103 protein-coding genes, 4 tRNA genes and 1 pseudogene (1 of these 108 cut by a window edge) are annotated in these 112,741 nt (G+C 71.8%); 51 read left to right on the plus strand and 57 right to left on the minus strand.

The features are described 5' to 3' along the window. Positions 1-75: 75 nt before the first annotated feature. A complete protein-coding gene (locus ACZ6R6_RS07135) occupies positions 76-843 on the minus strand; it encodes a thioesterase II family protein (protein WP_470090904.1) in 768 nt (255 codons plus the stop codon). Then, positions 840-4,301 carry an amino acid adenylation domain-containing protein gene (locus ACZ6R6_RS07140; protein ID WP_470090905.1) on the minus strand — a complete coding sequence of 1,154 codons (3,462 nt, stop codon included), beginning with the start codon at positions 4,299-4,301 and terminating at the stop codon, positions 840-842. The genes ACZ6R6_RS07135 and ACZ6R6_RS07140 overlap by 4 nt, the downstream gene beginning before the upstream one ends. Positions 4,302-4,515: 214 nt before the next feature. On the opposite strand from ACZ6R6_RS07140, the gene ACZ6R6_RS07145 reads away from it, so the two are divergent. The 3 genes from ACZ6R6_RS07145 (at position 4,516) to ACZ6R6_RS07155 (ending at position 9,886) form a co-directional block, all read left to right on the plus strand. After that, the gene (locus tag ACZ6R6_RS07145) at positions 4,516-6,333 is read left to right on the plus strand and encodes an AfsR/SARP family transcriptional regulator (RefSeq protein ID WP_470090907.1); all 1,818 of its coding nucleotides are present in this window, start codon (positions 4,516-4,518) and stop codon (positions 6,331-6,333) included. Between the two features lie 457 nt (positions 6,334-6,790). Further along, positions 6,791-8,215, plus strand: a complete 1,425-nt coding sequence (locus tag ACZ6R6_RS07150) for an alkaline phosphatase PhoX (protein ID WP_470090908.1) — start codon at positions 6,791-6,793, stop codon at positions 8,213-8,215. Between the two features lie 174 nt (positions 8,216-8,389). Next, the gene (locus tag ACZ6R6_RS07155) at positions 8,390-9,886 is read left to right on the plus strand and encodes a serine hydrolase domain-containing protein (RefSeq protein ID WP_470090910.1); all 1,497 of its coding nucleotides are present in this window, start codon (positions 8,390-8,392) and stop codon (positions 9,884-9,886) included. Between the two features lie 61 nt (positions 9,887-9,947). Here the strand turns inward: ACZ6R6_RS07155 and ACZ6R6_RS07160 are convergent, their stop codons facing one another. After that, positions 9,948-10,367 (minus strand): VOC family protein, encoded by a 420-nt coding sequence (locus tag ACZ6R6_RS07160; protein WP_470090911.1) that lies wholly within the window; start codon positions 10,365-10,367, stop codon positions 9,948-9,950. A 4-nt stretch (positions 10,368-10,371) separates the two neighbouring features. Further along, complete coding sequence (locus ACZ6R6_RS07165; RefSeq protein WP_470090913.1) at positions 10,372-11,208, minus strand: AraC family transcriptional regulator; 837 nt, start codon at positions 11,206-11,208, stop codon at positions 10,372-10,374. A gap of 176 nt (positions 11,209-11,384) precedes the next feature. Here ACZ6R6_RS07165 and ACZ6R6_RS07170 point away from each other — a divergent pair, with 176 nt between their 5' ends. The 4 genes from ACZ6R6_RS07170 (at position 11,385) to ACZ6R6_RS07185 (ending at position 15,595) form a co-directional block, all read left to right on the plus strand. After that, complete coding sequence (locus ACZ6R6_RS07170; RefSeq protein WP_470090915.1) at positions 11,385-12,599, plus strand: amidohydrolase; 1,215 nt, start codon at positions 11,385-11,387, stop codon at positions 12,597-12,599. Between the two features lie 575 nt (positions 12,600-13,174). Then, entirely contained in the window at positions 13,175-13,390 is a 216-nt protein-coding gene (locus tag ACZ6R6_RS07175; RefSeq protein ID WP_470090917.1) for a hypothetical protein, read from the plus strand. A gap of 377 nt (positions 13,391-13,767) precedes the next feature. Further along, the gene (locus tag ACZ6R6_RS07180) at positions 13,768-14,421 is read left to right on the plus strand and encodes a hypothetical protein (RefSeq protein WP_470090918.1); all 654 of its coding nucleotides are present in this window, start codon (positions 13,768-13,770) and stop codon (positions 14,419-14,421) included. A gap of 217 nt (positions 14,422-14,638) precedes the next feature. Then, positions 14,639-15,595 carry an NAD(P)H-binding protein gene (locus ACZ6R6_RS07185; RefSeq protein WP_470090920.1) on the plus strand — a complete coding sequence of 319 codons (957 nt, stop codon included), beginning with the start codon at positions 14,639-14,641 and terminating at the stop codon, positions 15,593-15,595. A 213-nt stretch (positions 15,596-15,808) separates the two neighbouring features. Here ACZ6R6_RS07185 and ACZ6R6_RS07190 read toward each other — a convergent pair whose 3' ends face one another. Further along, positions 15,809-16,279 (minus strand): MarR family winged helix-turn-helix transcriptional regulator, encoded by a 471-nt coding sequence (locus ACZ6R6_RS07190; protein WP_470090922.1) that lies wholly within the window; start codon positions 16,277-16,279, stop codon positions 15,809-15,811. A 75-nt stretch (positions 16,280-16,354) separates the two neighbouring features. On the opposite strand from ACZ6R6_RS07190, the gene ACZ6R6_RS07195 reads away from it, so the two are divergent. Beyond that, positions 16,355-18,448: an MMPL family transporter gene (locus ACZ6R6_RS07195; RefSeq protein ID WP_470090923.1), complete on the plus strand. Its 2,094-nt coding sequence runs from the start codon at positions 16,355-16,357 to the stop codon at positions 18,446-18,448. Positions 18,449-18,578: 130 nt separating this feature from the next. Here ACZ6R6_RS07195 and ACZ6R6_RS07200 read toward each other — a convergent pair whose 3' ends face one another. The 4 genes from ACZ6R6_RS07200 to ACZ6R6_RS07215 are packed head-to-tail and all read right to left on the minus strand — an operon-like array spanning position 18,579 to position 21,554. Beyond that, positions 18,579-19,217 (minus strand): NAD(P)-dependent oxidoreductase, encoded by a 639-nt coding sequence (locus ACZ6R6_RS07200; protein WP_470090925.1) that lies wholly within the window; start codon positions 19,215-19,217, stop codon positions 18,579-18,581. Next, entirely contained in the window at positions 19,214-20,038 is an 825-nt protein-coding gene (locus tag ACZ6R6_RS07205) for an SGNH/GDSL hydrolase family protein (RefSeq protein ID WP_470090926.1), read from the minus strand. The genes ACZ6R6_RS07200 and ACZ6R6_RS07205 overlap by 4 nt, the downstream gene beginning before the upstream one ends. Beyond that, positions 20,035-20,775, minus strand: coding sequence for a hypothetical protein (locus ACZ6R6_RS07210; protein WP_470090928.1), 741 nt, complete (start codon positions 20,773-20,775; stop codon positions 20,035-20,037). Before ACZ6R6_RS07210 ends, ACZ6R6_RS07205 begins: the two co-directional genes overlap by 4 nt. Then, on the minus strand, positions 20,772-21,554 hold the full coding sequence (locus ACZ6R6_RS07215; protein ID WP_470090930.1) for an SDR family NAD(P)-dependent oxidoreductase: 783 nt from the start codon (positions 21,552-21,554) through the stop codon (positions 20,772-20,774). The genes ACZ6R6_RS07210 and ACZ6R6_RS07215 overlap by 4 nt, the downstream gene beginning before the upstream one ends. A 71-nt stretch (positions 21,555-21,625) precedes the next feature. On the opposite strand from ACZ6R6_RS07215, the gene ACZ6R6_RS07220 reads away from it, so the two are divergent. From ACZ6R6_RS07220 to ACZ6R6_RS07230, 3 genes are all read left to right on the plus strand, one after another. Further along, positions 21,626-22,117 carry a MarR family winged helix-turn-helix transcriptional regulator gene (locus tag ACZ6R6_RS07220; protein WP_470090932.1) on the plus strand — a complete coding sequence of 164 codons (492 nt, stop codon included), beginning with the start codon at positions 21,626-21,628 and terminating at the stop codon, positions 22,115-22,117. Positions 22,118-22,380: 263 nt separating this feature from the next. Next, positions 22,381-22,665 carry a hypothetical protein gene (locus ACZ6R6_RS07225; protein WP_470090934.1) on the plus strand — a complete coding sequence of 95 codons (285 nt, stop codon included), beginning with the start codon at positions 22,381-22,383 and terminating at the stop codon, positions 22,663-22,665. Positions 22,666-23,088: 423 nt separating this feature from the next. Next, positions 23,089-23,523: a YybH family protein gene (locus ACZ6R6_RS07230; RefSeq protein WP_470090935.1), complete on the plus strand. Its 435-nt coding sequence runs from the start codon at positions 23,089-23,091 to the stop codon at positions 23,521-23,523. A 66-nt stretch (positions 23,524-23,589) separates the two neighbouring features. Here ACZ6R6_RS07230 and ACZ6R6_RS07235 read toward each other — a convergent pair whose 3' ends face one another. Together ACZ6R6_RS07235 and ACZ6R6_RS07240 are read right to left on the minus strand one after the other, a co-directional pair. Next, positions 23,590-24,141, minus strand: coding sequence for a dihydrofolate reductase family protein (locus ACZ6R6_RS07235; protein ID WP_470090937.1), 552 nt, complete (start codon positions 24,139-24,141; stop codon positions 23,590-23,592). A 59-nt stretch (positions 24,142-24,200) separates the two neighbouring features. Beyond that, entirely contained in the window at positions 24,201-24,977 is a 777-nt protein-coding gene (locus tag ACZ6R6_RS07240; protein ID WP_470090939.1) for an alpha/beta fold hydrolase, read from the minus strand. Positions 24,978-25,075: 98 nt separating this feature from the next. On the opposite strand from ACZ6R6_RS07240, the gene ACZ6R6_RS07245 reads away from it, so the two are divergent. Next, positions 25,076-25,720 (plus strand): TetR/AcrR family transcriptional regulator, encoded by a 645-nt coding sequence (locus ACZ6R6_RS07245; protein WP_470090941.1) that lies wholly within the window; start codon positions 25,076-25,078, stop codon positions 25,718-25,720. Positions 25,721-25,946: 226 nt separating this feature from the next. Here ACZ6R6_RS07245 and ACZ6R6_RS07250 read toward each other — a convergent pair whose 3' ends face one another. Continuing rightward, positions 25,947-26,828 (minus strand): hypothetical protein, encoded by an 882-nt coding sequence (locus tag ACZ6R6_RS07250; RefSeq protein WP_470090942.1) that lies wholly within the window; start codon positions 26,826-26,828, stop codon positions 25,947-25,949. Next, entirely contained in the window at positions 26,825-27,376 is a 552-nt protein-coding gene (locus tag ACZ6R6_RS07255) for an RNA polymerase sigma factor (RefSeq protein WP_470090944.1), read from the minus strand. Before ACZ6R6_RS07255 ends, ACZ6R6_RS07250 begins: the two co-directional genes overlap by 4 nt. Positions 27,377-27,624: 248 nt before the next feature. Here ACZ6R6_RS07255 and ACZ6R6_RS07260 point away from each other — a divergent pair, with 248 nt between their 5' ends. Then, on the plus strand, positions 27,625-29,004 hold the full coding sequence (locus tag ACZ6R6_RS07260; RefSeq protein ID WP_470090945.1) for an SMI1/KNR4 family protein: 1,380 nt from the start codon (positions 27,625-27,627) through the stop codon (positions 29,002-29,004). A 229-nt stretch (positions 29,005-29,233) separates the two neighbouring features. Here the strand turns inward: ACZ6R6_RS07260 and ACZ6R6_RS07265 are convergent, their stop codons facing one another. Continuing rightward, positions 29,234-29,947 carry a TetR/AcrR family transcriptional regulator gene (locus ACZ6R6_RS07265; protein WP_470090947.1) on the minus strand — a complete coding sequence of 238 codons (714 nt, stop codon included), beginning with the start codon at positions 29,945-29,947 and terminating at the stop codon, positions 29,234-29,236. Between the two features lie 66 nt (positions 29,948-30,013). On the opposite strand from ACZ6R6_RS07265, the gene ACZ6R6_RS07270 reads away from it, so the two are divergent. The 4 genes from ACZ6R6_RS07270 to ACZ6R6_RS07285 all read left to right on the plus strand — a co-directional run bounded on the left by ACZ6R6_RS07270 (position 30,014) and on the right by ACZ6R6_RS07285 (position 32,453). Beyond that, positions 30,014-30,652, plus strand: a complete 639-nt coding sequence (locus ACZ6R6_RS07270) for a hypothetical protein (RefSeq protein ID WP_470090949.1) — start codon at positions 30,014-30,016, stop codon at positions 30,650-30,652. Between the two features lie 172 nt (positions 30,653-30,824). Beyond that, the gene (locus ACZ6R6_RS07275) at positions 30,825-30,986 is read left to right on the plus strand and encodes a hypothetical protein (protein WP_470090950.1); all 162 of its coding nucleotides are present in this window, start codon (positions 30,825-30,827) and stop codon (positions 30,984-30,986) included. 94 nt (positions 30,987-31,080) lie between these two features. Continuing rightward, positions 31,081-32,088 (plus strand): hypothetical protein, encoded by a 1,008-nt coding sequence (locus ACZ6R6_RS07280; RefSeq protein ID WP_470090952.1) that lies wholly within the window; start codon positions 31,081-31,083, stop codon positions 32,086-32,088. Beyond that, positions 32,088-32,453 carry a GntR family transcriptional regulator gene (locus tag ACZ6R6_RS07285; RefSeq protein WP_470090954.1) on the plus strand — a complete coding sequence of 122 codons (366 nt, stop codon included), beginning with the start codon at positions 32,088-32,090 and terminating at the stop codon, positions 32,451-32,453. Before ACZ6R6_RS07280 ends, ACZ6R6_RS07285 begins: the two co-directional genes overlap by 1 nt. A gap of 237 nt (positions 32,454-32,690) precedes the next feature. Here ACZ6R6_RS07285 and ACZ6R6_RS07290 read toward each other — a convergent pair whose 3' ends face one another. Next, positions 32,691-34,325 (minus strand): hypothetical protein, encoded by a 1,635-nt coding sequence (locus ACZ6R6_RS07290; protein WP_470090955.1) that lies wholly within the window; start codon positions 34,323-34,325, stop codon positions 32,691-32,693. Positions 34,326-34,801: 476 nt separating this feature from the next. Continuing rightward, positions 34,802-35,353 carry a dihydrofolate reductase family protein gene (locus tag ACZ6R6_RS07295; RefSeq protein WP_470090956.1) on the minus strand — a complete coding sequence of 184 codons (552 nt, stop codon included), beginning with the start codon at positions 35,351-35,353 and terminating at the stop codon, positions 34,802-34,804. A 240-nt stretch (positions 35,354-35,593) separates the two neighbouring features. Between ACZ6R6_RS07295 and ACZ6R6_RS07300 the strand changes: the two genes are divergently transcribed. Beyond that, complete coding sequence (locus ACZ6R6_RS07300; protein WP_470090958.1) at positions 35,594-36,814, plus strand: alkene reductase; 1,221 nt, start codon at positions 35,594-35,596, stop codon at positions 36,812-36,814. Positions 36,815-37,022: 208 nt separating this feature from the next. On the opposite strand, the gene ACZ6R6_RS07305 is transcribed toward ACZ6R6_RS07300, so the two are convergent. Then, on the minus strand, positions 37,023-40,328 hold the full coding sequence (locus tag ACZ6R6_RS07305; RefSeq protein WP_470090959.1) for an AfsR/SARP family transcriptional regulator: 3,306 nt from the start codon (positions 40,326-40,328) through the stop codon (positions 37,023-37,025). 330 nt (positions 40,329-40,658) lie between these two features. After that, on the minus strand, positions 40,659-41,162 hold the full coding sequence (locus ACZ6R6_RS07310) for a WD40 repeat domain-containing protein (RefSeq protein ID WP_470090961.1): 504 nt from the start codon (positions 41,160-41,162) through the stop codon (positions 40,659-40,661). Between ACZ6R6_RS07310 and ACZ6R6_RS07315 the strand changes: the two are divergent. The 3 genes and pseudogenes from ACZ6R6_RS07315 to ACZ6R6_RS07325 all read left to right on the plus strand — a co-directional run. After that, a pseudogene (locus tag ACZ6R6_RS07315) lies at positions 41,133-41,438 on the plus strand (hypothetical protein); the annotation flags it as partial. The gene ACZ6R6_RS07310 and the pseudogene ACZ6R6_RS07315 sit on opposite strands and share 30 nt — an antisense overlap. Positions 41,439-41,526: 88 nt before the next feature. Continuing rightward, on the plus strand, positions 41,527-41,655 hold the full coding sequence (locus tag ACZ6R6_RS07320) for a hypothetical protein (protein ID WP_470091357.1): 129 nt from the start codon (positions 41,527-41,529) through the stop codon (positions 41,653-41,655). Between the two features lie 118 nt (positions 41,656-41,773). Further along, positions 41,774-42,046, plus strand: a complete 273-nt coding sequence (locus ACZ6R6_RS07325; protein ID WP_470090963.1) for a hypothetical protein — start codon at positions 41,774-41,776, stop codon at positions 42,044-42,046. Positions 42,047-42,191: 145 nt separating this feature from the next. On the opposite strand, the gene ACZ6R6_RS07330 is transcribed toward ACZ6R6_RS07325, so the two are convergent. The 4 genes from ACZ6R6_RS07330 to ACZ6R6_RS07345 form a co-directional block, all read right to left on the minus strand. Beyond that, positions 42,192-42,265 (minus strand) — tRNA-Phe (locus tag ACZ6R6_RS07330). Between the two features lie 28 nt (positions 42,266-42,293). Further along, a tRNA-Asp gene (locus ACZ6R6_RS07335) sits at positions 42,294-42,368 on the minus strand. A 106-nt stretch (positions 42,369-42,474) separates the two neighbouring features. Next, a tRNA-Glu gene (locus ACZ6R6_RS07340) sits at positions 42,475-42,547 on the minus strand. Positions 42,548-42,640: 93 nt separating this feature from the next. Further along, positions 42,641-44,140 (minus strand): metallophosphoesterase family protein, encoded by a 1,500-nt coding sequence (locus tag ACZ6R6_RS07345; RefSeq protein ID WP_470090965.1) that lies wholly within the window; start codon positions 44,138-44,140, stop codon positions 42,641-42,643. A 33-nt stretch (positions 44,141-44,173) separates the two neighbouring features. Between ACZ6R6_RS07345 and ACZ6R6_RS07350 the strand changes: the two genes are divergently transcribed. Together ACZ6R6_RS07350 and ACZ6R6_RS07355 are read left to right on the plus strand one after the other, a co-directional pair. Continuing rightward, positions 44,174-44,524 carry a metallopeptidase family protein gene (locus tag ACZ6R6_RS07350; RefSeq protein WP_306862480.1) on the plus strand — a complete coding sequence of 117 codons (351 nt, stop codon included), beginning with the start codon at positions 44,174-44,176 and terminating at the stop codon, positions 44,522-44,524. Positions 44,525-44,691: 167 nt separating this feature from the next. Beyond that, positions 44,692-45,987, plus strand: a complete 1,296-nt coding sequence (locus ACZ6R6_RS07355) for an MFS transporter (protein ID WP_470090967.1) — start codon at positions 44,692-44,694, stop codon at positions 45,985-45,987. A gap of 1 nt (position 45,988) precedes the next feature. On the opposite strand, the gene ACZ6R6_RS07360 is transcribed toward ACZ6R6_RS07355, so the two are convergent. Next, the gene (locus tag ACZ6R6_RS07360) at positions 45,989-46,450 is read right to left on the minus strand and encodes a PspC domain-containing protein (protein ID WP_470090968.1); all 462 of its coding nucleotides are present in this window, start codon (positions 46,448-46,450) and stop codon (positions 45,989-45,991) included. Between the two features lie 121 nt (positions 46,451-46,571). Here ACZ6R6_RS07360 and ACZ6R6_RS07365 point away from each other — a divergent pair, with 121 nt between their 5' ends. Further along, the gene (locus tag ACZ6R6_RS07365; protein WP_470090970.1) at positions 46,572-47,729 is read left to right on the plus strand and encodes an acyl-CoA dehydrogenase family protein; all 1,158 of its coding nucleotides are present in this window, start codon (positions 46,572-46,574) and stop codon (positions 47,727-47,729) included. 44 nt (positions 47,730-47,773) lie between these two features. On the opposite strand, the gene ACZ6R6_RS07370 is transcribed toward ACZ6R6_RS07365, so the two are convergent. Beyond that, positions 47,774-48,397: a 3'-5' exonuclease gene (locus tag ACZ6R6_RS07370; protein ID WP_470090972.1), complete on the minus strand. Its 624-nt coding sequence runs from the start codon at positions 48,395-48,397 to the stop codon at positions 47,774-47,776. Positions 48,398-48,515: 118 nt separating this feature from the next. On the opposite strand from ACZ6R6_RS07370, the gene ACZ6R6_RS07375 reads away from it, so the two are divergent. After that, positions 48,516-48,588: transfer RNA gene (locus ACZ6R6_RS07375), tRNA-Lys, on the plus strand. A 91-nt stretch (positions 48,589-48,679) separates the two neighbouring features. Here the strand turns inward: ACZ6R6_RS07375 and ACZ6R6_RS07380 are convergent. The 4 genes from ACZ6R6_RS07380 to ACZ6R6_RS07395 form a co-directional block, all read right to left on the minus strand. Then, on the minus strand, positions 48,680-48,949 hold the full coding sequence (locus ACZ6R6_RS07380) for a tyrosine-type recombinase/integrase (RefSeq protein WP_470090974.1): 270 nt from the start codon (positions 48,947-48,949) through the stop codon (positions 48,680-48,682). Continuing rightward, on the minus strand, positions 48,918-49,787 hold the full coding sequence (locus ACZ6R6_RS07385; protein ID WP_470090976.1) for a site-specific integrase: 870 nt from the start codon (positions 49,785-49,787) through the stop codon (positions 48,918-48,920). Before ACZ6R6_RS07385 ends, ACZ6R6_RS07380 begins: the two co-directional genes overlap by 32 nt. 246 nt (positions 49,788-50,033) lie before the next feature. Then, positions 50,034-50,366: a PASTA domain-containing protein gene (locus tag ACZ6R6_RS07390; protein ID WP_470090977.1), complete on the minus strand. Its 333-nt coding sequence runs from the start codon at positions 50,364-50,366 to the stop codon at positions 50,034-50,036. A gap of 326 nt (positions 50,367-50,692) precedes the next feature. Then, entirely contained in the window at positions 50,693-51,259 is a 567-nt protein-coding gene (locus tag ACZ6R6_RS07395) for a histidine phosphatase family protein (protein WP_470090979.1), read from the minus strand. Positions 51,260-51,399: 140 nt separating this feature from the next. On the opposite strand from ACZ6R6_RS07395, the gene ACZ6R6_RS07400 reads away from it, so the two are divergent. Both ACZ6R6_RS07400 and ACZ6R6_RS07405 read left to right on the plus strand, forming a co-directional pair. Next, positions 51,400-52,653, plus strand: coding sequence for an IS701 family transposase (locus ACZ6R6_RS07400; protein WP_470091348.1), 1,254 nt, complete (start codon positions 51,400-51,402; stop codon positions 52,651-52,653). A 92-nt stretch (positions 52,654-52,745) separates the two neighbouring features. Continuing rightward, positions 52,746-53,471 (plus strand): GNAT family N-acetyltransferase, encoded by a 726-nt coding sequence (locus tag ACZ6R6_RS07405; protein WP_470091350.1) that lies wholly within the window; start codon positions 52,746-52,748, stop codon positions 53,469-53,471. On the opposite strand, the gene ACZ6R6_RS07410 is transcribed toward ACZ6R6_RS07405, so the two are convergent. Further along, the gene (locus tag ACZ6R6_RS07410; protein WP_470090981.1) at positions 53,468-53,809 is read right to left on the minus strand and encodes a hypothetical protein; all 342 of its coding nucleotides are present in this window, start codon (positions 53,807-53,809) and stop codon (positions 53,468-53,470) included. The genes ACZ6R6_RS07405 and ACZ6R6_RS07410 overlap by 4 nt on opposite strands. Positions 53,810-53,979: 170 nt before the next feature. Next, positions 53,980-54,726: an SAM-dependent methyltransferase gene (locus ACZ6R6_RS07415; RefSeq protein WP_470090983.1), complete on the minus strand. Its 747-nt coding sequence runs from the start codon at positions 54,724-54,726 to the stop codon at positions 53,980-53,982. Positions 54,727-55,264: 538 nt separating this feature from the next. Between ACZ6R6_RS07415 and ACZ6R6_RS07420 the strand changes: the two genes are divergently transcribed. Beyond that, positions 55,265-56,821 carry a glycosyl hydrolase family 18 protein gene (locus tag ACZ6R6_RS07420; RefSeq protein ID WP_470090985.1) on the plus strand — a complete coding sequence of 519 codons (1,557 nt, stop codon included), beginning with the start codon at positions 55,265-55,267 and terminating at the stop codon, positions 56,819-56,821. A 127-nt stretch (positions 56,822-56,948) separates the two neighbouring features. Here the strand turns inward: ACZ6R6_RS07420 and ACZ6R6_RS07425 are convergent, their stop codons facing one another. The 3 genes from ACZ6R6_RS07425 to ACZ6R6_RS07435 form a co-directional block, all read right to left on the minus strand. Beyond that, a complete protein-coding gene (locus ACZ6R6_RS07425) occupies positions 56,949-57,602 on the minus strand; it encodes a class I SAM-dependent DNA methyltransferase (protein WP_470090986.1) in 654 nt (217 codons plus the stop codon). Positions 57,603-57,733: 131 nt separating this feature from the next. After that, positions 57,734-58,423, minus strand: coding sequence for a DUF4097 family beta strand repeat-containing protein (locus tag ACZ6R6_RS07430; RefSeq protein ID WP_470091351.1), 690 nt, complete (start codon positions 58,421-58,423; stop codon positions 57,734-57,736). A 102-nt stretch (positions 58,424-58,525) separates the two neighbouring features. Beyond that, a complete protein-coding gene (locus tag ACZ6R6_RS07435) occupies positions 58,526-58,819 on the minus strand; it encodes a putative quinol monooxygenase (RefSeq protein WP_470090988.1) in 294 nt (97 codons plus the stop codon). Between the two features lie 196 nt (positions 58,820-59,015). Here ACZ6R6_RS07435 and ACZ6R6_RS07440 point away from each other — a divergent pair, with 196 nt between their 5' ends. The 7 genes from ACZ6R6_RS07440 (at position 59,016) to ACZ6R6_RS07470 (ending at position 68,294) form a co-directional block, all read left to right on the plus strand. Further along, the gene (locus ACZ6R6_RS07440; RefSeq protein WP_470090989.1) at positions 59,016-60,452 is read left to right on the plus strand and encodes an MFS transporter; all 1,437 of its coding nucleotides are present in this window, start codon (positions 59,016-59,018) and stop codon (positions 60,450-60,452) included. Between the two features lie 39 nt (positions 60,453-60,491). Then, positions 60,492-62,072: an FGGY family carbohydrate kinase gene (locus tag ACZ6R6_RS07445; RefSeq protein WP_470090991.1), complete on the plus strand. Its 1,581-nt coding sequence runs from the start codon at positions 60,492-60,494 to the stop codon at positions 62,070-62,072. Next, positions 62,069-63,742 (plus strand): glycerol-3-phosphate dehydrogenase/oxidase, encoded by a 1,674-nt coding sequence (locus ACZ6R6_RS07450; RefSeq protein ID WP_470090992.1) that lies wholly within the window; start codon positions 62,069-62,071, stop codon positions 63,740-63,742. The genes ACZ6R6_RS07445 and ACZ6R6_RS07450 overlap by 4 nt, the downstream gene beginning before the upstream one ends. After that, positions 63,739-65,301, plus strand: coding sequence for an FAD-binding oxidoreductase (locus tag ACZ6R6_RS07455; protein WP_470090994.1), 1,563 nt, complete (start codon positions 63,739-63,741; stop codon positions 65,299-65,301). The genes ACZ6R6_RS07450 and ACZ6R6_RS07455 overlap by 4 nt, the downstream gene beginning before the upstream one ends. Positions 65,302-65,317: 16 nt before the next feature. Next, positions 65,318-65,929 carry a glycerol-3-phosphate responsive antiterminator gene (locus ACZ6R6_RS07460; RefSeq protein WP_470090995.1) on the plus strand — a complete coding sequence of 204 codons (612 nt, stop codon included), beginning with the start codon at positions 65,318-65,320 and terminating at the stop codon, positions 65,927-65,929. A gap of 322 nt (positions 65,930-66,251) precedes the next feature. Further along, positions 66,252-67,076, plus strand: coding sequence for a DMT family transporter (locus ACZ6R6_RS07465; protein WP_470090996.1), 825 nt, complete (start codon positions 66,252-66,254; stop codon positions 67,074-67,076). Between the two features lie 96 nt (positions 67,077-67,172). Then, positions 67,173-68,294: an alcohol dehydrogenase catalytic domain-containing protein gene (locus ACZ6R6_RS07470; RefSeq protein ID WP_470090997.1), complete on the plus strand. Its 1,122-nt coding sequence runs from the start codon at positions 67,173-67,175 to the stop codon at positions 68,292-68,294. A gap of 200 nt (positions 68,295-68,494) precedes the next feature. On the opposite strand, the gene mltG is transcribed toward ACZ6R6_RS07470, so the two are convergent. From mltG to ACZ6R6_RS07495, 5 genes are all read right to left on the minus strand, one after another. After that, entirely contained in the window at positions 68,495-69,454 is a 960-nt protein-coding gene (gene mltG / locus ACZ6R6_RS07475; RefSeq protein ID WP_470090999.1) for an endolytic transglycosylase MltG, read from the minus strand. Continuing rightward, entirely contained in the window at positions 69,451-69,963 is a 513-nt protein-coding gene (locus tag ACZ6R6_RS07480) for a SigE family RNA polymerase sigma factor (protein ID WP_470091000.1), read from the minus strand. The genes mltG and ACZ6R6_RS07480 overlap by 4 nt, the downstream gene beginning before the upstream one ends. A gap of 119 nt (positions 69,964-70,082) precedes the next feature. Next, positions 70,083-70,532, minus strand: coding sequence for a hypothetical protein (locus ACZ6R6_RS07485; RefSeq protein WP_470091001.1), 450 nt, complete (start codon positions 70,530-70,532; stop codon positions 70,083-70,085). Further along, positions 70,529-71,104 carry an RNA polymerase sigma factor gene (locus ACZ6R6_RS07490; RefSeq protein ID WP_470091003.1) on the minus strand — a complete coding sequence of 192 codons (576 nt, stop codon included), beginning with the start codon at positions 71,102-71,104 and terminating at the stop codon, positions 70,529-70,531. The genes ACZ6R6_RS07485 and ACZ6R6_RS07490 overlap by 4 nt, the downstream gene beginning before the upstream one ends. Positions 71,105-71,163: 59 nt before the next feature. Continuing rightward, positions 71,164-72,594 carry a S8/S53 family peptidase gene (locus ACZ6R6_RS07495; protein WP_470091004.1) on the minus strand — a complete coding sequence of 477 codons (1,431 nt, stop codon included), beginning with the start codon at positions 72,592-72,594 and terminating at the stop codon, positions 71,164-71,166. 87 nt (positions 72,595-72,681) lie between these two features. On the opposite strand from ACZ6R6_RS07495, the gene ACZ6R6_RS07500 reads away from it, so the two are divergent. Beyond that, a complete protein-coding gene (locus tag ACZ6R6_RS07500; RefSeq protein ID WP_470091005.1) occupies positions 72,682-75,285 on the plus strand; it encodes a CHAT domain-containing protein in 2,604 nt (867 codons plus the stop codon). Positions 75,286-75,387: 102 nt separating this feature from the next. On the opposite strand, the gene ACZ6R6_RS07505 is transcribed toward ACZ6R6_RS07500, so the two are convergent. Then, positions 75,388-77,094: a helix-turn-helix transcriptional regulator gene (locus tag ACZ6R6_RS07505; protein WP_470091007.1), complete on the minus strand. Its 1,707-nt coding sequence runs from the start codon at positions 77,092-77,094 to the stop codon at positions 75,388-75,390. Positions 77,095-77,285: 191 nt separating this feature from the next. On the opposite strand from ACZ6R6_RS07505, the gene ACZ6R6_RS07510 reads away from it, so the two are divergent. The 5 genes from ACZ6R6_RS07510 (at position 77,286) to ACZ6R6_RS07530 (ending at position 81,574) form a co-directional block, all read left to right on the plus strand. Then, positions 77,286-78,371, plus strand: a complete 1,086-nt coding sequence (locus ACZ6R6_RS07510; protein WP_470091009.1) for a M12 family metallopeptidase — start codon at positions 77,286-77,288, stop codon at positions 78,369-78,371. Between the two features lie 104 nt (positions 78,372-78,475). Next, complete coding sequence (locus ACZ6R6_RS07515) at positions 78,476-78,703, plus strand: hypothetical protein (protein ID WP_470091011.1); 228 nt, start codon at positions 78,476-78,478, stop codon at positions 78,701-78,703. A 6-nt stretch (positions 78,704-78,709) separates the two neighbouring features. After that, positions 78,710-79,534 (plus strand): class I SAM-dependent methyltransferase, encoded by an 825-nt coding sequence (locus tag ACZ6R6_RS07520; protein ID WP_470091013.1) that lies wholly within the window; start codon positions 78,710-78,712, stop codon positions 79,532-79,534. Next, positions 79,524-80,810 (plus strand): DUF6895 family protein, encoded by a 1,287-nt coding sequence (locus tag ACZ6R6_RS07525; protein ID WP_470091014.1) that lies wholly within the window; start codon positions 79,524-79,526, stop codon positions 80,808-80,810. The genes ACZ6R6_RS07520 and ACZ6R6_RS07525 overlap by 11 nt, the downstream gene beginning before the upstream one ends. Beyond that, positions 80,795-81,574 (plus strand): TauD/TfdA dioxygenase family protein, encoded by a 780-nt coding sequence (locus tag ACZ6R6_RS07530; protein WP_470091015.1) that lies wholly within the window; start codon positions 80,795-80,797, stop codon positions 81,572-81,574. The genes ACZ6R6_RS07525 and ACZ6R6_RS07530 overlap by 16 nt, the downstream gene beginning before the upstream one ends. 67 nt (positions 81,575-81,641) lie before the next feature. Here the strand turns inward: ACZ6R6_RS07530 and ACZ6R6_RS07535 are convergent, their stop codons facing one another. Genes ACZ6R6_RS07535 through ACZ6R6_RS07555 form a run of 5 tightly spaced genes read right to left on the minus strand, consistent with a single transcriptional unit; the run spans position 81,642 to position 88,847 of the window. Then, positions 81,642-84,470 (minus strand): DUF5682 family protein, encoded by a 2,829-nt coding sequence (locus tag ACZ6R6_RS07535; RefSeq protein ID WP_470091017.1) that lies wholly within the window; start codon positions 84,468-84,470, stop codon positions 81,642-81,644. Then, on the minus strand, positions 84,467-85,582 hold the full coding sequence (locus ACZ6R6_RS07540; RefSeq protein ID WP_470091019.1) for an ATP-binding protein: 1,116 nt from the start codon (positions 85,580-85,582) through the stop codon (positions 84,467-84,469). Before ACZ6R6_RS07540 ends, ACZ6R6_RS07535 begins: the two co-directional genes overlap by 4 nt. Positions 85,583-85,594: 12 nt before the next feature. Further along, on the minus strand, positions 85,595-86,959 hold the full coding sequence (locus tag ACZ6R6_RS07545; RefSeq protein WP_470091020.1) for a VWA domain-containing protein: 1,365 nt from the start codon (positions 86,957-86,959) through the stop codon (positions 85,595-85,597). Beyond that, positions 86,956-88,359, minus strand: a complete 1,404-nt coding sequence (locus ACZ6R6_RS07550; RefSeq protein ID WP_470091022.1) for a hypothetical protein — start codon at positions 88,357-88,359, stop codon at positions 86,956-86,958. Before ACZ6R6_RS07550 ends, ACZ6R6_RS07545 begins: the two co-directional genes overlap by 4 nt. After that, positions 88,356-88,847 carry a hypothetical protein gene (locus ACZ6R6_RS07555; protein WP_470091024.1) on the minus strand — a complete coding sequence of 164 codons (492 nt, stop codon included), beginning with the start codon at positions 88,845-88,847 and terminating at the stop codon, positions 88,356-88,358. The genes ACZ6R6_RS07550 and ACZ6R6_RS07555 overlap by 4 nt, the downstream gene beginning before the upstream one ends. A 271-nt stretch (positions 88,848-89,118) precedes the next feature. Here ACZ6R6_RS07555 and ACZ6R6_RS07560 point away from each other — a divergent pair, with 271 nt between their 5' ends. After that, on the plus strand, positions 89,119-90,309 hold the full coding sequence (locus tag ACZ6R6_RS07560; protein ID WP_470091026.1) for a sensor histidine kinase: 1,191 nt from the start codon (positions 89,119-89,121) through the stop codon (positions 90,307-90,309). Here ACZ6R6_RS07560 and ACZ6R6_RS07565 read toward each other — a convergent pair. Continuing rightward, positions 90,306-90,938, minus strand: a complete 633-nt coding sequence (locus tag ACZ6R6_RS07565; RefSeq protein ID WP_306862380.1) for a response regulator transcription factor — start codon at positions 90,936-90,938, stop codon at positions 90,306-90,308. The two genes, ACZ6R6_RS07560 and ACZ6R6_RS07565, sit on opposite strands and share 4 nt — an antisense overlap. A 105-nt stretch (positions 90,939-91,043) precedes the next feature. Here ACZ6R6_RS07565 and ACZ6R6_RS07570 point away from each other — a divergent pair, with 105 nt between their 5' ends. Together ACZ6R6_RS07570 and ACZ6R6_RS07575 are read left to right on the plus strand one after the other, a co-directional pair. Beyond that, positions 91,044-91,247 (plus strand): DUF6229 family protein, encoded by a 204-nt coding sequence (locus tag ACZ6R6_RS07570; protein WP_470091028.1) that lies wholly within the window; start codon positions 91,044-91,046, stop codon positions 91,245-91,247. A 17-nt stretch (positions 91,248-91,264) separates the two neighbouring features. Beyond that, entirely contained in the window at positions 91,265-94,177 is a 2,913-nt protein-coding gene (locus ACZ6R6_RS07575) for a type 2 lanthipeptide synthetase LanM family protein (protein WP_470091030.1), read from the plus strand. An 87-nt stretch (positions 94,178-94,264) separates the two neighbouring features. Here the strand turns inward: ACZ6R6_RS07575 and ACZ6R6_RS07580 are convergent, their stop codons facing one another. After that, complete coding sequence (locus ACZ6R6_RS07580) at positions 94,265-96,529, minus strand: bifunctional polysaccharide deacetylase/glycosyltransferase family 2 protein (protein ID WP_470091031.1); 2,265 nt, start codon at positions 96,527-96,529, stop codon at positions 94,265-94,267. Continuing rightward, on the minus strand, positions 96,526-97,080 hold the full coding sequence (locus tag ACZ6R6_RS07585) for a hypothetical protein (protein WP_470091033.1): 555 nt from the start codon (positions 97,078-97,080) through the stop codon (positions 96,526-96,528). Before ACZ6R6_RS07585 ends, ACZ6R6_RS07580 begins: the two co-directional genes overlap by 4 nt. Before the next feature lie 252 nt (positions 97,081-97,332). Between ACZ6R6_RS07585 and ACZ6R6_RS07590 the strand changes: the two genes are divergently transcribed. Beyond that, positions 97,333-98,091, plus strand: a complete 759-nt coding sequence (locus ACZ6R6_RS07590; protein ID WP_470091035.1) for an IclR family transcriptional regulator — start codon at positions 97,333-97,335, stop codon at positions 98,089-98,091. Between the two features lie 128 nt (positions 98,092-98,219). Continuing rightward, positions 98,220-99,113, plus strand: coding sequence for an SMP-30/gluconolactonase/LRE family protein (locus ACZ6R6_RS07595; protein ID WP_470091036.1), 894 nt, complete (start codon positions 98,220-98,222; stop codon positions 99,111-99,113). 97 nt (positions 99,114-99,210) lie between these two features. On the opposite strand, the gene ACZ6R6_RS07600 is transcribed toward ACZ6R6_RS07595, so the two are convergent. The 4 genes from ACZ6R6_RS07600 to ACZ6R6_RS07615 are packed head-to-tail and all read right to left on the minus strand — an operon-like array spanning position 99,211 to position 102,390. Continuing rightward, positions 99,211-100,026, minus strand: a complete 816-nt coding sequence (locus ACZ6R6_RS07600; protein WP_470091038.1) for a carbohydrate ABC transporter permease — start codon at positions 100,024-100,026, stop codon at positions 99,211-99,213. Next, positions 100,023-100,955, minus strand: coding sequence for a carbohydrate ABC transporter permease (locus ACZ6R6_RS07605; protein ID WP_470091039.1), 933 nt, complete (start codon positions 100,953-100,955; stop codon positions 100,023-100,025). The genes ACZ6R6_RS07600 and ACZ6R6_RS07605 overlap by 4 nt, the downstream gene beginning before the upstream one ends. Then, complete coding sequence (locus ACZ6R6_RS07610) at positions 100,952-102,232, minus strand: ABC transporter substrate-binding protein (RefSeq protein WP_470091041.1); 1,281 nt, start codon at positions 102,230-102,232, stop codon at positions 100,952-100,954. The genes ACZ6R6_RS07605 and ACZ6R6_RS07610 overlap by 4 nt, the downstream gene beginning before the upstream one ends. Next, positions 102,229-102,390 carry a hypothetical protein gene (locus tag ACZ6R6_RS07615; protein WP_470091043.1) on the minus strand — a complete coding sequence of 54 codons (162 nt, stop codon included), beginning with the start codon at positions 102,388-102,390 and terminating at the stop codon, positions 102,229-102,231. Before ACZ6R6_RS07615 ends, ACZ6R6_RS07610 begins: the two co-directional genes overlap by 4 nt. A gap of 271 nt (positions 102,391-102,661) precedes the next feature. On the opposite strand from ACZ6R6_RS07615, the gene ACZ6R6_RS07620 reads away from it, so the two are divergent. After that, positions 102,662-103,687: an endo alpha-1,4 polygalactosaminidase gene (locus tag ACZ6R6_RS07620; RefSeq protein ID WP_470091045.1), complete on the plus strand. Its 1,026-nt coding sequence runs from the start codon at positions 102,662-102,664 to the stop codon at positions 103,685-103,687. A gap of 114 nt (positions 103,688-103,801) precedes the next feature. Here ACZ6R6_RS07620 and ACZ6R6_RS07625 read toward each other — a convergent pair whose 3' ends face one another. The 4 genes from ACZ6R6_RS07625 to ACZ6R6_RS07640 form a co-directional block, all read right to left on the minus strand. Further along, complete coding sequence (locus ACZ6R6_RS07625) at positions 103,802-104,068, minus strand: hypothetical protein (RefSeq protein ID WP_470091047.1); 267 nt, start codon at positions 104,066-104,068, stop codon at positions 103,802-103,804. A 2-nt stretch (positions 104,069-104,070) separates the two neighbouring features. Then, a complete protein-coding gene (gene melA / locus ACZ6R6_RS07630) occupies positions 104,071-105,363 on the minus strand; it encodes an alpha-galactosidase (protein WP_470091049.1) in 1,293 nt (430 codons plus the stop codon). Between the two features lie 13 nt (positions 105,364-105,376). Beyond that, positions 105,377-106,300, minus strand: coding sequence for a zinc-dependent alcohol dehydrogenase (locus ACZ6R6_RS07635; RefSeq protein ID WP_470091050.1), 924 nt, complete (start codon positions 106,298-106,300; stop codon positions 105,377-105,379). Between the two features lie 99 nt (positions 106,301-106,399). Further along, on the minus strand, positions 106,400-107,230 hold the full coding sequence (locus ACZ6R6_RS07640) for a fumarylacetoacetate hydrolase family protein (RefSeq protein WP_470091052.1): 831 nt from the start codon (positions 107,228-107,230) through the stop codon (positions 106,400-106,402). 354 nt (positions 107,231-107,584) lie between these two features. On the opposite strand from ACZ6R6_RS07640, the gene ACZ6R6_RS07645 reads away from it, so the two are divergent. The 4 genes from ACZ6R6_RS07645 to ACZ6R6_RS07660 are packed head-to-tail and all read left to right on the plus strand — an operon-like array spanning position 107,585 to position 111,148. After that, positions 107,585-107,740 carry a hypothetical protein gene (locus ACZ6R6_RS07645; RefSeq protein WP_470091054.1) on the plus strand — a complete coding sequence of 52 codons (156 nt, stop codon included), beginning with the start codon at positions 107,585-107,587 and terminating at the stop codon, positions 107,738-107,740. Positions 107,741-107,754: 14 nt separating this feature from the next. After that, the gene (locus ACZ6R6_RS07650) at positions 107,755-108,519 is read left to right on the plus strand and encodes an SDR family NAD(P)-dependent oxidoreductase (protein WP_470091056.1); all 765 of its coding nucleotides are present in this window, start codon (positions 107,755-107,757) and stop codon (positions 108,517-108,519) included. Between the two features lie 50 nt (positions 108,520-108,569). Further along, positions 108,570-109,973: an FAD-binding oxidoreductase gene (locus ACZ6R6_RS07655; RefSeq protein WP_470091058.1), complete on the plus strand. Its 1,404-nt coding sequence runs from the start codon at positions 108,570-108,572 to the stop codon at positions 109,971-109,973. Further along, a complete protein-coding gene (locus ACZ6R6_RS07660; RefSeq protein WP_470091060.1) occupies positions 109,970-111,148 on the plus strand; it encodes a (Fe-S)-binding protein in 1,179 nt (392 codons plus the stop codon). The genes ACZ6R6_RS07655 and ACZ6R6_RS07660 overlap by 4 nt, the downstream gene beginning before the upstream one ends. A gap of 39 nt (positions 111,149-111,187) precedes the next feature. Here ACZ6R6_RS07660 and ACZ6R6_RS07665 read toward each other — a convergent pair whose 3' ends face one another. Together ACZ6R6_RS07665 and ACZ6R6_RS07670 are read right to left on the minus strand one after the other, a co-directional pair. Then, entirely contained in the window at positions 111,188-112,435 is a 1,248-nt protein-coding gene (locus ACZ6R6_RS07665; protein WP_470091061.1) for an alpha-L-fucosidase, read from the minus strand. 64 nt (positions 112,436-112,499) lie between these two features. Then, positions 112,500-112,741: the end of a galactose-binding domain-containing protein gene (locus tag ACZ6R6_RS07670; protein WP_470091062.1), read on the minus strand. Its footprint extends 1,975 nt past the window's final position; the window shows 242 of its 2,217 coding nt (coding positions 1,976-2,217); the start codon falls outside the window, past its right edge; it ends in the stop codon at positions 112,500-112,502.

Consider the following 112,741-nt stretch of genomic DNA (forward strand, 5'->3'; position numbering starts at 1 on the left):
CGGCGGGGAAGCCCGTCGTGCGCAGCAACGCGTCCGGCCACACCGACCAGCCGCTCTCTCCCAATCTCACCTTCGTCACAGCCCACCGCCCGCGGCCCTGAGGTCCGCCGACAGCAGGGCGGTCAGGTCCGTCAGCCTGTCCTGGAGGAAGAAGTGACCGCCGTCGAGGCGGTGCAGGGCGAAGCCCGCGGTGGTGTGCCGCTCCCAGGCGGCCACCTGCTCCATCGAGACGGCCCGGTCGAGCGCGCCGGCGAAGGCCGTGATGGGCACCGGCAACGCCGGCCCGGGCTGGTAGACGTAGTCGTCCAGCCAGGCGAAGTCCGCCCGCAGCGTCGGCAGCAGCAGCTCCAGCAGCTCCGGCTCGCCGGCGACCGCCTCGGGCACGCCGCCCCCGGCCACCACCCGGGTCACCAGCTCGTCGTCGGAGACGCGGGAGAGCCCGTCGAAGGTGTCGGCGGAGGCGTGCAGGTGCGGCGCGCGGGCGGCGCCCACGTACAGCCGGACCGGCAGCGGCGCGCCGGCATGGTCCAGCCGCCGTGTCACCTCGAACGCCAGCCGCGCGCCCAGCGAGTGCCCGTACAGCGCGTAGGGGCGGCTGTCTGCGGTCACGGCATCGGCGACCGCGTCGGCCAGCTCGGCCAGGTCGATCTCGGGTGGCTCGACGATCCGGTTCTCCCTGCCCGGTAGCTGGACGCCCACCACCTCCACGTCGGGGGCGAGGGCGGCCGGCCAGGGGTGGAACACGCCCGCGCCCGCACCGGCGTACGGCAGGCAGAACAGCCGGAGCGGCGCGTGCGGCAGGGGCCGCGCGCACCGGAACCAGCGGGCCGTCAGGGTGGTCATCGGGTGCCTCCCGGCGGGTCGATCCAGTAGCGCTGTCGTTGGAAGGGGTAGGTCGGCAGCGGTACCCGCCGCCCTGGGACGGCGGAGCCGGAAGGCGGCGTATCCGGCGCGCCGGCCTGGGACATCAGCCGGTCGGGATCGAGGGCCGCGATCGCCTCGGCGAGGCTGCCGCACTCCACGACGGCCCGGTGGGCGAAGGAACGGCGCCCGGCCGTCAGGGTGTGCGCCACGTCGGCCGGTGACAGGTGCGGGTTGGCGGCGAGGTGCTCGCGCAGCCGTACGATCGCGGCGCGGAGGGCCTCGGGAGAGCGGGCGGAGATCGGGAGCAGATACCGGCCCCCCGAGGCGGGCACCGTGGCCTGCGGCTGCGGCGCCTCGGCCACCAGGACGTGGGCCCCGGTGCCGCCGATGCCGATCGCGCTGACCCCGGCCACCCGCCGGCGGCCCTCGGGCCAGTGCACCGTCTTGGCGGGCAGGTAGAACGGCCCGCGCTCCAGGTCGAGCTGCGGGTTGGGAGAGTCGAGGTGCAGGTTGCCGGGGATCTGCCCGTGCCGTACCGACAGGACCGCCTTGATGAACCCCGCGATCCCGGAGGCGGCGTCGGTGTGGCCGATGTTGGTCTTGACCGCGCCCAGCGCGCAGTGACCGGTGTCCCGCGCGCCGGCCGCCCGGAAGGCCCGGGTCAGCGCCTCCACCTCGATGGCGTCGCCCAGCGGCGTGCCGCTGCCGTGCGCCTCCACCATGCCGATCTCGTCGGGGGAGATCCCCGCGTCGCCGAGGGCCTCGGTCACCGCGGCCACCTGGCCGCTCAGACCCGGTACGGCGAAGCCGGCCCGGGCGGCGCCGTCGTTGCCGACCGCCCAGCCGGGGATCACTGCGTACACGTGGTCGCCGTCGGCCATGGCGTCGGCGAGCCGCTTGAGCGCCACCACGCCGCTCCCGCTGGAGAATCCCGAGCCGTTGGCCGCGGCGTCGAAGGCGCGGCACCGCCCGTCCGGGGAGACCATCCCGCCGGGGGTGTGCCGGTAGCGGGGCCAGGTGACGCTGACCCCGCCCGCGAGCGCGAGGTCGCAGCGGTGGTCGGCGAGGTTCTGGGCGGCCATGCACACCGCGACCAGGGAGCTGGAGCAGGCGGTCTGCACCGCGACCGCCGGTCCGGTCAGCCCGAGCCGGTAGGCGACCTGCCCGGGCAGGTGGTCGGCGCGCTGGTGGGGCAGGAGCCGCCCCTCCCAGTCGTCGGGGTCGTCCGGGGCGCCGGCGGCGGGGTTGCCGAACAGGTGGAACAGGAAGTAGCGGTTGGCCGAGGTGGAGGCGTACACGCCGATCTGGCCGTCGAAGCGGCCCGGGTCGTATCCCGCGTCCTCCAGGGCCTCCCAGGCCGTCTCCAGGAACAGGCGGTGCTGCGGATCGGTGCGCGCGGCCTCCTCGGCGGTGAATCCGAAGAACTCCGCGTCGAAGTCCGCCACCCCGTCCAGCTTCCCGCCGGCCCTCACGTGCGCGGGGTCGGCCAGCAGCCCCGCTCCGACGCCCAGCTCGCGCAGCTCCGATTCCGGGTAGTCCCAGATGGCGTCCACTCCGTCGGACAGCACGGACCAGAACGCGGCCGGGTCGGGCGCGCCGGGGAAGCGGCAGGCCAGGCCGACCACCGCGATGTGGCCGTCGAGGTCGTCGAGGTCGTCGAAGTCGTCGGCGGCGGAGGGGACCGCGGCCGACGGCGGCGGCGGGGGCGGGGTGTCGGCCGGGGCGGACAGGGCCCGGGCCTGGGCCCGCACCGTGGTGTGCTCGAACAGCGTCATCATCGGCACCGGAGTCCCGAACGTCTCGGACAGGCGCTGCTGGAGCCGTCCCAGGAGCAGGGAGTGGCCGCCGGCGTCGAAGAACGGCTCGGTCACGCCGATCCGCGCCACGCCGAGCACCTCGCACCAGGCGTCGTGCACGGTGGCCTCGGCGGGGGTGGCCGGCCGCTCGCCGTCGCGGACGGGGCCCGGAGCGGGCAGGGCCCGGGCGTCCACCTTGCCGGTCGGGGTGAGCGGCAGCGCGTCGAGCACCATGATCGACGCGGGGACCAGATGGTCCGGGAGGACCTCGGCGGCGCTCCGCCGCATCGCGGCCGGATCGAGCACGGCGCCGGGGGCGGGCTGGACGTGGGCGACGAGCCGGTCCCCGGCGAGCGTGACCACGGCCCTGGCCACCCCGGGCTGTCCCGCCAGGTGCGTCTCCACCTCGGCCGGCTCGACGCGGAACCCGCGCACCTTGATCTGCCGGTCCAGCCTGCCCAGGCAGACCAGCGTGCCGTCGGGCAGTTCACGTCCCAGGTCTCCGGTGCGGTAGACCCGCCTGCCGTCGCCGTCGGTGGTGAATCGCGCGGCGGTGCGCTCGGGGTCCCGCCAGTACCCCAGGGCCAGGTACGGGCTGCGGATGGCGATCTCGCCCTCGCCGCCGTCGGCGTCCAGCAGGACCACCTCGTAGCCAGGCAGCGCACGGCCGATCGGCACCAGGGGGCCCGGCTCCGGCCCGGCCTCCGAAGGGTCGAAGGAGATCCGGTGGTGGGCCACGAAGGTGGCCTCGGTGGCCCCGTACCCGTTGACGAACTGGCAGCGGTCGGCGAAACGTCCCCGGCCGGCGGCCACGTCGGAGCCGGTCACCCGCTCGCCGCCGAGCAGCACGGCGCGGACCGCGGGCAGCCGGCCGGCGGGCCCCAGCGCGTCGAGCACGTAGCGGTAGAGCGTCGGGGTGGAGTGGTAGACGGTCACGCCCAGGTCGGCCAGGCGGCGCACCAGCTCGCCCGGCCCGAGCGCGCGGACGTCGATCGGCACCACGGCCGCGCCGCTCAGCAGCGCGGGGTAGATGTCCGGGATGGAGGCGTCGAAGCTGACCGAGGCGAGCAGGCTGAGCCGGTCCTCGGAGGTGATCGACAGGCTCTCGATCTGGTTGCCGACGCAGTGCGCCAGGTTCCGGTGGCTCTGGGCCACCCCCTTGGGCACGCCGGTGGATCCGGAGGTGTAGCGCAGGTAGGCCACGCTGTCCGGCTCGACCGTCTCGGGGGCCACCGGCGGCGCCGGGGTCGCGTCCTCGACGAGGACCACGGCGCAGGGCCGATCGCCGAGGAGGGTCCGGGCGAGCGCCTCGTGCCTGCGGGTGGTGACCAGCACGCTCACGTCGGCGTCGTCGACCATGTACGCCAGCCGCGGCACCGGATACGAGGGGTCCAGCGGGACGTATACGCAGCCGGAGAGCAGGGTCCCCAGGATGGCGGCGATGACCGTCGCGTCGTGACCGGTCAGGAGGCCGACCCGCCCTCCCGGACGGCCGCCGGCCTCGGCGACGAGGCGCTGGATCCCGCCGGCGGCGGCGGCGAGCTCACCGTAAGTGATTGAAGCATCAACCGAATACACCGCAACGCGGTCAGAATTGCTGTTAACGACGTCGAGGAATCGGCCGACTACCATCTGTTGCATTACCGGAATTCCCGCATGTTGTTCACCATCTGGATCCGCCGTTACCCGTGTTACGCCGTTAGGTACGACTTGCGGCCATCTGCCACATGGAACGTTAAAGGCCGGACATTGCCGATCATTGGCCGTAAGATTGCTATGTCCGCAAACGAGGTAAATGCGGCTTAGGGGTGTCCTTCCGCAACGGAGCGTGAGGGGCCCAGGCGGAGGAACAGGCATGATCGTCGACAGGGCTGTTCCCACGTACGACTTCCAGATTCTCGGACCGTTCCGGGTCTGCCGGGACGGGATCACGGTGGCGCTGCCGGCACGGCATCCCCGCATGCTGCTGGCCGTGCTGCTGCTGCACAACGGCGAGGTCGTCGCCGAGAGACGGCTGCTGGAGCAGGTGTGGGGCCACGGCTCCGGCAGCACGATCGCCCTGCGCACCGCCGTGTCGCGGCTGCGCTCCTGGCTGCGCGACAAGGCCGGCGCGGTCGCCTCCATCGAGCACGTCGACAGCGGCTACCGGCTGCGGCTGCCGCCCCGGCTCATCGACGCCGCCCGGTTCCGCGCCGCGCTGGCCGCCGACTCCGACACCGCCGGCCTCGATCCCCACCAGCGCCTGTCCTCCCTGATGGGCGCGCTCGAACAGTGGCACGGCTCCGTGCTGGACGGCGCCCCCGACGGGGTGCGGGAGGACCCCGCGGTACGGGCCCTGGACGACGACCACGCCATGTGCCTGCAGCGGCTGGCCGCGCTCGCCATCTCGGTCCAGGCCCCCGAGCTGCTGCTGCCCAGAACCCGCGCCCTGGCCCGGGCCCGGCCGTTCGACGAGCCGCTGCACACGCGCCTGATCGAGCTGTACGCCGCCTGCGGCCGGCCCGCCGAGGCGCTCATGGAGTATGAGCGGCTGAGATCCCGGCTCGCCGACGAGCTGGGCGTCGCGCCCAGCGCGGACGCCCAGCGCGCCTACCTCACCGTGCTCGACCAGGATCCGCTCGGCGGGTTCGAACGGGTCCACGGCACGGGATGGGGACGCACGGTCGTGCCTCACCAGGTCCCCGCCGACACCGCCGACTTCCTGGGGCGCGACAAGGTGATCGCCGTGCTCCTCGACCACCTGGGCGGGCTGCTGAACGACCCGGCGTGGCCGGCCCCGCTGATCGCGGGCGTCACCGGCCCGGCCGGGGCCGGCAAGACCACCCTGGCCGTGCACGTCGCGCACCGGCTGGCGCCGATGTACATGGACGGCCAGCTCTACGCCGACCTGCGCGGCACCGGGAACGCTCCCGAATCCCCGGCCCGCGTGCTCGGACGGTTCCTGCGGGCGCTCGGGGTCGGCAAGGCCGCCGTCCCGGACGACCTGGCCGAGCGCATGGCCCTGTACCGCAGCCTCATGAACGGCCGCCGCATCCTGGTCGTGCTGGACGACGCCGTGGGAGAGGCGCAGGTGAGGCCGCTGCTCCCCGCCTCCTCGGCGTGCTCGGTCCTCCTCACCAGTCGGTCCCGGCTGGTGGGCGTCAGCGGCGCCAAATTCGTGGATCTCGACGGGTTCGACACCGACCACGCCATCCAGCTCCTGGCGGCCGTCGCCGGGCACGAACGGGTCATCGCCGAGCCCGACGCCGCGGCCGAGCTGGTCCGGCTGTGCGGCGGGCTGCCCCTGGCGGTGCGCATCTGCGGCGCCCGGCTCGCCGCCCGCCCGCACTGGCCGCTCGCCGCCCTCGCCGCCCTGCTCCGTGACGAGCGCGGCCGCCTGGACGAGCTGAGCGTCGCGGACCTGACCGTACGGGACGGCCTGCGGCACAGCTACTCGCGGATGAACGAGGAGGTCCAGCAGACGCTGACCCGACTGGCCCGGCTGGGGCCCGTCGACTTCACGATCGGCACCGTCGCCGCCGTCTGCGGCCTGGACCACGACTCCGCCGGGCGGCACCTCGGCGCCCTGGTCGAGACCCGCTCCGCCTCGGTGGTCGACAACGGCCAGGCCGGGCAGTTCCACTACCGCCTCGACGAGCTGGTCCGGCTGTTCGCCCTCGACCCGGGGGCCTGACCAATGTTCACAGGCGCGAGATGACCTGATATGAGAGGCCATGCCCGAGCCTGATAACTCACCGAATTCGCGTTAACGCCGCCCGTATCAAGAACGCCGCGGAGAATCCGGTCAAGCCGGGGCCGCGCCCCGTGACCCACCCGCTCCCGGTCTCTTTATGATCACAAAAACATCGTTTTTCTCCCGGCGCGCCGAGAAGGGTGTCGGGAGCCGGGTCCCCGCGTATCGCCCCGGCCGCCGTCAAGGGCGGCGGAGGTCGCCGCGGAGCGGGGAGCCCGCCGCGCCGGAGCGGGAGCCCGCCGTACGCCGGACCGATGGCCCACGGGGCGCCGTCCGGCGCCGCGGCCGATCGTTCGCCGTCCGTTCACCCTGGTGACCGCATCGGGGGAAGAAGCGTTCAGCCTGGGGGACTTGAGTCCCGTCATACATAACCAAAATGGATGAAAAAGGTACTTCTATGACTCCCCCGATCTCGCGCCGCGACCTGCTACGTTCCGGGGCCGCGGGTGGCCTGGGCATCGCCATCATCGGCAGCGTCGACGCCATCGCCGGCCCCGCCGCCGCCCAGACCGCCCAGGCCGGCCTCAAGGCGGTGGGCTACGGCCCCGTCATCGCCGACCCGGCCGGCCTGCTCGCGCTGCCGCGCGGCTTCTCCTACAAGATCGTCGCCCAGGCCGGCAAGACGCTCCTGGAGACGGGCGAGCCGACTCCGAGCGACGCCGACGGCACCGGGTTCTTCCGGGGACGCAACGGCTCCGTCCTGGTCAATAACCACGAGATCGGCGGGAACGAGCCCTACCCCGTGCCGGCCCTGCCGGGCCTGACCTACGACCCCGGCGCACGCGGCGGCACCACCAACATCGAGGTCGACGGCCAGGGGAACCGGATCCGCGAGTACGTCAGCGTGGCCGGCACGCACAACAACTGCGCGGGCGGCATCACCCCCTGGAGCACCTGGCTGACGTGCGAGGAGACCGAGCAGCGCGCCGGCGGGGCCTTCCAGAAGGACCACGGGTACGTCTTCGAGGTGGACCCGTTCGACCGCGACGCCAACCTCGACCCGGTCCCGCTGAAGTTCCTGGGCAGGTTCTCGCACGAGGCCGTCGCGGTCGACCCGCACACCTCCGCGATCTACGAGACCGAGGACGCGGGCGGGCCGAACGGCCTGTACTTCCGCTGGACCCCGCCCAGTCGCTTCCGGGGCGGCAAGGGCGCGCTCCGGGCGCTGGCGCTCGGTGAGGGCGGCGACACCGCCGGCACCCTGCAGGCCATGAGCTGCTTCAAGGGGAGCAGGCACATCGCCGACCTGTCCGAGGCCACCCAGCCGGGCACCCGCTACCGGGTGGAGTGGATCGACGTGCCGGACCGCGACGCCGCGACGGTCTCGGTGCGCAAGCAGTTCACCGACGACCAGGTCACCCGCAGCCGCAAGCTTGAGGGCGCCTGGTGGGCCGACGGCGGCGCCTACTTCGTCTCCAGCTACGCCCGCACCGGCGACGGCAGCGTCAACGAGCACGACGGACAGGTGTGGTTCTACGACCCCAGGTCGGAGACGGTCACCCTCAGGACCATCTTCGGAGTCAACCCGGACCCCGCGCAGGACACCGACTACGACGGCCCGGACAACATCACGGTCTCCCCGTACGGCGGGATCATCCTGGCCGAGGACGGCGAGGGCCTCTCGCACCTGGTCGGCGTCACCAAGCAGGGGAAGGCCTACCCGATGGCCCGCAACGAGCTCAACGACAGCGAGTTCACCGGCCCGACCTTCAGCGCGGACGGGAAGATCCTGTTCGCCAACATCCAGACCCCGGGCTATGTGTTCGCGATCACCGGTCCCTGGGGCCGGCCGGGCAACGGCGACGGAGGCCACCACCTCTGACGGCCGCACGACCGCGGGGCGCCACGCCGCCGGATGACGGCCACGGCCGGCCGCCCTCCGCGCCTCACCCCTGACGAAAGTCAGGGGTGAGCGGCGCCGATCGTGCGATACGGCCGCCCTCCCCTGCTCCCTATGGTCCTTGGAGTCCCATCCGGAGCAGTGACGGAGTGCATCGTGAAGAAGCTGGTGGCATGTGCCGTACTGGTGGCCGCGGTCCTGATACCGGCGGCCCTGCCCCCCGCCGCGGCCGTCGCCCCGCCCGGCGGCGCCCTCGACGCGGCCGCCGTCGACCGTTACGTGAACGACTATCTGCGGCGGACCGGCCTGCCCGGTGCCGTGGTCGCGGTCACCAGGGGCGACCGGGTCGTACGTGCCGCCGGTTACGGGCACGGCGCGGACGGCAGGGCCGTCACGGCGCGGACGCCGATGCCGGTGGCCTCGCTCTCCAAGTCCTTCACCGCCCTGGCCGTCATGCAACTGGTCGAGGCGGGCAGGGTGGACCTGGACGCGCCGGTCCGCCGGTATCTGCCCGAGTTCCGGCTGGCCGACCCGCGGGCCGCCGGGATCACCGTACGGCAGCTGCTGAACCAGACCTCCGGCATGGCCGACTCCGCCTTCCCCGACCTGACCCTGCCGCAGCCGGACACACTGACCGGCGCCGTCGCCCGGATGCGCGACGCGGAGCTGGCCACCGGACCGGGGACCAGGATGAGCTACCACAACCCCAACTACTTCGTCGCGGCACGGCTGGTCGAGGTCGTAGCCGGGGTCCCGTTCGCCGAATACATGTCCGCCGAGGTGTTCGGGCCGATCGGCATGGAGGACACCACCACCGTCGACAGCACCACGGAGATGCCGGGCGCCGCCAGGGGATACATCCGCGCCTACGGCCAGGTGATCCCGCGCGCCCATCCACGCTGGTTCACCAACGGGGGCCACGGCGTCGTCACCACGGCCGCCGACCTGTCCCGCTGGCTGATCACGCAGAACAGCGGGGGGAAGACCGCCGACGGCCGGCGGATCGTCTCCGGCCGGAGCATCGAGACCATGTGGACCCCTCCCAAGGGGGGCACCTACGGGATGGGCTGGCAGCGCGGCGGTCCTGAGCACGGCTCCACGTGGGTCCAGCACACCGGCTGGCTGCTCACCCACAACTCCGCGCAGATCCTGGTCCCCGCCGACGGCTACGGCGTCGCCGTCGTCGCCAACACCGGGATGAGCCCCGACGACGACAGCGTGCTCATCGCGCGGGGCCTGGTGGACCTGGCCCAGGGCAGGACCCCGGAACCCACCGCGCCCTTCACCATGACCGCCGACCTCGTTCTCGCGGGCCTCACGCTCCTCGCCCTCGCGCTCGGCGCGCGCGGCGCCCTCCGCTCACGGCGCTGGGCCCGGCGGAGGGCGGGGCGTCCCCTGTGGCGGGCCGTCCTGCGGCTGTCGCCGTACGCCCTCCCCTTGGTGATCTTCACCTCGCTCGCCTCGGTTTTCGGCTTCCTCTACAACCGGGCCGGCACCATGGAGCAGATCACCTACCTGTGGCTGCCCCTCTACGTCTGGCTCGGGACGGCCGCCCTGGCGGGCGCCGTGGTGATCGCGGCGCGCGGCTTCCATCTGATCAGAACAGGCCGCCGGCCGGCCGATGTCCCGCCCGCCGTCCCGCCCCGGCCGTGATCGGGCCGGGGCGCCTCCCGCTCCACCGCTCGGACGGCGTGCTCAGGACCCGGGCACGGGGTCACGCGCCCTGATAGGTGCCGAAGCTCCACAGGGTGCCCTCGGGGTCGCGCACGGTGAAGCCACGGCCGCCGTAATCCTCGTCCCTGAGGCCCCGCACGACCCGCGCACCGGCTGCGGCGGCCCGGGCGAACAGGGCGTCGGGATCGTCGACCACCACGTAGGCCGAGCCGGCGCCCACCGGCTGACCGCACTCGTTGCCCGCTGCGGCCGGCCCGAGCATGACCCCGCCGTTCCCGGCCGGCCAGACGAGCTCGGCGTGGTGCACGGTCTCGCCCTCGCCGTAGCAGGCCCGCTCGACGAAGCCGAACGCCTCGACGAGGAAGGCGGACGCGGCCCGCACGTCGCGATAGGTCAGGCAGGTCCACACCGAGGGGGTGCCGGTGGCCGCGTGGGCGCCGGCGCTGTTGGTCTGTGTCATGGACTCATCCTGGAGCCGGGCCGGCCCCCTGGTCTTGGACGGATGGGAACTCCGCCAGCCATCCGGTCGCGGTGGTGCCGGCCAGGGCGCGGAACTCCCGGGCCAGGTGGGCCTGGTCGAAGTAGCCGCATTCGGCGGCCACCTCGGCCAGCGGCGGGCGGGCCGCGGACCGCAGCCGCCGGCAGGCCCGCTCGAAGCGGATCACCCGGGCCGCCGTCTTCGGGGACAGGCCGACCTCGCGGCGGAACCGCTCGCCGAGGTGCCGCCGGCTCCACCCCAGCTCCCGGGCCAGCTCGCCGACCGGCAACCGCCCGCCCGTCGCCGCCAGCCGCCGCCAGGCCCGGGTCACCTCCGCCGGGGGCTCGGCGCGACGCTCGTCGGCGAGCCCGGCCAGGACGTGGTCGAGCACGTCGAACCGCTGCCGCCAGCCCGCCGCGCCGGCCAGCCGGTCGGCCAGCTCACCGGCGCGGCGGCCGAGCAGGGCCGCCAGGTCGACCACGTCGCCGACGAGCTCCCCCGCGGGCACACCGAACAGCGCCCGGGCCCCCTGCCAGGTCAGGTCCAGCTGCACACCGTGCTGCCGGCCGTCATGAGAGATCACGGCCGGGGCGTCGTGCAGCCCGGCGACCATCGAGACGGAGGAGACCGGCGGGCGGGCCGGGTCAGGCATCGCGACCACGTCGAGCGTGCCGGACAGGCACACGATGAGGGTCAGGTGCCCCGACGGCAGGCCGTGGTGCAGCCCCGGCGGACCGGTCATGCGGTAACCGGTGTATCTGGACACGGAACGGCGCAGCACCGGCGCGGGCCGACGCTGACCGTACTCCGGCGGCTCCTCCATCCGCCCAGGTTACGGCCCGCCGCCCCGGGGCGTTCCCGGCCCGGCGACGGCGCGAGCACGAGACGCGGGCACGAGACGCGGGCACGAGACGCGGGTCCGAGGCGCGGGCACGCGTGAGGCACCCCCACGGGCGATCGCCCTCCGGCGGCCGGACGGGGTGCCGGTAGGTTCCCTCCATGGACATTGCCATCATCAGTGGGTTCGTCGTACCGGTGGAGGGTGATCCGATCGACGGCGGCACCGTCCTGATCCAGGACGGCAAGATCGTGGCGGTCGGCCCCGACGCCGAGGTCAGCGTGCCCGCCGGTGTCACGACGGTCGACGCGGGCGGCTCGTGGGTGCTGCCCGGCTTCGTGGAGGCACACGGCCACCTCGGCGTCCACGAGGAGGCCGAGGGCTGGGCCGGTCAGGACACCAACGAGATGACCGACCCCAACGGCGCCCGGCTGCGCGCCCTCGACGCGATCAACCCGGCCGACCTCGGCTTCGCCGACGCCCTGTCCGGCGGCGTCACCACCGCCGTCATCAAGCCCGGTTCGGGCAACCCCATCGGCGGACAGACGGTCGCCGTCAAGTGCTGGGGCCGTACGGTCGACGACATGCTGGTCCGTGAGCCGGTGAGCGTGAAGAGCGCGCTGGGCGAGAACCCCAAGCGGGTCTACGGCGACCAGAAGAAGCTGCCCTCCACCCGGCAGGGCGTGGCCGCGGTGATCCGCGACGCGTTCACCAGGGCGCAGGACTACCGGGCCAAGCGGGAGCACGCCGAGGCCGAGGGCAAGCCGTTCGACCGCGACGGCACGCTGGAGATCCTCGTCCGGGTGCTCGACGGCGAGCTGCCGTGGTGCCAGCACACGCACCGGGCCGACGACATCGCCACCGCCCTCAGGCTGGCCGACGAGTTCGGCTACCGCGTGGTGATCAACCACGGCACCGAGGGATACCTGCTGGCCGACACACTCGCCGAGAGGAACATCCCGGTGATCGTCGGCCCGCTGTTCACCAGCAGGTCGAAGGTGGAGCTGCGCCGGCGGTCGCTGCGCAATCCCGGCATCCTGGCCCGTGCCGGCGTCGAGCTGGCGATCACCACCGACCACCCGGTCGTGCCGATCCACTTCCTCGTGCACCAGGCGACGCTCGCGGTCAAGGAGGGCCTGGACCCCGCGGTCGCGCTGCGCTCGATCACGCTGAACCCGGCCAGGATCATGGGCCTGGACGACCGGGTCGGAGCACTGAGGCCGGGGCTGGACGGCGATGTCGTCATCTGGTCGGGCGACCCGCTCGACGTCATGAGCCGCGCGCTGCGGGTGTTCATCCAGGGCCGCGAGGTCTACAGCTTCTCGACGGACAGGGGCGAGGGCGAGGTCGCCGACCCCTACTACCAGGCGCCCTGACCTGGTTCCTGCCAGGGAAGGACCTCATTAATTTTGACAAAAGCTCCATAAAGCCTTAAATCCCACAAAACGCGCCAAGAGGGTCACTTGGCGTGTTTTCTCTTCGCTGGAGGCTGATTAGAGCCTCAAGTAGACATCGAATGAGCCGCAAATTCGTCAGCGACTCGCAGGGGCGAAAGAAACTTAGATTCCCGACAGGTTGCCTATAGAAAGCAAGTATCCGTAGAGCTATCATTCGGTTACCGGACGTATCAGTCTCACCGTCCGCCACCAAACGGCGATCACGCTGCCGCAATCCACGCGGCAGCGGACGCCCCGGAGATCAGACAGGCAGCGAGCAGACACGGCGGGGCATCGAGCGATCGGATGTCTTTGAAACCTGCACGCCATTCCCGACGACGGAATACCGACGCCAATGCCACCGGACAGCCCTCCGGCGACGGCGTCCACACCAACTCAACAGGCCGAGGTCGGCCTCGTGAATCAGCAAACACGCCTACAGTACGCACGCCTGGCGCGCGTGATGAGAGAACTGCAGGCAGGCAGGGCGGCCCCGGCCTCCGATAGGAGGCATCATGAACCGACAGGCCCCGCTGTCCCTTGTCCTGGAGACAATGGCCGACAACCCCGACTGCCTCACGCTCTCCATCACGGCCCTGGCCCTGCTGATGCTCATCAGGAAGATCCGGAGGGTCCTCCGCCACCTGGTCGTCAGGCTGAGGTCCTTGCTGGCGACAGCCGACTTCACCTTCCGGTGGAAGAACATCACCGTGGCCTACGACCACCGGTAGCGGATCCGGCGATCTTCCCGGTCTCCGGACGGGGCGGCCGTCGCACCCGATGACCGCAGCCGGCCGGACGGCGTCTCAGCCCGGGAAGTCGCCTGAGCGGACGCCCCGAGACGACCGTCTCGGGGTATCCGTCTCGGGGCGTCCGCGCAGCCGAGCCGCCGGCGCCTCCACCGGACCGCACGCTCCGGAGCCGGTGCCGGCCGCCCGCCCCCTGCTCCGCTCCTCCCCTCCCGCCGCCCCGCCCCGCCCCTCCCGCTGCGCGCGATGACGCCCGGATCTCGTGGCGTCGCCCTTCGGCGGGCTCGGCCTTTCCGGACGCCCGGAGATCGACTTAAATCTGGGCGGAGACATGTCGGGCGCCGCGTGGGAAGGATCGCATGGGTGAATTCTGGATGGGGGTCATCAGCTCGGTGGCCGCGAGCGGCCTGCTCGTGGGACTGGGCTGGATCACGTCGGCGACGATGCGGCGACGGGCCCGGCGCGCCCTGCTCAAGGTGACCGGGACGGGAGTTCTGGAGACCTTCCCGAGCCAGCGAGAGGCCGCGCCGGCCGTCGCGGCGGCTCTCGCCGGAGCACGTCACGTGCGCGTCCTCGCCGGACGAGGCAACGAGCTCACCAGGGACACCTTCCATCCGCTGTGGGAGACGGGGTCGCGGAAGAAGACCGACGTCAAGATCTTGCTGCCCGATCCCGACGAGACGGGCCCCGGAAGCTGGATCGACGATCACGAGCAGGAAGCGGTCAGATACGACGGCGGCCAGGCCGGCGGCCTGATAGTCCACCAGATCCGGGTCAACGTCGCCTACATCAAGAACGTGGCGAAGGATCTCGACCATGTCGGACTGGCGCTCTACGACTTCCCCGCCTTCGGGCGGCTCGTGATCACCGAGAAGGTCGTCTTCCTCACGACCTACTCGGACGCGCGCCACGGAGCCGACTCTCCGTGCGTCGCCCTGTCGGTGGGTAACCCGCTGTATGACTTCGCTGTCCGCGTCTTCGACAAGGTGTGGCAGGTCAGCCGTCGCTGCTGAGCGCGAGACGACGTCGCCGCCCAGCGCGCGGCGGACGCCCCGGGGCGATCACGCTCCGGGGCGTCGCGCTGATCAGCCGCCGCTGACGGTCCGAGGCCCGTCAGGCGCCGTGAGTACGGTTCTCGCTGGGCTGGTAGCGTTGACGATCTCGGATCCGCAACCTCCCCCGGTCGCCGGGGTGGCGCAAGATCTCCACTTCACGTTGGAGGGCCTTGCCATGGCTGGAATCAAGCGGGTCACGGATGCGTCGCAGGCCCGTCTGCGCCTGCTGACCGCCGTCAGCGCCAGGAAGGACGCGGGCAGCAGCCCCACGGGGATCGTCGGGCGGAGCCTGGCGCGGCAGCTGCTGGACGCCGGGGATCGGGTGCGTGTTCTCGCCGAGCCCGGCCAGGTGGACGGCTGGCCCGACGGGGCCGAGGTCGTCGAGGGGTCCATCACCCGGCCGCTGGAGCGCGCCGAGGTCTTCGCCGGCGTTGACGGCGTCTTTCTCGCCGGAGCCGTGCCGGCGACGGTGCGGGATGCGCTGGAGGTCGCCCAGGGGGCCGGTGTGCGGCGGATCGTCGTGCTGTCCTCGCACGGGCCGGAGTACGAGGAGGCCTATCCGCCGGAGACGTGGTTCTGGCTGGCCGTCGAGCGGGCCGTCGAGCGCTCGGGGATGGAGTGGACGCACATCCGCCCGTCGGCGGTGATGGGGGCGGTGATCGAGGGCACCTATCCGGCCACGGGGTCGGACTGGCCGGACACGGTCAGGGGCGAGGGTGTCGTGCGGGAGGCCTTCCTGGACGGCGGCCACTATCCCTTCGTCCATGAGGACGACCTCGCCGCCGTCGCGGTGGCGGCGCTCCGTGCCGACGGCTATGTCGGCACCGTTCTCGAGGCCGTCGGACTGCCGATCAGCACCCGCTCGCGCGTGGCGAGCATCGCCAGCGCCATCGGCCGCGACATCGCCGCCGTCGAGGTGACGCCCGACGACAGCCGCGCGACCTGGCGGCGTCGCGGCTGGCCCGACAGCGGCATCGACGTGACGCTGTACGCCCTGGAGGAGTACGGCGCGCGGCTCGCCGAGCTCACCCGGTGGACGCTCGACCAGCGGCCGGCCGTACGCGAGATCATCGGCCGCCCGCCACGCGGCTTCGACGACTGGGCGGTCGAGAACGCCCACCTGTTCCGCTGAACGTCCGCCCCACCCAGAGCTGAGCGTCCGCCCCACCCAGAGCTGAACGCTGCCCCCACCCGGAGCTGAACGTCCGCCCCACCACGAGCGCCGGCCGCCGCTCGTGGTGGGCGGCGCAGGACGCCGCTGTCACCGGAGAGCGGGCGGTAGACGGTGAACGGGAAGACTCGACGCCGGTGTGCAACCGTTCCGCCCGCCCGCTCGAAGGCAAGGTCAGGGAGAACGCGGCGTGGCTCGCAACACGTCGAGTTCCTCGTTCATCGCGTCGAGAAAGGCGGCCACGGTGCGCAACTCCTCCGGGCTGAAACGCCGCAGGGCGTTGTCCGTGCCACGGCCGAGCGGGCGGAAGAAGGCGGCGGCGAACTCCTTCGCCGCGTCGAGGTAGTGCAGGTGGACCACGCGCCGGTCGTGCGCGTCGCGGACCCGGCGGATGTGCCCGGCCCGCTCCAGCCTGTCGAGGCAGGCGGTGATGGCACCCGACGTGAGGTTCAGCTCCTCCCGCAACCGGCCGGGAGTGATCGGCGACGGAGCGTCGAAGATCTTGATGAGGGCCTGGACGTCGGTGGTGTGCAGCCCGTGTTCGTGGGCGAACTCGTGGGCGATGCGATTGAACTCGGCGGTCATCCGGCGCAGTCGTACCGCGAAGGACTGCAGGTCGATGCCCTCCTCGTTATCGCCGTTCATGCCGTCATGCTACATTAACTCAATAATTGAGTATCTCAATTATTGAGTTACATGGCATCACGGAAAGGCGATCTCATGGCGCGACAACCGATCCGCTGGCTCGTCCCGACACTGCTGGTGCTGGTCTGGCTGGCCGTCGGCGGAGGGTTGGGGCCGTTCGCCGGCAAGCTCACCGAGGTGTCCACCAACGACCAGGCCGCGTTCCTGCCGCAGAGCGCCGAGTCGACGCGCGTGCTGGAGGTGCAGGAGGGTTTCCGCCAGGGTGAGACGCAGCCGCTCATCGTGGTGTGGACCGCGGACGGGAAGGACATCACTCCCGAGCAGAGCGCCGCGGCGACCCGGACGCTCGCCTCGCTGCGCGGCACGGCGGGCGTCGTCGGGACGCCCACACCCGCCCTCGGATCGGACGACGGCCGGGCGCTGCAGGGCGTGGTCCAGCTCAGCCCCGACATCGAGGACTCGCTCGGGGAGACCCTGGACCGGATCGGCTCGGCGGTGGCGGTCGACGGCCTGCGGGCTCAACTGGCGGGGCCGGCGGCCACCCGGGCCGACCTGTCCGACGCTTTCGCCGGCATCGACGGCCTGCTGCTCGGGGTGGCGCTGATCACCGTGTTCGTCATCCTGCTGGCGGTGTACCGGAGCGTGCTGCTGCCTCTCGTCATCATCATCGGCGCGGTCTTCGCCCTGGGCCTGGCATGCGCCGTGGTGTACTTCCTGGCCGACCGCGGTGTCGTCCGGGTCGACGGCCAGGTGCAGGGCATCCTGTTCATCCTGGTCATCGGCGCGGCCACCGACTACGCGTTGCTGCTGACCGCCCGCTTCCGGGAGGAGCTGGCCACGACCGGCGACCGCTTCGCCGCGGGCCGCGTCGCGCTGCGACGCTCGTTCGAGCCGATCGTCGCCAGTGCCGCCACGGTGGCCCTGGCTCTGCTCGCGCTGCTGCTCAGCAGCCTGACCAACAACCGCGCGCTCGGCCCGGTCGGCGCCATCGGCATCGCGTGCGCCGCCCTCAGCGCGCTCACCTTCCTGCCCGCGGTTCTCGTCCTGCTGGGCCGCGCCGCCCTGTGGCCGGCGAAACCGCATCCGGCCGACGCCAAGGCCCGCGGGATCTGGGGGCGGGTGGCCGCCCTGGTCGACCGCCGTCCGCGCCGCCTCTGGATCGCGACCGTCCTGCCCCTCGTCGGCCTCGCCCTCTTCGCGCCGCAGCTGAACGCCAGAGGGGTGCCGCTGGACGAGACGTTCGTGAACGACGCGCCGTCGGTGGCGGCGCAGGCGACGCTGAGCGAGCACTTCCCCGGGGGCTCGGGGCAGCCCGCGGTCATCGTCGCCCCCGCCGAGCGTGCCGCGGCCGTGGAGAAGACGGCCGACGGCGTCGAGGGCGTGTCCGACGCCTCGGCGGTGACCCGGAGCGGACGACCGGGCGACGTCCCCAAGGTCGTCGACGGACTCGTGCTGGTGGAGGCGACGTTGGGCGACGCGCCGGACAGCGACGCCGCCCAGGACACGGTCAAGCGCCTGCGCGCCGCGCTCGCCTCCGAGAACGGCGTCATGATCGGCGGATACAGCGCCCAGCGATACGACACGACGGAGACCGCCAAGAACGACACGCTGCTCATCGTCCCGGTCGTCCTGGCGATCATCCTGCTCATCCTGATCGTCCTGCTGCGCTCGCTGATGACGCCCGTGCTCCTGGTGGTCACCGTGGCACTGAACTTCCTGGCCACCCTCGGCGTCTCCGCGCTGGTCTTCACGCACGTGCTCGGATTCACCGGCAGCGACGCGTCCGTGCCGCTGTACGGCTTCGTCTTCCTGGTCGCGCTGGGTGTGGACTACAACATCTTCCTCATGTCCAGGGTGCGCGAGGAGACCGCGCGCCACGGGGCGCGGGAGGGCGTGCTGCGCGGGCTGGTCACCACCGGCGGGGTGATCACTTCGGCGGGCGTCGTGCTCGCCGCCACCTTCGCCGCGCTGGTGGTGATCCCCCTGGCCTTCCTCGTGCAGATAGCCTTCATCGTCGCCTTCGGCGTCCTGCTCGACACCTTGGTGGTGCGGTCCCTGCTGGTCCCGGCGCTGGTACGGGATCTGGGCGCGCGGGCTTGGTGGCCCAGCCGCCTGGGCCGGTCCGAGGTACGACAGGCGCCCCGGGGGCTGACCGGGGCGTCGAGGTGACCCCCGGCCCGGCCGGTGGACGCCGGGTCCGCCCTCTGATCGGCACGGGGTCAGGCCGGTCGGCACCGGCCGGCGGCCGGGAGCGTGCGGTTACCGCGGGTCCACGCCTCACCGATCGTCAGGCCGGGGTTCACGAGGAGATCTCCACGATTTTCTTCCAGGTCTCGCGATCCTCGATGTGACTCAGCATGTAGTGGGCGAGATCCGCTCGCGAGATGCTCTTCGGGTCCGGCAGGTGGTGACCCGCTGCCGCCCGATAGCGGCCGGTGAGCGGCCGATCGGTGAGCATCGGCGGGCGGATGACCGTCCAGTCGAGGGTGCTGGCCCTGACGATGTCCTCCATGGCGGCCATGTCGGCGTAACCGTGACGGTAGAGACGCTGGATGAGATGCCTGGTGACGAGCCGCTGCGGCAGCGGCGTGCCGGGAGGGATCTCCAGACCCGCGGAGGACAGGCACACCAGGCGCCGCACCCCGGCACGGCCCATCGCTTCGATGATCTTCGCCGTGCCCTGGGAGTAGACCGTGGTGGGATGCTTACGGTCACGGCTGCCCAGGCAGGACAGGACGGCGTCGTGACCGCCGGTCGCGGCGTTCCACGTCCGGGGCTCCAACACGTCCCCGCGGATGACGGCCGAGCGGGCACGGTCTCTCTCCGGGATCCCGTCCGGGTCACGGGCGACGACGGTGACATCGTGCCCGGCGTCGAGGGCCTGGGTCAGCAGCCGTGCGCCGGTGCCCCCGGTGGGACCGAAGACGAGCAGCTTCATGACGCGTCGGCGAGCGCGTCGACCAGGGCGGCGGCCAGCGCTCGCTGGCCGGCGAGGGACAGGTGCACCCCGTCGTCGAGATGGAACGGCTCTGCCGTCTGCCCGGCGATGACGGGCCGGATGTCGACTGTGCTGTCGGGCAGTGCGTTCAGGATCCGCCCGACCGCGTCGATGTCGCGATTGGTCCAGGTGATCCCCGCCTGCTGGAAGGGCTGGTAGGCCGCGACACGCTCCTCGTCCACCCCGGGAGGCGTGAGCCACACCCACCGCGCCGTGGTGCGCCGCGCCGCGAGATCGCGCAGGGCGCGCAGGTTGCGTTCGGTCTCGGTGAGGCTGACCAGGTTCGGCCCGTCGGCCGACCCGAGACGCTGGACGTCGTTGGCGCCCAGCATGCACAGCACCCAGTCCGGGCGCTGGTAGGACAGGCCGGGCAGCGCGGCCAGTGCCTGGGTGGTCGTCTGGCCGGTGACCGCCATGTTGACGAGGCTGATGTCGTCGGCGGGACGCCGCAGCTCGACGAGGTGGCGCAGGATCTCGAACCACGACAGCAGGTCGCCTGTCGTGCTCTCCCCGACGGCCACGACACGCCGGCCCGGTTCGAAGGGCAGCCGGTCCACCTTCTCCGCGAATCCGGGCTCGGCCAGCAGATCCATCGCGGCGCGGCGCGCCTGCTCGTCATGCGCCTGACGCATCTGGCGGTAGGAGCCGACGTCAAGTCCGAACAGGGCGGCGACGCGGTCGTCGTCGAGCCTGCCGAGATAGCCCAGGACCTTCTGCGGGTGCTGGAACCGGATGAGTCGTTCGGTCAGTGCGGTGTTCATGCGGCTTCCTTCCGATCTTCTGGCGTGCTCGAGCGGTCCCGGCTCGGACCGGTCTTCTTGGTACGGGTGCGGGGCAGCAGGAAGCCCACGGCGATGAACCAGGCCAGGGCCGTGAAGCGGGCCACGGGCAGCAGGAGGGCCGCCTCGGAGACCAGCAATGTCAGCGTGGACAGCTCCGCGACGGCGGCGACGGCCAGGCCGGCGAACGCGAGCGGGCGCGGCAGCAGCCCGGCCAGCCATCCCGGGACTGCGATGCCCGCCACGAGCAGCCCGAGGAAGACGACGTGTCCGGTGCCGCCGGTGGCGAACGCGAGGTTCTGCAGCATGCGGACCACGACGGGCTCGGCAAGCACCTCCGGCCGGGACAGCGTCCACGCGAACATCGCGGACAGGGCCAGCATGGCGGCGGCCAGCAGGCCGCCGGCCAGGGCGATGGTGGCTCCCGGCGCGCGGATGCCGAGATCGCGCAGCCGTACGGAAGCGGTGGCGGCGTAGATCGCCATCGGCACGGAGGCCGCGAACTGCAGGAACGCGCTCACCCGTACGGCGTCCTGGTGGTCATGGAAATACGCGAGGATCTCGGCCGGGGAGCCGAAAGGCGACGGGAAGGTGACACCGCCCGCCATGGCCGTGCTGACGGCGATCCCGCCGAGGAACAGCGCCGTGAAGACCACGGCGAGGATCCCGAGCGGCGGGCCGGCGTTCCTCTGGGGCCGGGCGTTCTCCGAACCCGTCACGCGATCACCCGCCCGCCGGTCAGATCGAGCGTCACCCCGGTCACCCAGGACGACGCGTCGGAGGCGAGATACAGCACGGCCTGTGCGACGTCGTCGGGCCGGCCGATGCGGCCCAGCGGGTAGGCGGCGGCCAGCTCCTCCAGCTGCCCGGCGGACATGAAGCGCCGCATGCGGTCGTTGAGCACCGCCGAGGGGGCCAGGCAGTTGACCCGGACCCCATGCCCGCCGACCTCGTTGGCCAAGTGCCCCGTGAGCATCACCACGCCGGCCTTCGCGGCCGCGTACGCGGCGTTCGCGCCACTCGGCCGGCGTCCCGCGGTGGAGGACATCGTGATGATCGACCCGCCCCCTCGGCCGATCATGCCGGGCAGGAACGCGGTCACCGTCAGATAGACCGACGTCAGATCGGATTCGATGACCGCGCGCCACCGATCGGCCCCCAGCTCGGTGGTCGGCGCGGGAGCGCCCTGGCCCCCGGCGAACGCCGCCAGGACCTCCACCGGCCCCAGCTCGTGCTCCACCGTGTCGCGTATCCCCCGTACCGCGCCCTCGTCGGTGACGTCGCCGGGCGCCGCCACCGCCGTACCCCCGGCTGTCACGATCCCGGCCACCACAGCGTCGACCGCGGCCCGATCGCGGCCGTTCACCGCGACCTTGACCCCGTTCGCCGCCAAGGCCCGGCAGGTCGCCGCCCCGATCCCCCGGGAACCACCGGTGACCAGCGCGACCTTGCCTGCCAGGTCCGGATAGTGCGGCTGCTGTCCGCCAATCTCGTTCAACGCCCCAGCTCCGTTCTCTTCGATGAACCATTCATAGCACAGAACTATTTCGCCTAGACTACTATCACGACATGAGCACACCACCATGGGCCGGCGCCGACGGACCCGCAGCGCGGTCCCGGCCGAGGGGAACGGCGTTCCTGCTTTCGCAGGTGGGAGCGCATGCCGCAGCACGGTTCGCGGAGCGGATCAGCGAATTGGGGGTGATCCCTGCCGACGTCGGGCTGCTGCGCATGATCGCCGCCCGTCCCGGGCGCAGCCAGCAGTCCCTGGCCGAGGAGATGGGGGTCGTGCCGAGCCGGGTGGTGGCACTGATCGACAACCTGGAGCGCAAGGGACTCGTCGAACGGCGACGGAACCCGCAGGACCGCCGCAACTACGCGCTGCACCTGGCAGAGGAGGGCACCCGCGTCATGACGGAGATGCGCCGGCTCGGCTCCGCGCATGAGGACGACATCTGCGCCGCGCTGGACCACACCCAGCGCGCCCAGCTCGCCGAGCTGCTCGAAGCCATCGCCGCCCAGCAGAAACTCACACCCGGGGTCCACCCCGGCTACCGATGATCCGCTCCCGAGGGACGGCCGAGAACCACCCGGCCGCACCGGCGACGCCCGCCGCCCCCTCCGTCACGGAGGAAGGGCGAGTCCCCCGTCGACGGCCTGCCGCCCCCGTCGCCCCGGCCGGCACCCGGAGCGGAGTCACCCCGTCACGGTGATCCTGAGCCCTGCCATTCGTTTACGGACCCTTGGCGTCAGGGGACGCGTGGCGGGGGTATGTCGTCCCGCATGGGGCGATCTTGGGCCCGGGGACCAGGGGGAGGTCAGCTATGTACGCGACGGTACGGCGATACGAGGGGATAACCGATCCCACCGAGGCGGGACGCCGGGTGAGCGAGGGGTTCGTGCCGCTCATCCGCCAGGTCCCCGGGTTCGTGGCTTACTACTGGGTCGACGCCGGGGGCGGGGTGATGCTCTCCACCAGCGTCTTCGAGGATCGATCCGGGGCCGAGGAATCCACCGAAAGGGCCGCGGACTTCGTGCGGGAGAATCTCGCCTCCCTGCTTCCGAACCCTCCTCAGGTCACGGCCGGCGAGGTCGTGGCGTCCGGGTAGTGGCTGTCTGCCACCCGACAGCACCGGTGGGACAGGGCTCTCCGGCCGAGAGCCGCTCTCGACGGCCTACGGCCACGTAGGGACGCAAAGCCGTACCCGGAGGTCAGCGGGCAGATCACAGGGTCAACTGCGCGCCCCGTGCCCCAGCGGGATCCGGAGCCGCGGCACCCGCTCCGGCCGGACGCCGCGACCGCCGGGAGGAACACGGCCTCGCCCTCTCCTCTCTACGCGGGCCCCGATGGAGCCGGGCACCCTCCGGCGGAGCCGGGGGAGATCCGCGAAGCGGCCGACCTCGGGGACGTGCGCCTTCACGACCGCCGGCACACCCGCGTGAGCCTCCTGCCCGACGTGGCCGTGCCTCCGAACATCGTCCACGAGATCGGGGCCTGTCGCGGACATGGGTGTGGGAACTAGCGTGTCCTGATGGCTGAGCACGCTCGATCCTTGTCCACGGTCACCTCGCCGGCCCGGCGGAAGGCCCTGCAGCCGCAGGATCTTCAGCCGCTTTTCGTCGAGCGGGTCAACGCCCGCGATCTGGAAGGTCTCGAAGAGCTCTACGAGCCCGACGCGGCGCTGCACTATCCGGCCGGGCACATCGCGCGGGGCACCGAGGAGATCCGGCTGGTGCTGCGGGAATTCCTGGCCGCCGGGCCCCTCATGACGGCTGAGCCTGTCAGCGTGGTCCTCGCGGGTGACCTGGCGCTGACCTCGGGGGTGTGGACCATGGAGATCCCCGGGCCTGACGGTCGGCCTTTCCAGGCGAGCGGGCAGACGGCCGAGGTCGCGCGCCGCCAGGCCGACGGGACCTGGCGGATGATCATCGATGAGCCCGATTTCGTCAGGCCGCGGGCTGACTGACATGAGGCTCCGTCCCGCTTGCCGGCCGGCTCGATCACGGCTCGGAATCTCATCGCTACCGCCTTTCTACGGGTGAGACGCGGGGTGATAGGTCAGATGGAGGACACCGGTGCCGAAGGTCGCGGAGTCGACCAGCCGCAACGGCGTCCGCCGGCCGTCGTCTTCGAAGAGGCGCCGGCCGCGGCCCAGGACGACGGGATGGACGAGCAGCTGGAGTTCGTCCAGGAGGTTCTCACGCAGCAGTGACCGGACCAGGGTGGGGCTGCCGCTGATGGTGATGTTGTTTCCCGGTCCCTTCTTGAGCTTGGTGAGCTCGGTGGCGACGTCGCCGCCGATCAGAGTGGAGTTGTGCCACCGCACCGTGCCCAAGGTCGTGGAAGCGACCAGTTTGGGCATGGCGTTGATCCGCTCCGCCAGCGGGACCTCGCTGCCGCGCTGCGGCCAGGAGGCGGCGAACACCTCATAGGTGACCCGCCCGAGCAGCAGGGTGTCGGCCCGGTGGAACTGCTCGGCGACCACCTTGCCCATCTGCTCGTCGTAGTAGGGGAAGTGCCAGTCCTCGGGGGCTTCCATGACGCCGTCCACGGACACGAACAGCTGGGCGATGATTTTCCTCATGACCCCTCCTCATGGGGTGCTGAGCCGCTCCGCACCGGGGTGAGCGGCGCGGAGCGGTCTCAGGCGGCGAAGAACTCGGCCAGGACGGGGGCGATGGCCGCCGGGTCGACGTTGTGGGGCTGCCCGGTCAGGGTGCGTCGCCGGGGGTTGGGCAGGGCGGTGGCGATCGCCTCGGCGGCAGCGCTGACCCACGGAATGGTCGCGCCGTCGATCACGATCGTGGGGACGGTGAGGGCGGCCAGCTGTCCGGCGGGCAGGGCGAAGTCGCCGGCGAGCTCGGCGTCGTAGGCCAGGGCGGGCGCGGTGGCACCCATCCCCTCCCAGAACGGGCTGGCCTTCATCCCGGCGACGAACTCCTCAGGCATGAGCACCGCCTTCAGGAAGAACAGCTCCAGCATGTCGCCGTGACGGCCCTGCTCGCGCAGCGCGAACTGCTGGTCGCGATAGTCGGCGGGGACGGCCGGGCGGGTGCCGGGGAGGATGTAGGGCACCTCCCACAGCGCCAGCTTGGTGATGGCCAGACCGTGAGCCGCGGCGTGGACGGCGAGGAGCCCGCCGCCGGAGGTGCCGTACACCATCGCCGACCCGCCCGCCTCGGTGATCAGAGCCTGCAGGTCCTCCAGCTCGCGCTCCACCGCGTACGGTTCTGTGTCGCCGCTCTCGCCCCGGCCACGCCGGTCGTAGTTGTACACGGTGAAGCCATCGGCCAGCAGGTCGGCCACCGGCGCGTTCGTCGACCGATCAGTGGGGCCGCCGCCGATCAGGATGACCGCCGGCCCCTCACCGGTCCGGTCGTAGGCGATGGGAGTGCCGTCGGTGGAGATGACCTTGTTCATGGGGGTTCCCTTCCGTCTCAACTAGTACTGGACTGTACAGTACTCATTTGAGTACTGATCCGTCCAGTACTAGAATGAGAGCGAGAAGAGGAGCGGACATGACAGAGCTGACACAGGCGAGCCCACCCCAGGAGGAGGGCCGCTCCGCCCGCAAACGCAGGGCGATCATGGAGGCGGCCACCGAGCTGTTCCTGCGCCACGGCTACCAGGGCACCAGCATGGACGAGGTCGCCGCCCTCGCCGCGGTGTCCAAACAGACCGTCTACAAGCACTTCACCGACAAGGAACAGCTGTTCAACGCGATCATCCTCAGCGCCACCGAGCGGGTCGGCGACTTCACCGACACCGTCACCGAGTTCGCCGGCACCGAGAACCTGGAGGAGGACCTGGCCGAGCTCGCCCGCCGCTACATCACCGTGGTCATCCAACCGCGGACGCTGCAGCTGCGCAGACTCCTCATCGCCGAGGCGGGCCGCTTCCCCACGGTCGCGCGCGACTACTACCGGCGGGCACCGGGACGCACGATCGACGCGCTCACCGAGACCTTCCAGAAACTGGCCGACCGGGGCCTGCTACGGATGGACACCCCGTCCCAGGCCGCCGCCCACTTCGCCTGGCTGATCCTGTCCCAGCCGATGGACAAGGCCATGTTCTTCGGGGACGAGCAGCAATACACCCCAGCGGACCTGCAGCGCTTCGCCGACGAAGGAGTCCGCGTGTTCCTCGCCGCCTACCGGGCCTGAACGAGACGGCGCACCAGACCTCGACAGCAGAGCGCGCCAGAGAATGTGCCGGTCCTGGAGCCCGTAGCGCCTGAGTGCTTGACCTGCGGTCCGGCCCAGAAGACCGCTGGGGACGTCGGGGCCTGGTCTCACCTCGGATGACGGCCGAACTGTCGCAGCCGGGCCGGACCGCCGGGCGGCAACGGGGCGGCCCCGTCCAGGGCCGCCCATGCCCTGCCCAGCCTGCTCAGCCGCCCTGGCAGCCGTACTTCTCGTTCAGCGTCCGCGCCGTCTCGGCGGGCAGCTCCACGTCGCTGACCCGGAGCTCCACCTTGCCGGGCGCCATCAGATAGCCACTGATGACATACATCGAGTCGGGTACCGAAGCCCTGGTCTCCGGCTCCCTGTCCCAGGCCGTGCCCTCCCGGAAGGCGGGACCTGTGAGCGTGAACTCCTGAATGTCCAGGCCGCGCTCCTTCAGCAAGGCGCGCACCTCGCTGACGGGTCTGTTGCGGAACGGCACGCAGTGCATGGGTTCGCCTGGCACGTCGAAGCCGGTGATCGACTCGTACTCCTCGCCGGGACGGGCCTCACGGCCCAGGACGATCTCGGCCGACCCGGTGAAGTCCTTGCGGACCTTTATGCCGAGGGGGCAGCCGAACGGGCTGTCACACCCTCCGAGCCGGTCGATGACCTCGATCCCGTCCGGCTTAGCCGTACTCCCGGTCCCGGCAGCGGAGGCGAGCGAACCGACCAGGCTCGGCGTGGCGGGCAGAAGCCGCAGCTTGACGTCGAGACCGGCGTCGCGCAGCTGCTGCTCGTACACCTCCGGCTCGGCGAGCACGTCCTTGACTTCGATGAGGTAGTAGTCGCCTTCGACCCTGATGTCCAGCGCCGAGGCGGGGTCGGGGCCGAAGGCGACGGGGACGGGGACGGCCGCCATGAGGACTCCTGCGGCGATCGGCAACGCGAGCAGCGGGCGCCGTCTCCTACGTGAGGCGGCGGGGGCCGGCTCCGCATCCATGATCTTGTACATCGTCTCCCGGGCGCCCGGGGTCAGACCGGGGCCGGGGCCGGGGCCGGGGTCGGGGTCGAGACGCCTGACCACGTCGTCGACATGCGTGTTCACAAGGTCTCCTTGGCGAGATCGACGACGCGGGCGCCGTACCGGTTGAGTCCGCCGTCGCCGGCGGCCAGTTCGGCGGCCAGCCGTTCGCGGGCGCGGTGCAGGCGCTGGCGTACGGCGATGCGCGAGCAGCCCAGGACCTTCGCTATCTCGGCGTTGCCGAGACCCTCCCAGCCGACGAGCGACAGCAGTTCCCTGTCGTCGGCGGACAGCCGCATGAAAGCCGCACGCGTCGTCTCGGGCACGAGGCTCGTCATCGGGTCGGCCCAGTCGGCGAGTTCCTCACGGAGGCGTGAGGTCAGGGCCGCCCTGCGGGACTCGCCGCGGCGGTGGTTGGCCAGCGTGCGCCTCGCCACGCCGTACAGCCAGAGCATGGCCCGGTCGCCGGAGGGTATGTCGGCGAGCCGCCGCCACGCGGTCGTGAACGTCTCGGCGATGACGTCGGCGACGTCGTCAGGGTGGTCGGCACGCCGCCGGACGTAACTGGAGACGGCCGCGTACTGCTCGGTGTAGAGCTCCTCGAAGCGCTGTCTGGGGTCTGGGGGACCCACGCAGTCGTCCCTTCCGTAGGGGAGAGTCACATGAAGGAAGGTGTCCGGATGTCTTCAGGCGTGACAGGTTCGACCAGCCGCGGTGTCGCGTCCGGCCCTTGACCGGCATCCGGGCCGGCCGGCGGTCCCGTCCGGTCCGGAGCGTTCTCCCTTCGTCCGTGTTCGGACACCTCGGGCATCCGTCCGTGCTCGGACACCTCGGACCCGGGCTCGACGAATTACGGTGATCAGGAGGATAAAGTCTCCTGATGATCATGGCCTCGTCGGCTCGGCACCGGTCGTATGCGATCTTCTGGTGGTCGCTCGCCGTCGCGTTCGAGGTCGGGCTGATCCTCCGTGCGCTGCTGCGCTCCCGGCTCCTCGGCGGGTCCATTGACCTCGACAGGCGTTCCTTCGAGTGCTGGCTCGACTCGTGGGAGGAGGTTCCGGACTGGCGCCGGGTGCTCTTCTTCCGGCTGGACGACCTCAGCGAGTGGCTGACCTTCGGGCTTCCCCTGTTGCTGGCGCTGCTGACCTGGCTGGTCGCGCGCCGGGGAACGGCGCCGGTCCACCTGTGGGCCACCGGCGCCGGGGTCGCCGCCATCACGCTGGACCACCTGGTTGGACGGGCCCAGGCGTTTCTGATCTCCGGTCCGGGATGCCAGGATGACATCGGCCTCTCCTGGCAGGAGACCGGCCTGTTGTTCATCCCCGCCGCGCTCATCATGGCCGGCGGCTCGGCCGGTCTCCTCGCCACGGCGAGTGGGCCGCGGCCGTACCGGCCACTCGTGCCGCGCTGGCTGCCGACCGCGCTGGCCGTCGCGGTGCTGGCCGCCGCCGTGCTCCATGGCCATGCCAACTCCGGCAGGCTGCTGGGCCGTTGCTCCTACGCCTGGAAGGGGCCGTCCTGGTATTTCCCTCAGCGACCGGACGAGATAAAGATCTCCGGACGGGGATGCGACACCCCTGAACTGCGGGCGGAGATCTTCGAACAGGTCAAGCTCGTGGAGTCGGCCCGCCGTACCGACGGCATGGGATCGAGCACACCGAGCCCGGCTCCCACATCGACGCCTGACCAGTCACCCGCCTGCGAACCCGCCCACAGGGCACCGGCCTGGCGCCCGCCCGACCCGCGCGTCACGGCCCGGGTCAACGCGGCCTGGTGGCGGATCGAGACCTGGCTGGCCGCGAACGCGCCCGGTGACCACCGCAGGCTCCGCCCGCCCGCCACACCGCGCCGGGTCAGGAAGGTCGAGGCGACCCTCGGCTTCCGCCTCCCTGACGACCTGCGCGCCTCGCTGCTGCGGCACGACGGCACCGAGGCGGTGCTCTTCGGGCCGCTGCACGAGCCGATGTCGACGGCGCTGATCACGCAGCACTGGAAGGACCTGCACTGCACCGACGAACCCCTGGACACGCTGGTGCCCTTCGCGCTGGCTGTGGACGGCGGCGCGCTGGTCGTGACGCGCAGGGGCAGGGTCGGTGAGTACTTCGCCGAGACAGGGTTCGACTTCGACCTCCGTTCGGGTGGCTGGCCCTCGTACACGGCGCTCCTGGAGGACGTCGCCGGCTCCCTCGGATCGGGCACACCGCTGCGCGGCTGGCGTCCCACGGTCACCCCCGACGGGCTGCTCGACTGGAAGGAGTGACAGGTCACGGCGGCCCTCCTCGCTGAAGCTCCGCCGCCGCCACGCCCGGCCACCGCGGCTGAGCAGGCCGTCCGCATCTCGGTGGCGGTCGGCAGCTTCGCCACATGACGACGTGCTGCAGAACGCGGGACCGGTCGGGATCCGGCTCTGGGTCATCGCGGCGGTAGGGCAGAGCCTGGTGGTGTTGACAGTCGCGCGGTTCGCAGCCCGTATCCCGCTCAGCGGCCCCTCATCCTGTCGCCGGCCCATCACCACCAGGGGAAGGATCGTTCTCCTGGCCAAGGGCCGTTCCGCTGTTCCTCGCCCCCGCGGCAGCGGCCTGGTCTGCGGTCAGGGCGGCGAGGTGGCGGCGTAGCACCGTGAGCATCGTCTCGGAATCCAGGCGGCCGGGATGGAGCACCGCCTGCAGGGACATGCCGTCGAGCAGCGCGCACAGGCTGCGGGCCTCCAGGGCGATGTCGGCGTCCGAGCGCAGGCGACCGGCGCGGCGGGCGCCTTCCAGGACGCGGGTGGTCAGCGTGAACAGCCCGTCGTAGAGCTCGTCGGTGTACGGCCGCAGCTCGGGGCGGGTGCGGGCGGCGGCGGCGAAGGCCAGCCACACCACCGCCTCGCGCCGGCGCTCCCCGTCCAGGGGCAGCACCTCGGCGAGCATGCGTATGGCCGTCTCTCGCCGCTCGTGCGGCGTAAGGGGCGCCTCCGCATCCAGCAGGCGGTCGGCGTGCGCGACCAGCCGACCTGTCACCCGTTCGCTCATCGCCCTCATCGCGAACACCATCAGCTCGGAGTGCGCGGTGAAGTAGTGCCGCACCGAGCCGATGGCCAGTCCCGCCTCGGCGGCGACGTTACGCAGCGACGCCTGCTCCAGGCCGTCGCGCTCCACCACCCGGAACACCGCCTCGACGACGGCCCGGCGTCGCTCCTGTGGGTCCACGATCTTTGGCACCCAACTTTTATAGCACGTTCGTGCTACAGTTTTTTTAGCATGACCGTGCTATCAACGGAGGGTGTAGTGGACGGAACGTTATGGACGGCCATCGTGGCCGTGCTGGTGCTCGGCGTGGTCGTCAAGCGGTTCATCGGGGAGCCCCTCAACGCCCGCGACCTGTTCCTGCCGCCCGTCGTCCTCATCGGCATCGGCGTCTTCGGCCTGGCCAAGAACGTGCATCCGAGCGGCTACGACATCGTCTGGATCGCAGCGGCCTCCCTCACCGGCCTGCTCTTCGGCGCGTTGCGGGGCCTTACCCCGCGGCTGTTCACCAAGCGCGGCCACCTCTGGCAGCGCTACACGGTCTGGACCCTGCTGGTCTGGGCGGTGTCCGCGGCGGCCAACATGGGGGTCAGCCTGCTCGCCGTGGCCGCGGGCGTTCCGGAGCAGGCGCGGCCGCTCACGCTGTCGATCGGCGTCAGCCTCCTCGGCGAGGCGATCACGCTCGGACTCCGCGCCCTGACCACCGGGACGCCCTTCGCCCCCGAGACCTCCTCGCTCCTCGACCGCGCCACCCGGCCCAGCACCCACCCCGCTGGTAGGGCTCACACTGCGGACCACACCCCGGGCCACCACGAGGGCTCGCCGGACCCGGGCCGGACGGCTCTCGACACTGCGGCACGGACCGTCGCACGATGGGCCAGAGACGGACGGGCCCAGTGAAAGTTTCCCGGCCCGGGTTCCGCGCGGGCGAGGACCACAGGGTGCCGACGGTCGGCGTGGTCAGCGGGATCGCCCCGGGTCAGTTGACGGTCGGAGCCTCTCTCCTCCCGATGCGGCGAGCAAGGCGGCCGGCGCGCCGGCGACAGCCACGACGGCGGCCACGGCACCAGCGATGACCAACTGGCGCCGTTGGGGCGGCGGCGGCAGCACCTTGGCCGGCTCCGGCCTGGACACGACCGTCTCCGGGGACGCGACCATGTGTATCCGGGGCGGGGCAACCGCGCAGCCGGTGCCGCCGCCCTGCCTGGCCTCCGTCGGCAGGGACGTCAAGTGAGGCAGAAGCCGGCCCGGCCCGGGAAGCATCCTGTCACCCTTCAGGAGACTGTTTGCACTGTTATAGTCAAAGACAAACAGTTGGAGGTTGGGCTGTGTTCATCCCCATATCCCCCGCGTCTCCCCGTTACCCCGATCACGCCGCGCCGGGACGGCTCCGTCGCCTGATCCTGACGGCCGCTCCCCCGCTGCTCCTCCTGGCCGTGCCCATGGTCCTGGTCGCCCTGTACGGCGAGCGCCTTCCCGACCGCGTCCACATCGGCAACTGGGCCGTCGACACCAAGTACGAGCCCACCTGGCAAGGCTGGACCTCGCAACCTCTCTTCGGGGCGGTGATGTGGTGTGAAGCACTGCTCGTCGTCTCGTTCCTGCGCTACTGGCGCTTGCCTCAGGTCCAGCGGGGCCTGGTGGTCGGCAGTTTCCTCATCGGCGTGGCCGTTCCGGTGTCCGGCGCGCTGTGGCTGCCGGCGCTGGTCGACGCCCCGGGCGTCGTGGCCCGGCCCGCCTGGCACCTGGCGGTGGAGATCGCCGTCACCGCGGGGGCACTCGCGCTGGGCTGGGCGGCGGCGGGTCCGCTGCCGCCGGCGCCCGTGGTCACCGCCGCACCACCGCCGCATGCCCCCAGCATGACGCTCGGCCCGTGGCAGCGCGCCATGTTCGCGACTTCCGCCTGGTCGGCACGTAGGCTGCTGGCCGCCGCGGTGATGGCCGCGCTCACCGCATGGGCCGTGTCCAATGGCTTCGGCGGATGGCAGGGGGTGGCCTTGCTGGCACTGTTGACGATCTTCGAGGCGGCGCAGGCGCGCACCCGCCTGCAGATCGACGGCTCGGGCATCACAGTGAGCCTCCCCTGGCTTCCCGTCCTGCGCCGGACGGTGCCGTACCCGAGGATACGGTTCGCCGAGGCCATGAGCGGACCCCTCCCCGGGCGATACAAACTGGACGACGGGGAGGAAGGCTGGGGCATCGTCAGCGGGAAGGGACCGGTGCTCGCCTTGTCGCTCAGTGACGACCGGTGGTTCGTCTACTCCACGCGCGAAGCGGAGACGGCGGCCTCGCTGGTCAACGGATGGCTGAGCAGGCAACGACAGGAGACGGCGTAGTGCTGATCACAGTTGACCCCGCATCGGCCCAGCCGCTCGCCGACCAGGTGGCGGGCTCCGTACGCACCGCGCTGGCCAACGGCATGGCTGCCCCCGGAGACCGGCTCCCCTCGGCGCGCAACGTGGCCACCGCCCTCGGCATCAATCTGCACACCGTTCTGCGGGGTTACCAGCAGTTGCGCGACGAGGGGCTGGTGGAGCTACGTCGCGGCCGGGCGGCCGTCATCACCGGCACCGCCGACCGGTTCCGCCTCCGGCTCGCCGCAGCGGCCGAGGAGTTCGCCAGAGCCGCTCTGCACACCGGAGCCTCCGACGAAGAGGCACTCGCCGCAGCGCGAGAGGCCCTGCTCGCCATGCGAGCCTGACCGGACGGCAGGGCCCGGCAGATCGGAGTGGTCCTTGACCGGTAGCCCGGCCGAAAGCACTGACCCCCCCTGCAGCAAGGTCAGGCATGCCCGCAGTCGCCCAAGGGCGTCGTAGACACCTGATCGGAGGGAGTATCCGGCCTTGGAAACTTCACGCCCCCGGTTGATGCCGACAAAGAGATCAGTCGCACAGTTCCATGGGCCCGTTGTCGTCGAACAGAACCAAGCCGGCCATCGCTACGCCGCTCTCCTGACCGGATAGATGAGAATGAGATCCACGCCTGGACGCGTATACAGACGCAGCCGGTAGGTGCCAGGACCGCTGCGCGCGAGATCGGGGAAGCGCACCTTGCTCGCCGACAGCGTCTGCATCACCAGGTGACCCGATTCGCTGACGATGTCCGCCTCGACCACCTGGTCCCAGCCTTTGCGTCGCAGGGGTGGCGGGGCCGAGCGCAGCGCCTTCGCCGTGACGCAGGTCGCCCAGTCCTGGCTGGGTGTGAAGATCAGGGCCAGCTGACCGCTGGTTGCCAGGGTGTCGACCGATTCCGCATTCCAGATCACCTCGGAATCTTCCTCGGTGTCCGCTTCCGCGTCGTAGATGCCGTAGGGCTGGACGTCCCAGTCGTAATAGGACGCGGTCGCCTGGAACCGAGTACGTAGCGCGGGCCACGGATCACGGCACAGGGCGTCCTCCTTGCGCGCCTCGCGCTCCAACTGTTCGCGCTCGATGTTCTCCTTCTCTGCCTGCTGCTGGCCGATCTGAGCGGACGACAGCAACAGATCCGGATATTTCCGTCCAATCACCTCCGGGCAGAGCAGCGCGAGCAGCGCAGGTCGAGCCTTGACCGGCTCTCCGGCTGCGAACCTGGCGCACGCGTCCCTGCCCTTGCCGAGCAGTTCCTGGTCCGAGACGTGCCGCCCAGAAGGCTTGCTCACGCTGCACATGTAGGCCCGATCGCGCCTGTGGGCCGGGATGTCCGCGACACGTGGCGGTTCCGACCACGCCCAACATTCCATGAGATCATCGCTCTGCCAGGTGTAGGTGAGATGTGGACGGACCTCGGGTCCGACGACCATCAGCAGGAGGACCGTGGCCACAGCCGCGACCGCTGTGGGCACTCGCAGAGGCGCCTTCCGCCCCGGCTCACGGTTCAGCTCATGCGCCGTGCGCGCCAGCCAGACGATGTAGAGCACATCCATCGCCTCGGCGATCGACTCGATCGTGCCGCCCCTCGTCAGGGCATCCACGAGCGCCACCAGGAACATGCTCGCGAATGTGCCCAGGCCGATGAGGAGCGTCACCCGGCTCCAGCGTCCGTCGCGCCGCTGAGCGAGCAGGAGCATCACCATCACGACGAACGTGGCCACTCCCGCGGCCATGACAGTCGCTTGGTAGGCCGGGTTCACGAAGCGCTGGAGCTCTGAATCGTCCGCCAGGTCGTTCGCGAGCGATCTGGCCGGTTCCACCAGTCCGAGCAGGAGCAGAGCCAGCCGGAAGGGCCGACCCGACCCGGTGAGCACCACCGTGAGCAGCACGAGCGCAGGCACCCAGAGCGCCAGCCCGATGACCGTCTCGACCAGGTCTGGGAGGAACGAGGGGATCAGCAGCCACATCACGTCGGCGTACAGCAGCAGCCGTAGCCACGTGGCCGCCCGACGCATCGGCACGGCCGTAGGCGCGGGTCCCCGCAAAATCTGCCACAGCATCCACGAGTTCACCAGCCCGAGCAGCAGCAACCCGCCCAGCACCGGCAGTAGGGGAGACTTCCCGACGATCTCGTCGGGCGGGTACCACATGGTGGCCAGCCACGCGGGTGTCGCGGTGCCGATCACCAGGCTGAGGATGATCGAACCGAGGGTGATGACCAAGTAGGCAGATGTCGCCAAACGGTACATGCGCACAATGAGGCTTGATCGTAGTACGACCGAGTAATGCTCTCGTGGAGATCCAGCGGGGGTTCCCCGGAGCTGGTCGACCAACACGGTCCACGGCCTTTTCGGCCCGGCAGCGTGGCCTTCCACCTGGTAGCCGACTTCTGGTAGCCGACTTGGATGATCGCGCCGGCGATAACGGAGGCGGAGGCGATAACGGAGGCGGATAGGTGGAAACTCTCCGATGGCCAAGGTCGTGACCATGCCGGAGGTCCGTCCGGACGCGGTCATGGCGACGTGTTGGCGATCCTTCGCTTCGAGGGCTCGCAACAGGGCATCCTGCATCGACGTTGTCGTCAGCGTTGTCGTCGAACAGAACCAGGAACGCCCCGGCCGTGATCGGCTCGGGGCGTCTGTGCTGCTCAGTTGCTGTGGTCAGACAGCAGGGCGGGTCGCGGGCCGGAGCCTGGTGTCTACGCCTCCTGCCGGGCCGCCGGACGGTAGTCCAGGACGACGGCGCCGGAGCCGAAGGTGTGGGTGCCGGCCAGCCGCCAGGTCTTGGGGTCGACGCCGTCGGCGAACAGGCGCTTGCCCTTGCCGACGACGACCGGGTGGAGGAAGAGCTTGAGCTCGTCGACGAGGTCGTGCCTGATCAGGTAGTTGACCAGGTCGCCGCTGCCGTAAATGAGGAGGTCCTTGCCGTCCTCGGCCTTCAGCTTGGCGACCGCCTCGGCGACGTCGCCGTCGATGACGGTGGCGTTCCACGTCGTCTCCCTGAGAGTGGTGGAGGCCACGTGCTTCGGGATGCTGTTCATCTCGCCCACGTCCTCGCCGGCCGCCTCCATCGCCAGCCAGGCCTGGGACATGCCGTCGTAGGTGACACGGCCCAGGAGCAGGGCACGGCTCTGGGAGAGCTGGCCGGCCTGGAACTTGCCGTGGTCGTCGTTCCAGAACGGCCCGGTCCAGGCGGGCTCCTCCACGACGCCGTCCATCGAGATGTAGACGACCGCGACGACCTTGCTCATGTCCTGCTCCTCAAGGGTGGCGGGCCTGTCCGGCCCGCTGTGGTGATGTGCCTTCAGCTTGGCCGAGCCCGTTTACGGATTGCTTAAGGCTTCCTTCAGGTGCCGGTGCTCGACGCCGGGGACCGTCTGACGGCGCCGCGCGCACAACACATCAGCGGGCCGTCAGCACCTCCGAAGCGCCTGCGAGCACAGTCATCCCTGTCAGCGGCACCACACGGTGAGAACGCGCAAGGAGCAGACATGACCAAGCACGCAGCCAACGAGACCGTGGTCACCGGCGGTACGGCGGGCACCGGCGGTACGGCGGGCACCGGCCCGGCCGCCACCACGGACGCACCGGTGACGTCCCGCTTGTTCGAGCCCGCCGACCTTGGTGATCTGCGCCTGCCCAACCGGCTGGTGATGGCGCCGATGACCCGCAACCGGGCCGCGGCCGACGGCGTCCCGCAGCCGATCATGGCCACCTACTACGCGCAGCGCGCCTCCGCGGGGCTGATCATCGCCGAGGCCACCACGCCGAACGCCGTGGGGCAGACCTACCCCGACATCCCCGCGATCTACGACCAGGCACACGTGACGGGCTGGCGGCATGTCACCGACGCGGTGCGCGCCGCCGGCGGCCGGATGTTCCTGCAACTGCAGCACGGCGGCCGCGTCGGCCATCCCGACAACAGCGGGCTGACGCCGGTCGCGCCCTCACCGGTCCCGCTCCCGGACACGATCTTCACCTCCGGCGGGCACCAGCCATCCGTGGTGCCACGTGAGATGACCGTCGACGAGATCCGCTCCACCGTGGCCGACTTCGCCGCCGCCGCCCGCAACGCCGTCGAGGCGGGCTTCGCCGGAGTGGAGGTGCATGCCGCCAACGGCTACCTCATCCACCAGTTCCTGGCACGGGGCACCAACCACCGCACCGACGCCTACGGCGGCTCGGTGGCCGGCCGCATCCGCTTCGCGGTCGAAGCCGTCCAGGCCGTCGCCGACGCGATCGGCCCCGAACGGGTGGGCCTGCGCATCGCCCCCGGGCTCACCGTCAACGGCATCGACGAGGGCGATACCGAGCGCATCTACCCGGCACTCATCGGCGCGCTGGCCGGCAAGGGCCTGGCCTACCTGCACGTCGTCTTCGCCGATCCCGACCAGCCGCTCTTCCACGAGATCCGCAAGGACTGGCAGGGGACACTGATCGCCAACCCGATGCTGCCCTGGCCGGGACCGCTCCCCGCCGACGGCGGCAAGCACGCGGGCGAGAGACTGCTGGCCGCGGGCGCCGACCTGATCTCACTCGGCCGCGCGTTCCTGGCAAACCCCGACCTGGTCGAACGACTGCGCATCGACGCCCCGCTCAACCCGGTGCGGGACAGACACCTGATGTACGTCGGCGGAGAGACCGGATACACCGACTACCCCACGCTGGCCGCCGCCCAGCAGGCCGGAACGCCCGAACCAGCCGCAGCCTGACCACCGCGGGCCAGGGCCGCCGACCGGGACGCCGGGATCCGGGCGATGACGGTCACGTCGTTCTCCGGGCGGGGCGCCATGTCACGCGCCCAAGGACGGTCCGGGTTCTCCGGGCGGGGCGGCATGTCACGCGCCCAAGGACGGTCCGGGCCATGCCGTCCGCTCACGCGACGGCGTCCGGCCGTCCGGTCGCCCAGGCGTGAACGGCTCAGGGCTCGGGAGACAGCGCTGCCCGGGCGGCGCGCGCGGCCTCCTCCGGGGACAGGTCCGCGCCCCGCCGGAACGCTTCGGCGAAGGCTGCCCGGCTCAGGGCCGCCGTCGCCGCCGCCGTGATCCGGTCGACGTCACCGCGCTCGGCGAGTGGCAGCGAGGCGCCCACACCCAGGCGCGCCGCGTCCGCCGCACCGAGCAGCAGGGCCGCGCACCCAGCTCGACCCGCATCTCCGGAAAGCGCCGCCGCGCCCGCAAGGCCCTCCAGGGAGAGGGCCATGGCACGTGGCTCGTCAATGGAGCGCGCGATCTCCAGGCCGAGAAGATGACGGGTGGTGGCCTGAGCCTCGTCCCCACGCAGTTCGGCGATGAAACCGAGCTCGGCGAGGAGCAGATGGTCACCCGCCGCCGAGGACACACCGGCGTCGCGGATGCGCAGCAGCCGCGCCTCGGCGCCGTCGAGGTCGCCGGAGCGGCGTGCTCCCAGGGCGAGTCCCATCTCCGAGTGGATCTCACCGTATTTGTAGCCCTGCTCGACGGCCAGCCGTCGAGCCCGCTCATGCAGTTCACCGGCCTTGCCCCACTCCTGGGCGAGCAGCGCCAGCCTGCCGAGCCCGGAGTACCGGGCGGAGATCTCCGTCTCCAGGCCCAGCTCCTGTGCGATGCGCAGCCCCTCGCTCTGGAGGCGCGTGGCCTCCTCGTAGTCGCCCTTGATCTCGGCGAGCGCGGCAAGCGGCGAAACGGTCTGCAACTCGCCCCAGCGGTCCCCCAGCTCACGGAAGAGCCCGGCGCTGCGCAGACCGTCCCGCGCGATGCAGTCGAGGTCGCCCCGGATCAGCGCGTGCATGGCTCGCAGCCCGAGAGCGGCGGCGGTGCCCCACCGGTCGTCAGCGACGGCGAAGAGACCGAGCGCACGGATGTTGATCGCTTCGCTGGCAGCGGGATCACCGGCGTTGAACAGCCCGTACGCGTACAGCCATAGGGCCCGGCCGCGCCGTACAGGATCTCCGATCTCCGATTCCGGGCATGCCTGCGCCTCGGACCGGCCCCCGGTCAGCAGCGTGAACGCGTTGCGCAACACGTGGAGTTCGGCGGCCTCGGGGGCGACGGCGAACACCGCCGACAGGGCGCGGCAGGCCTCGCTCAGACGGCCGCGCAACAGCCACCACCAGGCGAGAGCGGTGGCGAGGCGCACCGCCGCGTGGGCCGGAGGGACGGGCGTCGGCCCGCCGGCCGAGGGGCGGCGCACCTCCTCGGCCGGCGCGGCACGCCGTATCGCCTCGTCGAGCGCCGAGCGTAGGTTGGCGGCCTCGGCGTCGAGACGGCCGAGCCACTCCTGCTGCCGGGCACCACGGAGATGGGCTTCGGCCCGCTCGGCGAGGTCCAGGTAGTGGCGCAGATGCCGATCTCGCGCGCCCCCGAGGTCGTCCGTCTCATGCAGGCGCTCCATCGCGTACGCGCTCACGGATTCGAGCAGCCGGTAGCGGGGACCCGCCGGACCGTCGACCATGACGACCAGGGACCGGTCGACAAGCCGGGACACCAGGTCGAGGACCTCCTCGCGGGGCACCCCGTCACCCCCGCACACCGCTTCGGCGGCGTCCAGGGTGCAACCGTCGCTGTGTACGGCGAGGCGGCGCAGCACGATGCGCTCCGGCGCGCTGAGCAACTCCCAGCTCCAGTCGATCATCGCCCGCAGGGTCTGCTGGCGCGCCGGTGCGCCCCGCTGCCCGGAGGTCAGCACCCGGAACCGGTCGCCGAGACGCACCGCCAGCTCCCGCACGCCAAGGGCACGGACACGGGTCGCCGCCAGTTCGAGGGCGAGCGGGATGCCGTCAAGGCGACGGCAGATCTCCGCTACGGACTCGTGGGTCTCGCGGGTAGCCCCGTCGAGCGAGAAGCCGGGGGCCGCCGCGGCGGCACGCTCGGCGAACAGCCGTACCGCGTCGGCCGCCCTGAGCGGTTCCACCAGGAACACCGCCTCGCCTCCCAGGCCCAGCGGCTCCTGGCTGGTGGCCAGGACACGCAGTCCGGGGGCGGCGCGCAACAGCAGTTCGGCGAGCTCGGCAGCCCGTTCGACGACGTGTTCGCAGTTGTCCAGGACGAGCAGGAGCCGGCGGTCGCGCAGGGCGGCGGTGAGCCGGTCGGCGGGTACCGGGGACGCACCGAGTCCGGGCAGGCCGGAGGGCGTGTCGTCCCGGACACCGAGCACGGCGGCGACCATCTGGACGAGGTCGGCCAGGCCCCCCATCTGACCGGCGAGCTCGACGAGCCACACCCCGTCGGGCACGTCCCCGCCGGCGTCGCGGGCGAACCGGGCAGCCGTCTCCACGGCAAGCCGTGTCTTGCCGACTCCGCCCGTTCCGGTGAGCGTGACAAGGCGTGCGGTACGGAGGATCCGGCCGACCTCGTCCATGGACTGGTCGCGGCCGACCAGCGAGGTGAGCTGGGCGGGGAGATTCGACTGGGCGCGGTCGGCGCCCGGCGCCGCGGCGGCCCGATCCGGACCCGAGTCAGGGCCCGGGCTGATGGCAGGGCCCGCGCCGGTGCCGGGGGCCGGCGTCAGGGCGAGCGATACGTCCTGGCGCAGGATCGCGTGGTGGAGCGCCGCCAGTTCCCGGGTCGGGTCGAGGCCCATCTCGTCGGCGAGGCGGTCGCGCAGCTCCGCGTACGAGGCCAGCGCCTCGTTCTGGCGGCCGGCCAGATACAGGGCGCGCATCTGGACGGCGCGCAGCCGTTCCCGCAGCGGATGGCGTGCCACCAGGTCCGCGAGCTCCCCGACGAGCAGCGTGTGGTCCCCCGACTCCAGACGGGCTTCGGCCTGCTCCTCCAAGACGGCCAGACGCTGTTCCGTCAGGCGCTGCACCGCCGTACGCGCGAACCCCTCGTCCGCGAACTCGGCGAACGCGGGCCCGCGCCACAGCTCGAGCGCCTCGGTGAGTAACGCGGCCCTCGTCCGTGGGTCGCCGACAAGGCGGGCCTTGGTCACCAGGTGTCGGAAAAGGCTCGCGTCCACTCCGTCCCCGGTCTCATCGATGCGCAGCCGGTAGCCGGGCACCTGATACACCACACGGTCACGGCCAAGAGCCCGGCGCAGCTGGGAGACCTTGGCCTGAAGGGCGTTGGCGGGGTTTCCCGGCAGCTCGTCGCCCCACAGGTCGTCGACGAGCCGGTCGGCGGAGACCGGCCGCCCCTCGTGCACCAGCAGATCGGCAAGCAGCGCCCTGACCTTCGCCTCGGGGACCCTGACCACCTCCCCCTCGCTGTCCCACACCATCAGTGGACCAAGCACCCCGAACCGCATGTGAGAACCGTACACACAGGGCGATGGCGGGCCCTCCGCGGACCGTCGGCACCCCGTCAGTCCGATGGCGACACGCAGGGCTTGCAGCAGTTCGTGAACCAGCCGCCGTGGGAACAGTGGCCCTCAGAACCGTCCCGACCGTCGATCCGCGGGTATGGGTGATCGATGACGTGTCCGTGCCGACCTCCTGGCAGCGGTCCGTGCCCATGAATGTCACCTCGGCGACCAACGAGAAGCGCTCCGGAGCGACAGAGCTCCAAGTGCGCGTCGGGGTGCTCGACGGTGCCTGGCGTGTGCCCCCAGCAGTGGACGTTGCCGTCAGCGTTGCCGTCACGGTGCGGTAAGACCTTCATCCGCTCCGGCGTTACCGTAGTGGCGTAGGGCGGAGCCATACACGCCGGCGGATCCGACCGCGTGAAGGCCGGAGCCGTCGGGAGTACAGACGCAGTCGCTGAGCCTGTCATCCACCCGGACGGCGGCGATGGGGGCGAGGGTCCGCACATCCGACAGGCGCAGCACGCCGTCATCGCCGGTGCTCGCCAGCAAGAGACCCGAGGGACACAGGGCGATGCCGGTGGCGCGTTGGGAATGGGATCTGATGTCGCCCACGATCTTGACCTCGCACCGGACCCTGATGGCGTTGACATCGCGGGGCGCACGGACGAGTCCCCAGATCATGCTTTTCACCATGTCCCCGGTGCCGTAGGCCGCGACGATTCTCAGGTCCGGCGAGATGACGACCCCGTGAAGGTGGTTGGAAAGGCTACGCAGAGTCGCCAGGCGCGTCCCGTCCAGGTCCCACAGATGGACGCGCCCGTTCTCGGTCGTCGCCAACCGGTCCGCTCGCGGGGCGATGGAGTGATCCAGACCCTCCAGCGGGTCTGCGGCCGGCTTCAGTCCGTGAAGCCCAAGACTGAGGACTCCGAGCGGACCATCCCGCTCCCGCCGATCTGTCTCGATACCCTCAAGGAACACCGCAAGCGGCAGTCCGCGGAGCGCTCGGACCGTTGGCCGGACTGGAAGGATCACGGGCTCGTCTTCACGTCCCGTCGCGGAACGCCCATGGAGCCGGACAACCTCCGGCGGAGCTGGGAAGAGATCCGCACCGCGGCCGGACTTGGAGCCGTACGGCTTCACGACCTCCGGCACACCTGCGTAAGCCTCCTGCTCGACCTAGAGCCTCCTGCTCGACCTGGGCGTGCCTCCGCACATTGTCCGGGAGATCGTCGGACACTCCGACATCAAGGTCACCATGACCATCTACGCCCACACCTCTCTCGGCGACAAGCGCACGGCCCTCGACAAGCTCGGTGACGCACTCAAGTGAATCCGCCGTCCTCTGAACGCCCCGCTACGAGCATCGGGGCGTTCTTCATTTTTGCCGCGCACCCGGCCCAATGCTGGGAGACTCGCCCCGAATTCCCTCCGCCTACAAGGAGAATGCGATGGGAATTTCCGAGCTGGCTGCCGAGGCGACAACCTTCGATGTGATCCACCGCGACTTGGGCGCCGTGTTCAAGGCGTTCCTTGTCGACCACCCAGATCGCCACCGTCAGAGGAACAGCCGACCTCTCATGGATGAGATCAGGGAAGCGTTCCTTGCCCATCAGGTTTTGATCTTGCCGAAAGAGCTGCCCACCTACGATCAGGATCGTCCTGTGTATCTAGTCGGCGCAAACTCTCCGTTTGGGCCAGGTCGTAACCATGCTGGAGGTTGATCCAAACGCGGCCATGGCTAACGTGTTGGCAAGCCTTCGCTTCGAGGGCCCTCAATAGGGCATCCTGCATCGACGTTGTCGTCAAATACAACCAAGAACGCCCCGGCCGTGATCGGCTCGGGGCGTCTATGCTGCTCAGCTGCTGTGGTCAGGGGCGGGGTCGAACCGCCGACCTTCCGCTTTTCAGGCGGACGCTCGTACCGACTGAGCTACCTGACCTCGGTGGTGGATCGAACACCTACCAGAGCGGTCCTGACGGGACTTGAACCCGCGACCTCCACCTTGACAGGGTGGCGAGCACTCCAAACTGCTCTACAGGACCTTGCTTGGTCGGAAGTTTTCGCTTCCGTCCTTCTTGCCTTGCTTAGCTTACCAGTTCTTCGGAGGTCTTCGACCTGCCGTTTCCCTGGCGAGCGTCTGCTCGGCCGTGCCCCCAACGGGATTCGAACCCGTGTCGCCGCCTTGAAAGGGCGGTGTCCTAGGCCACTAGACGATGGGGGCTCGGAATTCTCATTCCGTTCCGTTGCCGTCTTCCGCTGGAGACCTCTGAAGCATAGGGGAGTTTTGCCCCCGATGCCAAAGCGGCGTTCCGGCTTAAGGCGTCGTGGTGCCGCTGGGCGATCCCGTCGGAGACGGGGCGCCGGTAGGCCCAGGAGAAATTGTACGGCCAGGGTCGGTCTCAACGTGACGCTCGATCTGAACCGACTGCTCGCCGAGTCCCCCCAGAGTGATGTCGTCCCAGGCCCTGAGCCTGTGCGTCTTGCGATCGAAGTAGAGAACCGAGGCCGCGACGGGGGTGGGTTCGTCGTGTTCCAGGGCGCGCAGGCCGGCGCCGCCGGTGGAACCCTGGACGAGGAGACGGGTCCCGGAGGGGAGCAGTTCGGTGGACCGCTCGTGGGAGTGGCCGGCGAGGACCATCGGGGCCGCGCCGGAGAACGCCCTGGCGATCGTGGGGTCGTGCACCGCCACGAGGTCGACCGGTTCGAACGCCTGGCCGAGCCGTGTGGCGTGGGCACGCCCCAGGGCGGTCAGGGACTCGGGGTCGGAGTCGACGACCACGGACTTGTCGGGGGTGAAGCGGGGGTCGCCCAGGCCGTAGATGCGCAGCCCCGCCACGGTCTCGGCGGAGTCGTCGAGGACGACCGCGCCCTTCTGCTTGGCCACGGCCCGCTGGGTCGCCTTGGAGTCGTGGTTGCCCCTGACGAAGACGTACGGCACGCCGAAGCCGCTGACCTCCTTGACGAACTTGTCCTCGGGGCCGGTGCCGTGGTCGGTCAGGTCGCCGGTGTCCACGATCAGGTCGATCTTGAACTGGGCGGTGATCGAGTGGATGAGATTCCACGCGATGAGGTTGAGATGGATGTCGGAGACGTGGAGCACCCGGATCGACTCGGGGTCGGAGTCGTAGACCGGCAGGGTGGAGACCGCGTCGTAGAGCTGGGAGACGTTGTTGACCAGCTTGGCCAGCTGGACCCGGTAGGACTCGAACTTCGTCATGATCGACTCGGCGTCGCCGACCAGGGACGGCGCTCCGGCGAGCAGGCCGGTGTACTTCGGCTCCACCACCGAATCCGGCCGGAACGTCACGGCGACGGCCGCGCCCGTACCGGCGATCATGACAGTGGCGCTCAGCAGGCTCGCCAGGGCCGGCCCTGGACGGCGGAAGACGATCAGCGCGGCGACGAGGGCTCCCGCCAGGCCGCAGAGGGCGGCACGCAGGATCAGCGTCTTGACCCCCTCGCGCAACTCCTTCTCCAGCAGGGCGGGGAACTGCCCGGAGATCCGGGGGTCGTCCAGCAGCGCGCCGGCCCGGGCCGGGTTGATGTTCTCCAGGGTGATGCGCAGGCCGACCGGGGCGTTGTGGGTGTCGAACAGGAGCGTGCCCAGCGGGTGGGCGTCCACGACGGTCTCCCCCGCCCAGGAGGGCTCCGCCGACATCCCGATCTCGACGGGGCCGACGGCGGCGTGCACCGGGCCGCCGAGCGCGATGCCCAGCCACGCGCCGCCCAGGGCGACGAGCACGACCGCGACCGCCCGGGCGATCCGCCCCGCCGCGGCGCGGCGGAGAGCTTGGGTCCAGTCCGTGACGTTCATGCGGCTCCCCTTTACCCGAAAACACGGGGCACAATGGCAGGTGTGATCGAGGTCTCGAGAGAGAAGTTCGAAGAGCTCGTGGCCAACGCACTGGACACGATCCCCCCCGAGCTGACGAAAGTCATGGACAACGTGGTTGTGGTGGTCGTGGACGATCCGCCGGAGCCGGATCTTCTGGGCCTTTACACCGGCATACCACTCACCGAACGCGGTGAATGGTACGCCGGAGTGTTACCCGACCGGATCGAGATCTACCGCAACCCGATCTGCTCGATCTGCGAGACCGAGGACGACGTGGTGCAAGAGGTGCGGATCACCGTGGTCCACGAGATAGCCCACCACTTCGGCATCGACGATGACAGGCTGCACTCCCTCGGCTGGTAGCCAAAGCCGCATTACATACCGACTTCTCGCATGCCCGAGATTTCCCAATTTACGATTACAGCTTGCATGAGGTTGGCCGCTTTCAGTTGCGCGCCGACACTTCAACGGGCACCGTAGGTTACGCACCGAACACCGACAGTCAATGCGCGTAAGCCCAGCGGAGTCCTATGGCGGCCACCAGGCCCGGCCGGCTACCCGGGCGGCACCGCCGCCCGGCCGAACGCCAGGCGACCTACGGCGAGGTCATCGCCGTCAGGGAGTTTCGCGCGCTCTGGCTCGGCCAGGCGCTCTCCCTCCTCGGTGACCAGCTGTCGCGAGTGGCGCTGTCCGTGCTGGTATTCGAGCGGACGCAGTCACCACTGGCCACCGCGTCGGTCTACGCGCTGACCTATCTGCCACCGATCATCGGTGGCCCGCTGCTCGCGGGTCTCGCCGACCGCCACTCCCGGCGGCGCATCATGATCGTCTGCGACCTGCTCCGGGCCGTCCTGGTCGCGTTCATGGCCATCCCCGGGACCCCGTTCCCGGTGCTGTGCGGCCTCGTCTTCTGCGTGGTGCTGCTCAGCGCCCCGTTCTCGGCCGCCAGGGCGGCGCTGCTGCCCGAGCTGCTCACCGGCGACCGCTATGTCGCGGGCTCGGCACTGCAGAACATGACCAACCAGGGTGCGCAGATGCTGGGCTTCGCCCTCGGCGGCGCCCTGGTCATGGGTATGGGACCGTACCGCGCGCTGGCGCTGGACGCGTCCACGTTCCTCGCCTCCGCGCTCATCCTGGTCTCAGGAGTGCGCCGGCGCCCCGCCCCTCTCGACGGCGGCACCGACCGGCCGTCCATGTGGACCATGACCCGCGCCGGGTCCAGGCTCGTCTTCGGCGACCCCCGGCTCCGGACGCTGGTGCTCTTCGCCTGGCTGTGCGGCTTCTACGTGCTCCCCGAGGGGATCGCCACCCCCTACGCCGCCACCCTGACCGACGAACCGCAGCGGATCTCGTTCATCGCCGGCCTGCTGATGGGCGCGATGCCGACGGGGACCGTCGTCGGCGCCTTCCTCTTCAGCCGCTACGTCAGCCCGTCGAAACGGATCCGCGCCATGGGCTGGATGGCGATGCTGACCTGCGCGCCGTTGATCCTGTGCGCGATGGAGCCGCCGCTCGCCGTGGTGCTGGCCCTGTGGTTCGTCTCGGGCATCGGCGGCGCCTACCAGCTCGCGGCCAATGCCGCGTTCGTACAGTGCGTCCCCCCGGAACGGCGGGGCCTGGCCTTCGGACTCGTACAGTCGGGCCTGCTGGCCTCTCAGGGCGTCGGCATCCTCGTCGGCGGCGCCGCCGCCGACGGACTCGGCCCCGCGAACGTGGTGGCACTGACCGGCGCGGCCGGGCTGTCCGTCGCAGCCGCGCTGGCCATGCTCTGGGTCGGGTCCTGCCAGGAGATCATCGAGAAGGTCCGCGCCGAGGCGACCGTCTGACTCACGCCTGGGGCTTGGAGTCGTCGTCGTGCTGGGGCACCGGATTGCGCGGGGCAGCCGGGGCCGGGTCCTGGTGCGTCGGGTAGTGCGGCGCCGGGCCCTGGTACGTCGGATACTGCGGGGCCTGGTCCTGGTGGGTCGCCTTGGCCCACTTCTGCTCGGCCTTGGCCCAGTTCTGCTCGGTCTTGGACTTCACGTCCTGCCAGACCGGGTTGTCCTTGTTCTTGTCGACCAGGTCCTGGATGATCGACCTGTCCTTGCCCTCATCGGGCAGGAGCAGCCAGCCGATCGCGTAGATCCCCACGCCGAGGCCGCCGAAGAAGGTGCCGATGGCGAGGGCCACCCGGATGATGTTGGGGTCGATCCCGATGTACCGACCGAGACCGGAGGCCACCCCCGCGACGATGCGGCCGTCCCTGGCCCTGCGGAGCTGCTTGACGCCCGAGAAGTCGTTTTCGTTCATGTCTTCAGACTGCCCGAGAAGGAGCTCCCATCACATCGGGATTCCCCCTGGCACGACCCTGACATCCCTGCCCGGAGCACCGGCAATACCCTGACAGGGGCCGACGAGAGAGGAACATCCCATGGACGACCTGCTGCGCATCGACGACGGGCTCTCCGAGGAACAGCGGCTCATCCGCGACACCGTGAAGGGGTTCGTGGCCGACAGGGTCCTCCCCCACGTGGGCGACTGGTTCGAGGAGGCCGTCTTCCCCGCCCGCGAGCTCGGCCCGGTGCTCGGCTCGCTCGGCGTGCTCGGCATGCACCTCGACGGGTACGGCTGCGCGGGCCTGGACGCCGTCTCCTACGGCGTCGCCTGCCGGGAGCTGGAGGCCGGCGACTCCGGACTCCGGTCGTTCGTCTCCGTCCAGGGCTCGCTGGCCATGTTCCCGATCTGGAAGTACGGCTCGGCGGAGCAGAAAGAGCAGTGGCTGCCCCGGATGGCCGCGGGCGAGGCGATCGGCTGCTTCGGCCTGACCGAGCCCGACCACGGCTCCGACCCGGCGAACATGCGCACCCACGCCAAGCAGGACGCCTCCGGCGACTGGATCCTCAACGGCGCCAAGATGTGGATCACCAACGGCTCCATCGCCGACGTCGCCGTGGTCTGGGCCCAGACCGAGGACGGCATCCGCGGCTTCGTGGTCCCCACCGACACACCGGGCTTCTCCGCGCCGGAGATCCACAAGAAGATGTCCCTGCGGGCCTCGGTGACCTCCTCTCTCTACTTCGACGACGTCCGCCTCCCGGCCTCAGCCGTACTCCCCGGGGTCCGCGGCCTGAAGGGGCCGCTGTCGTGTCTGTCGGAGGCCCGTTTCGGCATCCTGTGGGGTGTGGTGGGCGCGGCCCGCGCCTGCCTGGAGTCGGCCGTCGACTACTCGAAGACCCGCGTCCAGTTCGGCAGGCCCATCGGCGGCTTCCAGTTGACCCAGGAGAAGCTCGCCTGGATGTACGTGGGCCTGGGCCAGGCCCAGCTCACCGCCCTCCATCTGGGCCGTCTGAAGGACGCCGGAGCCCTGACCCCCCAGCAGGTCAGCTTCGGCAAGCTCGCCAACGTCCGCGCCGCCATCGACATCGCCCGCCGCGCGCGCTCGATCCTCGGCGGCAACGGCATCACGCTGGAGTATCCGGTGATCCGGCACATGACCAACCTGGAGAGCGTCCTGACCTACGAAGGCACCGAGGAGATCCACGTCCTCACCCTGGGCAGGGCGCTCACGGGGCTGGACGCCTTCCACTGAGACCGGGCCGGCCCCCTCCCCGCGGGGCCCCGTCCGGGGCCCCGCTACCGCTGCCGGGCCCGCTTCTGGGGCAGGCCGCTGGGGCGCCACTCCGGACCCTGGGCCGCCCTGTCCAGCTCGCTCTGCCAGGAGAGTCCCCGACGCAGGTAGAAGCGGAGCAGCTCGGCGGTGGCGTGGGCATCGGCCAGCGCGGCGTGGGCGTTGGAGAACGTGATGCCCGCGCGTTCGCAGCAGGCGCCGAGGGTCCACTTCCCCGCCGGGATGAAGTCAGGGGCGAGCCGCTGCGTGCACATGGTCTCGGTCATCCAGTGGCTGCCGGGGAGGACGCTGAGGAACCGCAGGTCGAAGGAGAGGTTGTGAGCCACCAGGACCCGCCCGGCGACCCGCCGCCACACCTCGTCCAGCACCTCCTCGATCACCGGCGCGCCGTCGACCATCGCGTTGGTGATGCCGTGGACGTGCACGGCTCCGGTGCCGCGGCCGGGGTCGATCAGCGAGTGCCACTCGTCGACCGTCGCGCCGTCGGGATCGAGGGAGACGAGCGCGATCTCGCAGATCCGGTCACCCTTGGCGGGAGAGAAACCCGTGGTCTCCACATCGACCACGACGTAGCCTTGCCCTGCCGACAGGCGCGGACCGCGGGCGGGATCAAGCTTCGAGCTCGTCATAGATGCCACTGTATGAGAGCCGACTCCCCGGTTCTGGCTGCTACCGAGTAAACAGTGATCGCCTGCGGGCCTGGCGACGGGCGTTAGTGGACACTATCCTCGGTACGCTGTCTCCAGCGGGGCGTTAGCTCAATGGTTAGAGCTGCGGACTTTTAATCCGTAGGTTCTGGGTTCGAGTCCCAGGCGCCCTACCTCGCTGAACTGGGCAGACTCCTCGATCTCCTTGATCGGGGAGCCTGCCCAGTTGCATTTTCCGTTGCGTTCGTTGCCGTCACGTGGCTGTCAGCCGTCCCACAGCGCCCGCCCCATCCGCGCCGCCGCCTCACTCGCCAGGGTCTCCGTGATGTGGGTATAGCGCTTGGTCGTGGTCAGTTGCGAATGACCGAGCACCGCCTGAATCACTCGGATGTTCACCCCCTGTTCCAGCAGGAGGGTTGCGGCCGTGTGGCGCGCGTCATGAACGCGGGCGTCCTTGTCGATTTCGGCGAGTTCCAGGATCGCTTTCCACTCGTCCCAGTCGTCACCGGCGTCGATTGGGCTTCCGTCCGGCATGCACCGCACAAGGTCCCAGTCCTTCCATCTGTCCCCCGCGGTCTGCCGTTCGGCTTTCTGCGTCTCGTGGTGGAGCGCTGAGGAGCGCGACAAGCGGGGACGGCAGGGCGATGGACCGTTTGCCCTTGCCCTTGGGCTTGGTGAAGGTCCAACCCCCGACACGTTCCGGGCACGCGACCGCATGTTTCGTGCAGTCCGGAGCGCAGAACTTCGGACACGCGCCCCCGTGCTTGGTGCAGTTCTTACGGCACGCGACGAGGCAGATATGCCGCCGGCCAGAGGTGCGTTTGGCCTTGGAACAGTCCTTAAGGCAGGGGTAGCGGTGGTAACGAGCTCCACAGGCATGCGGGTCCTTGCAGCCGTGCCGGTAACGGAACCGCTTGATCTGCCAGAAGACCCGGATCACGCCTTTGTCCAGGTCTACGTACTTCCAGCGCATGCCCAGCGACTCCGATCGCCGAAGTCCCAGCGCCAGCGCCACCGACCAGCGTGTGCCGTTGCGACGCTCCTTGACCACGCCGAGAATGTCTTGCGCCTCCTCCCTGAGCAGCGGCTCAATCTCGGTGTCCTCGCCAGGCGGCGCGTCGATCATCTGACAGACGTTGCGCACGACCAGCTCACGCCGGACAGCGAGCTTGAGAGCCCGCGACAGAATCCGGTGAACCTGCAAGATCGTGTTCGGGGCCAAGCCCTCCTTGACCAGCCCGGCGTAGAAAGCGTCCAGGTGCTCAGGGCGAAGGCGGTCCAGCCGATGCGCGCCGAGCCGGGGAATGATCCACCACTCCGCCTTAGGCCGGTACGTGCTGTCAAGCGGCGGCGCGGCGCACCGCCGTACCACCGGCCCTCCGCCCGCCCGCCGTCCGGGCGTGCGGCCTGGGGGCCGGTCCCGGCACGCGCGCAGGACTCCGGGCCGTCGCCGTATGCGCGCCGCGCCGCACCCACGCCATCCGCCGGCCTTTGGCCGCGCCGCCGCCCCAATGCAGCCCTACGACCGCCACGGGGTGGCCGAGGTCTGTCGTGGTCGGGGGCGATCGAAGATCCGGGGTTCGTTCCTCACCCCGCCTCACCGAGAAACGTGGCTGGCCTATTCACTCGGGTCGCTTTCCAGGCTGAGCACTCCTGGATCGGTCAGTGGCCGCAGTGGCTCGCGAACCCCGGCTGTCTCATCACCCGGCAGCTTCTCAAAGTCGATCACCACGCTGTCCCAGCGAGGCAGACGCGTTCCAGGACGCGGATGCTGGGCCGTGACGATCCAGGTTCCAGGCCAGGTCAGAGTGCCCAAGGGTGGCCCATTCGCATCGACGGCAGTGACTACGAAGCCCGCGTCGTGCCCGACGTTTCGAGCCACAGGGACAGTCAGCCCAACGAGGTCAGGTACCTCACACTCACCGCGCCACTTCGCGCCAGGCTGCGTCATGTCGTCCTCCCACGGTCAGGATCTCGCGGAACGCAGGCAGCCGGAAGGCGCAGAACCTTGCTCAATCAGAGAATGGCAGGCCACGGCAAGGCTGCTGCTCCTGATCGAGCTGATCAGGAAGAGGTCTGTCCCCTGGTTGCCGTGCCCGTTGCGTGCCCGTCAGGAGGGTCACCAAGGGGGAATCACGGGGACTCACGGGGACTCACTGGCAAGGCGAGACCGTCCCTGACCTGGAGCGCAGCAGGTTAGAGGCTCGTGTACCGAGATCTTCCAAACTGGTTACGACGATGGCGGTCGGCTAGTACTCCAGCCGCACTTAGCGATCTTCAACTCGGCGGAATGGGGCTCTGCGGCGCCCGGTGGAACTCGATGCTCACAAAGTGACCGTCGGCGAAGCCGAGGCGCGCACCATCGCAGTGCGCGAACGGCGTCCCCCAGGAGTCGTGTGAAGCATCCGGAAAGCACGCCACCAACGCCAGTTCGATCGCCCCTCCATGCCCGACCAGGAGCGCCGAGCAGTCCTCCGCAACGTCACCGATCGTATCCACCCAGATCGCTCGGTGGGTCTCGGCCACGGTCGCTGCGGCCCGGCCCTCCCGGATAATCTCCGCGAGCCGCCGGTAGGGCTCGGTCCAGCCCCATTGTGCGTGCCGAGGGATTTCTCCAGACACATAACCTGACGGCATCTCCATGGTGTCGTCAACGGCGAAACCCATCGCGACAGCGGTCTCGACGGCCCGAGGAGACGAACTGGTGACGATGCGCTCGTAGGGGCCGACTCCAGAGCCGATGAAGCGGGCCAGGGCGATGCCATCAGCCGATAGATGTGACCCGCGGCCACGTGTCGCGCCTTTCTTGGTCAGGCTGTGTCGGCGCACGTCCAGCCAACGCACGTGGCGTCCTCCTTCAAAGGCATTCCGGTAGGCGAGTGTAGAAACGCGTGCGGCCACCGGGATCATCGAGTGTTGTGCTGACAATCAAAGATCATGCGGTGGCCGCAGGCCATAGCGTAGCCGTGTCCCGCTGGCTGTCGATGTTCGATGAGCTCACGGGCCGGATCGCCGGAAGGTTCTCTCGAGCGGAGCCGCGGCGACGGGCCAAAGCCATGCTTGCCGGGCTGCTGGCGGAGCTGCCGCGCAAGAACTGCTGGACGCTGGCCGAACACGCCGGGGACACCACACCGGACGGTATGCAGCATCTGCTGTCCCGGGCGGTCTGGGACGCCGACGCCGTCCGCGATGACCTGCGCGACTATGTCGTGGAGCACCTGGGACACACCGGGGCGGTGCTGATGGTGGATGAGACCGGCGACCTGAAGAAGGGCAGTGGCACGGTCGGGGTGCAGCGCCAGTACACCGGCACGGCGGGGCGGATAGAAAACAGCCAGGTCGCGGTCTTCCTCGCCTACGCCACCGACTCCGGGCACGCCTTCATCGATCGCGAGTTGTACCTGCCGCAGGTGTGGACGGCCGACGCTGATCGCTGCCGGGCCGCGGGAGTACCCGAAGACCGCACGTTCGCCACCAAGGGTGAGCTGGCGACGCGGATGGTGGCGCGGGCGTTGGACGCCGGGGTCGGTGCGTGCTGGGTGGCTGGGGATGAGGTGTACGGGCAGAGCCCGCACCTGCGTGCTGAACTGCAGGAGCGCCAGGTCGGCTACGTGCTCGCCGTCGCCTCCAGCCATCGCGTAACCACCGGCGCCGGCGCCGACCGCGCCGATCAGGTGATCTTCGATCTGCCGGAACGGGCCTGGCAGCGGTTATCGGCCGGTCCGGGCGCCAAGGGCCACCGCTACTACGACTGGGCGTTGGTGAAGGTCGACCCGAAACAGCCCGGCTGCCACTGGTTGCTGATCCGCCGCAACCGGCGCACCGGCGAGCTGGCCTTCTACCGCTGCTACGCCCCCGGCCCGGTCCCACTGCCCGTTCTTGTCCAGGTGACGGGCCGCAGGTGGACGATCGAGGAGTGCTTCCAGACCGGTAAGGGGCTGACCGGCTTGGATGAGCATCAGGTTCGCCGCTGGAGATCCTGGTACCGGTGGACCACCCTGGCCATGCTGGCCCACGCCTTCCTCGCCGCGGTGGCCGTCTCCGAACGCGCGGCACAGCCGGCCGGCCCCGGACTGACATCGTTGACTCTCGGCGAGATCAGGCACATGCTCGTCCGCCTGGTCAACCGCACTGCCCGCGACGTGGCGGATGTCCTGTGCTGGTCCCTGTGGCGACGCCGGCATCAAGCGCGCGCCCAGACCAGCCACTACCGGCGGCAAGCCGCTTACGAGACATGATCAGGATCTACGGCTGGAGTACTAGAGGCCCCTAACGGGAGTAGGATCCGTTATTGCGAGGAAGTCGCAATAACGTGTCCGGTAGATCTGTGATGTCCACGAAGGGACTGACGGTGCTTGGTACCCCGGCCAACGCCTCTGAAGACGTCGGAGCCCTCCCGGAAGTGGCCGCGGCCTGGGTACAGGGATGGACGCTCTCCCGCGCGACCGAATCACCAGTGGCGGTGCCGGGCGGCTACAGAATCGATGTGGGACTGTCAGGCCACCTCATCCGCTACGTGCTACCCCGATTTGATCCGGCAGCCCTCCGCCGTCTGACACGGGAACCGCTCGCGCCGGGAACCTGGCTCAAGGTTTGCGCGAAAGTGGAGACCGTCGCCGCCGTACTGCCGACCGGCTGGCTCGTAAAGGACCCCGAGTACATGATGACGGTTTCCCTGCGCTCCGCCGAGTTCTCCATGCCGACCGGTTACGCACTGCGGGTTACGACACAGGGTGCCGTCACCGACGCAGAAGTCCTTGGCGCCGATGAGCAGATAGCCGCCAGGGGGCGGATCGCACGGACCGGGGCGTTCGCGATCGTCGACCAGGTGGAGACTCACCCATCGCATCGCCGTCGAGGGTTGGGCAGCCGCGTCATGAGTGCCCTTGGCCACTACGCCGCGATCCAAGGAGCCCGAACCGGCGTCCTCGTCGCGACCCGGGACGGACTCGGGCTCTACCACTCCCTGGGCTGGACGCTGCATGCGCCCGTCACAGCAGCCGTCTTCCGCCCCGAAGAGGCCGCCTGCTCAGCGGGCTGTTCCGGTCCGGTCTAGGCAAGTGATCGCAGGCGGGGCGGAAAGAGGCCCCCGCTGGTCGCACATCCCCTTTTGGTGTTGACGACCTCGTCGATGACCGGACCGTTCACCGCCATCCTCGCCGGCCGTTCGGCCGGCTGGTCGGCGATGCCGAGCCGGCAGGTCAACCAGGCGCCGGCTCCGGGATTTTCTTTTTTGATCTGCCGACGTCTGTCTCTGACCTCCTTGTCGACTATCGCGTAACTAGTCATCTGCAGCATTCCCTCTTCGAGCCTTTTGAAATGATCTGTGAATAACAAGGGGTCGTTGTCGCCGGTCCCGAGGTCGCGCAGATATCCGGAGATCTCCAGCATCATTCGGAGGACGGCGGGCGGCGGGGCGGCGATGATGCTCCCGAACCGTGATGTGGACCGCGCTGTGTCCGCCGGCCCCCCAACCACAGCCGACGTGGGCCCGGCAGCATGTCGCCGGGCCCGGTGCCGGGGGCGGTTGTCAACGACCGACCAGGACGGAGACCTCCGGGTTGTCAGCGGCCGATCAGGGCGAAGACCCCCCAGCCCACGTATTCGCGTTCGTAACGCGCGTAGTGGGCGGGGGCTTCTGAGAGTTCGGCCCGCAGGTCGGCGGCCAGTCCGTCGTCGGGGTTGCGGTCGAGCCAGCGGCGGATGTTGAGCCACTGTGCCGCCCTGTACCGGTCCCAGCTGTCCTGGTCGGCGAGCACCATTTCGACGACGTCGTAACCCAGTTCTCCGAACTGCTCGATGAGCTCCGGGAGCAGCCGGAGGTCGTCTCTGTCGCGGACGCGGCAAGCCTCGACGGCGTGCTGGTCGGGAGGGTCCTGACGCCAGTACGGCTCACCGACCAACATCGTGCCGCCCGGCCGGAGGCTGCGCTTCAGCAGCTCGACCGTGCCGGCCAGGCCTCCGCCGATCCAGGTCGCGCCGATGCACGCCACGAGCTCGACAGGTTCTTGCGCGACGTGGCCTGAGGCGTCGCCGTGGATGAAGTTCACCCGGCCGGCGACGCCCAGCTCGACCGCGCGGGCACGCGCGTTCTCGGTGAACACCGTGCTGATGTCCACCCCGGTCCCGGTGATCTGATGGGCCTGAGCCCAGGTGCACAGCATCTCGCCCGACCCGCTCGCGAGATCGAGCACGCGCGTTCCGGGTTCCAGGCGCAGCGCCCGCCCCAGAGTGGCCAGCTTCTCGCTGGTGAACGGGTTATGGATGCGGTGGCTGCTCTCGCGGATGGTGAAGCTACGAGATAAATCCACTGATGAGATCCCTTACGTCCGATGAGGTGACGGCGTCCGCGGACGGCGGCCGGTCGCAGCAGGCCGCCGGTGTCTGGAACCCCATGAGATGCACCCCGATCAGGACGTGTGAATCTTGAGCCCTGTGAAGATAGGACACCGCAGGTCGTCACGTCCATCGGTTATGCGCGCGTGCTGTGCGCGATGGTCACCGCCTTGCCTGACGGTCGTCCTCCTGTGGCCGGCCCCCGTACGTGGCCGGGGGCGGTCGACGGCCACTCCGGACCGGACGGCCGCGCCACACCCCTTCTACAAGCCGCACCCCTTCTACAAGGGGTCCGGGAGGTGTCGAGAGGGTTGTCGCTGGTGAGAGAGTTATTTGTTAAGAAACTTGACAGTGATGCCGTTGGTCCCGACCATGTAACCACGCGGATCCGTGCACTCATCCAGTAGCTCGCTGGCGAGCGAATCCACCGGCCTCGCCAGTGCGCCATCACCCGTACCCTCACCCCCTCGATCGGCGCAGAGGCTCCGATCGCTCCTGGTCCGGGAGACCCGCATGCGAAACCGAACATCGCGTCTGCTGACGCTGGCAGTGTCGCTACTGCTGGCGGCCGTGGGCGCCCTCATCGCCCAGACGCCGGCCAACGCGGCCAACCTGCTTGTGAATCCGGACTTCGAGACCGGAGCCCTCTCGCCCTGGACCTGCGCCGGCGGACTGGGATCAGTGGTCGGCTCCCCTGCCCGCTCCGGCACGAAGGCGCTCGCCGGCGCGGCGAGCGCCTCCGACACCGCCCAGTGCAGCCAGTCCGTGACCGTCCGGCCGAGCACCGCCTACACCCTGACCGCCTGGGTCCGCGGCAGCTACGTATACCTGGGCGTGAACGGCGGCGGATCCACCTGGACCTCATCGGCGACGGCGTACACGCAGCTCACCGTCCCCTTCACCACCGCGGCCAACCAGACCACCGCCGTGATCTACCTGCACGGCTGGTACGGCCAGGGCACCTACTACGCCGATGACGTGAGCTTCGACGGTCCCGGATCCCCGCCGTCCCCCACGCCCACACCGACGCCGACGCCGACCCCGACCCCGACCCTGACACCGACACCGACACCGACCCCCACGCCCACGCCCACGCCCACGCCCACGCCAGGGACGACGTGCCCGGTGAAGTCGAGGCCGGCGGGCAAGGTCCTCCATGGGTACTGGGAGAACTGGGACGGCGCGTCGAACGGTGTGCACCCGCCGCTCGGCTGGATCCCGATCACCGACTCCCGCATCCAGGCCCATGGCTACAACGTGATCAACGCGGCGTTCCCGGTGATCCGCTCCGACGGCACCGCCCTGTGGGAAGACGGCATGGACTCCACCGTCAAGGTCGCCACCCCGGCCGAGATGTGCCAGGCCAAGGCCGCCGGTCTGACGATCCTGATGTCCATCGGCGGAGCGACCGCCGGCATCGATCTCAGCTCCAGCACCGTCGCCGACCGTTTCGTCGCGACCATCGTGCCGATCCTCAAGAAGTACAACTTCGACGGCATCGACATCGACATCGAGACCGGCCTCAGCGGCAGCGGCAACATCAACCAGCTGTCCCCGTCCCAGGCCAACCTCATCCGCATCATCGACGGCGTGCTCGCTCAGATGCCCGCCAACTTCGGCCTGACCATGGCCCCCGAGACGGCGTACGTCACGGGAGGCAGCGTCACCTACGGCTCGATCTGGGGCGCGTATCTGCCGATCATCAAGAAGTACGCCGACAACGGCCGCCTCTGGTGGCTGAACATGCAGTACTACAACGGGAGCATGTACGGCTGCTCCGGCGACTCCTACTCCGCGGGAACGGTTCAGGGATTCACCGCCCAGACCACCTGTCTGGACAAGGGGCTGGTCATCCAGGGCACCACGATCAGGGTCCCCTATGACAAGCAGGTCCCCGGCCTGCCCGCCCAGCCCGGAGCGGGAGGCGGCTACATGGCGCCCTCCCTGGTGAGCCAGAGCTGGAACGGCTTCGGCGGCAACCTCAAGGGCCTGATGACCTGGTCCATCAACTGGGACGGGTCGAAGGGCTGGACCTTCGGCGACAACGTCAGGAGCCTGCAAGGCCGCTGACCGGTGCGCCCATCCGGGCCTGCCGGCATGGGTCCTGGCGGCACGCCGCCCCGGCCGCGCACCGGCCGGGGCGGCGTACGCGGCCCCACCGCGGACGGGGTCTCCTGCCCGCGAGTCCGCCTGCCGGTTACGCCGGTCCGGGCTTGCGGGCCAGGAGGCAGGCATGCGGCCTCTTCCGCCCCTCACCGGGCTCCTCCAGCAGCCGCGCGGTGACGACGAGCCCGGCCTCGGCGAGCAGCTCGGTGAGGCGGTCGGGCGGCAGCAGGTAGGAGCCGAAGGAGACTGGGTGGCCGTACGCCTGCTGGAGATGCAGACGCTCGTCGCCGACATGGGTCCCCAGCAAAAGGTGGCCGCCCGGTGCCAGCGTCCGCCGGAACTCGGCGAACACCACCGGCAGCTGCTCCGTCGGGACGTGATGGGTGGAATACCAGGCGACGATGCCGCCCAGTCCGCCGTCCCTGAGATCCAGCGCGGTCATCGAGCCCTCGTGGAAGCGCAGGCCGGGATGCTTCCGCCGGGCCACCTCGACCATCCTGGGCGACAGGTCGACGCCGAACACCGGCACTCCCAGCGTGTTCAGGTGCGCCGCCACGTGTCCGGGCCCGCACCCGACATCGGCGACCGGCCCGTCTCCGGCGGCTCGCACGAGTTCGGCGAACGCGGCCAGCATCGCGCGGGTCAACGGCATCGACGCGAGCGCGTCTCCGTAGCGTTCCGCGTAGTCGACGGCGACGGTGTCGTAGGACGCCCGAGTGGCGGTCAGGTAGGAGGGTTCGGTCACGCGGATCACCGTAGCCCGCTGCCCCCCGCCCGGCGCTACGGCGCGTGTCGCGGACCCCGGCCACCGGGTGCCGAACGCCCGACCGGCGTCCCGTCACCGGGCCCCGGCACGGTCGGCGCGAGGACGGGAGCCTAGGCGGGCAGGATCTTCGCGTCGCCCGTAACGGTGGTGATCGAGATCCGGTGCTTCGAGGCCGAGTTGTCGGTGACCTTCACCGCCGCGTCGCCCGTGACCGCGTCCGTGGTCACGTCGTAGGCCCCGTCGGGGACGTAGACGGTGCCGTTGCCGCTGGCGGTCTCCATCTCGACGTCGTCGGGCTTGGCCGTGTACCTCAGCTCGATGTCACCCGAGACCGTCTCGCCGAGGAACTTCTTGCCGCCCAGTCCGCTGGCGACGATGTCGCCGGAACTGGTCGCCGCCTCGACCACCCCGGACAGGGTATGGAGTGTGATGTCGCCCGACCGGCTGTCCACCTTCACGTGCAGCCCCTTGGGCACCTCCACCCGGTAGTTGACACCGCACGAGCCCCAGTCCGACTCGCACCGGTAGGACACGACCAGCGCCTCTCCCTCCACCCGGTGCTCCGTCTTCGGCTTGTCCCCGCGCCAGTAGAGAGTCTCGACGACCCGGATCCCGGTCCTGTCCTTCTCGACGACCGTGATGTCCCCCGTCCGGCCCCGGACGTCCAGCTTGGCCACCCGGTCCTCGACGTCGTAGGAGACCTCGTCCCGCGCGGAAGCCTTCCCGACGTCCTGCAGGCCGCATCCGGTCAACAACGCACAAGCGGCCAGCAGCGCTCCGGCGGCGATCACGTTCTTCATCTTCACGACGAAGATCCTCCCGCCCGGCCGGGTGGCCGCGCATCGGGGGATCCCCTGAGACAACCCCCAGGGGACCCCCGACCGGCGGGCGGCGGGGTCGGGTCAGGGGTCGAGAGGCTCGTAGGCGACGACCTCCCGGGAGGCGAGGCGGGCCAGGCAGTCGCCGACGACGTGCTTCTGGAAGTGCTCGGAGGCGCGGTGCGCCTCGAAGGCCGCGGCGTCGACGTACTGTTCGTAGATCATGAACCGCCGGGGGTCGTCGACGGAGACGTGGGCCAGGTAGACGAGATTGCCCGGCTCCCGGCGGGACAGCGGGGTGATGATCCGGATGATGTCGGCGACGGCGTTCTCCTCTCCGTCACGGGCGGTCCAGACGGCTTGCACGACATAAGACATGGTGTGCGACTTTAGGGTTAATGTCCCTGATTGTCACATTTAGGTCATGACCCTTGACATAACGGACATGCATAAATAACGTCCTGTTAACCGACAGGCACAGACGAAGACATCCCTGTCAGTGGTCTTCGTCTGTGCTTTTTGTCGTTCCTGGACCGCTGGCAAGGGATTCAACCCCCCTGAAAGGCGGCTGGGCATGGACGACGGCCCCGCGACCACAAGAACAGCAGTCATCCGCAACGCGGGAGACGCGGCCGATCTCATCGACACTCTCAAGACCCTGAGCGGCAGGGCGAACTGGATCTGGTTCCTCGCCCTGGCAGGTCTGTTCCTGGACGCCTACTCCAACGCGGCACTGGGGGCCGGCCTGTCCCCCATGGTCAAGCAGCTGGACCTGTCACCCGCGCAGGTCGGCCTGCTCACCGCGATGGCCCCGGCGATCGCGATCGTCTCCAACCCCTTCGGCGGCTGGCTCGCCGCGCGGATCGGCCGGGTCAGACCGCTGCTGATCACAAAGGTCATCTTCGCGCTCGGCGCCCTGCTGACCGCGGCCGGCTCGGACTTCCAGACGGTCTTCGCCGGGCGGGCCCTGGTGGGCATCGCCTACGGCATGGACTTCGCCGTCGCCATGGCACTGCTCGCCGAATACACGCCCGCCTCCCTCAAGGGCAGGCTCAACTTCTGGCAGGGCGTCTGGTACACCGCGACGACCATGAACCTCCTGCTCACCCTGGTGTTCTACAAGTTCGACGTCGGCGCCGACATCTGGCGCTGGTCCGTCGGCTCCGCGGCCGTCTTCGCGCTCGCCCTGTTCGTGCTGCAGCTGACCTTCCTGGTGGAGAGCCCCACCTGGCTGGCGTCCAAGGGACGCCTCCGTGAGGCCGTGGCGAACCTCCGCCGGATGTACGGGTTCGCCGCACAGGAAGGGCCCCAGGAGGCCGGGCAGTCCGGGAAGCCGGCGCACCAGGTCGGGTTGCGGGACGCGGGCGTGCTCTTCCGCAAGCCCTACCTGCCGCGGACCATGCTGTCGACCGTCATCTCCCTCACCCAGGCCATGCAGTACTTCGCCGTGGGCTGGTATCTGCCGGTGATCAGCCTTGAGCTGTTCGGCAAGGAGTTCGAGAAGGCGACCCTGGGTTCCATGGCGTTCAACGCCGTCGGCATCATCGGCGGCTGCCTGTCGGCCTACGCCGGCCGCCGGCTGGGTCTGCGGATCAGCTCCATGCTCGGGTACGCCATGGTGTTCGTCGCCCTGCTGGTCATGGGCGCGACGTTCAAGGAACTACCGATCGCGCTGGCCGCCATGCTGCCGGTGCTGTTCATCTTCTTCCACTCCGCTGGCCCCGGCCCCAACGGCAAGTCGATCGCGGCGCTGTCGTACCGCAGTGACATCCGCACGCTGGGCACCGGCGTGACCGGCATGCTCGGCAGCCTCGGATCGGTCGCGGGCCTGTACCTGTTCCCGCAGCTCCAGGCGGGTCTCGGGGTGGGCACCAGCCTGATGCTCCTGTCGGTGGTGCCGCTGGTCGGCCTGCTCACCTGCGTGGCGATCAAGTGGGATCCCACCCGCGTGGCGGTGAACCTGGAAGAAGAGACGATCCGCCTCCAGCAGCGCAAGCCGGTGTCGGCCTGAACGGTGTCCGGCTCGGACACGATGAAAGGACCTTCTCGGATGACCGGAGAACGCCGCCGCGGCGTGCTCAGCATCGATGAGGGCACCACGGGCACCCGTGCCGCCGTCGTCCTCGACGACGGCGGCACGGCACCACCCGCCTACCTGCCCATCTCGGTCTGCTCGCCCGACCATCTGCGCGTCGAACAGGACGGGACGGAGATCTGGGTGAACACCGTCCAGGTCTGCCGTGAGGCGCTGGACTGGGCCTCGGCGCACGGGGTGGAGATCACCGGAGTGTCGATCTCCACCCAGCGCGCCACGGTGCTGTTGTGGGACACGGTGACCGGCGCGCCGCTGAGCCGGGCCGTGGTGTGGCAGGACCGCCGCTACGCCGCCCGGCTGCGGGAGTGGGAGCCGGAGTGGGACGCGCACCTCGTCCAGCACACCGGCCGGCCGGTCGGCTCCCGGGCGCCGCTGCTGTGGGCGGCGGAGGAGCTCACCCGGAACGAGGCCGCCGGCCGGGCCCACGACGAGGGCCGGCTCGCCTTCGGCTCGATCGACACCTGGCTGGTCTGGAAGCTCACCGGCGGGGCGCGCCATGTCATGTCCGCCACGAACGCCGTGGCGACGGGCGCCTACGACCTGCGGACGGGGGACTGGCACGGGCCGTGGGTGGACTTCCTCGGCTGCCCGCGCGACCTGCTGCCGCGGATCGTGGACGAGGACGGCGACTTCGGCGTCACCGACCCGTCGGTCCTCGGCGTGCGGCTGCCCATCCTGTCCGTCATGGGCGACCAGCACGCGGCGATGATCGCGCTCGGCGCCCACCGGCCCGGTCAGGCCATGTGCGTCCACGGGACCGGCACGTTCCTCGACGCCGTCGCGGGCGACCGGCCGCCCGCCCACCTCCGCCAGGTGCCGGGGGTGCTCACCCTGGTCGGCTGGCGGTCCGCGGGCGCGTCCGTGTTCAGCCTGGAGGGGTACGCCCCGACGACCGGCTCCGCGATGCGCTGGCTGTGCGAGGAGATCGGGCTGTTCGAGTCACCGGCCCAGCTGGCCGAACTCGCCCGCGAGCACACGGGGCCGAGCCGGGTGCGGTTCCTGCCCGCGCTGGCGGGGCTGCGGACCCCGGTCTGGTCGCCGGAGGCCACCGGGATCCTCACCGGGCTCAGCCTGTCCACGACCCGGGCGGAGCTGGCGCGCGGCATCCTCGACGGCTTCGCGCACTCGGTGTGCGATCTGCTGGAAGGCGTGGAGGGAGCCATGGGCCGGCCGGTCACCGACCTGTTCTGCGGCGGCGGGCTCGCCACCAGCGACGTGTTGATGTCCAGCCAGGCGGATCTGATCGGCCGGCCCGTACGGCGCGCCCGCGACAACGGGACCGCCAGCCTCCGCGGCACCGCCTACCTCGGCGGCGTGCGGACCGGGCTGTGGCCGAGCCTCTCGGCGGCCGTCGCCGGGCTCCGGACCGCCCCCGTCTTCGAACCCACCCTGTCAGACGCCGGGCGCCAGGAGGCCCGCGCCGAGTGGCGCGACCTGCTGGCCCGCCACATCACCCCCGCCGACCACGGCGCCCGGCCGCCGAGGCCCGGGGCCCGCGGCGCCGAACCCGATTCACAGGAGGAATCAACGTCGTGATCCGGCTTCCCGAACGTAAGGCGAGATCAGAGACGAAGAGCGCCATCCGGCGCACCGCGCTGGAACTCGACCGCCAGGAGCAGATCGAACGGCTCGCCTCCCAGCACGTGGACGTCCTCGTCGTCGGCGGCGGCGTCACCGGCTGCTACACCGCGCTGGACGCCGTCACCCGCGGCCTGACCGTGGCGCTCGTGGAGCGGGACGACTTCGCGTCGGGCACCTCCTCCAAGTCGTCGAAGATGGTGCACGGCGGCCTGCGGTACATCGAGCAGGGCAACCTGCCGCTGGTCCGGCGTTCGCTGCTGGAGCGGCAGCGGTTCCGCCACAACGCGCCGCACCTGGTACAGCGGCTGCCGTTCGTCTTCCCCGTCCTCGCCCAGGACGGCGTCTTCGACGCGCGCATCGCCAAGGCCTTCGAGGGCCTGCTGTGGACCTACGACCTCGCCGGGGGATGGCGCATCGGCAGGCTCCACCAGCGGCTCAGCGTGCCCGAGGTCCTCGCCCGCGCCCCACGGCTACGCGCCGACCGGCTCAAGGGCGGGCTGCTCTACTACGACAGCCGCACCGACGACGCGCGCCTGACCCTGACCATCGCGCGGACCGCCGCGCACTTCGGGGCGACCGTGCTCAACGGCGCCGCCTGCCGCGGCCTCGTCCGCGAGGGCGGCAGGGTGCGCGGCGCGACCGTCGAGGTCGACGGCCGTGACATCGAGGTGCGGGCGAGCGTCGTGATCAATGCCACCGGAGTCTGGTCGGACACGCTCGACGCCCTGTCGGACCCCGGCCACCGGCCTCGGATCCGCCCCGCCAAGGGGGTGCACATCGTGGTGCCGTGGACCCGGCTGCCCATCGACGGCACCGTGACCGTGCCCATCCCCGGCCGGGCCCGCCGCGCGACCTGCACCCGATGGGGGGACGTGGTCGTGGTCGGGACGACCGACACCGACTACGAGGGCTCCCTGGAGGAGGTGCTGTGCACCCGGGAGGAGATGCGGTATCTCCTCGACGGGGCCAACACCGCCTTCGACGCCGACCTCACCCCCGAGGACGTGGTCGGCTCGATCGCCGGGCTCCGTCCGCTGGTCGGCGGCAAGGAGGGGGCCACCCTCGACATGAGCCGCGACCACCGCATCTCGACGGACGCGCACGGGCTCGTCACCGTCACCGGCGGGAAGCTCACCACCAGCCGCCACATGGGCGAGCTCGTGGTCGACGAGGCCCTGAAGGTGCTCGGCCGCCAGGCCCGCTGCCGTACGGCGCGCCTCCCCCTGCTGGGCGGCGCCGGCTACGACACGGAGGCCACCTCGGCCACCGGGGGGCTCGGCGCCCACCTGGGGGAGCGGTACGGCACCGAGGCCCGCTTCGTCGCCGACCTCTTCAACGAGGATCCGTCCCTCGTCGAGCCGATCATCGAGGGCACCGCCCACCTGCGGGCCGAGGTGGTCTACGCGGCCCGGTGCGAGCTGGCGCGGACCGTCGACGACGTGCTGTCGCGCCGCACCCGGATGCGGGTGTTCGCCCGGGACCTGTCGGTCAAGGCGGCCCCGGAGGTCGGCCGGCTGCTCCAGCGAGAGCTCGGGCTGTCCGACGACGAGGTCGCCCGGCAGGTCGACGACTACATCTCCGGCATCGACCGGGAGAAGACCGTACTGATGGAGGGACTTTCATGATCAGCAGGCAGACCATCACCCATCCGTTCAACCGGGGCGACTACGTCGTCGGCGCGCCCACCCCGCCGCGCTGGGCCGCCGACTGCCCGCCCGGCGCGGGAGAGGCCAGTCTGCAGACCGCCGTGGTGGAGGTCCCCGACACGGTCGTCGCCGAGCTGCGCGCGGTCGCCGCCGCCGTGCACACCGACCGGGACGAGGTGATCCTGCGCACCCGTGACTGGTGGGCCGGCACGTCCATCGGGGAGACGGACGGCAACCCCGCCACCCCGGACGCGGTGATCGTCGAGGCGTCCGACGAGGAGCAGGTGGCCGCCGTGGTCCGCGTCTGCCGCGCGCACGGCATCCCCCTGACGGTCTCGGCCGGCCGCAGCAACGTCCTCGGCGCCGCCCTGCCGGTGTTCGGCGGGGTCGTGCTGGACGTCTGCCGGCTCAACCGGATCATCTCCTTCGACGCCGAGTCGATGATCGTCGAGGTGCAGGCGGGCATGTTCGGCGACCTGTTCGAGAAGGAGCTGCAGGAGGTGTACGGCGCCACCACCGGGCACTGGCCGTCCGCCTTCGCCATCTCCACGGTCGGCGGCTGGGCCGCCTGCCGCGGCGCCGGCCAGCTGTCCACCCGGTACGGGAAGATCGAGGACATGGTCGTCGGCCTGGACGTGGTCCTCCCGGACGGGAGCACCGCCAGCTACGGCACCTATCCCCGGGCCGCCGTCGGCCCGGACCTCCGCCAGCTCTTCATCGGCTCCGAGGGCACCCTGGGCGTGATCACCCGGCTGCGGTTGCGGACCCACCGGCTGCCCTCCTACGCGACGGGCCTGGCGTACGGGTTCGACACGTTCGCCGCGGGTCTGGACGCCTGCCGGGAGATCCTCCAGCGGGGCGCGACCCCCGCGGTGCTGCGCCTGTACGACGCGCACGAGAGCGGCACCCATTTCGGCGAGCCGGGCACCAACCTGCTGCTCATCGCCGACGAGGGGGACCCGGCGCTGGTGGACGCGGCCATGGCGGTGGCCGAGGAGGTCTGCGGCGAGCGGGCGTCGGTGACGCTCGACGGCGACGCGCTCCTCGCCCGCTGGCTGGACGAGCGGATGCTCGTCGGCAAGTCCGGTGACGGTTTCGCCAAGGGTCCCGGCTTCGTCGCCGACACCTGTGAGATCGCCGGGCCGTGGTCGTCGCTGCCGACGATCTACAACGAGGTGGTCGCAGCCATCGAGGCGGTCCCGGGGACGCTGCGCGCCTCCGCGCACCAGTCGCACGCCTACACCGACGGGGCCTGCCTGTACTTCTCGCTCCGCGGTGACGTGGAGCGGGCCCGCCGCCGCGAGTGGTACCGGGCCGCCTGGGACGCCGCCAACGAGGTGCTCATCCGGCACGGCGCCGCGATCAGCCACCATCACGGTGTCGGACTGCTGCGCTCGCCGTACGTGGAGCGTTCGCTGGGCAGCGGCTTCGGCACCTGGGTGGCGGTCAAGCAGGCCCTCGACCCGACGGGGATCATGAACCCCGGGAAGCTCGGGCTGCCCGACCGTTTCGGGGCCGGTACGTCCGACCAGGGCTAGCACATAAGGTGGATTGGTGAACCATCGTCCGAAACGTCCCGTTGATCGGCGCCTGCTGGCCGCGCTGGCGGAACATCCCGTCATGGCGTCGCTGGTCGGTGTGGAGATGGCGGACCGGTTCACCACCACCTCGACCCCGCTCGGCATCCTCGCCTCGGTCCCGCTCGGCGACCTGACGGAGACGGTCCGGCGGACCATCGCCGCGGGCAAGATCGTGTTCGTCAACATGGACTCGACCCCCGGTCTGGGCCACGACCCCGGCGCCCTGACCTACCTCAAGGGGATCGGGGCGATCGGGATCTGCTCCACCCGCGCGGCGATCATCGAGCGGGCGAGCAGTCTGGGCCTGCTGGCCATGCAGAAGGTGTTCGTCACCGACCGCTCCAACCTGCACCGCAGCCTCCAGTCCATCGCCCGCTCCCGCCCGGACCTGGTCCAGCTCATGCCCGCCGTCGTGTTGCGCTACATGGAGCAGCAGGCCAGAGCGCTCGGCGTGCCGTATCTGGCGGCCGGGTTCGTCCAGGACGAGGCGGACGTGGTCGAGGCACTCCACCACGGCGCCGCCGGGGTCTGCACCTCGGACGAGGAGCTGTGGGGGCTGCGCCGCTCGGCCCTGCGCGCCTCCTGAGACACCTCCCGGCCCACCGGTCCACCCGTACCGCCCCGCCCTGACGCGCGGGCGGGTCCGCGTGACCTCGGCCGCCGCATGGGCGTGATCCGCCGGCGGCCCTCCGCAGTGAGCAGTCTCCGCACGGAAGGACGACTCGATGACGCCGGTAACGCCGGATCTGTCCGGACCGCCCCCTGGTCCGCCACCGGCGGCTCCCGGGGTACCACCCGGCGGCACGGGCAGGGCGGCGCCCGGCGACACGGACGGGACCGCGTCCAGACCGGAACCGCCGGCGGGCGACCGCCCGCGCCTGACCGCGGCCGCGCCTGCCGTGTTCGTCGTGCTCTGGAGCAGCGCGTTCATCGCCGGCGTTCCGGGCGTCGCGGCCGCTCCGCCGCTGCTCCTGATGTTCGCGCGCTTCGCCCTGGCCGGGGTGCTGCTCGCCGGGTACGCCCTGATCACGCGCGCGCCCTGGCCGCGCGGCCGGGCCCTGGCGCACATCGCCGTCTCCGGCCTGCTCATCCAGGCCGTCCAGTTCGGCAGCTTCTACACCGCGCTCGGCATGGGCTTCCCGGCGGCCGTCGTCTCCCTCGTCCAGGGGCTCAACCCTGTCGTCATCGTGCTGGCCACGCGTTTCCTCGGCGAGAGGGTCACCCGGCGGCAGGGACTCGGCTTCGCCCTCGGCGCGGCCGGGGTGCTGCTCGCCGTCGCCGACCGGGTGAGCCTTTCGATCTGGGGCGTGGTGCTGTGCCTGGTCGGGCTGTCCGGCCTGAGCGCCGGCACCCTCTACCAGAAGCGTTTCGTCCCGCGCATGGACGTCCGCACCGGGACCGCCGTGCAGCTTCTCGTCAGCGCCCCGGCGGTCGGGCTGGCCTGCCTGGCCGTCGAGACCCCGCGGGTGTCGGACTGGGCGGCGTTCGGCGGGTCCGTGGCCTGGATGGTGCTGGTCAACTCCATCGCGGCGTTCATCCTGCTCAACATGATGCTGCTGCGCTCGTCCGCCAGCCGGGTGAGCACGATGTTCTTCCTGACGCCCTCGGTGACGGCGGTGCTGGCCTGGCTGCTCGTCGGCCAGTCGCTGCATCCGCTCGCCGTCGCCGGGCTCGTCCTCGGCGGCGCCGGCGTCCTGCTCGCCAATCACCGGCCGGCACAGGATGAAGGGTGAACAAGCCCGGTCCTGTCCCCGGCGGCTCCAGCCGCGCGCGTCCGCCCGAGAAACCGATGTCGAACAGAACCCCGAACCCCCTGGAGAGGTGATGTGATGAGAATCCGCGGAGCCGTCCTCGAAGAGATCGGCCGGTCGCGCCCGTACGCCGAGTCCCGGCCCCTGTCGGTCTCCGAGCTCGAACTGGACCCGCCCGGCCCCGGCGAGCTCCTCGTCAGGATCGAGGCGGCGGGCGTGTGCCACTCGGACCTGTCGGTCGTCGACGGCAACCGGGTGCGCCCGGTCCCCATGCTCCTGGGGCACGAGGCGGCCGGCCTGGTGGAGCAGGTCGGCGCGGGCGTCGACGACGTCGAGGTCGGCCGGCGGGTCGTCATGACCTTCCTGCCTCGCTGCGGCGGGTGCGAGGGCTGTGCCACCGACGGGGTGACGCCCTGCGTCCCCGGAAGCGCGGCGAACAACAAGGGAGCGCTGCTGGCCGGCGGCGTCCGCCTGCGCCGGGACGGCGCCGAGGTCCTGCACCACCTCGGGGTCTCCGCCTTCGCCACCCACGCCGTCGTCGACCGGCACTCGGTCGTCCCGGTGGGCGAGGACGTCCCTCCCGAGGTCGCCGCGATCCTCGGCTGCGCCGTGCTCACCGGCGGCGGCGCGGTCATCAACGTCGGCAGGCCCTCCGCCGGTCAGACGGTGATGGTCGTCGGCCTCGGCGGCGTCGGCATGGCCGCGCTGATCACCGCCCTCGCCTTCGACGGCGTCACGGTCATCGGCGTCGACGGCAACCCGGACAAGCTCGTCACCGCACAGGAGCTGGGCGCCCACGCGGTGTACCGCCCCGCCGAGGTCGTCGAGCTCGGGATCAGGGCGCCGATCGTCGTCGAGGCGGCCGGGAACGCCCGGGCCTTCGAGACCGCGGTCACCGCGACCGCTCCCGGCGGCCGCACCGTCACCGTGGGGCTCCCCGCGCCCGACGCCCGGGCGTCGATCTCGCCGCTCGGGCTCGTGGCGGAGGGGCGGACCATCGTCGGAAGCTATCTCGGCTCGGCGGTCCCCGCCCGCGACATCCCCGTCTTCGCCCAGATGTGGCGCGAAGGCAGGCTCCCGGTCGAGGCGCTGGTGTCGTCGAGGATCCGGCTCTCCGCCGTGAACGAGGCGATGGACCAGCTCGCCGACGGGACCGCCATCCGCCAGGTCATCGTGTTCGACGACGCCGACGGCCGGTAAACCCGCTGAGGGTCCGGTGCGGCACGTGGCGGACGGCCCGGCCCGGTCACCGCCCAGCCCATGGGCCGCCCGGCGGCGACCGCCGCCCAACCGATGGGCCGCTCGGCGGCGACCACCGCTCCTCCGGCCCGGCGGTGCGGGCCGGTCGGGCCGGTCGGGCCGGGGGACACGTGACCACAGACGGGACGCGCGCCGTTCCGTCACCCCTTCCCGCGGTTCTTCCGGAACTCCTCCTTCAGCTTGAGGAACTCGGATTCGGAGGCGGCGAACTTCGTGACGCCCTTCTCCGGATCGGTCGTCACGAAGAACAGCCAGGGACCGGCGGCCGGCTTCAGGGCGGCCTCGATGGCCTCCTCCCCCGGGTTGCCGATGGGACCGGGCGGCAGGCCGAGATACCTGTAGCTGTTGTAGCGCGAGCGGCTCTTGAGATCCTCGTTCGAGACGCTGACGTCGTACTTGTTCAGGCCGTACATGACCGTGCTGTCCATCTCCAGCTTGCGCGGGGGGTTGCCGCCGAGGCGGTTGTAGATGACCCGCGCGATCTTGGCCATGTCGCGCCTGCCGGTCGACTCGGCCTGGACGATGCTGGCGATGGTCAGGATCTCCAGTGGCGTACGGCCGGCGCGCCTGGCGCCGGCCACCAGGTCGGCGTCCCGGGCCGCGCGGTTGAAGCGGGTGACCATCGCGGCGAGGATCTCGCGGGGGCTCGACTCCGGTGAGACCTCGTAGGTCGCGGGGAAGGCGAATCCTTCCAGCGCGCCCTGGGCGTAGGCCGGCAGGCCGAGTGCCCCGCCGTCCTCGGCGGCCCGCTCGAACTCCGCCACGGGCCTGCCGGTGGCGGTCGAGAGCCGATTCAAGATGTCCGAGAGCCGCAGCCCCGCTTTCACGGTCAGGGTGATCCGCCCCCGTCCGGTCTCCGCGAGCGCCTGGCCGGTGCCCTGCCCGGTGGGCTCCCGCGACACCGTCACCCGGGAGGACAGCCCTCCGACCACGAGCGCGGATCCGACCGCCAGCACCATGACGGCCGCCGCCGCCGCCAGGGCGAGGCCGCGGCGGGGGGATCGGCCTCCGCCGGCCTTGAGGAACCGGCCCGGTGGGGGCGGCTGTTCCTCGTGGGCCAGGTCGGAGAGGGTCTCGCGCAGCAGATCCTCGATGTTCATCGCAGCTCCCTCACGGTGCTCAGCTCGGGTGCGGCCTTCTTCAGGCGCTCCAACGACCGGTAGATCTGGCTGCGGACCGAGCCCACCCTGACCCCGAGCAGCCGAGCGATCTCGGTCTCGGACAGGTCTTCGAAGTAGCGCAGCACGAGTATGGTCCGCTGCCGGGGTGTCAGCCGGGCAAGGGCCGTGCGCATCACCAGGCGGAGGTCCACGATCTCGGCGTGCCCGTCGCCGATCTGTTCGGGCAGCCATCCGGTGGACACCTCCGCGATGCGGGAACGGCGCCGCCACCAGCTCACCTGCTCGTGGTACATGACACGGCGGACGTAACCCTCGACGGCCGCCGGGTCGCGCAGGCCGCGCCACTTCGCCGACGTCTTGGCCAGCGCCGACTGCACCAGGTCCTCAGCGGCGTACCGGTCACCGGTCAGCAGGTACGCGGTACGGAACAGAGCCTCCGACCGGTCGATGACGAACTGCCGGAAGTCCGCCGCAAATCCTGGATCCACCCGTCCTCCTCAGTGTGTCACCAGCCAAGGACGCGGGCAGGTCTCCGATCTATGCCGATCCGTCCGGTCCGACCTGTCTCCAGGACCGCCCGTCCCGTCCGGGGCGGTCCGGGCGGCGCTCAGACGGTGAGCCACTCGGTGGCGACCACGGCTCCGCCGGCCCGGCAGTGCAGGCTGAACGGGCCGGGGGGCACGTGATCGCAGGCGAAACGGCCGACGGCGTCGGCGGTGAAGGCGGCCGGGCGGCCGCCCAGAAGCTCGATCTCCGCGGTCTGCGGCGGGAGCAACTGGCCCACGAGGCGGCCGGCCGTGATCTCCAGATCCAGGGTGAGCCCGGGTCCGCGGAAGGTGAGCAGCCGCGGCTGGTCCGTCCCGCGGACCGGGGCCGGCTCGGTCAGGGAGTCGAAGACCAGCTCGGCGAGCTCGGCGTCGAGCGCGTACAGCGCGTAGGCCTCGACCGCCGTCTGGAGCAGGTGCGCGGGCACCGGGTCGACGATCCCGGCGGCGTGCCGCAGGGCCTCCTCCGTCGCGGCGTCGACGGCGTCATCGGACGCGTCATCGTGGTTCATCGGACATCCCTCTCGGCCAGGCGGGCACGGAGCCGCCGCAGACAGCGCCCCCGGATCGGGCCGATGCTCCCCACGGCGATGCCCAGCGCCGCCGACACCTCCTGGTAGCTGGGCGGCGGCGAGGCCATCAGCACGCGCAGCAACCGCCTGCAGTTCTCCCCCAGCTCCTGGAACGCCTGCCAGAGCTGCCGGATCCGCTCGGCCTCGGCCGCCGCCTCCTCCGAGTCGATCACCACCTGCTCCGGCGTCCGGTCGCGGCCGGGCCGGTCGAGGATCTCCGGATCGTCGGTGAGGGCGAGGCGGCGGGCCGCTCTGATCACCTTCAGGCACTCGTGCCGGGCCGTGCTGGCCAGCCAGGACCCCACCTTGTCGGGCTCGCGGATGCGCCGCAGGTGCTGCGCCAGCCGGAACCAGGTGGTCTGGTAGACCTCGTGCCCGTCGGCCTCCGTCAGCCCGTGCGCGCGGACGACGGACCAGACCAGCGGGCTCAGGCCCGCCACGAGCGCCTTCCAGGCCACCTCGTCCCCGTCGGCGGCGGCCTGGAAGAGTCTGCCGATCGAGTCACGGTCCACGGCGCCGTCCTTGTGTCCGGGGGGGTCATCGTACGCCGCGAGATCAGCCCGCAGGGGCGTCACGGACGGGGAAGCCTCACCACCGGGGTGGGACTCCAGGTGGGCGGCCGGAGCGCCGGCACGGAGGCGCCGCGGACCTCGGCGCGTCCGGCGCCGGCCGCGAGGAGCTCTCTCGCGGCCACCCGGGGGTCGGTCTCCTTGTTCGCCGACATGTACTCGGCGATCATGGCGACCACCAGGGGGGTGGCGAAAGAGGTGCCGCTCCACTGCGCCAGGCCGTCGAACAGGACCGTCTCCACCCTGGCCGGCGTCGGGACGCGCTCCTCGCTGAGCTCGCCGACGTGCCGGGGGTGCTGGCAGGTGCAGGTGTAGGCGAAGCCGTACCGGCAGCGGTCGAAGGTCGAGTGCTGGTAGTCGTAGGGCACAGGGTCCCGCCGCCCGGCGAAGGAGCTGGTCAGCCGCTCTCCGGGCGCGTATACCGTGACCCAGGGCCCGTGGTTGCTGAAGCAGGCCCCGAACTCGCCGTCGCCGCGCAGCGCCCCCACCGACACCACCACGTCCTCGTAGTCCGGCAGCGCCGCGTAGGCGGCCGGCCAGAACGGCGTGGCGCTCGCGTTGTTGCCGGCGGCGGCCACCAGCAGCGTCCGGGGCCGCGCCCGCAGCGCCGCCATGAACGGCTCCAGCCCCATGAGGGTGCGGGGGCAGCCGTTCGGCGTCCCGGCGGAGAGGTTGATGATGTCGGGCCAGCCGCCCTCGACCGCCTCGAACAGCTTCTCCCCGAGCGCGTGTTCGGAGATGGCGCCGGCGTCGTGGAGGGTGTTCCGGACGGTGATCGTGGCGCTGGGGGCCACCGCGGCGATCAGTCCGGCGATGAAGGTGCCGTGGCCGGCGTACTGCCGCAGGACGCCTTCCGAATCGGCCGTCGCCCCCCTGAGGTCGCCGGTGACGCGCCCCTCCCACCAGTGGGTCTGATAATCGGGCACGAGCCCGGTGTCGACCACCAGGACGGACACCGCGCCGCCCCCGGAGGAGGCCCCCTGGACCACTCCGGGATTGGGCGGCAGCGTGGGCGGCACCGGCACCGGCTCGTCGCCCGGACAGCAGTTCACGGCGATCGTCACCACGTGGTTGCGGCTCGCCAGCCGGCGCCCCGCCCGGTGCTCCAGATCACGCAGGGCCCGCAGGGCGTCCGACACGTCCCGGTCGCTCCACCGGTCACCCCTGGCCGGGTCTCCCACCCGGATCCGGGAGACGCCGCCCCGGTTGGCCTCGGGTCCGACCCGGCACACCGGCTCCTCCCGGCCGGGGATCTCCCGGAACCGGTCGATGACGGCGTCGACGACGAGGCGGGCGTCCTCCCCGTCACCGGCCAGGATGTGGCCCTTCTCGTAGAGGAACTCGGGGGCGTCGTCCGGGCCGGCGGCGAGGGGGACGTCCGGCATCGCCCGCTGGATCTGGACGAACTGTTCCTGAAATCTGTCGGGCGTCATGTCACGGTCCTTCTCAGAGCGGATCTGTCGTCAGCAAGAGCCCTCCGATCCCTGGCTGATACACCCCCTCACAACTAACATCGATCCGTGACTGGGGGAAGCCCGCCGATCCTCGACCTGCTCCCCCTCGTCTTCGCCCGTCCGCAGGACGCGCTGTCGAGGGCACGGGCCGTGCTGGCGGCCGGCCCCACCGCCCACGACGCCTCCGTCGCCCACCAGGTCCTCGGGATCTGGGAGCGGGACTTCGGCGACCTGCACGCCGCGCTCGGTCATCTGCGGCGGGCCCGCGACCTGGCGGCCCGCTCCGGCTCCTGCGACCGGGAGGCCGACGTGCTCGCGACCCTCGGCTCCGCCCTCGTGCACGCGGGCAGGACGCAGCGCGGGGTGGCGGCGCTGGAGCGGGCCGTCGCCCGGGGGAGCGGCGTCACTCTCGCCCGCGTGCTGTTCAAGCGTGGCTACGTCCGGTGGGTCCTGGGACGCCACCGGGAGGCGCTGGACGATCTCAGGCGGGCCATCCCCGTGCTGCGGCAGGCCGGCGACGTGATCTGGACGGCCCGCGCGCTCACCCTCCGCGCCACGGTCCACCTGGCGATGGGCTCGGTCGAGCGCGCCGAGGCCGACTTCGGCGGCGCCGAGCGCCTGTGGGCCACCACCGACCAGGAGCACGACAAGGCCGACGCCGTCGAGAGCCGGGGCCTGGCCGCCTTCCGCTCCGGGGACATCCCGGTGGCGCTGCGCCTGCTCGACGAGGCCGCCCGGCGCTACGCGGCGCTCGGCACGCCGATGTTCATGCTGAACATCCGGCGCTGCGAGGTGCTCATGGCGGCGGGACTCACGCGCGAGGCGCTCGACGAGGCCGACGCCGCGACGGGCGTGCTGGAGGGCATCGGCGGGCAGCGCACCCGCAGGGCCGAGCTCCTGCTCGCCGCCGCGCGGGCGGCCAACGCCACGGGTGACGCGGAGACGGCGGTCGCGCGGGCGACGGCGGCCATCCGCCTGTTCTCCAGCCAGCGCCGGGATTGGTGGGAGGCGCACGCCCGGCTGGTGCTCGTCGAGGCCCGGGTCGGTGGCGGGCGGATCTCGGGACGGCTGGTGGGGGAGGCCGCCGCGGTGGCGGCCCGGCTGTCGGAGCTGGGCTCGCCGAGCGCCGTCGAGGCGTCGCTGCTCGCGGGCCGTACGGCTCTCGCCCTCGGCTGGGCGGCCGACGCCGAGCGCCATCTGGTCGCCGCCGCGCGCGGGCGCTTCAGGGGGCCGGCGGCCGCCCGCGCCGGAGGGTGGGCGGCGCAGGCGCTGCGGGCCGAGAGCGCGGGGTCCACCAGGAAGGCGCTGGACGCCTGCCGGCGCGGCCTGGATCTGCTCGACGAGCACCGGATGACGCTGGGCGCCTCCGAACTGCGGGCGCGGGCGACCGCGCAGGGGGCTGAGCTGGCCGCGCTGGCCCAGCGGGTGAGCCTGCGGTCGGGCTCCCCGCGGCGGCTGCTGGTCTGGAGCGAGCGGTGGCGGGCCACCGTGCTGGCCGCTCCCCCCACGCGCCCGCCCGCCGACCCCGCGCTGCTGCGGGACATCACCGCCTTCCGGGAGATCAGCAGCCGGGCGGAGGCCGCGCGGTCGGCGGGCGCGCCGGTCCCCGCGCTGGAACGCGAGCGGCGCCGCCTCGAACGGGAGATCCGGGCCAGGACGCTCCACATCCGCGGCGAGGGGAGCGACGACAGCCACCGCCTCGACGTGCGGCTGCTACTCGACCGGCTCGGGGACGGGCGGCTGGTCGAGATCGTCGCGGTGGACGGCGACCTGCACGTCCTGCTCTGCGGCGGCGGACGGGTGCGCAGGTTCCCGGCGGGACGGCTCGCCGACGCGATGATCGAGGCCGATCACGTGCGGGCCGGGCTCCGGCGGCTCGCCCACCCGGGGGCCGCCGGCCGGCTCGCCGTCCTCGAAGCCGGGGGCCGCCGGCTTGAGGAGATCCTGCTGGGCCCGGCCGCGCGGCACCTGGGGACGGGCCCGGTCGTGGTGGTCCCGCCGGGCAGGCTGCACGGCGTGCCGTGGGCGCTCCTGCCCGCGCTGCGGGAACGCGCGCTCAGCGTGTCCCCGTCCGCGGGCGGCTGGCTCCGCGCCCACGAGATCGAACCGCCCAGGGAGGGCCGGCTCGTGCTCGTCCGCGGCCCCGGCCTGGCGACGGGCGGCGCGGAGGTGCCCCGGCTCGCGGGCCGGTACGGCGGGGCGACCGTGCTGGAGAACGGCACGGCGTCGGTGCCCGCCGTGCTGGAGGCGATCGACGGCGGCCTCCTCGCCCATATCGCCGCGCACGGGACCTTCCGCGCCGACAACCCGATGTTCTCCTCGCTCCGCATGGACGACGGCCCGCTCACCGTGCACGACTTCGAGCGCCTGCGCCGCAGCCCCCACCAGATCATCCTGTCGAGCTGCGACTCCGGCCGGCTGGCCCCGGTCGGGGCGGACGAGCTGCTCGGCCTCGCCACGGCGCTGCTGCCGCTGGGCACCGCGGGGATCGTGGCCAGCTGCGTCCCCGTCAACGACGAGGCCGTGGTGCCGCTGATGCTGACCCTCCACGAGGGGATGCGGGCGGGGCGGACGATGGCCGAGTCCCTGCTCGACGCGCGGCGGGCGCTGCCGCACGACGCCGTCCACCAGGCGACCGGGTGGGCCTTCTCCGCGATCGGGGCGGCCTGAGGTTCCCGCTCCCCCGCCCCGGTCCTGTCCTTCGCGTCTGCCGGGTCCCCGCTCTCCGCGTCCCGTTCCGGCCCGGTCCCCGGGCCCCTGCCGGGGAGAGGCTCAGAACAGGCTCCGCAGGCCGGCCCGGTCGCCGCTGCCCAGCCGGCTGTAGGCGCCGTACAGGTGGTTGCCCACGGTGCGGACGGACAGCGTGAGCTGCTCGGCGATCTGCCGGTTGCTCAGCCCCCTGGCGGCCAGGCTCACGATCTGCCGCTGCCGGGGAGTGAGCTCCCCCAACGTGACGTCGACCAGGGCCGGGGTCCGGGCTCCCTGGCAACGGCCGGCCAGGATCGAGGCCCTGTTCCGCGACACGCGCGCGGCCCGGTGGTCGCGGTGGGCCGTGGCCGCCTGCGCGGACGCCTCGGCCGCGTGCAGCAGCAGACCGCGCTGTTCGAGCCGGTCCGCCACCCGGTCCAGGGCCGCCCCGTCACGCGAGATCAGCGCGGTGGCATGGCCGGCCAGCAGCGCGGCGAGGCCGCCGGGCAGCCGCCCCAGCCGGTCCGCGACCAGGCCGGGGGCGCCCAGCCGTACGGCGTCGTGCAGGGCGAACGCGCAGCCCCCGGTGAGGGATCGGAGCGCCCCGTCGATGTCCCCCTCCGCCGCGAGCAGCCACGTGCGGGCCGGTGCGGGTACGGCGCCGCCCGACAGCGCCCGCCGGGCCGTCCGCAGGTCGCCGAGGTAGGCGGCGGCGTGCGCGAGCTCGGCCAGGCAGGCGGGGTGATCGTCACAGCGGCGCAGCCCCTCACGGCTCCAGGAAAGGGCCTCGCGGACCTCGCCCCGCAGCCTGGCGTACCGGGCGCGGTGGGCGCAGAACTCCGGCACCGCGGGCTCGTCCCAGCCGGCGTCCTCCTCGACCAGCCACTCCCCGAGACCGCCGGAGATCTCCCGCAGGTCCCCGGCGGCGGCGCGCTCCAGCAGGTCGCCGCACTCGGCGGCCAGCGCCGCGGCGAGATCCCGACCGGCGCGGCGCAGCCGCCCGGCCCGCAGCCGTCCGGCCCGGGCACGCAGCACCGGGCCGTGCAGGGGGTGGACGAGGCGGACCGCCGACCGGTCGTCGACGGCGACGAGTCCCCTGGCCTCCAGACGTTCGAGCACGGCCTCCGGCAGGGTCGCGGCCTCCGCCGGCCCGCCGAAGGCCAGCGTCTCCATCGCCTCCCTTTCCTCCGCGCCGACGTCGGCGAGGGCGGCCGCCGCCAGCTCCTCGACCTGCGAGGTGACCGGTAGCGGGCCCCGCCAGGTCCACCGGCCGCCCGCCCCGCTCAACCGCCCGGCCCGGTGCAGGGCGACGACCACCTCGCGCAGCAGCCGCAGGTCGCCCTGGCAGGCCCGGTCCAGCCGGCGGGCGGTCAGGGCGTCCATCGGGCCGCCCAGCACCGCCTCCAGGAGCCGGGCCGACGCCTCCGGCGCGAGGGGGTCCAGGGCCAGGCTCGGCAGGAGGTCACCGGCCCAGAGGCGGGCCACGGCGTCCGGCGCGCCACGGTCCGGCCGGGCCATGACGAGCAGACGGGTCCGCCCGTGCACCACCAGATGGTGCACGAGCGCCGCGGAGGCGTCGTCGAGCAGGTGGGCGTCGTCCACGACGAGCACCCGCACCGCCCGCAGCGCCTGCGCCGCCCGGTGGAGGGAGAAGGTGTCGGGCAGCAGGTGGGCGAACGCGGCCAGGGGCATCGGCCGTGCCCCGGGCGTCCCGGCGACCATGAGGTGCTCCATGCCGCGCACGGCCTCCGCGCCCAGGCGGGTCTTGCCGCTGCCGGCCGTCCCGGTCACCACGATTCCCCGGTGACCTGCGGAAAGGCTCTGCCGTATGAGATCGAGTTCACCGCCCCGGCCGGCGAACGGCCAGGGCGCCCGGAGGTTGTCCATGACAGTGGGAGCCGGACTACTCACTCCTGATACAGGGGCGGTTGAGCAGGTCCCGGCTCAGGCGCCCGCCGGGTGGCCGGCCGCAGCCTGCTGCTATGAACACTCGCTACTGCTCGATCCCGCCCCAGCCCCCGCCGCCGCTGCCGGCGGGCCTCGAGACCGACCGGCTCGACGCGATCGCCGCCACGCGCTTCCTGTGGCTGAACGGCACGGTCCTGCACTACTACTTCTTCGACGGGGACGGCGACGGGTCCGTCATCACGGTCCCGGAGGAGGGCGTCGAGCGCTGGGTGTCCTGGGTCGGCGGCAAGGAGCAGCAGGACGTCGTCCGCGAGGGCTTCCAGGCGTGGAAGGACCTGGGCATCGGCCTGGAGTTCGTCGAGGTGGCCGACCGGACCGAGGCCGAGCTGCGGATCGGCTTCCAGCGGGGCGACGGATCGTACTCCAAGGTGGGGCGGAGCGCGCTCGCGGTCGGGACCGGCCAGCGCACCATGAACTTCGGGTGGGACCTCACACCCCCGGACCAGCGGCCCACCGCCTTGCACGAGATCGGCCACGCCCTCGGGATGGTCCACGAGCACCAGAGCCCGTTCGCGGGCATCGTCTGGGACGAGGAGGCGGTCTACGCGGATCTGGCCGGCCCGCCGAACTTCTGGCCCCGGGAGCGGACCTTCCACAACATCATCCGCAAGCACGCCCCCAACGAGGTGAACGGCTCGGCCTGGGACCCGCGGTCCATCATGGAGTACCCCTTCAACCCGGGTCTCATCCTGGAGCCGGAGCAGTACCGGGCCGGGCTCTTCCCGCCGGGAACGATCTCCGAGACCGACGCCGTGTCCGTCCGTCGCTGGTATCCGCCCCTCGGGGACGCCGAGCCGCCCCGGCTCGTCCCCTTCCGCTCGGTCCCGCTCGGCCTGGCGGCCGGGGCCCAGGCCGACTTCCTGATCGTCGCCGAGGCGACCCGCGACCACACCGTCGCCACGTTCGGCGAGAGCGACGCGGTGCTCGTGCTGTTCGAGGTGATCGGCGGGGAGCCGCGCTACCTGACCGGCGAGGACGACGGCGGGCGGCCGGACAACGCGTCCCTGACGGCCCATCTGGTCAAGGGACGCCACTACATCGTCCGTGTGCGCCTGCACTCCTCATGGGGGTCGGGCCAGACGGCGGTCATGTGCTGGTGACCACCGGCGCCGCGGACCGGCGCCGCCGACGGACAGGCACCGTGCACAGCTGTGGACGACAAGCGCCGCGCACAGCGAGCGCTGTGGACAAGAGAGGAAACCCCATGCGCAACAAGAACGTCAAGAGCATCGCGGACGCCCTGCAGCAGGCCGGCATCGTCAACTTCGGCGCGCCGATCCAGGACCTGCTCACAGTCGTCGAGGCGGCCGAGCTCGACCCGGAGAACCCGACCGAGAGCGGCGCCCTCGTCTGGGACGGCTACCTGCTGCTGTACAAGGGCGAGGCGAACGGACTGGAGGAGCTGCGGCGTCTCACGGGCCCGAAGGAGTAGACCGCCGTGCGCTCCGTCGTCGCCGACTCGCCCGCCGCCGTCGTCCGGACGCTCCTCGACCTGATCGAGGCCGACCGGCCGGCCCAGTTCGTCGACTTCGGCTGCGGCCGGGGCGAGGTGCTGCTGAGCGTCGCGCGGAGGTTCCCGGACCTGCCGTGCGTCGGCGTCGACATCGACGCGCACGTCCTTGAGCACGCACGCGTGCGGGCATCGGCCGGGAACGTCACCTTCATCGAGGGTGACGTTCTCGACCATGCCGGCGTGGCCGAAGACCTCGCCTACCTGTATCTGGGCGGGGCGCTGAACCAGCGCCTCGGCCACACCCTCCTCGCGCTCGGCCGGTGCCGTGCCGTCCTCACCGCGCGGTATCCGATCGCCGGGGCCGTGGCCGCGGCCCGCATCCCCACAGCCGGTCCGACCGTTTTCGCCTACGAGCCGGAGTCGTCCCACCGGCTGGTCGAGTGGGACGCGCCGGCCACGCACGTCCAGGTCCCCGCCGGGGCCGCGTACCTGCTGACCAGGGCGGTGCGGGTCACCGCGGCGGGCACGCTCACGCTGCGCTGCCGCGCTCTGGCCGGGACGGTCCTGCGCTCCTACGAGTTCGGGCTGCAGCCGGCCCGGCCGGGCGTGCCCGTCATGTGCGACATGCTCCTCGCCTCCCGGGGCGCGGCGGAGGTGTCGGTCCTGCTGGACGGGGCCGCGCTGACGCCCTCGCACCTCGTCGTCGTCACCGAGGGGCCGCCCGCCGAACGGACCGTCGACGGGCCCGCCGAGCTGGGACGTCTCATCGCCGCCGGGGACCTCACCGGAAGGACTCACCGTGACACATGAGCTCGAAGACCGCCTCGTCGCCACCCTCAGGTGGGGCGTCGGCACCATCCGGGCCGCGGACCCCGCGCGGCCGCCCTGGAAGCAGGGCGACACCGCCGTCGTCCAGCCGTTCGACAAGATGCTGGCCGAGGCGGCCCTGCTGGCGCTGCTCGCCCGGCGCGCCGTCGGCGCCCACCCCGCGATCACCGAGCTCGTCGGCGTGATCGCGGACTGCCGCGAGTCCCTCGACCGCATGTACGAGATCGTGCGCTGGCGCCCCTACCTGTGGTCCTCGGCCGGGGCCGTCTGGGTCTTCCTCGACCGGCTGTCGGCCGGGGACCCGGTGAAGCGGGAGCGGCTGCGCGAGCTGTGGCAGGCCCCGGTCGTGGAGCCCCGGGAGCGCGTGCCGTACCGGCTGCTGGACCAGGCGTGGACCCGGACGGTCGCGCAGGGGCGGGCCGACCCCCGCCTCACCTCGGCCGGCCTGCGCTCGGCCACCTCCCTGGGGAACCTCGACGGCGCGCTGCTCATGGGCCGCAACGACCTCTACGCGATCACCCACGCGGCCATGTACCTCACCGACTTCGGGAACGCCGGGCCGGTGCCGGCCGCCCCGGGCTGGATCGGCGCGCTCGCCGCGGCACGGCTGCTGCTGGGCGACTTCGACCTGGCCGGGGAGCTGGCCGTCGCCGACGTGCTCACCTGCGGACCGCCGGAGGCCGGGACCCTGGCCGCGGCCGCGGCGCTGAGCACGGTCTTCGAGCGGCTCGGCTCCGTGCCCGCCCCGACGTTCCGCGCGGCCGAGCACGCCGCCGCGGAGGACCCGGCCGGATATCTCTACTTCCACAGCTACCACAGCACCTTCGTCTACGGCCTGCTCTGCGCGGTCCTGCTCACATCGGCCGCGCGGGAGGGCACGCGGGAGGGCACGCGGGGCGGGGCGTGGGAGGGGGCGCGGAACGGGGCGCTCGCCCACCTCATGTCGCGGGCTCCCGCCACGGCGTTCCCGGGCGAGTGGCACGGCGGGCGCGCCGGCATCACCGGACCGGGCGGCCAAGTGGCGCACACCTGCGAGGCGTGGGAGGGGATCGTGGCGGCGCGCGGAGGCGACCTGGACCTCCTCCGCACCGTGATCGACGCCTATCTCCTCGACGCCGCCTCCCGCCAGGACACCGCCGGTGTCCTGGCGCTCCTGGGCATGCGCGACGTGGCCGGCCCCAGCGTCGTCGACCAGGCGGCCCGGCGGCTGCTGTCGGTCCGCGCGCGGCTCGGAGGGGTCCCATGGACCTTCGCGTGAGGCCCCTGACCCCGGCCTGCGGGGCCGAGGTCGCCGGCGCGGACCTGGCCGGGCCGCCGGACGCCGTCGCCCGGAGCCTGCGCCCCCTGCTGCTGCGCCACGGGGTCCTCGTCTTCCGCGAGCAGGCCACGCTCACCCCGCAGGCCCAGATCGCGCTGGCGCGGCGCTTCGGCCGCGTCACGCCCCTGCCCTCCGGGCTGCCCGGACACCCCGAGATCGCACGCATCGATCACGGAGTGGACGCGCCGCCCACCGAGAACGTCTGGCACAGCGACATGAGCTTCCTCGACCGGCCGCCGATGGGCGCCCTGCTGCGGGCGGTGAGCCTCCCGCCGGTCGGCGGCGACACGTTGTTCGCCGACATGAGGGCCGCCTGGCGGCGGCTGCCGGACCGGCTCAAGGAGATCGTCCGAGGGCTCCGCGCCGAGCATGACGTCGCCAAGTGCGCACGTGCCGAAGATCGGGGCCGCCTCGCCGGGTTCCCTCCCGCCGTCCATCCCCTGGTGCGGATCCACCCCGAGACCGGGGAGGAGATCCTGTTCGCCAACCCCGCGTACACCACACGGGTGGTCGGCGTCCCGGAGGCCGAGGGCGCCGCCCTGCTCGACCGGCTGTTCCGGATGGCGTCCGTCCCGGAGGTCCAGTGCCGCGTGCGGTGGGCGGAGCGGACCGTGCTCCTGTGGGACAACCGGTCTCTGCAGCACTACGCGGTGGCCGACTACCTGCCCGCGCGCCGGGTCATGGACCGGGTCTCGATAGCGTGACGCCGTGGCCGGGCGGTCCCGCCGGTGACGGCGGAGGACTCCGGGGACCGCCCGGGACGGCCGTCGCTCAGCCCGCCACCTGGGAGAGCACCGTCCGAGACGGCGCGAGCAGTCCAGCGACGGCGGCGGCGGCCGCGGGGTGCCGGGCCAGCAGCTCCCCCACCGCGGGACGGCCGGGCCCGGCGGCGGCGGGGACGGCCTCCTGCCACCCGCCGTCGCACCCGAGCAGCGCGGCCACGGCGTCGCACGCCGCCGGGTGGCCGGCCAGCAGCCCGGTCACCGGCCCGGCCGGCGCGGCCACCCGTCCGGCGGGCGCCTGCGGCACCGTCCGCGCCGCCCACGGCGGCACCCACGTGTCGACGGAGGCCAGGCTCGCCGGGAACGTGCGGCCGGCTTCGCGGACGAGTACGGGCACCAGTTCGGGCGCTTGGTCCCGGAGGGTCGTGATCAATGTGGGCAGCCACGGGAGCAGGATGGCGTCGGGCAGCCGGGCGAAGGCCTTGGACATCATCTCGACCACGAAGGGCGCCAGCGCCGGCGCCGGCTCCAGCGCCTGGACGAACCCGCTCATGTACTGGGGGAAGGCGGGGATGACCAGCGGGTTGGCCAGCAGCTCGTCGCAGCGCGAGCGCAGCTCGGTCATCGGCAGCAGGCCGAGCTGGGACTGGGCGGCCCACAGCAGCGCCACCTTGGCGGGCGCCTCGGGATGCGACTGCCGCACGGCCAGTTCGAGCTGGGCGCGGTCACACCCCAGGGCGAGCGCGAGGCTCTCCATGCTGGACAGGAAGCCGAGCATGGCGGCCACCTGGCGGACGCCGGTGTCGTCGTCCACGAAGGCGGTCGGCAGCAGCGTGCAGTAGTGCGCGTATCCGGCGGTGACGAAGTCCTCGCACCACGCCGGCAGCACCGGCTCGGTGGCGCGGTAGTGGGTCAGCAGCCTGCGGATCCGGCGCAGCACCTCGGGGGCGTCGTCCACGGTGCGCTCGGCGGCCAGCAGCTCGACCGCCCGCGCGCCGAGCTCGTCGGTGAAGCGCCGGCTGCCCAGGTAGAGGATGGCGTCCTCGACGGCCGCGAGGGCGACGGCGGCGGTGGCCCGGGGCTCCCACACGCTACGGCGCAGGCGCTGCTCCAGCACCTGCTCGACGGTGACCCCCTCGTAGCCCAGCTCGATGATCGCCCGCTGGTGGTGGCCGATCGCCAGGTCCCAGCTCTCCTGGATCGACCGCTCGCCCAGCCTGCGCGAGCCCATGATGGGACGGACGGCGCCGTCGGGCAGCAGGTGGCGCAGTATCCACAGCAGGTGGGAGCAGGGCACCAGCTCCGGGGACGCGTCGAGGTTCAGCAGCGCCCGCTGCACCGCGCGCTTGTCCAGGTTGAGTCCCAGCGGGCTCAGCCGGTCGTACACGTCGCGGGCCAGCGGCGGCAGGGCGTGGTAGCCGACCTGGCCGATCCGGTCACCGCCCAGGAGGATCTCGCACAGCCGGCGCACGTCGCGGCGGCCGGGCACCACGTCCTTCTCGATGCACGTGACCGCGGCGTCCTGGAAGTCGTAGGGCGTGGGACGGGCCCGGTTGCGCATGCCGGCGAGCAGGATGGACGTCTCGAACACGGCGATGGCGTCCGCCGTGCTGGCCAGGTAGCCGTTGCCGCGGGCCAGCCGGACGATGTCGACGCACCACCCCAGCAGCTCGGCCTCGTCGAGACCGTCCAGCGCGGGCGGGTCCGACAGGAACCCGGACAGCCGGTCGGTGACCGGCCCCGGCGGGGCGGGCGCCGCCAGCGGTGCGCGCCCCGCCCGTTTGCGGGCGCCCTGCTGGCCCGCGAGCCGGTACGGCGTGACGCCCCAGCGCGCCACCGCCTTGGTCCAGGTCGCCGCGGCGATCGACACCGAGCCGGAGGCCAGCCCGAACTGGGCCTCGATGGCGGAGTGGCTGGAGGGGATGAGCCCGTACAGCCAGCGGGTGGCCGTGGGAGGGCTGATGTCGTAGGCCGGCGCCTCGGCCGCCAGCCCGAACTGCTCGACCCGGCTGGCCGCGTGGAAGGCGCCGCACACGTACAGGCACTGCGACGGGTCGGCGCCGGAGGCGGCCAGGTGCTCGCGCATCCGGGTCCACATGTAGCGCTCGCGGTCCTCGTCACGGGCCAGCCGGTCGCCGTCGCCGGGGGCCAGCCGCCGGAACAGGCTGCCGATCAGCACCATGACCTGGCGGTAGGTCTCGTAGTCCGCGCCGGCCAGGGGCTGCTCCACATACTGGTCCCACCACTCGGACCAGTGCCGGACCTTGCCGTGGTGGAGCAGGTGCGCCTCCAGCTCGGCGAAGCGGGGCCGCAGGTCGCCGATCTCGATGCCGACGGCGTCGCCGTGCAGGGCCGCCTCCTCGCCGTGCCCGGCGGCGTCCTCGTCGGCCGCCGGGGGCTCGGCCGGCTCGCGGGGCAGCCACTGGAAGACGTGGTCGGCCGAACGGTCCACCAGCACCAGCTCGACGTCCGGCGTGTCGAGGGCGTAGGCGATGGCCTGGTACTCGGCCGACGCCTCGGTGATGGGCGCCACGACGCTGAGCGGCCCCCACGCCGGTGGGAAACCGTCGAGCTCGGAGGCGAACGCCTGCAGCGCCACGGGGAGGCGGCAGTTGCGCAGCTCGTCCAGGAGGGGTTGCAGGTCCTCGCACAGCTCCAGATAGACGACCTTGGGCTGCTTGTCGCGCAGGCGCCGCGCCATGGCCAGCGCCGAGGCCGGTGAGTGGTGGCACACCGGGAAGATCTCAAGCTCCTCGCGCAGCGCCCGGTCGACGTCGTCGACCATGCCCGACAGGATGCCGGGCACGGCGCCCGGGGCGTCGGCGAAGGCGGTGGCGGCATCGAGCAGCTGCTCGCGCAGGGCGCCGAAGGGGCTCATGACAGCGTGGAGATCGCCTGGCGGCCGCCTTCGAGGAAGTCCTTCCACTCCCCGCCGTCCTTCTTGCTCCGGGGCTCGACGACACCGTGCCAGTACTTGTTCAGGATGGCCAGGTCCTCCGGGCTGCGGCGGGCCAGCGAGCCCACCAGCGAGCCGGCCAGGGTCTCCGCCCGCAGCGTGCGGTCGCCGAAGAACTGGCTGTGCAGGATGGCGTCCTCCAGCACACCGATCTGCTCGGCCGTGGACAGCGCCGACTCCAGTTTCTCGTCGTCGCTGGTGGCCGAGGCCGCCGCGGCGCGCAGGTCGGCGAAGCTCTGCAGCAGGATGTCCAGCAGCGTGGGCGGCAGCTCCAGCTCGATCCGGTGCCGGCGCAGCAGCTCCGTGGTGCGGAATCGGACGATCTCCGCCTCGCTGCGCTTGTTCGTCACCACGGGGATACGGACGAAGTTGAAGCGCCGCTTCAGGGCCGACGAGAGGTCGTTGACGCCGCGGTCCCGGCTGTTGGCCGTGGCGATGATCGAGAACCCGGGCTGGGCGAAGACGATGTTGTCGTCGTCGAGCTCGGGGATGGACACGTACTTCTCGGACAGGATGGAGATCAGGGCGTCCTGCACGTCGCTGGTCGAGCGGGTCAGCTCCTCGAAGCGGCCGATCACGCCCTGCTCCATCGCCGTCATGATCGGCGAGGGGATCATCGACTGGCGGGACTGCCCCTTGGCGATCACCATGGAGACGTTCCACGAATACTTGATGTGGTCCTCGGTGGTGCCGGCCGTACCCTGGACGACGAGGGTGGAGTTGCGGCAGATGGCGGCCGCGAGCAGCTCGGCGAGCCAGCTCTTGCCGGTGCCCGGGTCGCCGATCAGCAGCAGTCCCCGGTCCGAGGCCAGGGTGACGATGCTGCGCTCGACGAAGCTGCGGTCGCCGAACCACTTCTGGGAGATCTCGCGGTCGAGCCCGTCGGAGCGCTCGGACCCGAGCACGAACAGCCGCACCATCCGGGGGCTGAGCCGCCACGAGAACGGCTTGGGCCCGTCGTCGACGGACTCCAGCCAGTCGAGCTCCTCGGCGTACTTCACCTCGGCGGGGGCACGCAGCATCTCGTTGGTCATTCGCGGGGCCTCCTAGGCGAGGAAGTTCTTGAGCTCGAACACGAGTTTGCGGATGTGGCCCGAGATCACGGGGGTGCCCAGGTCCTTGAGTTTCTGGCGGAACCAGGGGTCCACGCTCTGGTGTCCCGAGCTGTTCACCGAGCCGACCGGGATGAACTTCACCCCGGACCGGTGCACCGCCTCGAAGTCGGTGATCAGGGCTCGGTTGTCGTAGAAGTCGGAGATCCACACCATCACGGTGTTGCGCGGATCGGCGATCTTCGGCCGGGCGACGGCCATCGCGACGGTCCCGTCGGTGCCGCCGCCGAGCGTCGTCCGCAGCAGCACCTCGAACGGGTCGTGCACCCACGGGGTCAGGTCGAGCGCGCGGGTGTCGTAGGCGACCAGGTGCACGTCCACCTTGGGCAGCCCGGCGAAGATCGAGGCGAGGATCGTGCAGTTCACCATCGCGTCGACCATCGACCCCGACTGGTCGACGACCACGATCAACCGCGCGGGCGTGGTGCGGCGGGCGGTGTGCCGGTAGTACAGCCGGTCCACGTACAGCCGCTGGTCCTCCGGGCTCCAGTTGGTCAGGTTCTTCCAGATCGTCCGTTCGAGGTCGAGGTTGCGGAAGACCCGCTTCGGCGGCACCGACCTGTCGACGACGCCGACGCTGGTCTTCTCGACCTGCGTGCGCAGCACCTCGGCGACCTCGTCGACGAACCTGCGGATCAGCGCCTTGGCGTTGGCCAGCGCGACCCCCGACAGGTTGGCCTTGTCCCGCAGCAACTGCTCGATGAGCGACATGCTCGGCGTGAGCTTCCTGGCCAGGGCCGGGTCGGCGAGCACCTCGCGCAGGCGCATGCGCTTGACGAGGTCGCCCTCCAGGCCGGCCAGGACGCCGGCCAGCTCGCCCGCGCCGGGATGGGAGCGCAGCTCGCCCGGCTCGGCCCCGAGCGCCTGCTCGAACCAGCCGGCGTCCTGCTGCCAGCGGGCCAGGTCGGTGGCGGTGACGTTGCCCGTCCCCGTCGAGAACACGTTGAGCAGGAGCTTCGACACCAGGGCCGCCCGGCGCACCTCGGCCGCGCCGTCCCGCTCCGACTGGTCACCGCCGTCGCCCTCGGCCGCGCCGTCGCCTTCCGGCGGCTGGTCGCCGCCGTCCCGCTGCGCCATCAGGCCCCGCAGCTCGGCGCCCAGGTCCGGGAAGCGCTGCACGAGGGTGTCGACCGACACCGACGGGTCGAGCAGCGCCGGCGGCAGCCCGAGGTCGTCGACGATGGCCACGCTGGCGGCCTCCAGCGAGGGCTGCTCGTCGGTGTCGAACACGCGCGCCAGAAGGCGCCAGTAGAGCACCTGGCGCCGGTTCTCGTCGGCGCTGATCCGGGGGTCGTTCATCGCCGCAGCAACCGCCCGGCCCGCTCGCGCAGCACGGCCACCACGTCGCCGGCCCTGGCCTCGGCCTTGGCGGCCTTGGGGTCGGTGGGGCCCAGCGCCCAGTCCCCGTTGTGCGCCGTGACCGGCTTGCGCTTGACCGTCGCCTGGACCGCGAGGGGCTGCAGCAGCCATCGGCCGCCGTCCCAGCGGATCAGGCCGATGCAGGCCGAGGAGGCGGTCACCAGCTCGGGGGTGAGGGGACCGCAGGCCGGCAGGCGGTCGACGTCGACGGCGAGGGTGTTGCCGTCCAGGTCCAACGTGCCGTCGGCGGCCACCTTGTAGCCCTCCACCAGCACGGGTTCGGCGATGCGCACCGGATGGCGGTCCAGGGGCGGCACCGCCGGGGCGAGCGCGCCGGTGAGCTGGACCCGGGCGGTGGCGAACGGGTCGGCGGGCCCGCCCGCGCGGGCCCGGTCCTCATGCCACACCAGGTCACCGCTGCCCAGCAGGGGCAGGTCCGTGACCTCCAGGCCGCGGTGCTCGGCCAGCGCGCCCAGCAGCACGGGGTAGGCGCCGAGCAGCCGCCACAGGGTCGGGCCGACGATCGTGTCCACCTTCGCGGCGGCGACGCTGGTGCGCACCAGCCGGGACGGCGCGCCGCCGGCGGGCTCCAGCACGCCGTGCACCTGCACCTGTACCGCGGTGCCGTGCTCGTGCACGTCGGCGCCGAGGATCAGCAGCCGGCCCGACACCGTCTCCGCGGGTGCGGAGCCGCCGGGCAGGGCGCCGGGCTGCGACAGCAGCAGGGCACGCGTCCACAGGTCGGCCCAGCGCCGCGCGGGCAGCCGCTCGGCCGCCCCGACCGGGCACGACGCCCGCAGCTCGGCCGCCAGGCCGTCGAGCAGCACCGCCGGCCGGCGCAGCTCCGGTACGGCCAGCAGGGCCTCAAGTGTCTGGTCCGAGGCGGAGACGAGGTCGTGGTCGACGCCCCGCCATCCGGTGATGGCCAGCTCGTGGAGCCAGGACCGGGCCCCGCTGAGCAGGTTGTCGGCCACGGGCGCCGCCGTGGACGGCGCTTCTTCCCACGGGGCCCTGGAGCGTCCCAGCGCGGCGTCGAGACGGCCGAGCAGGGCGTCGTGCACCGCGCCGAGCAGGGCGGCGCGCCCGCCGGCCAGCACCGTCAGATGCTCGCCGGCGACCGAGCCGGCGGCGAGCTTCCCGGCCGCCTCGCCCGCGCGTCCGCCGAGCGGCGTGGCGGCCAGGGCTCCGGCCAGGGCAGCGAGCGCCGCGGCGCGCTCCTCGCCGAGCCGGGCGAATCCGTGCACGAGGGCCTCGTCGAAGCCCGTCACCAGGTCGAGGGCCTCCCCGACTCCCGCCGGGTCGCCGTCGAGCAGTTCGGCCAGCTGTACTCCGAGCATCATCGGGCCGCCCCCGTGGCCGGGAACCAGTGCAGTTCGGGGATGGGCTCGGTGGTGTCGGGCAGCTCCAGGTAGGCCAGGTGGCGCAGGAAGCGGCTGAACACGACGGCCGCCGGCGCGGGCTCGTGCCCGCCGCGCAGGCAGCTCATCAGGTCCGCGCCGTCGCCGACCTCGACGCGCAGGTAGCGGGCCACCCGGTCGAGGCCGTACTGCAGCACGGCCTCGGCGACGAGCGCCTGCAGGTGCTTGCACGGCGAGCCGTACGCCCCGCCGCACGGCCGGTTGTTGTTGGTGCTGCAGCTGAAACCGTGCGTCCCGGCGGCGATCGACGAGACGTACACCCGGGCGATGTCCGAACCGCTCGACACGACACCCTGCAGCCGTCCGTCCGCCAGTTCGACGAAGGGGACCTTCGCCAGTTTGCGGGGTTGGACGGGGGAGACCACCCGTGCCACGCTGCACTGCTCCCACGCGGTTCTGTCCGCGCTCACGATCCTCGACCTCCAGCCCAACGGCTCGCGGACGCCAGGCTGTGCGGCGGCATCTACGCGAACGGCCGATCCATGATCCGGAAATGTACCCCATGGGCGCGTCGGCTGCGACCTGGCTCCGGAGCCCGGCGCCGCCCCTCCGGGGCCTGTCCGGCGGGACCCGGACGCCCCGGAGCGGCCGCCCCCGCGGCACCGCCACCTCTTCCTCCGCCGGGACTTGTCAGAGATCATGACGACGCGGACATCGGCGGGGTCAGGGATGGGACGGGACGTGGGTCGATGGGGCACGCTCGGCTGGCGCGATCCGGAATACCTCGCCGCCAGCCCCGGCCGCGAACGCGTGCACCGCTTCGTCGCGATGCTGCTGATCCTGCAGCGCCTCAGCTACCTGGTCCCGGCGGGCGCGAGCCTGTTCAGCGCCGACGGGCTCTACGGGGACCGGAGGCTCAACGCCCTGCTGCTGGCCGTCGCCCTGGTGTGGAACGTTCTCCAGTCCGGGTCCGTACGGCGGCGCGGCTGGTTCGCCCCCTGGGTGGTCGGCGCGGACGTGGCGGTGACCTGCGTGCTCATGATGGGGGTCACCGCCAACTGCGTGGGCGACGCCACGACCGGCACGGCCAACTGGTCCTCCTCCGCCCTGCTGTCCACGGGGGCGGTGGTCGGCGCGTTCACCACGCGGCCCCGCCACGCCCTCGCGCTCCTGCCGCCGATCGCCGCCTACGCGGTGGCGCACGCCGGCGACCTCGGCCTGCGCTACCCGCTCCCGCTCGACCTCACCGTGCGCGTCAACGGCTACGTGTGGTTCGCGGTGATCGTCTACTTCATCCGCCGCTACCTGGCCGCCCAGGCGCACCGCCTGGACGACCTGGCGGAGCTGCGCCTGGCCGCCGAGGCGGAGCAGGCCCGCTCGGCCGAACGGCTGGCCCACTACCGGCAGTTGCACGACACGGTGCTGACCACGTTGACCGCGATCGCCCGGGGCGGCCTGGACCACCGCGCCGAGCAGGTCCGCCGGCGCTGCGCCGCGGACGCCGAATACGTCCGGGCCCTGATCGGGCAGGACTCGGCGGGCCCGCCGACCACGCTGGGCAACGGGCTGGCCCAGGCGGTGGCCAGGGCCGCCTGCCTGGGACTGCGCGTCAGGCATGCCGCCGCGGCGCTGCCGGAGCGGCTGCCGCCCGAGGTCACCGCCGCCCTCACCGACGCCTGCGGCGAGGCGCTCAACAACGTCGCCGTGCACTCGGGTGCCGGGGAGGCCTGGCTCACCGCGGTCACCGTGGACGGCGCGGTGACCATCCGGGTGGTGGACCGGGGCCGGGGGTTCGCTCCCGGGGAGACGGAGTTCGGCTTCGGGCTGCGCTCATCGGTGATCGACCGCATGCGGGAGGCGGGCGGGAGCGCCGCGATCCTGGCGGCACCCGGGGAGGGCACCTGCGTGGAACTCATCTGGCCCGCCGGCTAGGGCAGCAGGCCGTCCTCCCTGGCCCGGACGGCCAGCTCCAGCTTGGTGTAGGCGGGCCGGCCGGCCTTGCGGTATTTGTCCTTGACCCGCTCCAGGTAGTTCTTGGCCGTCCCCGGCTGCACCCCGGCGCTGCGCGCGGCGGCGGCCAGCGTCATCCCCGAGGCGTAGGCCAGCAGCACGGCCCGTTCCTGCGGTGACAGCGTGGGCCGGTCGGCACAGCGGTCGGACAGCCAGCCCAGGGCGAGCTCGGGAGAGTAGGCGACGCCCTCGCCGACCACCTCCCCGACCCGCGCGATCAGGGCCGCCAGGTCGTGGTCCTTGGTCAGGTAGCCGCAGGCCCCGGCCCGCACGACCTTCCTGGCCATGTCGCCGGAGGGCACCACGCTGACCACCAGCACCCGGCGGCCGGCGCGCACCAGCTCGCGGACGTTGTCGAGGGGGTCGGAGCCGTCGGCGAGGAGGAGGTCCAGGATCACCACGTCGGCCTCGCCGGTCTCGGCCTCGGCTCCGAGCAGCGCGGCGACCGTGGCCCCCGTCGCCGCCAGCCGTACTCCGGGGACCCCCGCCAGCCAGGCGGCCAGTCCGTCGATCAGCATCTGGTCGTCGTCGACCACGGAAATGGTGATCACCAACCTCTTTCTCATATACCCCATTTGCTGTCAAGTGAGCAGTTGTGGCGTCTATCGCCCCCCTCCTCCGCCTCAGATCATGGCCACACCGAGAAGGGAGTGGCCATGAGCGTGACCATCGAGAAGGCCGAGGAGATCATCGCCGCGTGGCGGGCGGGTGCGGAGCCCGGCGACGGCTGGGACAGCCCGGCGGGCCCGCTGCTGCCCAGCGGCGAGTACGCGGAGTCGGAGATCACCATGACCGGACCGCCGATCTCCGGCCGGTGCGGCACGGCGTGCACCGCCTCCCCCACCCGCTACTGCTGCTGAGCTGGAGGACGGAGCGCATGGCCGGTGAATTCGACCCCCCGCTGGACGTCCTGACCGGACCGGCTCTGGCCGGCCTGGCGGCCCGGTTGGGGTCGATCACCGGCCTCACCGCCGCCGACCGGCGGGCCCTGCTCGACGGCGCCGCCGCGGCGCTGGAGGAGACCGTCCGCCGCAAGGTCACCCGGGTGCTGGTGCTGGAGCTCAACGCGGCGAGGATCAGCGGCCGCCTGACGGCCCCCGACCCCGCCGCCCGCTGGGAACAGTGGCGCCGGAGCGTCGCCGGGCCCGCGTTCTGGCGGGAGCTCGCCGGCCACTATCCCACCATGACGGGCAGGCTGCGGACCGTGATCGGCAACCGGTGCGAGGCCGCCGCCCTCCTGGCCCGCCGGTACGCCGCCGACAGGGCCGTGCTCCCCACCGGGGAGCTGACGAGTGTGGTGTTCGGCGCCGGCGACAGCCACCGTGGCGGGCACGCCGTCGCCGTCCTGCATGGTACGGACGGCCGCGTGGTCTACAAACCACGCCCGCTCCAGGTGGACGCGGAGCTCGCCCGCCTCATCCCGCGCGTGCTGCCCGGCGAGCCGCTCATCCGCGTGCCCGAGGTGATCGTCCGTGACGGGTACGGCTGGGCCGAGCACATCCGGCACCGCCACTGCGACGGCGACGCCGAGCTGCGCGCCTTCTACCGGGGGATCGGTCACTGGCTGGCGCTCATGCGCCTGCTGGGCGGCAGCGACCTGCACGCCGAGAACCTGATCGCGGCCGGGCCCCACCCCGTCGTCGTCGACTGCGAGACGCTCTTCACCCCGCACGCCTCCGCCGCCCCCTCCGGCTACGGCCTGGCCGTCGACCGGGCGGTGAGGCTGGTCGAGGGCTCGGTGCTGCGCACCGGACTGCTGCCCGGCCGGGGCGTCGCGCTGGGCTGGCGCGGGGTCGACCTCTCCGCCGTCGGCGCCCTGCCCGGACAGCAGCCGTACATGGAGCTGCCCGTCGTGCTCGGCGCGGGCACCGACACCGCCAGGCTGGGCGTGGAGCGCGTGCCCGTCCCGCAGACGGCCAACCACCCCAGCCCCGGACCGGTGCTCGGCCGCTACTGGGACCTGATCCTCGCCGGGTTCGACGAGCTGACCGGGCACCTGCACGCGATGGACGGCCGGGGCGAGCTGGCCGGGGCGCTCAGCGCCTTCGCCGACTGCCCGATCCGGGTGGTGCTGCGCTCCACCGAGTCCTACGCCGAGCTGGGCAGGATGCTCTGGCACCCGGCCGCGCTGCACGACGAGGCGGCGGCGCGCGACAAGGCCGCGCGGCTGCTGGCCGAGCAGGCCCGGAACGTGCCGGGCGCGCCCGCCGACCCCGCCGTCATCGCGGCGGAGGTGGACGAGCTCTGCGAGGGCGACGTCCCCTTCTTCGCCACCACTCCGCGCAGGGGGCGCATGGACGGCCCCCGCGGCACCGCCCACGGACCCGGGCAGGACCTCGTCGCCGACGCGGTGCGCCGCTGGCGCGGCCGCGACCAGGCGCTGGACCGCCAGGTGATCCAGGCCGCCCTGGTCAGCGCCTACCTCAACGAGGGCTGGCTGCCCGACGAGAAACCGCTGGCCCCCGCCCTGGTCCGCACCGACGATCTGGACGGCAGGCGCCGCACGGTGGCCGCGGGCATCCTGCGCGGCGTGCTGGACAGCGCGGTGCGCGCCGAGGACGGCACCGTCACCTGGATCAGTCCCGTCCTCAACCCCACCGGCTGGACCGTGCAGCCGCTCTCGTCCGACCTGTACGGCGGGGCGCACGGGGTGGCCGTGCTCCTGGCCGCCTACCTCCAGGAGGTCGGGCAGGGCCGGGCCGACCCGGTGGACGGGGTGGCGGAGCTGCTCGCGGGCACGCTGCGCACGATCAGGCTGATCGAGGACAGGGACGCCGAGCACCGGCGGGAGGGCGTGCGCCTGCGCCCCCAGCCCCCCGGCGGCTACATCGGCGTCGGCTCCCAGATCTGGGGCTGGCTGCTGCTGCGCCGGCTCGGCGCCGTCGGACGGGAGGAGGCGCTCATCCGGGCGTCCGCGCTGGCCGCGACGGTGCCCGGGGCGGTCGCGGCGGACGATGTGTACGACCTGGTGACGGGCATGGCGGGAGCGGTGGTGCCGCTGCTGGGACTCGCCTCCCAGACGGGCGACGGGCAATGGGCCGGGCAGGCGGCCGCGATCGGGGTACGGCTGGCCGAGCTCGCCCAGAGCCGGGAGGCGGGGGTCTGCTGGCCGAGCGCCCGCTTCCCGCAGGGGCTCGGCGGCCTCGCCCACGGCGCCACCGGCATCGGCTGGGCCCTGTCCCGCCTGGCCGCCTCCCCCGCCGGGGCGCCTGCCTCCGGCACGACCGCCCCTGACGCCGTGACCGCACCCCCCGGCGCCGGAACCTCCTCCCCCGCCGGGGCGCCTGTCTTCGGCACGACCGCCCTGGCCGCGTTCGCCTACGAGGACTCGCTCTACGATCCGGGGCTCGGCGGGTGGCGTGACCTACGGGAGGACGGGATCACCGCCGCCGCCTGGTGCCACGGCGCCGGCGGCGTCGGCGTGGTGGCCGCCGACCGGCTGGCGCGCGGGGGCGGCGAGCGGTGGCGCGAGACGCTGCGCCGCGCCGCCGCGGCCTGCTGGAGCGAGGGCCTGGGCTGGAACCACACGCTCTGCCACGGCGACCTCGGCGCCTGGGAGGTGATCGACCTGGCGCTGGCCGCCGGCGTCGGTCCCCGGGGCGTGGACAGGGAGAGGCTGGACGCATCCGTCCTCGGCGGCATCGAGGAGCACGGCCCGGTCAGCGGCCTGGCCAGAGACGTCTTCGCCCCCGGCCTGCTGCCCGGGCTGGGCGGCGTGGCCTACCAGCTGCTGCGGATGCGCGCCGGCGGCGCCCTGCCCTCCGTCCTGCTGCCCGACCCGGAGGGATGAGGCGTCCGGCTCCGCCCGGTCCCTGCCCGCCGGACGGCCCCGGTAGGGCGGGGCCGGACGGCGTCGAGCCGGGACCGGGAGGCTGTCTCAGCCCGCGAAAGTGCCCTCCCGGCGGATCGTCTGCCAGCGCAGGCGCACCCCGAGCACGGCGGTCGTCACCGACTGGATCACCACCAGGTACATCAGCTGCCGGTAGACGAATTGCTGCAGCGGCAGCACCCACAGTGCCGAGGCCCGCTCGCGGTCCAGGCGCAGCGCGTACCAGCCGCTGAACGCCTGGACGAGCACGAATCCCGCCCAGACGGCCACCACCGGCAGCGGATCTCCCACCAGCACGCTGTAGACGGCCATGACGTCCACGACCGGGGCGAGCAGCGGCAGCACCACCTGGAACAGCGTCAGGTAGCCCAGGCAGCGCCGGCCGAACGGGCCCGGCTCCGCGATCGCGCGGCGGTGCTTCCACATCGCCTGCAGCGTGCCGTAGCACCAGCGGTAACGCTGGCGCCAAAGCTGCCCGAGCGAGGTCGGCGCCTCGGTCCACGCCAGCGCGTTCTCCTCGTAGACCACCCGCCAGCCGCCCCGGCACATCGCCATGGTCAGGTCGGTGTCCTCGGCCAGGGTGTCGACGCTGACTCCCCCGATCTCCCGCAGCGCCGAGCGCCGGAAGGCCCCGATCGCCCCCGGCACGGTGGGCATGCACCCCAGCAGGTCGAAGGCGCGACGGTCGAGGTTGAAGCCGATGACGTACTCGATGTGCTGCCAGCGTCCGATCATGCCGCGCCGGTTGCCGACCTTGGTGTTGCCGCTGACCGCGCCCACGGCCGGGTCGGCGAGCGGCCGGACCAGATGCTCGATGGTGTCGGGCTCGAAGACGGTGTCGCCGTCCACCATGACCAGGATGTCGTGCGAGGCGTGCGCGATACCGGTGTTGAGCGCCGCGGGCTTGCCGCCGTTCTCCTGGCGGATCACCCGTACTCCGGGCAGGCCGAGGGAGGCGGCGATGGCGGCGGTGCCGTCGGAGGAGCCGTCGTCCACGACGATCACCTCCAGCGCACCGGGATAGCCGGTGTTCACCAGCGAGCGTACGGTGGCCTCGATCCCGGCCTCCTCGTTGTAGGCCGGGACGATCACGCTGACGGCGGGCGGCGCGGGCCATGCCGGGGCACGCCCGGCGCGCCTCTTGCCGCCCCGCGCGCGCCGGGCGTGCACCCATGCCAGGGCCAGGAAGAACAGCAGCCGCAGCAGGGTGAGGCCCCCGGCGGCGGCCAGGACCCACGACATCACCGTGACGAAGCCGCTCGCCCCGCGCTGGGCGAGACCCAGCCCGGTGCCGGCGGCGCGCTCCAGGTCTCCGGCCGGGGTGTGGGCGGAGGGCATGCCGAGCGCGGAGGTGAGCGTCGTCGCCCGATACTTCTGCTCGGCGAGCCTGGTGAGCAGGTGGTCCACCGCGGCGACCGTCTGACCGCGGTCGCCTCCCGAGTCGTGCATCATGATCACCGCACCTCTGCCCCGGCGGGGGAGGGCGGCGCGGACGATCTGGTCGACGCCGGGCCTGGCCCAGTCCTTGGTGTCCAGGTCGGTGAGCGCGACGATGTACCCCTCCCCTCCCATGACACGCAGCGCGCGCAGCTGGGGGCCGGTGACGGCCGCCGGGGAGGAGGAGTACGGCGGGCGCACCAGGCGGGTGTGCACGCCCGCCGCACCGGCCAGCGCCTTCTGGGTCAGCGACAGCTCCAGCCGTAACCGCCAGTCCGGCACGGCGGCGAGGTCGGCGTGGGCGTAGGTGTGGTTGCCGATCTCGTGCCCCTCGGCGACGATCCGCCGGACCAGCTCGGGGTTCTCGGCGATCCGGGCGCCGACGGCGAAGAACGTCGCCTTGGCGGAGTGCTTGGCGAGCACGTCGAGCAGCTGCGGGGTCCAGCGCGGGTCGGGGCCGTCGTCGAAGGTGAGCGCCACCGTGCGGGCCGGGAGGCGGGCGCTGTCCGGCCTGGCACCGGTGAGATTGAGCACCGGGCCGCCGCGCCGTACGTCGTCGAGCTCGGTGGAGGGCCGGTCGGCCGGGGGCGGGGCGGCGTGCGTCTCGCCCACCGCGCTGGTCGCGTACCCGTTGAGCAGCAGCGCTCCCGCCATCAGCACGATGCCGGCCGCGACCAGGAACCAGTGTCCTCGCGGGTCGCCCTGCCGCCGGCGCCGTCCCCGGGCCGCGGGGCGCCCTCCTCCGTCCTGGGGCCGCTCGGGCGGGAGTGGCGTCAGGTCGGCGAGGGTGATGGTGGCGGAGGCGGCGGACCCCGCCGTCCCGGCCGGATCCGGCGGCGGCCACACCTGTGTCGCCAGTGGCGGCTGTGGGCTCATCCCTTCGGCCCTGAGGTCTTGTCCGGGTTACGGCCGGGCGGAGTCTTGGCGTGGCCCGGCGGCTCGGTCCGTCCGGCGGTCGGCTCGGCGGTCGGCTCCGGTGACTGCTCGGGCACCGGCGGTTCCTGCGGTGGGGCGGACGTGGAGGGATCCTCGGCAGGCGGCGGGGCCGGCCGCTCCGAGCGCGCCGGCAGGGGCGTCACCCGCGCCGGGGAGGAGACCGTGGGCCGGGCTGTGGGACGGGCCGGCGGCGTCGGGCGCTGCCGGGCGAAAACCGTGGTGGCCTCCGTACTCGGCGTGGGCCGCGCCGACCGCGTGGGTCCGCCCTCGGGTCCGGCCGTGGTGGCGACGGGCACCGGCCGCGCGGGGCCGTCCCCGGGCCAGCCGACCAACGGCAGCGATGTGCCGGTGAACAGTCCGCCGACCACGGCCGCCACCGACGCGGTCATCAGGGTACCGACGCCGATGCCGACGGCCTTCAGGAGTCGCCGGCGTCTGCCGGTCTGATCGACGAACACGGCCGTGCCGGTGGGATGCTGCCTGTCACTCACGGACGCAGATGGTAGTGACACATGGTTACGTATGGGGAACTTCATCACGTTTGCGACCGGGCGGACGACGGACGGCCGCCTCTCACCGGATGGTGACAGCCGCCGGCCGACGTCGGTCACGCAAGGCCATGGATAGGCTGCACATTGTTTCCACGCTGCACCGGCACACCCTCTCCGCCCCCCACCCAGACGTAGCATGTGTTCCGCATAACGCTATAGCATTCCATTATCCGGAATATTTGAGGAGGATCCATGGGCGAGGCCCAGTCTCCGGTGGGAAGCGTCGACCGCGCCCTGCTGATCCTGCAGGAGATCGGCAGGCACAGCAGGGGGATGACCCTCGACGAGCTGGCCACCCGGCTCGGACTGCCCAAGAGCTCGCTCCACCGCCTGCTCGGCGCGCTGAAGCACCGGGGGTTCGCCGCGCAGCCCGAGCCCAGCGGGCCCTACTTCCTCGGCTCCGAGATGCTCGCCACGGCCTTCCGCTTCCACGAGACCATGGACCTGCGCGCCATCGTCCGCCCCCTCCTGCTCCGGCTGAGCGAGGAGTTCGCCGAGACCGTGCACATGGCCACGCTCGACGGGGGCGAGGTCGTCTACCTGGACAAGGTCGAGGCGGTCCGTTCGATCACGATGACCTCGGTGGTGGGCGGGCGCAACGCCGCGCACTGCACCGGCGTGGGCAAGGCGCTGCTGGCCTGGACCTACCCGACCGACGAGGCCGTCAAGGCGTGGGCGGGGAGATACGGTCCGCTCGCCGCGCCGAACCGCAACACCATCACGAGCCCGGCGAAGCTGGCCGCGCACCTGGCCCAGATCCGGGAGCGGGGCTACGCACTGGACCTGGAGGAGAACGAGCCCGGCGTGCGTTGCGTCGCCGCACCCGTCTTCATGGGCAAGCCCACCCCCGTCGCCGCGGTGAGCGTGACGGCGCTCAAGGACCGCATGCCTCCGGCCAGGATGGAGGAGGTCGGCGCGGCCCTGCGGCAGGCGGTCGCCGAGCAGCTCTGACCCTTGACACCGCACTCCCCGCGGTGATCTCCTCTAGCCTGTCCGGAATCAAATTCTGCATCACGGAATTAAATCAAGGGAGTGCGGATGAGCCTCAGCAGCTGGCGCGTCCCCGCCGTGAGCCCGCGATGACCACGGTCTCGGAGCCGGAGATCGTCCCGGTGCCCCGGGCGCGGCTGGGCGAGGGGCCGCGGTGGGACGGACGCACCGGGACGCTCCTGTGGGTCGACATCCCGGCGGGCCGGGTGCACCGTCTCGACCCCTCCGACGGCTCGCACGGCGTGATCGACGTGGGACAGCCGGTCGGGGTGGTGGCCCCCAGGGCCGCCGGCGGGCTGGCGCTCGCCGTCCGGGACGGCTTCGCCGTACTCCCCGAGACCCGGTGGGCGGCGCCCGCGGCCGGGGACGCCGTCGCGCACGGCGGCCTGGAGCTGATCGCGCCGGTGACGGCCGCCGAGCGGCCGGGCAACCGGATGAACGACGGTGCCTGCGACCGCGCGGGCAGGTTCTTCGCCGGCACCAAGGCGGAGGACGACACCCCCGGGGCGGGCGCGCTTTACCGGCTCGACCCCGACCACCGCTGCGAACGGGTGCTGGAGGGGGTCACGGTCTCCAACGGGATCGCCTGGAGCCCGGACGAGCGGCTGCTCTACTACGTGGACACGCCCACCGGACGGGTGGACGTCTTCGACTACGACCCGGGCGACGGGCGGCTCGGCAACCGCCGGACGTTCGCCGAGATCTCGCGGGGGATGCCCGACGGGATCACCGTGGACGCCCGCGGCCACGTGTGGGTCGCGCTGTGGGGCGGCGGCGCCGTCCTGCGCCTGCGCCCCGACGGGCGGCTGGACCTGACCGTCGAGATCCCCGCCACCAACGTGACGAGCTGCGCGTTCGGCGGCCCCGACCTCGACGTGCTGTATGTGACCACCGCCTCCGACGGCACGGCGGGCGGCGAGCTGCTGCGCTGCCGCACCTCCGTCGAGGGGATGCCGGCCAACCCCTACCGGGAGCGCGCGTGACGGTCCCGGAGACCGGCCGGACGCCCCGCTGAGGCTCCGGGCCCGAGGACGTGCCCGCGGGTCCGCGGCGGGCACGTCCTCGGGCCCGTGCCCCGGCTCAGCCCTTGACCGCGCCGGTCAGCGCCTGGACGAACCGGCGCTGGCCGAAGAGGAACACGCCGAGCACGGGGAGCGTCGTGAGCACCGTGCCCGCCATGACCGCCGGCCAGTCGGCGCGGTGCTGGCCCTGGAAGGTCGTCAGTCCCACCTGGACCGTGTAGTTCGCCTCCGAGCTGACCGCCACCAGCGGCCAGAACAGATCGTTCCAGGCGGTGATGAACGTGATGACGCCCAGGGCCGCGAGGGCCGGCCCGGCGGTCGGCAGGACCACCCGGAAGAACACGGCGGACCGCGAGCACCCGTCGATCCGCGCGGCCTCCTCCAGCTCCTTCGGGAACGACTGGAAGAAGGAGGTCATCAGGTAGATGCCCACCGCCGAGCTGAGCTGCGGCACGATGAGCGCGCCCAGCGTGTCGGTCAGGCCGACCCTGTTGAAGATCAGGAATGTCGGGATCACCGTGAGCTGGAACGGGATCAGCGCGGTGGCGATCACCAGGATCAGGGTGACCCTGGAGCCGACGAACCCGATCCTGGCGAAGGCGTAGCCCGCCATGCTGCACAGCACCAGCTGGGCCAGCACGATCGCGCCCGACACGATCACACTGTTGAGGAACCAGCGCGGGAAGTCGGAGCCTTCGAGCACCGTGCGGTAGCCGCCCAGGTCGACGCCCTCCGGCCAGAGCGCCGGCGGGAACCGGTTGAGCTCGCCCTGGGTCATCACCGAGCTGAGGATCATCCAGACGAACGGCAGCACGGTCACCGCCGACATCGGCGCGAGCACCAGATGCCACCCGCTGGGCAGACGGCGTCTCATCGCATGACCCCCCTCCGCCGCGCGACCAGCAGGCCCGCGACGATCAGCAGCAGGGTCCCGGCGAACAGGGTGTACGCCACGGCCGCGCCGTACCCGGCGGTGAAGAAGCTGAAGGCGAGCTGCCAGACGTAGTAGACGATCGTCACGGTCGAGTTGGCCGGGCCACCCTTGGTGGTGGTCATCACCAGGTCGAAGAACTGCAGCGCGTCGATCAGCCCCCAGACCGCGAGGAAGATCGTCATGGGCCGCACCGACGGCACGATGATGTGCCGGAACGTGGTCCACCTGCCGGCCCCGTCGATGGAGGCGGCCTCCAGCACCTCCTTGTTGATCTCCTGGATCGCGGCCAGGTAGATCACCACCGAGAACCCGAAGCGGGTCCAGAAGAAGATGAGGGTCAGCACGAGCATCGCCTGCGAAGGGCTGCTCAGCAGGCCCTGCACCGGCAGGCCGAGCTTGACGAGCAGCCCGTTCATCAACCCGAAGTCGCGGTCGAAGATGTAGCCCATGAGCAGCCCCGCCGAGGTGGCCGAGGCGATGTAGGGCACCAGGAAGCAGGCCCGGTAGAAGCCGATGCCCCGCACCTTCCGGTTCAGCAGCACCGCCACCAGCAGGCCCGCCGCCAGCGAGGCCGGGATGTAGAGCGCCACCAGCAGCCCGGTGTTCCTGAGCGCCTGATGGAAGACCGGGTCCTGGACCAGCGCCCGGTAGTTGTCGAGCCCGACGTCGCGCCCGGGGGACATCAGGTCGGAGTCGGTGAAGGAGAGCGCGAGCGCCCACACCATGGGGATGATCGAGAAACCGAGGATGACCAGCGTCGCCGGGCCCGCGAAGGACCATCCCGCGACGTTGTCGGCCGGCTTCCTGCGGTCCCGAGGTCCTCCGCGGGGCGCGGCGGCGCGGCTCAGGGCCGGCGCGGTGACGTTCACGATCCCGGCACGGCGAGCGCCGCGTCGGTCTTGGCGGCGGCCTGGTCCAGCGCCGTCTTGGCGTCGGACCTGCCGAGGAGGGTCTGCGCGATCGCGTCGGCCATGAAGGAGGACACCCGCGGATACTTCGTCGTCGGCGGCCTGACCCGCTTGGCGTTGGCGAGGTTGGCCGAGACCACGTCGATGCCCGGGTATCTCTTCAGGTAGTCCTGGTAGCCGGGCAGCTTGGTGATCGACTCGCGGATCGGCAGCGACCCCGTGTCGGTCATCCACACCAACTGCTGCTCGGCCGCGGTCAGCCAGCCCAGGAACATGGCGGCGGCCTTGACGCGCCGCTCATCGTGCTGGAAGACGACCCAGTTGTCGGGCCCCGAGACCGTCTCGTGGTTGCCGTCAGTGCCGGGCAGCCGCGCGACGCCGTAGTCGAGTTTCGCCGCCTGCAGGTCCGGGAGCACCCACGGGCCGGCCAGGAAGAGGGCCAGCCGCCCGGACTCGAACAGCTTCTGCCCCTTCTCGGCCGGGCTGGAATCGAGGTAGACCGACTTGTCGTCGACCGCCATGGCCCGCAGCAGGCCGAGGGAGCGCTGCCCGGCGGGGGAGTTGAAGGCGGCCTTCTTGTGGTCGGGGGAGAGGATGTCGCCACCCGCCTGCCAGATCATCGGCCACAGCCCCCAGACGGCCTCCTCGCCGCCGCTGATCGCCCAGGTGGTGCCGTAGACGCCGCCGCTCGCGTCGGTCGTCTTCTTCGCCATCGCCCGGAAGCCGGCCCAGGTCCAGTCGGGCCCCGGCGGCTCCAGACCGGCCTTGGCCAGCAGTTTCCTGTTGTAGAGGACCACCATGTTGTCGACCACCGCGGGGAAGCCGATGACCTTCCCCTGGACGGTGACCGCCTCGCGCTCGTTGGCCCAGAAGTCCGGCCAGCCGACGGCCGGGTCCTTCACGTGCTCCGAGAGGTCGGCCACCTTCGGGTTGCGGGCGATGTTGGGCGCCCAGGAGCCGTAGAGATAGGCGATGTCGGGGTAGGCGTCGGAGGTGAGCGCGGCAGTGATCTTGGGGAGCATGCCGTCGGCGGTCGCCCCGCCTGACTCGGCCCGGACCTTGACGTCCTGATGGGTCTGGTTGAACCGGTCGATCAGCTTCTCCATGGACTTGGCGGATCTGTCCTCCTGGCCGTGCCAGATGGTGATCTCCACCGGCCCGGACGCCCGCTCCTCGGCCGCCGCGCAGCCGGTCGCGGCCAGCGCCACGGCGGCGGCCACGGCCAGGGCGCGCCTCACCGGACCTCCCCGGTGAGGCGGGGGCCGGTCACGACGGGGCGGACGGCCTCCGGACCTTCGGGTCCGCGGGGTGCCGGGATGTGGGGTGCCGGGATATCGGGGAGGACGTTCTCGGGGGTTTCGACGCTGCCCGCGCCGACGGACACGATACGTGCCATGGGACTTTCCTTCCGCAGAGCACGGCGGCCTCAGCCGCTGCGTGCGGCGATAATAGCGACTGTCCGTCATGCAGACTAGCTTTCCGTTATACGGAATTCGTTGAAAAACCTGGCCATTTGTGGAACGGGACAGGGCGCGCCGGCAGGCCGTCCACCGGCCCACCCCTCCCCGCAGGCGTCCGCCGGGACCGCCGCGGAGTTGACAAGCTCACCTCCGTCCCGATTTCCTTGATCACAGAATTTGATTCCGCTATACGGAAAGCAGGAAACTTTGTTGGTCAATTCCCGGGCGCTCCGCCCGGCCCCGCTCCGCCTCGCCGGCCGGCTGGCCGCGGCGGCGGCCGTACTCCTGGCCTCGGTCACGGCCCTCGGCGCCACCGCCTCGGCCGACGCCGCCGCTCCCGCCACCGCCTCGGCCGCACCGGCCGGCGCCGCCGCGAGCGCGGCCGTCTGGCGCCCTCCGGTGCAGAGCCGCTGGCAGTACCAGCTCGAAGGCAGCACGGCCCACGCGGCGACCGGCGGGATCGACGTCGCCGTCTGCGTGACCCCGCAGACGGGCGGCGCCTGCGTCCGGCCGAGCGTGTTCGACATCGACCTCTACGTGGACGCCGCCGTCGCCGGCAACAACACGACCGTCAACACGGCGGCCGTCAAGGCGATCCACGCGCGGGGCGCCAAGGCGATCTGCTACGTCGACTCCGGGTCGATCGAGGAGTTCCGCCCCGACTACCAGCAGTTCGTCGACTGGCACAAGAGCCACGGCAACTCCCTGCTGGGCAAGCCCTTCAGCGCGGAGTTCCCCAACGAGCGCTGGGCCAACATCAACAACGACAAGGGACAGCGTGACTTCCTCCTGCGGATGATCGAGGCCAGGGTCGCCAAGTGCGCCGCGGCCGGATTCGACGGCGTGGAGTTCGACGTCGTGCACGCGCACGAGGAGGGGGCCTCCGTCACCGGCTGGAAGATCAGCGCGGCGACCCAGCTCGTCTACAACCGGGCGCTGGCCGACATGGCGCACCGGCACGGCCTGTCGGCGGCGCTCAAGAACGACCTGAGCCAGGTCTCCGACCTGGTGTCGAGCTTCGACTACGCGGTCAACGAGGAGTGCTTCCAATGGGGCGAGTGCGCCGAGCTCAAGCCCTTCGTCCAGGCCGGCAAGCCGGTCTTCCAGGTGGAGTACAAGACCTCGCCGTCGAGCTTCTGCGCCAAGGCGAACGCCGCCGCGCTCAACTTCAACGCCATCAAGAAGGCCTCCGACTACTCCCTGAAGAACCAGCCGTACAAGCCCTGCCGCTGACCCGGCCGGACGCCCGCTCCCGGACCACCGGGAGCGGGCGCGCCGGCTCCGGCCCACCCTCGGCGCCGTGCCGCCGCCGGAGCGCCGGCACGGCCCGTGTCAGCGCCCGGACGTTCATGCCAGCCTCGGTACGAGCCTGAGCGCGTTGCCGGTGTAGACCTGGCTCAGCACGTCGTCGGGGAGGTCGGGCCCGCTGATGGTCCAGCGGCCCATCAGCGGCGGGTCGTCCTTGACCATCCAGTCGCCGTCCTCGGTGAGCCGGCGGCCGAGGTGGATGTGGGCGTCCACGGCGGGCAGGCGGGCGCGGTCGACGTGGTGGACGGGGACCCGGAGCCGGGAGACGGGACGGTAGCGGGACAGCGGTAGATCCGGAGTGCACACGGTCAGTCCCTGACGCCTTCGGGCAGCAGGTCCCCGTGGGCGGCGATCAGCTCGTCGACCAGCTCGCGGATCCGCTGGACCGGCAGGGTGGCCGCGGTGTTCGGGTCGAGCAGGGCGGCCTGGTAGACGTGGTCGCGGCGGCCTTCCAGGGCGGCCTTCACGGTCAGCTCGCTCACGTTGAGCGTGCTCCTGTTGAGCGCGGCGAGCTGGGCGGGCAGCTCGCCGATCCTGGTCGGCTGCACCCCCGCCCGGTCCACGTGGCAGGGCACCTCGACGCAGGCGTCGGCGGGGAGGTTGGCGATGAGCCCTCCGTTGCGGACGTTGCCGTGGATGAGGCGGGGGGTGCCGGTCTCCATGGAGTGGATGGCCAGCGAGGCCAGCTCGTCGCCGCGTTCGATGGTCACGCCCTCGCCGGCGTCGAGGGAGCGCTTCTGCGACTCGTACTCGGCGAAGCCGTCGGCCAGCCAGTCAAGGTAGACGCCGACCGGGATGCGGTAGTGCTCGACCTGGTCGGCGTGCGGGAGGAACCAGGGCAGGTACTCGGAGCCGTGCTCGCTCGACTCCGTCGGGAAGTAGCCGAAGTTCCGGTATACCTCCACGCGGACCCTGCGCCGCAGCTCGGGGCCGGCCTCGATGAGCTCGTCCAGCCGGCGGTACAGGTTCTCCCCGTTCCGCTCGAAGCGGAGCACGAACGCCTGGTGGTTGACGCCCGCGGTGGTGAAGGAGATCTCCTCCTCCGGCACGCCGACCATCCTGGCCAGGGTGGACTGGGTGTCGCGCGCGGCGTGGCAGACGCCCACGACGTTGCGGAACGGCGTGCCCGCGTAGACCGCCCACGGGATCATCGACATCGGGTTGGTGTAGTTGAACAGCACCGCGCCGGGGGCGAGCTCGGCGAGGTCGTGCCCCATGGCGACCATCACGGGGATGGTGCGCAGCGCCCGGAAGATCCCGCCGATGCCCAGGGTGTCGGCGATCGTCTGGCGCACGCCGTACCGGGCGGGGATCTCGAAGTCACGCTGTACGGCGGCCAGCCCGCCGACGGCGATCTCGTTGATGACGTAGTCGGCGCCGTCGAGCGCGGCCCTGCGGTCGGCGTGCGCCTCGATCTTGGCTCCGACGCCCAGCTCGGCGACCATCCAGGTGGCCATCGCCTCGGCCGTGGCCAGCCGCGCGGGATCGATGTCGTGCAGCACGATCGTCGACTCGGTCAGCTCGGGGAAGGTCAGGATGTCGGAGAGCAGGTTCTTGGCGAAGGTGATGCTACCGGCGCCCACCAGGACGATCCGGGCCATGGGATACCTCGATTCAGGGGGTGAGCAGTGCCTTGACGGGGGTGGTGCGGCCGTTCATCAGCGCGGTGAAGATCTCGGCGCCCTCGGCGAGCGGGAAGGTGTCGACCCAGCTCAGGTCCCAGCCGCCGACCAGGTCCACCGCGGCGGCGAAGTCGGCGTCGCGGTAGGCGAAGGAGCCGAGCACCCGCTTCTCGCCGCGCACGAGGTCGGCGGCGTCGAATCCGGCGGTGCTGTCGGCCAGGCCCAGCCAGACCGCGACCCCGCCCGGCCGCAGGCGGGCCAGCGACTGCTCGTGGGTGGCGGCCGCGCCGACCGCGTCGAAGACCACGTCGTACTCGCCGGTCAGCGTGGACACGGCCGCGTCGGCGCCCAGCCGGCTCGCGATCTCGCGGCGGCTGTCGGACCGGTCGGCGATCTCGACCCGCCCGGCCCCGCCCGCCACCGCGACCTGCAGGCAGGCCAGGCCGATGGCGCCGGCGCCGATGACGCCCACCCGCGCCCCCGCCGGAGCGCCGGCCAGCGCCCAGGCGTGGACGGCGTTGGCCGCCGGCTCGACGATGCCCGCCGCCGTCCAGCCGAGCCCCTCGGGCATCGGGACCAGCGCGCCGGCGGGCACGGCGACCCGCTCGGCGAACGCGCCCGGCGTGTGCACCCCGACGATCCGCCGCTCCCGGCACACGTTGCGCAGCCCCAGCGCGCACAGGTCGCAGCGGCCGCAGGAGAGGATGGGGTTGATGATGACGGGGCGGCCGTCCTCCGTGCGGCCGGCGAACTCGTGCCCCATCACCAGCGGCGGCACCCGGAAACCGGGCGCCTTGACGCCGTGCAGCTCGCTGCCGCAGATGCCGGAGGCGACCACGTGCACCAGCACGTCGCCGGGGCCCGGCTCGGGCTCGGGCACCTCGCGCATCTCCACGGTGCCGGGTCCGGTGAACACCAGGGCCCTCACCGGAGCTCGCCGCCGGCCGGATGTGCGTATCTCACGGGAACTCCTGTCCAGGGGGTCGGATGCGGCACGGGGTCGGCACGGTGGCCGTCACCTGCCGACGACGGGGTTGCGCAGGGTGCCGACGCCCTCGACGCTCACCTCGACGACGTCTCCGGGCCGGAGCGAGCGCCGCGGGTCCATGAACTCGCCGCAGCCCCACGGGGTGCCGGTCAGCACCACGTCGCCGGGTTCGAGGGTGAAGGCGCGGGAGCAGTAGGACAGCAGCTCGGCGACGCCGAAGAGCATCTCCGCGGTGCTGGAGTCCTGCACGGTCTCGCCGTTGACGGCCGTCCGCAGCCGGAGCGACTGCGGGTCGCCGAGCTCGTCGGGGGTCACGACGGCCGGGCCGAGCGGGCAGAAGGTGTCCAGGCTCTTGCCGCGCGTCCACTGGCCGTCGGCGAACTGCAGGTCGCGGGCGGAGACGTCGTTGGCCACGGTGTATCCGGCCACTCCCGCCAGCGCCTCGGCCGGGCTCGCGTGCCGGATCGGCGCGCCGATGACGGCGGCCAGCTCGACCTCCCAGTCGACCCGCTCGGTCAGCTCGCCGTCGATGACGATCGGCTCGCCGGGGCCGATCACGCTGGAGGGGAACTTGGCGAACATCAGCGGGCGCCCCGGCCTGTCCATCCCCGCCTCACGGATGTGGTCCAGGTAGTTCAGCCCGATCGCCACGATCTTGCCGGGCCGCAGCGGCGCCACGGGCACCGCGTCCGCGAGCGGCTCGGCCGCCGAGGCCGCCAGCCGCCGGGTCTCCTCGACGCCCCCGGCCAGCACCGTCTCCAGCGGCGTGCCGGCCGGGACGTCCAGCGCGTACCAGAGCCCCTCGCGCTCCACCGCGGCCAGCCGGGCCCTTCCGGCGCGCACCGTGCCGAGTCTCATCCACTCCCCTTATTCCGTATCGCAGAATGCAGTTCTGAATAGGCGACAGAACACCACCCGGGGCGATCGACTGTCAAGCATCAGCGGAAAGATCCCAGATGAGAACGGTCGTCCTGGGTCGCGACTCAGGAAGCACGGCGGATCGGGCGGCGGATCGGGCGCCGCCCCTCCCCGCCGCCCCAACCGCCCTCCCCGACGGATGCCCGGGCCAGAGCGGCGCGACCCGCCGTAGAGCGCACCTCGTCGGCAAGCGCGGCCCGCTGATTCCGAATAACAGAATGTTGGACCGGATTACGGAACTGATGCTAATTTCGACCAGCATCCGCCGTACAGCCGACAGGGACGGTCCCGCCGATGTATCTCGAACTCGACACCCCCGCACCGGTCATCGACCTCGACGTGGTCCGCGCCGACGTGGCCGAAATGGCGAAGGTGGCCACGGCGCACGGCGTCGAGGGCGGCCGGGCCGTCACCGGACCACGCGTCGCCGCCCGCGGCGCGGTGCGCTGAAGGGGAAGGTCGTCATGCGAGGGTTGTCGGGAAAGCGGGTGCTGGTCAGCGGTGGCAGCAGCGGCATCGGCGCCGCCACCGCCCGGAGGTTCCTCCAGGAGGGCGCCCGGGTCGTCATCGGAGGGCTGGACCAGGCCGAGGTCGACCGGACGGTGGCCGAGCTGGCCCCGCTCGGGGAGGTGAGCGGGCTGCCGGGCGACGTCAGCTCCGAGGCCGACGTGGCCCGGCTGGTCGGCGGCGCGGTCGCCGCGCTGGGCGGCCTCGACGTGCTGGTCAACAACGCCGGCACCGCCTGGCGCGAGCCGTTCCTGGAGATCACCCCGGACCACTGGGACCGGATCATCGCGGTGAACCTGCGCGGCATGTTCCTGGTCGCCCAGGCCGTGGCCAGGCACCTGGTGGCGCAGGGGTCCGGTGGGGTGATCCTCAACATGTCCTCCACCAACGGGCTCGGCGGAGAGGCGGACTACGCCCACTACAACGCCTCCAAGGGCGGCGTGCTCCTGCTCACCAGGACCATGGCGGTCGAGCTCGGCCGGCACGGCATCCGCGTCAACGCGCTCTGCCCCGGCTACATCCGCACCCCGCTGAACTCGGCGATCTCGGCCGGGCTCGACGACGGCTTCGTCTCCGCCTACGAGCGCGACCACATCCCGCTGGGCCGGGCGGGCCTGGCCGAGGAGGTCGCCGCCGGATACGCCTTCCTGGCCTCCGACGACGCGGCGTTCGTCCACGGCACCGAGCTGGTGATCGACGGCGGCCAGTTGGCGATCATGTGATATCACACCGCCGTACGCCAAGGAGGCCGTACGCCAGGGAGAGAGGGCCCATGAACACCGCCTCACACGGGGAGCCGCTGGACGCCACCCTGCTGCGGGAGCTGCGCGCGATCGTCGGCGCGGACCACGTACGGCACGCCGACGGGGACGTCGCCGCCTACGCCAGGGACGCCACACCGCTCTTCTCCGCCAGACCCGGCGCCGTCGTCCACCCCGGCTCCACCGAGGAGGTGGCCGCCGTCCTCAAGCTGGCCGGCGCGCGCTCCGTCCCGGTCGTCCCCCGCGGCGCCGGGTCCAACCTGTGCGCCGCCACCGTCCCCCTCACCGGCGGCATCGTGCTGGTGCTGACCCGGCTCGACCGCATCCTGGAGATCAGCGCCGACGAGCTGCTGGCGGTCTGCCAACCGGGCGTCACCTCCGCCGAACTGGCCGGGGCCGCCGCCGCGCACGGCCTGCTGTACGCGCCCGACCCCGGCAGCAGGACCGTGGCCACGGTCGGCGGCACCATCGCCACGTGCGCGGGCGGCCTGCGCGGCCTCAAGTACGGCGTCACGCGCAACTACGTGCTCGGCCTGGAGGCGGTGCTGGCGACCGGCGAGGTCATCCGCACCGGCGGACGCCTCTGGAAGGACGTCGCGGGCTACGACCTCACCCGCCTGCTCACCGGCTCCGAGGGCACCCTCGGCGTGATCACCGAGGCGACGGTCGCGCTCACCCCCGCCCCGGAGGCCGGCGGCACCGGCCTGGCGTACTTCGCCACCCTGGCCGACGCCGGCCGGGCCGTGGCGCGGATCATCGGCTCCGGCCTCGTCCCGGCGACGCTGGAGTTCCTGGACGCCAAGTGCATCGAGGCGGTCGAGTCCTACGCCCGGCTCGGGCTCCGGTCCGACGCGGGGGCGCTGCTGCTGTTCGGCGACGACGGCGACGCCGCCGCCGTCGGCCGCCATCTCGACCGCATGGCCGAGCTCTGCCTCGGCGAGGGCGCGCTGGAGGCCACCGTCGCGGGCGCGGCGGCCGAGTCGGAGGCGCTGCTAGCCGCCCGGCGGTGCGCGCTGCCGGCGCTGTCGCGGCTGGGCTCGGTCACGATCCTGGAGGACGCCAGCGTGCCCCGCCCGCGCATCGCCGAGATGGTCGGCCACATCGACGCCATCGCCGACCGGCACGGCCTCACGATCGCCACCTTCGGCCACGCGGGAGACGGCAACCTCCACCCCACCTGCGTCGTGGACGCCGGCGACACCGACGCGGTCGAACGCGCGCACCGCGCCTTCGGCGACGTCTTCCGCACCGCGATGGAGCTCGGCGGCACCATCACCGGTGAGCACGGGGTCGGCGCCGCCAAACTCCCCTATCTCACCGAGCGGCTCGGCGCCGACCAGATGGCGCTGCTCCGCCGGATCAAGGCCGCTTTCGACCCCGCAGGCATCCTCAACCCCGGAAAGCTGGGCTCGTGAACGGTTTCACCCCCGAACTGCTCGACCGCTGCATCTCCTGCGGCTTCTGCCTCCCCGCCTGCCCCACCTACGCGCTCACCAAGGACGAGACCTCCTCCCCCCGCGGCCGGATCACGCTGATGCGCGCCCTGGAGGAGGGCACCCTGCCGGACAACGACCTGCGGCTCCAGGAGGAGTCGAGCTTCTGCCTCGGCTGCCGGGCCTGCGAGACCGTCTGCCCGGCCGGGGTCCAGTACGGCGCGCTGCTCGAAGAGTGGCGGGACCGGCAGTGGCAGGGCAGCCGCCGTCCCCTGATCGTCCGGCTGCTGATGTTCGCGGTGAACGCCCGCCGGCGGGTGTGGCTGATGGGCCTGTTCCGCCGCCATGCCCGCACCCGCCCGGCCCGGTCCGGCCTGTTCCGCCGCCGGGCCCGCACCTCCCCGGCCCCCTCCGGCCCGCACCTGATGCTCGGCTGCTTCGAGCGCGCCCTCTACCCGCAGGTGAGCCGGGCCGCCCGGCGCCTCCACCCCGAGCTGGCGGCCCCGGCCGCGCAGGGGTGCTGCGGAGCGCTGCACGCGCACAACGGCGACTCGGCCCGCGGCCGGGAGATGGCCGTGGAGCTGGGCGAGCGGCTGCCCGGCACGATCGTCACCACCTCCGGCGGCTGCGCCGCCCACCTGGCCAACGTGCTCGGCCGCGACCGGGTCAAGGAGATCTCGGAGTACCTGACCGGCGAGGAGACCGCCGGGACCGGCCGGGGCGTCCCCGACACCGGCGCGGAGACCACCGAGTCCGGCTCCGGGAGCGGCGCGGAGGGCCCCGGGACCGCCCGGGAGCTCCCCCGGACCGGTGCGCGCATCGCCCTGCAGGACTCCTGCCACCTGCGCAACGGCCTCGGCGTCTGGCGCGAGCCCCGGGCGCTGCTGGAGCGGATGGGCGAATACGTCGAACTGCCGTCGGCGGGGACCTGCTGCGGGGCGGCGGGCAGCTACGCCTTCGTCCGGCCCGGCGACAGCAGGCGGATCCTCGACGCCAAGCTCGACGAGATCGAGGCGGCCGGGGTCGACTACGTGGCCGTGGTCAACCCCGGCTGCTACCGCCAGCTCGAACAGGGCCTGCGCCGCCGGAGGTCCGCCGTGCGGGCGGTGCACCTGGCCGAGCTCGCGGCCGGCTCCGTCAGGCCCGCCGACCGCTGAGGGCCCCGCCCGTACGGCGCGCCCGCCGCGCGGCTCCGTTCAGCTCTTCAGGAAGAGTTCGACGACGGGGACCGCGACGTCCGGCCGGGTGACCGGCAGCCGCAGCGTCAGCGTGCTGTCCGGCAGGCCGGACAGGTAGAGGTGACCGGGCTGCTCGGGGTCCACCTCCAGGGAGCGGACCTCGGAGGCGTCGTGCAGGAACTGGGCGTACTCCACCCGTCCGGCCAGGCCCTCCAGGTGCACGTGCCGCATCGGCCAGGCGAACAGGTGCAGGTAGAGCCGGTCCCCGCGGCGGGTGTAGCGGCAGTCCGGGGGCGGGGTGAACTCGGGCGCGGCTCCGGCGCCGTGGATGGACCGGCCGTGCAGCCGCATCCAGGCGCCGATCTCCCGCAGCCGGTCCAGGGCCCGCGGCTCGAACTCGCCGCGGCCGTTGGGCCCGACGTTCAGCAGCATGTTGCCGCCCTTGGAGACGTTGTCGACGAGCATCCGGACCAGCAGGTCGGCCGGCTTCCAGTCGAGGTTGTCGCGGTCGTAGCCCCAGCTGCCGTTGAGCGTCTGGCACGCCTCCCACGGGACGGCCCCCGCCACGCCGCCCGGCGGCATCACCTGCTCGGGAGTGGTGAAGTCTCCGGAGCCCAGGTCCAGCCGGTTGTTGATCATGATCCCCGGCTGGAGCTCCCGGACCAGGTCGGCCAGCTCCCGCGAGCGCCACTCGTCCCGCCCCTTGGCCCCGAAGCCGCGCCCCGGGTAGGAGAAGTCGAACCACATCAGGTCGACCGGGCCGTAGCCGGTGAGCAGCTCCCGGACCTGGCCGTGCAGGTGGTCGGCGTACTCGCCGACGTCGCGGTGCGCGGTGGCCGCCTTGAACGCCTCGTCGTCACGCTGCGGATGGTAGAGGTCGACCGGGAACTGCGGATGGTGCCAGTCGATCAGCGAGTGGTAGAACCCGATCCGCATGTCCCGGGCGCGGAAGGCCTCCACCATCGGGCGGAGCAGGTCCTTGCCGTACGGCGTGCGCGCCGCCGTGTAGTCGGTGAGCGCCGAGTCCCACAGGCAGAAGCCCTCGTGATGCTTGGTGGTGACCACGAGATACTTCATCCCGGCGCCGGCCGCCTCCCGGGCCCAGACCTCCGGGTCGTACAGATCCGGGTCGAAGTGGCGGAAGTAGCGGTCGTAGTGCGCGTCGTCCAGCCGTTCGTAGCTCTTGACCCACTCGTGCCGGGCGGCCAGGGCGTACAGGCCCCAGTGGACGAACAGCCCGAACCGGGCCTCGGTGAACCAGCTCATTACGGATCCTCCCCGATCGGGAACGGGTACGGCGGAGCGCCCGGATGCGCTCCGCCGTACGGGCTCATGGATGGACGGCCACTGCGGCCAGACCCACCCGGCCGGTCCCGGTCAGCCTGACGCGGACGTGACGCCCCTCGGCCCCGATCTCCACCAGCGAGGGGCGCAGCGCCCGGCCGGTGACCGGCACCGACGTGGCCCCGGCGAAGTCGGCGGTGGCGGCGACCTGCACCTCGAAGCCCGCGGTGGTCATCGAGGCGTCGTTCCAGATCTCGACGGAGCCGATCCGCTGGACGGAGCCGAGGT

The organism is Streptosporangium sp. NPDC048886 (genome assembly GCF_055586905.1).

Bases quoted from the DNA above. Each gene is read 5' to 3' on its own strand.
- ACZ6R6_RS07135 (WP_470090904.1), bottom strand. From the start codon at position 843: ATGACCACCCTGACGGCCCGCTGGTTCCGGTGCGCGCGGCCCCTGCCG.
- ACZ6R6_RS07140 (WP_470090905.1), bottom strand. From the start codon at position 4,301: ATGCAACAGATGGTAGTCGGCCGATTCCTCGACGTCGTTAACAGCAAT.
- ACZ6R6_RS07145 (WP_470090907.1), top strand. From the start codon at position 4,516: ATGATCGTCGACAGGGCTGTTCCCACGTACGACTTCCAGATTCTCGGA.
- ACZ6R6_RS07150 (WP_470090908.1), top strand. From the start codon at position 6,791: ATGACTCCCCCGATCTCGCGCCGCGACCTGCTACGTTCCGGGGCCGCG.
- ACZ6R6_RS07160 (WP_470090911.1), bottom strand. From the start codon at position 10,367: ATGACACAGACCAACAGCGCCGGCGCCCACGCGGCCACCGGCACCCCC.
- ACZ6R6_RS07165 (WP_470090913.1), bottom strand. From the start codon at position 11,208: ATGGAGGAGCCGCCGGAGTACGGTCAGCGTCGGCCCGCGCCGGTGCTG.
- ACZ6R6_RS07170 (WP_470090915.1), top strand. From the start codon at position 11,385: ATGGACATTGCCATCATCAGTGGGTTCGTCGTACCGGTGGAGGGTGAT.
- ACZ6R6_RS07175 (WP_470090917.1), top strand. From the start codon at position 13,175: ATGAACCGACAGGCCCCGCTGTCCCTTGTCCTGGAGACAATGGCCGAC.
- ACZ6R6_RS07180 (WP_470090918.1), top strand. From the start codon at position 13,768: ATGGGTGAATTCTGGATGGGGGTCATCAGCTCGGTGGCCGCGAGCGGC.
- ACZ6R6_RS07185 (WP_470090920.1), top strand. From the start codon at position 14,639: ATGGCTGGAATCAAGCGGGTCACGGATGCGTCGCAGGCCCGTCTGCGC.
- ACZ6R6_RS07190 (WP_470090922.1), bottom strand. From the start codon at position 16,279: ATGAACGGCGATAACGAGGAGGGCATCGACCTGCAGTCCTTCGCGGTA.
- ACZ6R6_RS07195 (WP_470090923.1), top strand. From the start codon at position 16,355: ATGGCGCGACAACCGATCCGCTGGCTCGTCCCGACACTGCTGGTGCTG.
- ACZ6R6_RS07200 (WP_470090925.1), bottom strand. From the start codon at position 19,217: ATGAAGCTGCTCGTCTTCGGTCCCACCGGGGGCACCGGCGCACGGCTG.
- ACZ6R6_RS07205 (WP_470090926.1), bottom strand. From the start codon at position 20,038: ATGAACACCGCACTGACCGAACGACTCATCCGGTTCCAGCACCCGCAG.
- ACZ6R6_RS07220 (WP_470090932.1), top strand. From the start codon at position 21,626: ATGAGCACACCACCATGGGCCGGCGCCGACGGACCCGCAGCGCGGTCC.
- ACZ6R6_RS07225 (WP_470090934.1), top strand. From the start codon at position 22,381: ATGTACGCGACGGTACGGCGATACGAGGGGATAACCGATCCCACCGAG.
- ACZ6R6_RS07230 (WP_470090935.1), top strand. From the start codon at position 23,089: ATGGCTGAGCACGCTCGATCCTTGTCCACGGTCACCTCGCCGGCCCGG.
- ACZ6R6_RS07235 (WP_470090937.1), bottom strand. From the start codon at position 24,141: ATGAGGAAAATCATCGCCCAGCTGTTCGTGTCCGTGGACGGCGTCATG.
- ACZ6R6_RS07240 (WP_470090939.1), bottom strand. From the start codon at position 24,977: ATGAACAAGGTCATCTCCACCGACGGCACTCCCATCGCCTACGACCGG.
- ACZ6R6_RS07245 (WP_470090941.1), top strand. From the start codon at position 25,076: ATGACAGAGCTGACACAGGCGAGCCCACCCCAGGAGGAGGGCCGCTCC.
- ACZ6R6_RS07260 (WP_470090945.1), top strand. From the start codon at position 27,625: ATGATCATGGCCTCGTCGGCTCGGCACCGGTCGTATGCGATCTTCTGG.
- ACZ6R6_RS07275 (WP_470090950.1), top strand. From the start codon at position 30,825: ATGACCAACTGGCGCCGTTGGGGCGGCGGCGGCAGCACCTTGGCCGGC.
- ACZ6R6_RS07295 (WP_470090956.1), bottom strand. From the start codon at position 35,353: ATGAGCAAGGTCGTCGCGGTCGTCTACATCTCGATGGACGGCGTCGTG.
- ACZ6R6_RS07300 (WP_470090958.1), top strand. From the start codon at position 35,594: ATGACCAAGCACGCAGCCAACGAGACCGTGGTCACCGGCGGTACGGCG.
- ACZ6R6_RS07305 (WP_470090959.1), bottom strand. From the start codon at position 40,328: ATGCGGTTCGGGGTGCTTGGTCCACTGATGGTGTGGGACAGCGAGGGG.
- ACZ6R6_RS07325 (WP_470090963.1), top strand. From the start codon at position 41,774: ATGGGAATTTCCGAGCTGGCTGCCGAGGCGACAACCTTCGATGTGATC.
- ACZ6R6_RS07345 (WP_470090965.1), bottom strand. From the start codon at position 44,140: ATGAACGTCACGGACTGGACCCAAGCTCTCCGCCGCGCCGCGGCGGGG.
- ACZ6R6_RS07350 (WP_306862480.1), top strand. From the start codon at position 44,174: ATGGCAGGTGTGATCGAGGTCTCGAGAGAGAAGTTCGAAGAGCTCGTG.
- ACZ6R6_RS07355 (WP_470090967.1), top strand. From the start codon at position 44,692: ATGGCGGCCACCAGGCCCGGCCGGCTACCCGGGCGGCACCGCCGCCCG.
- ACZ6R6_RS07360 (WP_470090968.1), bottom strand. From the start codon at position 46,450: ATGAACGAAAACGACTTCTCGGGCGTCAAGCAGCTCCGCAGGGCCAGG.
- ACZ6R6_RS07365 (WP_470090970.1), top strand. From the start codon at position 46,572: ATGGACGACCTGCTGCGCATCGACGACGGGCTCTCCGAGGAACAGCGG.
- ACZ6R6_RS07370 (WP_470090972.1), bottom strand. From the start codon at position 48,397: ATGACGAGCTCGAAGCTTGATCCCGCCCGCGGTCCGCGCCTGTCGGCA.
- ACZ6R6_RS07380 (WP_470090974.1), bottom strand. From the start codon at position 48,949: ATGCCGGACGGAAGCCCAATCGACGCCGGTGACGACTGGGACGAGTGG.
- ACZ6R6_RS07390 (WP_470090977.1), bottom strand. From the start codon at position 50,366: ATGACGCAGCCTGGCGCGAAGTGGCGCGGTGAGTGTGAGGTACCTGAC.
- ACZ6R6_RS07400 (WP_470091348.1), top strand. From the start codon at position 51,400: ATGTTCGATGAGCTCACGGGCCGGATCGCCGGAAGGTTCTCTCGAGCG.
- ACZ6R6_RS07405 (WP_470091350.1), top strand. From the start codon at position 52,746: ATGTCCACGAAGGGACTGACGGTGCTTGGTACCCCGGCCAACGCCTCT.
- ACZ6R6_RS07410 (WP_470090981.1), bottom strand. From the start codon at position 53,809: ATGATGCTGGAGATCTCCGGATATCTGCGCGACCTCGGGACCGGCGAC.
- ACZ6R6_RS07420 (WP_470090985.1), top strand. From the start codon at position 55,265: ATGCGAAACCGAACATCGCGTCTGCTGACGCTGGCAGTGTCGCTACTG.
- ACZ6R6_RS07430 (WP_470091351.1), bottom strand. From the start codon at position 58,423: ATGAAGAACGTGATCGCCGCCGGAGCGCTGCTGGCCGCTTGTGCGTTG.
- ACZ6R6_RS07435 (WP_470090988.1), bottom strand. From the start codon at position 58,819: ATGTCTTATGTCGTGCAAGCCGTCTGGACCGCCCGTGACGGAGAGGAG.
- ACZ6R6_RS07440 (WP_470090989.1), top strand. From the start codon at position 59,016: ATGGACGACGGCCCCGCGACCACAAGAACAGCAGTCATCCGCAACGCG.
- ACZ6R6_RS07445 (WP_470090991.1), top strand. From the start codon at position 60,492: ATGACCGGAGAACGCCGCCGCGGCGTGCTCAGCATCGATGAGGGCACC.
- ACZ6R6_RS07455 (WP_470090994.1), top strand. From the start codon at position 63,739: ATGATCAGCAGGCAGACCATCACCCATCCGTTCAACCGGGGCGACTAC.
- ACZ6R6_RS07470 (WP_470090997.1), top strand. From the start codon at position 67,173: ATGAGAATCCGCGGAGCCGTCCTCGAAGAGATCGGCCGGTCGCGCCCG.
- mltG (WP_470090999.1), bottom strand. From the start codon at position 69,454: ATGAACATCGAGGATCTGCTGCGCGAGACCCTCTCCGACCTGGCCCAC.
- ACZ6R6_RS07485 (WP_470091001.1), bottom strand. From the start codon at position 70,532: ATGAACCACGATGACGCGTCCGATGACGCCGTCGACGCCGCGACGGAG.
- ACZ6R6_RS07495 (WP_470091004.1), bottom strand. From the start codon at position 72,594: ATGACGCCCGACAGATTTCAGGAACAGTTCGTCCAGATCCAGCGGGCG.
- ACZ6R6_RS07510 (WP_470091009.1), top strand. From the start codon at position 77,286: ATGAACACTCGCTACTGCTCGATCCCGCCCCAGCCCCCGCCGCCGCTG.
- ACZ6R6_RS07515 (WP_470091011.1), top strand. From the start codon at position 78,476: ATGCGCAACAAGAACGTCAAGAGCATCGCGGACGCCCTGCAGCAGGCC.
- ACZ6R6_RS07530 (WP_470091015.1), top strand. From the start codon at position 80,795: ATGGACCTTCGCGTGAGGCCCCTGACCCCGGCCTGCGGGGCCGAGGTC.
- ACZ6R6_RS07535 (WP_470091017.1), bottom strand. From the start codon at position 84,470: ATGAGCCCCTTCGGCGCCCTGCGCGAGCAGCTGCTCGATGCCGCCACC.
- ACZ6R6_RS07540 (WP_470091019.1), bottom strand. From the start codon at position 85,582: ATGACCAACGAGATGCTGCGTGCCCCCGCCGAGGTGAAGTACGCCGAG.
- ACZ6R6_RS07545 (WP_470091020.1), bottom strand. From the start codon at position 86,959: ATGAACGACCCCCGGATCAGCGCCGACGAGAACCGGCGCCAGGTGCTC.
- ACZ6R6_RS07550 (WP_470091022.1), bottom strand. From the start codon at position 88,359: ATGATGCTCGGAGTACAGCTGGCCGAACTGCTCGACGGCGACCCGGCG.
- ACZ6R6_RS07570 (WP_470091028.1), top strand. From the start codon at position 91,044: ATGAGCGTGACCATCGAGAAGGCCGAGGAGATCATCGCCGCGTGGCGG.
- ACZ6R6_RS07575 (WP_470091030.1), top strand. From the start codon at position 91,265: ATGGCCGGTGAATTCGACCCCCCGCTGGACGTCCTGACCGGACCGGCT.
- ACZ6R6_RS07580 (WP_470091031.1), bottom strand. From the start codon at position 96,529: ATGAGCCCACAGCCGCCACTGGCGACACAGGTGTGGCCGCCGCCGGAT.
- ACZ6R6_RS07590 (WP_470091035.1), top strand. From the start codon at position 97,333: ATGGGCGAGGCCCAGTCTCCGGTGGGAAGCGTCGACCGCGCCCTGCTG.
- ACZ6R6_RS07595 (WP_470091036.1), top strand. From the start codon at position 98,220: ATGACCACGGTCTCGGAGCCGGAGATCGTCCCGGTGCCCCGGGCGCGG.
- ACZ6R6_RS07600 (WP_470091038.1), bottom strand. From the start codon at position 100,026: ATGAGACGCCGTCTGCCCAGCGGGTGGCATCTGGTGCTCGCGCCGATG.
- ACZ6R6_RS07615 (WP_470091043.1), bottom strand. From the start codon at position 102,390: ATGGCACGTATCGTGTCCGTCGGCGCGGGCAGCGTCGAAACCCCCGAG.
- melA (WP_470091049.1), bottom strand. From the start codon at position 105,363: ATGGCCCGGATCGTCCTGGTGGGCGCCGGTAGCATCACCTTCGCCAAG.
- ACZ6R6_RS07640 (WP_470091052.1), bottom strand. From the start codon at position 107,230: ATGAGACTCGGCACGGTGCGCGCCGGAAGGGCCCGGCTGGCCGCGGTG.
- ACZ6R6_RS07645 (WP_470091054.1), top strand. From the start codon at position 107,585: ATGTATCTCGAACTCGACACCCCCGCACCGGTCATCGACCTCGACGTG.
- ACZ6R6_RS07650 (WP_470091056.1), top strand. From the start codon at position 107,755: ATGCGAGGGTTGTCGGGAAAGCGGGTGCTGGTCAGCGGTGGCAGCAGC.
- ACZ6R6_RS07655 (WP_470091058.1), top strand. From the start codon at position 108,570: ATGAACACCGCCTCACACGGGGAGCCGCTGGACGCCACCCTGCTGCGG.
- ACZ6R6_RS07665 (WP_470091061.1), bottom strand. From the start codon at position 112,435: ATGAGCTGGTTCACCGAGGCCCGGTTCGGGCTGTTCGTCCACTGGGGC.